Origin of the sequence: Bartonella sp. AA97HXZ (assembly GCF_042196985.1) — a bacterium.
Classification (GTDB): domain Bacteria; phylum Pseudomonadota; class Alphaproteobacteria; order Rhizobiales; family Rhizobiaceae; genus Bartonella.
Map to the genome: position 1 here is coordinate 1 of NZ_JBHIRC010000011.1, position 87,570 is coordinate 87,570.

The 87,570-nt window shown below is 37.6% G+C and carries 55 protein-coding genes, 1 rRNA gene and 3 pseudogenes; 19 read left to right on the forward strand and 40 right to left on the reverse strand.

The features are described 5' to 3' along the window. The first annotated feature begins 465 nt into the window (after window positions 1–465). The 3 genes from pyrF to ACFINE_RS07005 all read left to right on the forward strand — a co-directional run bounded on the left by pyrF (window position 466) and on the right by ACFINE_RS07005 (window position 4,267). Complete coding sequence (gene pyrF / locus ACFINE_RS06995) at window positions 466–1,311, forward strand: orotidine-5'-phosphate decarboxylase (RefSeq protein WP_375621514.1); 846 nt, start codon at window positions 466–468, stop codon at window positions 1,309–1,311. A gap of 348 nt (window positions 1,312–1,659) precedes the next feature. Next, on the forward strand, window positions 1,660–3,144 hold the full coding sequence (gene hisS, locus ACFINE_RS07000; RefSeq protein WP_375621515.1) for a histidine--tRNA ligase: 1,485 nt from the start codon (window positions 1,660–1,662) through the stop codon (window positions 3,142–3,144). A 589-nt stretch (window positions 3,145–3,733) separates the two neighbouring features. Further along, window positions 3,734–4,267, forward strand: a complete 534-nt coding sequence (locus ACFINE_RS07005; RefSeq protein WP_375621516.1) for a replication protein — start codon at window positions 3,734–3,736, stop codon at window positions 4,265–4,267. Window positions 4,268–5,144: 877 nt separating this feature from the next. On the opposite strand, the gene ACFINE_RS07010 is transcribed toward ACFINE_RS07005, so the two are convergent. Beyond that, entirely contained in the window at window positions 5,145–5,669 is a 525-nt protein-coding gene (locus tag ACFINE_RS07010) for a peroxiredoxin (protein ID WP_375621555.1), read from the reverse strand. 217 nt (window positions 5,670–5,886) lie between these two features. Between ACFINE_RS07010 and ACFINE_RS07015 the strand changes: the two genes are divergently transcribed. The 3 genes and pseudogenes from ACFINE_RS07015 to ACFINE_RS07025 all read left to right on the forward strand — a co-directional run. Next, a complete protein-coding gene (locus ACFINE_RS07015; protein WP_375621517.1) occupies window positions 5,887–7,515 on the forward strand; it encodes an alpha-D-glucose phosphate-specific phosphoglucomutase in 1,629 nt (542 codons plus the stop codon). A 1,076-nt stretch (window positions 7,516–8,591) separates the two neighbouring features. Further along, a complete protein-coding gene (locus tag ACFINE_RS07020; protein ID WP_375621518.1) occupies window positions 8,592–8,927 on the forward strand; it encodes a zinc ribbon domain-containing protein YjdM in 336 nt (111 codons plus the stop codon). An 876-nt stretch (window positions 8,928–9,803) separates the two neighbouring features. Continuing rightward, a pseudogene (locus tag ACFINE_RS07025) lies at window positions 9,804–9,884 on the forward strand (DUF4102 domain-containing protein); the annotation flags it as partial. 448 nt (window positions 9,885–10,332) lie between these two features. Here ACFINE_RS07025 and ACFINE_RS07030 read toward each other — a convergent pair. From ACFINE_RS07030 to ACFINE_RS07155, 26 genes and pseudogenes are all read right to left on the reverse strand, one after another. Beyond that, window positions 10,333–10,911 carry a NifU family protein gene (locus ACFINE_RS07030; protein ID WP_375612176.1) on the reverse strand — a complete coding sequence of 193 codons (579 nt, stop codon included), beginning with the start codon at window positions 10,909–10,911 and terminating at the stop codon, window positions 10,333–10,335. 59 nt (window positions 10,912–10,970) lie between these two features. After that, window positions 10,971–11,462 (reverse strand): universal stress protein, encoded by a 492-nt coding sequence (locus ACFINE_RS07035; RefSeq protein ID WP_375621519.1) that lies wholly within the window; start codon window positions 11,460–11,462, stop codon window positions 10,971–10,973. Window positions 11,463–11,524: 62 nt separating this feature from the next. Then, window positions 11,525–12,595, reverse strand: coding sequence for a tryptophan--tRNA ligase (gene trpS, locus ACFINE_RS07040; RefSeq protein ID WP_375621520.1), 1,071 nt, complete (start codon window positions 12,593–12,595; stop codon window positions 11,525–11,527). Window positions 12,596–12,655: 60 nt separating this feature from the next. Beyond that, window positions 12,656–14,227, reverse strand: a complete 1,572-nt coding sequence (gene murJ, locus ACFINE_RS07045) for a murein biosynthesis integral membrane protein MurJ (RefSeq protein WP_375621521.1) — start codon at window positions 14,225–14,227, stop codon at window positions 12,656–12,658. Between the two features lie 789 nt (window positions 14,228–15,016). After that, the gene (locus tag ACFINE_RS07050) at window positions 15,017–18,262 is read right to left on the reverse strand and encodes a BID domain-containing T4SS effector (RefSeq protein WP_375621522.1); all 3,246 of its coding nucleotides are present in this window, start codon (window positions 18,260–18,262) and stop codon (window positions 15,017–15,019) included. 316 nt (window positions 18,263–18,578) lie between these two features. Continuing rightward, a complete protein-coding gene (locus ACFINE_RS07055; RefSeq protein WP_375621523.1) occupies window positions 18,579–20,543 on the reverse strand; it encodes a BID domain-containing T4SS effector in 1,965 nt (654 codons plus the stop codon). A gap of 306 nt (window positions 20,544–20,849) precedes the next feature. After that, the gene (locus tag ACFINE_RS07060; RefSeq protein ID WP_375621524.1) at window positions 20,850–22,139 is read right to left on the reverse strand and encodes a BID domain-containing T4SS effector; all 1,290 of its coding nucleotides are present in this window, start codon (window positions 22,137–22,139) and stop codon (window positions 20,850–20,852) included. Window positions 22,140–22,493: 354 nt separating this feature from the next. After that, window positions 22,494–23,339 carry a BID domain-containing T4SS effector gene (locus ACFINE_RS07065; RefSeq protein ID WP_375621525.1) on the reverse strand — a complete coding sequence of 282 codons (846 nt, stop codon included), beginning with the start codon at window positions 23,337–23,339 and terminating at the stop codon, window positions 22,494–22,496. Between the two features lie 341 nt (window positions 23,340–23,680). Next, window positions 23,681–24,814, reverse strand: a complete 1,134-nt coding sequence (locus ACFINE_RS07070) for a BID domain-containing T4SS effector (RefSeq protein ID WP_375621526.1) — start codon at window positions 24,812–24,814, stop codon at window positions 23,681–23,683. Between the two features lie 309 nt (window positions 24,815–25,123). Continuing rightward, the gene (locus ACFINE_RS07075) at window positions 25,124–26,722 is read right to left on the reverse strand and encodes a BID domain-containing T4SS effector (RefSeq protein ID WP_375621527.1); all 1,599 of its coding nucleotides are present in this window, start codon (window positions 26,720–26,722) and stop codon (window positions 25,124–25,126) included. 316 nt (window positions 26,723–27,038) lie between these two features. Further along, window positions 27,039–27,215 carry a hypothetical protein gene (locus ACFINE_RS07080; RefSeq protein ID WP_375621528.1) on the reverse strand — a complete coding sequence of 59 codons (177 nt, stop codon included), beginning with the start codon at window positions 27,213–27,215 and terminating at the stop codon, window positions 27,039–27,041. A gap of 702 nt (window positions 27,216–27,917) precedes the next feature. Continuing rightward, window positions 27,918–28,100: pseudogene (locus ACFINE_RS07085) on the reverse strand (type IV secretory system conjugative DNA transfer family protein); the annotation flags it as partial. A 248-nt stretch (window positions 28,101–28,348) separates the two neighbouring features. Continuing rightward, complete coding sequence (locus ACFINE_RS07090; RefSeq protein WP_375621529.1) at window positions 28,349–29,977, reverse strand: BID domain-containing T4SS effector; 1,629 nt, start codon at window positions 29,975–29,977, stop codon at window positions 28,349–28,351. A gap of 516 nt (window positions 29,978–30,493) precedes the next feature. Then, the gene (traG, locus tag ACFINE_RS07095; protein WP_375621530.1) at window positions 30,494–32,413 is read right to left on the reverse strand and encodes a Ti-type conjugative transfer system protein TraG; all 1,920 of its coding nucleotides are present in this window, start codon (window positions 32,411–32,413) and stop codon (window positions 30,494–30,496) included. Between the two features lie 155 nt (window positions 32,414–32,568). Beyond that, entirely contained in the window at window positions 32,569–34,203 is a 1,635-nt protein-coding gene (locus tag ACFINE_RS07100; protein WP_375621531.1) for a BID domain-containing T4SS effector, read from the reverse strand. Between the two features lie 10 nt (window positions 34,204–34,213). After that, window positions 34,214–34,432 (reverse strand): antitoxin VbhA family protein, encoded by a 219-nt coding sequence (locus tag ACFINE_RS07105; protein ID WP_375621556.1) that lies wholly within the window; start codon window positions 34,430–34,432, stop codon window positions 34,214–34,216. Between the two features lie 61 nt (window positions 34,433–34,493). After that, window positions 34,494–35,564 (reverse strand): P-type DNA transfer ATPase VirB11, encoded by a 1,071-nt coding sequence (virB11, locus tag ACFINE_RS07110; RefSeq protein ID WP_375610602.1) that lies wholly within the window; start codon window positions 35,562–35,564, stop codon window positions 34,494–34,496. Further along, window positions 35,561–36,721 (reverse strand): type IV secretion system protein VirB10, encoded by a 1,161-nt coding sequence (gene virB10, locus ACFINE_RS07115; protein WP_375612191.1) that lies wholly within the window; start codon window positions 36,719–36,721, stop codon window positions 35,561–35,563. Before virB10 ends, virB11 begins: the two co-directional genes overlap by 4 nt. Next, window positions 36,714–37,580 (reverse strand): P-type conjugative transfer protein VirB9, encoded by an 867-nt coding sequence (virB9, locus tag ACFINE_RS07120; protein ID WP_375621532.1) that lies wholly within the window; start codon window positions 37,578–37,580, stop codon window positions 36,714–36,716. Before virB9 ends, virB10 begins: the two co-directional genes overlap by 8 nt. Beyond that, window positions 37,577–38,281: a virB8 family protein gene (locus ACFINE_RS07125; protein ID WP_375621533.1), complete on the reverse strand. Its 705-nt coding sequence runs from the start codon at window positions 38,279–38,281 to the stop codon at window positions 37,577–37,579. Before ACFINE_RS07125 ends, virB9 begins: the two co-directional genes overlap by 4 nt. Further along, window positions 38,235–38,537, reverse strand: a complete 303-nt coding sequence (locus ACFINE_RS07130) for a type IV secretion system protein VirB7 (protein ID WP_375610598.1) — start codon at window positions 38,535–38,537, stop codon at window positions 38,235–38,237. The genes ACFINE_RS07125 and ACFINE_RS07130 overlap by 47 nt, the downstream gene beginning before the upstream one ends. Before the next feature lie 210 nt (window positions 38,538–38,747). Continuing rightward, window positions 38,748–39,734, reverse strand: coding sequence for a type IV secretion system protein (locus ACFINE_RS07135; protein ID WP_375610597.1), 987 nt, complete (start codon window positions 39,732–39,734; stop codon window positions 38,748–38,750). Beyond that, entirely contained in the window at window positions 39,721–40,206 is a 486-nt protein-coding gene (locus tag ACFINE_RS07140) for a type IV secretion system protein VirB5 (RefSeq protein WP_375621534.1), read from the reverse strand. The genes ACFINE_RS07135 and ACFINE_RS07140 overlap by 14 nt, the downstream gene beginning before the upstream one ends. After that, a complete protein-coding gene (locus ACFINE_RS07145) occupies window positions 40,203–42,557 on the reverse strand; it encodes a VirB4 family type IV secretion/conjugal transfer ATPase (RefSeq protein ID WP_375612194.1) in 2,355 nt (784 codons plus the stop codon). The genes ACFINE_RS07140 and ACFINE_RS07145 overlap by 4 nt, the downstream gene beginning before the upstream one ends. A 22-nt stretch (window positions 42,558–42,579) precedes the next feature. After that, entirely contained in the window at window positions 42,580–42,888 is a 309-nt protein-coding gene (locus ACFINE_RS07150) for a type IV secretion system protein VirB3 (RefSeq protein ID WP_375621535.1), read from the reverse strand. Continuing rightward, window positions 42,889–43,209 carry a TrbC/VirB2 family protein gene (locus ACFINE_RS07155; protein WP_375621557.1) on the reverse strand — a complete coding sequence of 107 codons (321 nt, stop codon included), beginning with the start codon at window positions 43,207–43,209 and terminating at the stop codon, window positions 42,889–42,891. Between the two features lie 398 nt (window positions 43,210–43,607). On the opposite strand from ACFINE_RS07155, the gene ACFINE_RS07160 reads away from it, so the two are divergent. Then, a complete protein-coding gene (locus ACFINE_RS07160) occupies window positions 43,608–44,333 on the forward strand; it encodes a hypothetical protein (RefSeq protein WP_375621536.1) in 726 nt (241 codons plus the stop codon). Window positions 44,334–45,416: 1,083 nt separating this feature from the next. Continuing rightward, entirely contained in the window at window positions 45,417–45,569 is a 153-nt protein-coding gene (locus ACFINE_RS07165; RefSeq protein ID WP_375621537.1) for an EexN family lipoprotein, read from the forward strand. 1,057 nt (window positions 45,570–46,626) lie between these two features. On the opposite strand, the gene ACFINE_RS07170 is transcribed toward ACFINE_RS07165, so the two are convergent. Beyond that, window positions 46,627–46,986, reverse strand: a complete 360-nt coding sequence (locus ACFINE_RS07170; RefSeq protein ID WP_375621538.1) for a helix-turn-helix domain-containing protein — start codon at window positions 46,984–46,986, stop codon at window positions 46,627–46,629. Between the two features lie 1,193 nt (window positions 46,987–48,179). Here ACFINE_RS07170 and ACFINE_RS07175 point away from each other — a divergent pair. Further along, window positions 48,180–49,025 carry a TIGR01459 family HAD-type hydrolase gene (locus ACFINE_RS07175; RefSeq protein WP_375621539.1) on the forward strand — a complete coding sequence of 282 codons (846 nt, stop codon included), beginning with the start codon at window positions 48,180–48,182 and terminating at the stop codon, window positions 49,023–49,025. Beyond that, window positions 49,025–50,026: a bifunctional riboflavin kinase/FAD synthetase gene (locus ACFINE_RS07180; RefSeq protein ID WP_375621540.1), complete on the forward strand. Its 1,002-nt coding sequence runs from the start codon at window positions 49,025–49,027 to the stop codon at window positions 50,024–50,026. The genes ACFINE_RS07175 and ACFINE_RS07180 overlap by 1 nt, the downstream gene beginning before the upstream one ends. Window positions 50,027–52,144: 2,118 nt before the next feature. On the opposite strand, the gene ACFINE_RS07185 is transcribed toward ACFINE_RS07180, so the two are convergent. Further along, a complete protein-coding gene (locus ACFINE_RS07185) occupies window positions 52,145–52,474 on the reverse strand; it encodes a TIGR01244 family sulfur transferase (RefSeq protein WP_375610590.1) in 330 nt (109 codons plus the stop codon). Window positions 52,475–53,471: 997 nt separating this feature from the next. Here ACFINE_RS07185 and parA point away from each other — a divergent pair. The 7 genes from parA to ACFINE_RS07220 all read left to right on the forward strand — a co-directional run bounded on the left by parA (window position 53,472) and on the right by ACFINE_RS07220 (window position 56,911). Further along, window positions 53,472–54,101 (forward strand): ParA family partition ATPase, encoded by a 630-nt coding sequence (gene parA, locus ACFINE_RS07190; RefSeq protein ID WP_375613562.1) that lies wholly within the window; start codon window positions 53,472–53,474, stop codon window positions 54,099–54,101. Next, window positions 54,098–54,328: a plasmid partition protein ParG gene (locus tag ACFINE_RS07195; protein WP_375613561.1), complete on the forward strand. Its 231-nt coding sequence runs from the start codon at window positions 54,098–54,100 to the stop codon at window positions 54,326–54,328. The genes parA and ACFINE_RS07195 overlap by 4 nt, the downstream gene beginning before the upstream one ends. 1,086 nt (window positions 54,329–55,414) lie before the next feature. Continuing rightward, window positions 55,415–55,702: an EexN family lipoprotein gene (locus tag ACFINE_RS07200; protein WP_375621541.1), complete on the forward strand. Its 288-nt coding sequence runs from the start codon at window positions 55,415–55,417 to the stop codon at window positions 55,700–55,702. 188 nt (window positions 55,703–55,890) lie between these two features. Further along, window positions 55,891–56,157 carry an EexN family lipoprotein gene (locus ACFINE_RS07205; protein WP_375621542.1) on the forward strand — a complete coding sequence of 89 codons (267 nt, stop codon included), beginning with the start codon at window positions 55,891–55,893 and terminating at the stop codon, window positions 56,155–56,157. A gap of 3 nt (window positions 56,158–56,160) precedes the next feature. Next, a complete protein-coding gene (locus tag ACFINE_RS07210) occupies window positions 56,161–56,373 on the forward strand; it encodes an EexN family lipoprotein (protein WP_375621543.1) in 213 nt (70 codons plus the stop codon). Between the two features lie 46 nt (window positions 56,374–56,419). Beyond that, window positions 56,420–56,689: an EexN family lipoprotein gene (locus ACFINE_RS07215; RefSeq protein ID WP_375621544.1), complete on the forward strand. Its 270-nt coding sequence runs from the start codon at window positions 56,420–56,422 to the stop codon at window positions 56,687–56,689. Between the two features lie 3 nt (window positions 56,690–56,692). Continuing rightward, entirely contained in the window at window positions 56,693–56,911 is a 219-nt protein-coding gene (locus ACFINE_RS07220; RefSeq protein ID WP_375621545.1) for an EexN family lipoprotein, read from the forward strand. A gap of 3,395 nt (window positions 56,912–60,306) precedes the next feature. Here ACFINE_RS07220 and ACFINE_RS07225 read toward each other — a convergent pair. Then, the gene (locus tag ACFINE_RS07225) at window positions 60,307–60,723 is read right to left on the reverse strand and encodes a hypothetical protein (RefSeq protein WP_375621546.1); all 417 of its coding nucleotides are present in this window, start codon (window positions 60,721–60,723) and stop codon (window positions 60,307–60,309) included. A gap of 43 nt (window positions 60,724–60,766) precedes the next feature. Between ACFINE_RS07225 and ACFINE_RS07230 the strand changes: the two genes are divergently transcribed. Then, window positions 60,767–61,171 carry a flagellar protein FlgN gene (locus ACFINE_RS07230; RefSeq protein ID WP_273790974.1) on the forward strand — a complete coding sequence of 135 codons (405 nt, stop codon included), beginning with the start codon at window positions 60,767–60,769 and terminating at the stop codon, window positions 61,169–61,171. A 408-nt stretch (window positions 61,172–61,579) separates the two neighbouring features. Here the strand turns inward: ACFINE_RS07230 and rrf are convergent. The 9 genes and pseudogenes from rrf to ACFINE_RS07275 form a co-directional block, all read right to left on the reverse strand. Next, a 5S ribosomal RNA gene (rrf, locus tag ACFINE_RS07235) occupies window positions 61,580–61,694 on the reverse strand. Between the two features lie 1,354 nt (window positions 61,695–63,048). After that, window positions 63,049–66,204: an autotransporter outer membrane beta-barrel domain-containing protein gene (locus tag ACFINE_RS07240; RefSeq protein ID WP_375621547.1), complete on the reverse strand. Its 3,156-nt coding sequence runs from the start codon at window positions 66,202–66,204 to the stop codon at window positions 63,049–63,051. A gap of 135 nt (window positions 66,205–66,339) precedes the next feature. Further along, complete coding sequence (locus tag ACFINE_RS07245) at window positions 66,340–68,310, reverse strand: autotransporter outer membrane beta-barrel domain-containing protein (RefSeq protein ID WP_375621548.1); 1,971 nt, start codon at window positions 68,308–68,310, stop codon at window positions 66,340–66,342. 140 nt (window positions 68,311–68,450) lie between these two features. Then, complete coding sequence (locus ACFINE_RS07250) at window positions 68,451–70,799, reverse strand: autotransporter outer membrane beta-barrel domain-containing protein (RefSeq protein WP_375621549.1); 2,349 nt, start codon at window positions 70,797–70,799, stop codon at window positions 68,451–68,453. Window positions 70,800–71,430: 631 nt separating this feature from the next. After that, window positions 71,431–73,953: an autotransporter outer membrane beta-barrel domain-containing protein gene (locus ACFINE_RS07255; RefSeq protein ID WP_375621550.1), complete on the reverse strand. Its 2,523-nt coding sequence runs from the start codon at window positions 73,951–73,953 to the stop codon at window positions 71,431–71,433. Window positions 73,954–75,144: 1,191 nt separating this feature from the next. After that, window positions 75,145–77,541 (reverse strand): autotransporter outer membrane beta-barrel domain-containing protein, encoded by a 2,397-nt coding sequence (locus ACFINE_RS07260; protein ID WP_375621551.1) that lies wholly within the window; start codon window positions 77,539–77,541, stop codon window positions 75,145–75,147. Between the two features lie 44 nt (window positions 77,542–77,585). Then, window positions 77,586–78,311 (reverse strand): right-handed parallel beta-helix repeat-containing protein, encoded by a 726-nt coding sequence (locus ACFINE_RS07265; RefSeq protein WP_375621552.1) that lies wholly within the window; start codon window positions 78,309–78,311, stop codon window positions 77,586–77,588. An 847-nt stretch (window positions 78,312–79,158) separates the two neighbouring features. Beyond that, entirely contained in the window at window positions 79,159–83,880 is a 4,722-nt protein-coding gene (locus tag ACFINE_RS07270; protein ID WP_375621558.1) for an autotransporter outer membrane beta-barrel domain-containing protein, read from the reverse strand. A gap of 204 nt (window positions 83,881–84,084) precedes the next feature. Then, window positions 84,085–84,858, reverse strand: a pseudogene (locus ACFINE_RS07275) (autotransporter outer membrane beta-barrel domain-containing protein); the annotation flags it as partial. 770 nt (window positions 84,859–85,628) lie between these two features. Here ACFINE_RS07275 and ACFINE_RS07280 point away from each other — a divergent pair. Further along, complete coding sequence (locus ACFINE_RS07280; RefSeq protein ID WP_375621553.1) at window positions 85,629–86,759, forward strand: metallophosphoesterase; 1,131 nt, start codon at window positions 85,629–85,631, stop codon at window positions 86,757–86,759. A 617-nt stretch (window positions 86,760–87,376) separates the two neighbouring features. Here the strand turns inward: ACFINE_RS07280 and ACFINE_RS07285 are convergent. Further along, the coding region (locus ACFINE_RS07285; RefSeq protein ID WP_375621554.1) for a hypothetical protein at window positions 87,377–87,570 on the reverse strand (194 nt) is incomplete at its 5' end.

Here is an 87,570-nt window from a genome sequence, read left to right on the forward strand (position 1 = left end):
ATATGCTGGAGATACAATGCCTTTTTGCTAATTATGTTCCAAAAGGGATATAGAGCAGCTAAAAAGGAATAGGAAAAATCTAAAGTTAAGATCGAGATCATCATGGTGGGGCATTTTCTTTTGAAACTTTTGTTTAAAGCGCGTTCATAGAGAGTTTTTGTTGATCATAAAAAAGGGGGGTGAAAACGACAAGGCATGCCTATAGGGCTTTATGAGGTCATTATAATATAGATGCTGTTTTGTTTATATTCTTTCATAAATTTGAATTTTTATCTCATGACAACGTCTTGGTCGATAAACATATGATAAGCGTTACGAATGGGAATATATTTATGTTTCATAAATAAAAGCACATTTTGTATAGAGAGCTCTTTCTTTGTGTTTGCGCTATTGTATTCTTTTGACAAATGCTTTTCTTTTTGATTGTATCAAAAAGTTTAAAGAGAGACCTTGTTAGGATATAAAATGTTTCGTTCAACTTTTTTTAAAAATCGTGAAATCTATGGACCTCTTTGTATTGGATTTGATCCGAGCCATAAAGTTTTGCAATCGTGGAAACTAAGCTTTGATTATAAAGGTCTAAAAGATTTTTGTGATATTCTCTTAACAGCAGTTGTTGGTAAAGTAGGTATTATAAAGCCGCAAGTCGCATTTTTTGAATTATATGGTGTGGAAGGTCTTCAAGCTCTCAAAGAACTGATTGAAAATGCACACGAACAAGGCATATTGGTTCTGGCGGATGCAAAAAGGGGGGATATTGGCTCTACTGCTGAAGCCTATGGTAAGGCTTGGCTTGGTCCAAGTAGTGCGTTCAAGGTGGATGCCATGACAGTTAATCCTTTTTTGGGTTTTGATGCTCTTATTCCTCTGATAAAGGTTGCAGAAGAAACAGGAGCAGGGGTTTTTGTGGTTGTTCAGTCTTCTAATCCAGAGGGGAAACAAATACGAAATGCCCTTATTGGTGATCAGACACTCTCTCTTCATCTTGCACAGTGTATTTGTGATTATAATAGTCAGTCTTCGGTTATTCATCATAATATTGGCCCCATAGGTGCGGTTATAGGAGCGACATTAGGATCTGAATCAAAAGACACAATTGAGCAGTTAAACAATAGTCTGTTTCTCGTTCCGGGTATTGGCGCTCAAGGTGGAACAATGACACAACTAGCAAATCAATTTCCACAAAGACTTTTGCAGAATGTTATTCCCTCTGTATCACGCTCTATTACAGATGCTGGACGAAATATTGTTGATTTAAAAAATGTTATCAATCATTTTGCAGAACAAGCGCAAAGCACACTGATGTCTTGAGGATTTTTGCATCTGTAATAAATCTGAAGAATTCTGAGAGGGAGGGGTTTTGAGGGGGATGCTTCCGATTTATCAAGAATCAACTGTCGCTTTGAGGTTTCTTTCAACAAGCACAGATGTCTTTTCATTGAATGTTAAGCGGACATTTCATATTGAGCGGGGGCTATGTTCTTATTGAAAATGCAAATATTTTCAGTAGATTGCCTTAAGGGTAAAGGTTTGCATCTTTTAAAAGCAAAAGCTTATGCATATTGTTACCAGTTTCCAGTTGATAAAGTTATTGCAGCGTTTGTTTCTATAAGATAGATACACGTTATCGGTGAATATATATTGTTGTTAGAGAAAAACATGTCATCAAAACAAGAAAAAACCAAAGCCCGTTTACCCCGTGGGTTTGTTGATCGTACAAGTGCACAGTTGTATGCAACTGAAACAATGATTGCGCAAATTCGTGAAGTTTATGAACTTTACGGTTTTGAAGCGCTAGAAACTCCAATTTTTGAATATACAGATGTGCTGGGTAAGTTTTTACCGGATTCAGATCGTCCAAATGCGGGCGTTTTTTCGCTACAAGATGATGATGAGCAATGGATGTCTTTGCGCTATGATCTTACCGCGCCTCTTGCTCGTTATTTTGCCGAGAATTTTGAAGTTTTGCCAAAGCCTTATCGCAGTTATCGTCTTGGCTTTGTTTTTCGCAATGAAAAACCAGGTCCAGGGCGGTTTCGGCAATTTATGCAGTTTGATGCGGATATTGTTGGAACACCAACGGTAGCAGCTGATGCCGAAATTTGTATGATGGCAGCCGATAGTTTGGAAAAACTAGGGTTTCAGCATCATGAATATGCCATTCGTCTGAACAACAGAAAAATTCTCGATTGCGTTTTAGAGAAAATTGGTTTGGGGGGAAATGAGCAGGTTGAAAAGCGCTTAACTGTCTTAAGAGCAATTGATAAACTGGATAAATTTGGTTCTGAAGGGGTGCGTTTGCTTTTGGGAAAAGGGCGTTTGGATGAAAGTGGTGACTTTACAAAAGGGGCGGAGCTTAAGGATAAAGAGATTGAGTGTATTCTTACCTTAACTGCTGCTGGAGCTGAAACAGCAGAAGAAACGCTTGAGGCTCTTAAAGAAGTGGTTGGTGATCATGTTCAAGGGCGTGAGGGAATTCGTGAGCTTGAGGAAATGCAAGCAATTTTTGCCGCAAATGGCTTTCAGAATCGTATCAAGATTGATCCATCGGTGGTGCGTGGACTGGATTATTATACAGGTCCTGTTTTTGAGGCTACGTTGCTTTTTGATGTTTTCAATGATGATGGGCAGAAAGTTGTTTTTGGCTCCGTTGGTGGTGGTGGGCGCTATGATGGATTGGTGGCACGCTTTCGTGGTGAAAACATTCCAGCAACAGGTTTTTCAATCGGGGTCTCGCGTTTGATCGCTGCTTTGCAAAATCTTGAAAAGTTGCCTATGAAGGAGACAACAGGGCCGGTTGTGGTGCTGATGATGGATAAAGAGCCAGAGGCGGTTGCTGGTTATCAAAAAATGGTGATGCAGTTGCGTGGTGCGGGAATTCGTGCTGAGCTCTATTTGGGGGCATCGGGGATAAAAGCGCAGATGAAATATGCAGATCGACGCCAAGCGCCTTGTGTGGTTATCCAAGGCTCACAAGAACGTGAGAGCGGAAAAATACAGATTAAAGATTTGATTGAAGGGGCGCGTTTGTCTTATGAAATTAAGGATAATCAAACATGGCGTGAAAGTCGACCAGCACAAGTGACGGTTGATGAAGATCAATTGGTCAAAACAGTACAGGATATTTTAGCCACCCAAAAATGATAATGGTAAAAGTCTTTATCAAAGTGATTGTTCGAAATATTTTGGAAATTTGAAATTCAATTTTTAAAATTTGTGCTTTGCTCGTTTATACGTGTTGGTGCACGCGTTCAAAAGCGCGGTTTTGAAGTGTGTGCGGCATAAAAGAGAGATTTTTTAAGAGATAAATAAGCGCTATTTGCTATAAAACGTGCCCTTCTGAGGATGCGATGATAATGCGTTAAAATGAGCAAAAAAATTGTAACGAACAAAAACTCTGAGAAAATTAAAAGGTTTCACGCAACGCTTTCCCAAAAGTTTATAAAAATATTGACAAGTTCATATTGGCTTCATCTTTGAATTCTCATCTATGAGTATAAAATCCTTTGATGTTCTCTTCTTGGACATTACAAAATTTAGCCTTATTGCAAAAGGAGGGAGAACTAGAGCGTTTTATCCTAAAAGACTTTTTAAGCTTCAAATAACAATGGAATGACTTAAATCGAACAATTTTTTACAGGAGCATGTTTGGATGAATTGTAAGCTGCCATAATGGTAACATACTGATAATATGCATTTTTCATAAAGTCAATTCTTTAACGGAGAAATGAAAATGGTCCAATATGATTTTACTCTGCTCTATGAACGAAATCCCTTTATTCTTGAAAGACCTGAGAATATTGGAAAATCATTTAAACTTCCTCCTTCAAATTTCGGATTTGAAGATCTTCCGCAAATTACCTTTTCAGGCGCCTCGTCGTGTCGGCGTATGATTTTTGGGTTATCATTTAGTGGTATGAAAGCATTTTTTGTGATGTTGTGGCAGGTAGGGAAAATGTTAGATGAGGGGGATGATGTGGATTTATGGTTTGATCAGATAACATTGGATCATGATATTCTTGAAGAATTTTTGACTTGCGATCTTTTAATTCAAGAACCAGAATATCTTAATTTTGAAAGTTTTAAAGAAGGTATCAAAGAATTAGAAACAAATAAAATTGTAGCGAAGGGAACAAAAAAAGATTGTTATTTCATCAATCCAGATATTTTTGGTCTTCCTGAATGTGATGAAGATTTTGAGTTCGATGAAGAGGAAGAGATAGAAACACACTTTACGGTAGAATACCCGAATAAACAACTCCTTTAACCGTTTTTCTCTTAGAGAAAAATAAAAGCTTAGAATAAATGGCTATGAGAACAGCAATGAGTCTGTTTATGGTATGTGAATTGGAATGTTTTCGGGATTTGTTTTGATTTAATATTCTCCATGAATGGTTCTTTATGCAGAGCAGTTTTTATGCCATATTTTCTTCTTTTTATGAGACATAAGTCAATTTGAAGTGTGCACCTCTTCAAACAAATCTTTGATCTGTATTTTCTTTCTTGATACTTTTGTGAACTTTGCAGTCTTGATGTTCATACCTCTTGTATTTTAGAGCGTTTACGAGAGGTATTTTTACTCTTTTTAATCGTTTATTCATATGCCAATCCCACTTGCTAATGAGCAAGAAAATAGTTTTAAGGGATTCAATATAAGAAGGGATAAAATAAAACAATCTTATGATATTCGGCTCCTCTCATTCAATATGCAAAATTATAAATTATCTTTATAAATCAAATTATTATTCGACACAAAGTTTTTCTCAGTATGAGAAATTTAGCATTGATCTTGCATATTTCATCAATACGTTAGTCCTTGATGTTTCCGAGAGAGTTTTTGCATGAATTTGCGCATTTGGCAATTGCATCCCTATTTTTTGATAGCGTGCAACAGCTTTTAACTCTTTGATTTTTTAGCGCTACAACGGGATTTTTCATCGGCAATTTTCCAAGCTTTTGCAAAGCCGTTAAAACATGAAAGATTTATTGAAAAATTATTGTTGGAATATTTTCTCACAGAAGGCGCACAATCAACTTATCGTGTCTGTTTTCACGAATAGAGGTTGCAAAAAGTAAACGACACAAATTCCCTGAGGAGGGAGATTTGTGTCGTAAAATTTTGTTTAAATAGACGATTGGGGGAATTAGCTTTTCAAGGCTTTTAAAACATGTTGTGGTGAAGAAACTTCATAAGGATCTGTTGCACAATTATCTGAAAAACCTGCTTCTTCGAACCATTGTTCAACCACACCATCATTAATAACAGCTGCATAGCGCCATGATCGCATGCCAAAACCAACATTGTCTTTTGCAACCAGCATACCCATTTTGCGCGTGAATTCACCAGAGCCATCGGGAATTAATTTCACATTTTTGATATTTTGTGCTTTTCCCCAAGCATTCATGACAAAAGCATCATTGACGGAAAGACAATAAATTTCATCAATACCCGCTTGTTTAAATTCATCATAGAGTTTTTCAAAATCAGGCAGCTGAAAGGTTGAGCAAGTAGGGGTAAAAGCTCCAGGAAGAGAAAAAAGAATAACACGCTTTCCTTTAAAGTAAGCATCGCTGTTAACTTCTTGCCACCGATAAGGATTGTCTCCAGCCATTGATTCATCGCGTACGCGTGTGTGGAATGTTACATTGGGAACTGTTTTTTTCATCATCATGATGCTCCTGTCTTCTTTTACGAAAATTTTGTTTTAAAACAGCCTTCGTATTTAAAAACATATGGCAAAAAGCGTTTTAAACAAAAGGGCTTCTTTAAAAATTCTTACTTCTAACGAGTGTGCAAATATTTCACACTTCCGTCAAGTAGAATTAATGGTCGACTTTGGATACTCTTCACCTTAAAATTATAGGAAAGAATATAAAGGTATTGATATGACCATAAAGACAGTTTTAACCACGGCTTTTGAGGGGCAAAAACCGGGAACGTCTGGTTTGCGCAAAAAAGTGTCTGTTTTTCAACAACCCCATTATGTAGAAAACTTTATACAGTCTCTTTTTGATAACATTGGGCCTCTTGAAGGAAAACTGTTGATTCTTGGGGGGGATGGGCGCACTTTTAATCGTACTCTTCTTCAGATTGTGTTGAAGATGGCGGCGGCGCATGGTGTTTTTTGTGTTAAAATGGGAAGGGGCGGTATTCTTTCTACACCTGCTGTTTCGCATCTTATTCGTAAAACTCATGCTCATGGTGGACTTATTCTTTCTGCAAGCCATAATCCTGGTGGTCCAGGGGGAGATTGTGGTATTAAATATAATATTTCTAATGGGGGCCCCGCTCCTAATTCTTTATGTGATGCTATTTTTGCAACATCGCAACGTCTTTCCTGTTATAAAATTTTTGAAGCACCAGATGTTGATTTAGATAGGCAAGGTACAACCTTTATAGGAGCCATGCGGATTGATATTATTGATCCTGTCACTGATTATGTTGCTTTGATGCAGGAGCTTTTTGATTTTGACTGTATTGCCAAGGCTGTTGCTCGAGGTCTTACTTTACGGTTTGATGCCATGCATGCAGTAACAGGGCCTTATGCCCATGAAATTTTTGAAAAATGCTTAGGATTTTCTGAAGGGACGGTGGTTAATGGTATTCCTTTGCCAGATTTTGGAGGCGGTCATCCAGATCCCAATTTGGTTTACGCCAAGGCTCTTTATGATTTATTGATGTCAGAGCAAGGACCAGATCTTGGCGCAGCCTCTGATGGTGATGGAGACCGTAACCTCATTATTGGTCGTCAACAATTTGTCTCGCCTTCGGATTCTTTGGCTATTATGGCTGAACATGCACATCTCATTAAAGGATATCGGAAAGGTGTTGTGGGGATAGCGCGCTCTATGCCGACGGGGCGTGCTGCTGATCTGGTTGCGGAAAAAAAAGGACTAAACTTTTTTGAAACGCCAACGGGATGGAAGTTTTTTGGAACCCTTTTGGATGCAGGAAAAGTAACCTTTTGTGGTGAAGAAAGCTTTGGAACGGGCTCTCATCACATCCGCGAAAAAGATGGTTTATGGGCTGTCCTATTTTGGTTAAATCTTTTAGCGGTAACAAAAAAAACTGTCGCACAAATTGTTCAACAGCATTGGCACACCTATGGGCGTTTTTACACGTTACGGCATGATTATGAAGAAGTCGAAGCAGACAAAGCCTTGGCACTTATAGAGCATTTGCGTGGGCATTTACCACAAGAAGGAACCGAAATTGCTGGATTTTTCGTCAAAAAAGCAGATGATTTTACGTATCGTGATCCCGTTGATCAGAGCGTTAGTACGCAGCAAGGTATCCGTATTTTTTTCGAGAATGGCGCACGGTTGGTGGTTCGTTTGTCGGGAACAGGGACGCTAGGTGCTACTTTACGACTTTATTTTGAACAATATGAAAGTGATCCGCGCAAACACAATTTTAATCCGCAAGATGTTCTTAAACCTTTGCAACAGGTGGCATTAAAACTGTTAAACATACAACAAGCATTGGGGAGAGATCACCCTGATATTATCACCTAAGATCATTGGAATGTTTTTTTGTAAAGGTATGATGATTGATCACATGGGTGTGATTTTAGGGGTGTGATTTTATGTGCATAAGGGAGATCTTCCATTTTCAAGCTCTCTTTGTTTTTTCTTCCCTTACATATCAATCGGATTCCTCAAACTGCCGGATTCTTAAAACTAAATGCTGTAGGAAATTATAATCGAGCATAATCGGAGCATTTATGTCCAATGGGTTTGCTCAATGGCTTGATAGAAATTTTTGTTTAATAGGGGAATGTTTCTCATGCAAAACAACATACGATCATTGTTGCACATTTCATATGTTTGTTTTAAAGAAGCTTCTCTCTCAAGACGCTAAAAACGCATCTTATGCGTGTTGCTTTGAAAGGTATAACCGGCCATCCATTGAGCAGCATCATTTTTACGCTTATGAGAGAGTAAGACGGCACCATCATTCACTTTGCCCGCTTTCAATGTTGGCTCTTATATTTGAGAGTGTTTAGTATTTTGGATAATCGTGTTACACGGATTTTCCTACTTGTAACATGCAAACAAAAGGCTTTGGTTGTTTCAATGTAAAAGGGGTTGAGAGAATCTCAGCTTATTTATCGGCTCTCATTCAATATACAAAACCATTAACTATGATCATAAATCAGTCTGTTCTCTAACATTATGACTGTTATCTTTACTTAAATAAAAGGTTAAGTTGGGGACATCATTTTCTTGTTTCTCAATGCTGCAATAGTTTTTAGCTCTCTGAGAACGTTTTATTCAGAGATGTTCCTTTTCTAATTGTTTTGTTATCCATTCGTTAATTGCATTGGTGATGTATAAGAAAATGATTTTGATTAATTTATTAGAGAGAATGAAGTGCGTAAATTTTATGATATGCGGGGGGCTTATTTGAGTTGTATAATGATCAATCATTTTTATAAACTTGTGTATAGTATGTGATGATAGTATTCATGAACACAGTTGGCAGATGAGGATTGAAACAAAGGGAAACATTTTTCTAAAATAATGGACAATAAGCACTTCTTGCTTTATGACCAGTCATAATGAATGTTTTTTCTAAAAAAGGGGAATTTATGACCCAATATCCCAAATGTCCTCGTTGTGATTGTCTTTATACTTATGAAGATGGTGAAAATTTTGTGTGTCCTGAATGCGCACATGAATGGCCACAAAAAAACGATGATACGGTTCTTGCCAATACTGTTTATGATGCCAATGGTCAGATTTTAACAAACGGAGATACCATTATAGTGATAAAAGATCTGAAAGTAAAAGGCGCTTCATCTGTTTTAAAAGGGGGGACGAAGGTAAAGAATATTCGCTTGGTGGATGGAGATCATAATATTGATTGCAAAATTCCAGGGATTGGTCAGATGAGTTTAAAGTCGGAGTTTGTGAAAAAAGTTTAAGCATTTGTCCTCTTGCAATTGTTTTTGGATTTCGTTGGTTTTCTATTTTTACATTCTTCTCTAATTGGGCATATTTTTCTCCAGTGGCTTCTTTTCTTGTTTCATAGATTACACCAATCAGATAAAAGCAATATGTTTTCCTTTAGTGTAAGTCCATGTATAGCAGAGAAATAGCGACTCTGTCTTTTCTTTTAATATGCGGTTATGAGGGGACAGGATGTTGACTCATAAGCAACAATAAAAGTATGCGCTTTATGAGAAGAACAATACCGTAAAGTAGACAAACTTATTCCTGCTGAATTGAAAAAATATTCTCATTTTTTTTATCAGATAATTTCTCAAACAACCATAATAGATCTGGCTTCAATGTATTTATTTTTTATGGGTAGTTACACCTTTTGCGTCATATTTATGGAAATGAGATTGAAAATGATAGAGGAAATTCTTGATTTTAAGAATGGAAAAAGGACGCTATGATCTTGATAAGGTCTTATTGCCATGCATTTTCCAGCTCTTAGTACTGCAACAGTCTCTTATAAAAGTGTACATAAGAGCTATTAAAAATAGTTTTTGTTATTATCCAGTTTGTGCTGTGTAAGCGGACGATTTTGATTGATGCAATAAAAACATAATTGAAATAAGAAGAATGTCAGAATTCTCATTGCAAGTTGCAAAATGTGATCTTTGTCGAGTGGCTGAAACAACATATTGATTTATAATAATAAATTAGCGTTATTCATATTGAATTAGAACCCCGAATAACGTGGGATTCTCTCATTTCAAATCTGTTCCATGTTGAATCAATTAAAATCACTTGCTTGCACACCACACGCGGGGCTGGCGTGTGGGTAAAAATGAGGAAAGAAAGGATTAAAAATGACTCTTATGAATCGTCTTAATGAAAGAGCTGTCGCATCATTAGGGGCTGGCAGATATGATGATGGTGCCGGCTTGCTACAAGAAGTATTTTGCGTGATTTGTCGTTGGAAGCACTGAGAAAGATAGAGCAAATGAGCACTCTATCGTACAATGTTTTCTTTTTTGGGTTTTCTTTTTTTGTAACGAGGTCGTGTTTTCCTCGTTAAAATTGCATGACAAGATTATGAGATAAAATAAATTTAAAGTGCACACCCATACATTGTACTTCTGTGTACGATTGGTTTGTTGAAATAACTTATGCTTCTTAAAGGGGGCTTTGAAATCTTTTTAAGGCATATGTGGAGGTGAAAGGTGAGTGAAGGTATCATTATTGGACAGATTTTTGTAACAGTACTCTATTTTTATGACTGCATGGCTTACTTCGAAAATTTCAGGAATAAAATGACGTAAGATTTTTGCACTCCATGTTTGAGCGCTGTTGAAGAGGGGCAATCGGTGTGGTTATTTTACCTATTGAGGTCAATATTTATTGTGGCATGGCTTCAACGCCTAAAACTTCAGGGATAAAATGACGTAAAAGATTTTCAATACCATGTTTGAGTGTTGCTGTTGAAGAGGGACATCCAGCGCAGGAGCCGCGCATATTGAGATAAACAATACCATTTTCAAATCCGCGAAAAGTAATGTCTCCACCATCGTTGGCAACTGCGGGGCGGATACGTGTTTCAAGGAGCTCTTTAATGGTTAAGACAATATCAGCATCTTTTTCGTCATAAAATTCTTCGTTAAGGGCATGGGTTTGTGCTTGTGTTGTAGCGTTGGTGGTGATCACTGGCTCATTGGATAGAAAATGTTCCATGATTGTGCCTAAAATGACGGGCTTGAGATGTTGCCATTCTCCTTCTTTTTTGCTTACGGTGATAAAATCATAGCCTAAAAAAACACCATTGATATTGGGAATATTAAATAGTTTAGCCGCTAAAGGTGAGTTTTTAGCTGCTTCTTCACGGTCACGAAATTCTAATACTCCCTCAGAAAGAACCACGCGTCCTGGCAAGAATTTAAGTGTTGCAGGGTTTGGGGTGGTTTCAGTTTGAATAAACATAAATTCTCCTTTTATAATGAAGGATTGGGAAGATCTTACATTGTAGAATATTATATTTTTTAGGCAATAGATCTAATATCTTCATCGGCAAGATTGCTAGGAATAACAATGACAGGGATTGAAAAAGCTGTTCCTTTATTCCCGATTAATTGAACAAGGGGTCCTGGTCCTTCTGTATGTCCACTGGCTGCTAAAACAATCAGTGCAATCCTTTTATCTTCGTCGATCAGTTTAGAAATCTCATCAATTTTTTTTCCTTCACGCACTACTATTTCTGTTTCAAGCGCATGGGTGGTGCGGACTTCACTGGCAATGTCTCCTAATATTTTATGAGCACTTTGCTTTGATTCTGTACGCATAACGTTGTTTACACCCAGAAAATGTTGAAATTCTGCACTATCAACGACACAAAGTAATACCAATGTTCTACTGGTATTTTGGGCATGCTGTGCGGCAAACGCAACGGCACGCCGACACTCTGGTGTTTCATCGATAATAACTAAGTTTTTTTTCTTTGGTTTTTTTTTCGGATTTTGGGGTTTGGAAATCATGCACTTTCTCTATTTTGTACAAACGATTTTTTTGCTCTCTACAGTTTTTAGTTTTATTATTTTTATGTATCGTGCAAAAATCCAATAATTTCACGAATTTTTTTCATATTTTCTTCTGCGAGCATACTAGCACGTTTAGCGCCATCATGCAAAACAGAGTCGATATAATCATTTTCTTGATGAAGGCGACGTAACTCCTCTGTTATAGGGGCAAGCTTATGGACGGCAAGGTCGGCTAGAGCTGTTTTAAAATACGAAAATTGTTGACCAGAAAATTCTAAAAGAATCTTTTCTTTGCTAACTTTGGCAAAGGCGGCATAAATACCAAGCAGGTTATCTACTTCTGGTCGTTCTTTTAAAGCGGCAAGGGTATCGGGAAGTGGAGCCGAATCCGTTTTGGCTTTGCGTATTTTTTTTGCGATAAGATCAGCGTCATCGGTCAAATTAATGCGTGAAAAATCTGAAGGATCTGATTTTGACATTTTTTTCGTCCCATCGCGCAAAGACATAACGCGTGTGGCTGTTGTTCCAATAAGCGCCTCTGGGAGGGGAAAAAAGCCTTGTCTTTTTTCTTCATCCGTTTGCATAGAGACGCCAAAATTTAATTCGGCAATACGCTGTGCATAGTCGTTGTTAAATTTTTGTGCAATATCGCGTGTGAGTTCAACATGCTGTTTTTGATCTTCACCCACTGGAACATGCGTTGCACGATAGACTAAAATATCAGCAGCCATCAAAGTGGGATAGGCAAAAAGCCCGAGGGATGCTTTTTCACGATCTTTTCCCGCTTTATCTTTAAATTGTGTCATGCGTTGAAGCCAGCCAATGCGGGCAACACAATTTAAAATCCAGGCGAGTTCAGCATGTTGAAAAACACGTGATTGATTAAAAATAATATGTTTTTGAGGATCGATACCGGCGGCTAAAAAGGCTGCTGTCACTGTTCTGGTGGATTCGCGTAAAGTAAGGGGATCTGGGTTGACGGTGAGCGCATGCATATCCACAACACAATAGAGACAGTGATGAAAGTTTTGTAGTTCAACCCAATGCTGAATGGCTCCAAGATAATTGCCAAGATGTAAGTGACCACTCGGTTGTACGCCGGAAAAGACAAGTGGTGTGAAGGTATCCATAGGAGTGCTCTTTCTTCAATTAAGGTTATTCATTTTATTGTTTTTGACAAAGTATAGATATTATGAGCGTTTTTTCAAATTTTTAAGCGTGTGAAAAAAGGAACGGGTGTTGAATAAAAAATAGGCACTAAAATAGATCAAGAATATGCCGAGCATAATCCCTACTAAGGTGATCGCGCGCAAGAAAAAGGATGCTTGTGAGGATAAAGGAAAAGACAAAAAACCAAGCACATTCAATCCGTAATAGAGGGCTAGTGCACTCAAAAGAGTTGCCATCATGAGACATAATATTCGCTTTATCAGTTGGAAGTCGTATTTCCAATAACCGCGTTTGATAAGGACCCCCCAAAGCAACAGTGTGTTGACCCATCCAGAGGTAATTTCAGCAATAACAATGCCTCGTGCAGATAGAATAGGAAATAATGTTAAGGCGAGACCGATATTGATAAAAACGCAAATACCTGTAAAAATCATCGGTGTTTTGGTATCTTCATGGGCAAAAAAATTAGGAATAAAGACCTTAATAAGAACAAAAGCTGGAAGTCCTAGTCCATAAAGCTCTAGTAATTGTGCAACATGGTGTGTTGATTGACTGGTAAATTGTCCTCGCTCAAAGAGCAAACTGACTATGGGAGTGGAGAGCAGCAAAAAAGCGATGGATGCTGGAAGTGTTAAAAATAGCGTTAATTCAATAGAGCGGTTTTGTAAATGGTGGGTTTCTTCATGCTTTTTACTTCGCAAAGCGCGTGTTAATTCTGGTAAAAGAACGGTTGCAACGGCAATGGCGATTACGCCTAAAGGCAATTGATAAAGACGATCAGCATACATCAAAGAAGAGACAGCACCCGATTGACTAGAAGCAATATTGGTATTAATAAGCAAATTAATTTGCGTGATGCCACCCGTAATGGCTGCGGGGAATGCTAAAGTTAATAGCTTACGAACATTAGGACTTAAATGGGGCTGGCGGAAGGAAATTTTCATGCCACTTTGACGCAAAGCAAGGGCAATTAAGGTGAGTTGAATAAGACCTGCTGCCAATACACCCCAAGAGAGATTTAAACCGATATGCCAAGCGTCAAGTTTATAGATCCAAGCATAGGCAAGCACACCAATCAGAATAATGTTTAAAAAGAGTGGGGCAATGGCGGCAATAAAATAGCGTCGCAGTGCATTAAGCATGCCCCCCATCATGGCAGCAAGCGACATGCAGGTTAAATAGGGAAACATGATCGCCGTAAAATGAATTGTGGCGTTAAGCTTTGTTGCATCTTCGGTAAAACCTGGAGCAATAATGGTTCGTACCAAAAAAGGCATACTGAGTTCCATCGCAATCGTTAACAGTAAGAGCAGTGAAAAGAGAACGCCAAACACCTCTTCTGCAAACTTGCATGCCGTTTCGTGACCATCTTCAGTGATTTTTTTGGCAAAAAGAGGAATGAAAGCAGCATTAAAGGCACCTTCAGCAAAAAAACGGCGGAATGTGTTGGGAAAACGGAAAGCAGCATTAAACGCATCAGAAACAGGACCAGTTCCTAGTGCTGCTGCCATAAGCATTTCGCGTACGAAGCCAAAAATACGGCTCATGAGGGTTCCGGAAGCAACTGTTGCAATTTTTTTAATCAATGTCATAAAGATATATCAACTTTGTTGTAAAAGAGAAGCGATGACAGGAGAAATAAAGCGTTTTAAATCGTAAAAATCTGATCTCTATCCTAATCAAGGATACTTTTTGAAAGCGTTTTACGACGGTGTTTATCTTTCTGTCAACAATGGTGCTTGAAGACTTTTTTATGCTCCTTGTTTACTGTTGCATTAAAATTTTTATTGTTGCCATAAAATAATTAAAATTTCTTTTTCAAACTGAAATATGGGAGTGATATCATAACAGTTTGAAGAGACATGTAGGGATATATAATGATAATTTCTCTTTATGGTGTGATGTCGTGAATAGTGCAACCCAATGCCGTTCTGTTTTATGTGAGGGGTGTGCCCCTATTAAAAGAATGCAAATAAAATAAAAGCGTGGAGCAATACGTAATTTCCATTATTTATTCATTATTTAAAAAAAAACAGCGCTTTAGATGTTTTAAAAAGTCGTAAGGCTAAGCTAAAAGGTGATGGTAAAACTGGTGATTACTTTTCACTTTTACGGCTTTATGTTCTCCCCAAATGTGGCTGCCTTCCCATTTTAGAGATTACATAAACAAGAGGATAGGAAGACATGATCTTTCAACAGCATTTTTCTTGTTCAGGTTTCTTTTCACAGTTGATGAGGATAAAATCTGAGAAAATAAGATAAAGTTGCTCTCTCATGGTTTCCATTCTCGTTGAGGTGCGATTGATTTGCCGATGAAGGCAAGGGGATAAAGGCTATCATTTTTACCAGAGGGGGCGAAAAAGTTAAAGTTTATGAACCTTTTAGACATTCATTGCCGTTGCTTTTGTGTGCGCCGTTTTGTGAGGTTGAATATTTTCTTGTCTTTTGGGACTCTGATTGACGTTTTCTGTCATTTTTTGCACTTTAATTGCTTCTTTATCAAGGGTGTTGGAACATTTTTTTTCATTGTTTTTCTTTATAGATTGATGCTGGATAGATTGATACTGGTTTGGTGCGAAGCGCTCATCGAATTTATGGTTATAAAAATACATGGGTTGTATATGCGGTTCTATCTCTTTTATCTGCTTGATTATTTCCATAATCTCTTTTGCTTTAATGGTTGATGTGCCAAGACTCTTCGCAAGTCTTTCAGGATTATTTTCTTTTATAACTTCATGCTCGTTTGAAGATAAGCGCTCATTGATTTTTTTGATATAAGTCCTTATCTCCCCCCTTAATTCAGGAGAGTTTGATAACATTTCTTGCTGTTGTGCTTTTGACAAGGAAAGGAGATTTTTCATCCAAGCCTTAGGCATTTCTACCGACTGTTCACACCGCCTTTGTTTTACATGATGGGTATGGAGAATGTCTCTTTCTGTTTGTTTAGAAATATTGATATAACGATCAATGGCTCTACAGAGGGGCAAAATATTTTCTTCAGCATGGGCGCGCGCGTTGTTTTTTATGCCAAATACATTGCTACCAGAAAGCTTAGAAATCGATTGGGGAGAGGTGGTAATTTGATAGGTGAGTTGTTCTCCTTCAGTATGATTTTCATGGATCATCTCAATTCTTTCCCGCAAAATATGACGATTGCCATAAATGATTTGGCACAAAGTTTCTATTTCTTTTCTTCTTGCTTGAATGGAAACGTTGTTTTTTATCCTTGTGGCAATTTCATTGTTGGTAAGGGGGGCTATTGTTTGTGCGGGGATAAGCACTTCTTGCTGGTTTTGAATTTTTGGTGCTGTAAAGGAGAGGGCGTCACCGATTTTTAATGTCTGTATTTGCTCTGGGGTGAGATCTTTTTTATTTCCCAAGATGAAAGTTCCGTTAGCATCAAGCATAAAGCTATTGGGTCCACTGCCTCTGTAAAAGCCTTTATAGGTATGACCTTCTTTTGCTGTTATAATAAGATGATGATGAATACTCTCAAGCCCGATATGTTTCATACTGTCCATGAATTCTTTTAAAATAAGTATTTTTTCTGGATTTGAGATATCCTCAAGCAGATGTTTCATTTCTTCTTTATCTTTATGTTTTAGCGATGCAATGCTGGCAAGATTCATGCGTTTTTCTGTTACAAGAGAAAAGTCGAGTGTGTGGCCAGCAACTTGCCCAAGTTTTTCAAAAAACATTCGTTGTGTGCGTCCATTACCTTCTCTGAAAGGATGCGTATAGTTGAGTTGTATCAACATTTCAGTGACATGTTCAATAAATGTTTCGCGGGTTAAGCCTTTTAAACTATTCGTTTCAGCAAGTGTTTTATCTAAATTGTCTAGACCCTCCTGTATCTGTTTTGCTGAGGCAAAAGAAATACCAGCTTTTTTCATCATTGGCATATAAGCAACGGTACCATCTTCAAATGTAAATGGTTTTTCGCGTGTTTGTCCGGCCCATTCAAAAGTATTTTTAAATAGGGTGTGATGAATATATTGGAGATATGTGGAGGTTAGTTTTTGTGGTGGCGCTTCTTGGCGCAGATGAATGATTGCTTTTGTTGTATCATGGGCACATTGCACTTTTAATTTTCCATAGTCTTTTATTCCATATTTATTCTTTAAGGTGATACTATTGGGATAAAAGAAATTACGATGTATTGTCTTATTTTCTTCGGTTTCAGGCGGTGATGATAATTTCTCCTGTAAGGTGAGAGGGACGGTGTCCGTTTTTCTTGTACCAGTATCCCAGTATGCCATTGCTTTTTTTGGGGGCTGTTTTGTTCTTTCTTGATGATCAGAGCGTGTTTCCTTTGTCATTTTGACAGATATTGGATTATTTGTCGCTGTATTACTGCTCTGTAAAATGTTTTTTTGAAAATCTTTTTGCATTTGCCTCATAGCGGAAGCCGATTGAGCAATTGGTTGTGCCATTTGTTCTTTTTCTTGTTCTTGCAAACTTTGGGGCATAACTTTAACGCTGTCATGTAAAGCATGAGGGGCAATACACGGTGAAAAATGGGCTTGTTCTTTTTTCTTTGTTTGAATGGATGCGTTGTCTTTGCTCTTTTCAGTTATTTCATCGTTTTTAAGAGTGGCTCTTTTTTCTTCTTTTTCTTCTGGAAGCAATGTTTTTTGCTGGGTTTTTTCTGGGTTTTGAACTTTTTGTGCTGTAAAGGAGAGGGCATCACCGATTTTTAATGTCTGTATTTGCTCTGGGGTGAGATCTTTTTTATTTCCCAAGATGAAAATCCCGTTGGCATCAAGCATGAAGCCATTGGGTCCACTGCCTCTATAGGTACCATGATAGGTTTCTCCTTCTTTTGCAACGACAGCGAGATGATAATTTTTTTCATCCAATCCAAGCTCTCTCATAGAGTTGGTGAATTCTCGTAAGAGGAGCAATTTTTCTGGATTTGAGATATCTTCAAGCAGATGCTTCATAGGCTCTGGGTTGCCATGTTCCATGGCAGCGGCGCGGACAAAGTCTTTACGTTTTTTGCTCACAAGAGAAAAGTCTAGCTCATGTCCTGCTGCTTGAGAGAGTTTTTCAACAAACAGTCTCTTTGTGCGCCTATTGCCCTCTCTGAAAGGATGCAAGTGGTGCAAATCTATCATTATACTAGCTGCTTGTTCAACGAATTCTTCGCGCGTTAAGCCTTGTAAATTATTCTTTTCAGCAAGCGTTTTATCTAACTTTTCTAGTCCCTCCTGTATTTTTCTGCCAATCGCAAAAGTTTTTGTAAATTCTTTTCTTTTCAAAATGGGCATAGAAGCAACAGTGCCATCTTCAAATGTAAAAGGCTTTTCGCGTGTTTGTCCGGCCCATTCAAATGCATGGGAAAAGAGGCGTTGATGAAGGTATTTTAGATAAGAGGCATTAAACTGCTCTGGTAGAGGTTCTTGGTGCAGTTTTATCATTTCTTTTTTTACATCATTAGAACAGCATTCTTTTAATATTTCTTTATCTTTGATGCGGTATTTATTTTTAAGCACTTTGCTATTGGGGTAGAAAAAATTTTGCGCTTCTTCATTGATTTGCTTTGAAATGGCTGCATTAATTACAGAGTGTTGTTCTTGCAATTCTTCCTGTGTAGAGGAGGCACAATGTTCTGTGTTTTCTTTCATGCATATTTCCTTTCAAATGGTAACATTATTTTTGAAATCTTCTTTGTTTACATTTTTTGCCTTATATTATTTTCATAGCGTTTTCTTCAAAGAAGAATGCCTATTTGAATGATTGAAAAAATTGATCTTATTCGCATGTAACAAAGTTAAAGTTTATAATTTTGAAGTATTATCGTGAAATTTTATCAATGAATTCTGTAAAATAATGGGGTGTCTTATTCAAAAATTTCTGTATTTCATACACCGTCTTTGGTGCAATCTTGGCAAGATAATTGCACCAAAGTTTTGGATAAAAAGCCAACAATTAGGAGATTTATCACGACAAAGCCATTGCTTTTGATGTTTCGGCTCTGCGCGGTCGAACATGCGGCTGGTCTTCTTGTCTAGAAGTTGCTGCAACTTCTTGATGCCGCTTTGCTGTTGAGCGTTCAGGCAGCTTTGGGGGCTGCGATAAGCTTTGCTGCTTTTGTAATTTTTTATCGAGATCGGTAAGTGGTTGATGACGTTTTTGTTGTTCTTCCTGATGGTTTTGCACAATGGTTTCTCTTAACTGTTTTATCGTATCAGCATAATCCTTAATGGCGGTACAAAGGGTAGGAAGATTTTCTTCAGCAGCTTTGCGTGCTCCGTTTTTTACGCCAAGGTTTTTTCTACCAGCAAGTGGAGCAAAAGATGTAGAATCCTTTTCAATTTGAAATACAAGCTCTTCTCCCATCTCTGGAATTTTGTGCATATCTTCTAGTCTATATTGCAAAATAAATGGATCCTTATAAACAATTTGGCACCAATATTGGATCTCTCTTTGACCATATTGAACCGATGGATCTTTTTGAACTCTGCGGGCAATTTCCTCATTTGAGAGAGGCTTTATTTTCTTTTCTGAATTGAGTGGATTTTGTAAATGTTGATTTGTTAGCTCTTCCTCTTGTGCTTGTCGCTGATGTTGTTGTTCCGTGTGAGAACCTTGTAAAATATTTTCACTTTTTGTATATTTTGAAGTATACACATAACCGTTAATGGCAGCACATAGGGTGGGAAGGGCTTCTTCAGCTTGTTTGCGCGCATGATTTTTTATGCCAAGAACTTTTCTACCAGCAAGCTTAGAAATAGACTTAGGCTGTTCTGTAACATCCCATAAGAGTTGTTCTCCCATATCAGGGTTTTCTTTAATTTCTGCAATTTTTTCTTCTAAAATAAGTCGGTCGCCATAAACCTTTTTGCACAAAAATCGTATCTCTTCTTGATATGCTACGAGCAATAGCTCTCTTTCCATTGTATTAATAGATGGTTTTTGTTCGTGAGACGGTTTTGGTTGTTCAATTGCTGTGTGTGGAGAGGCAGGCTTTTGGACGACAGTATCGCTTTGTTTTCTGTTTTCCATACGGTGCGATTTTCTTGAAGGCGGGATGGCATATGTTCCACTGTCTTGTGATGATGAACTGCTTTGCTGCCTGACTTTCATATGTGATGGTGTTTTGGGTCTAACACTTGGTTCGTGTGTTTCAGGATTTTGGATTTTTGTGCCGTTTTGCACTCTGTCTCTCATGCGTGGGGGTGTTTGCGGAGCAGGCGTTGCATAGAGATGTTCTCCCTCTTGAGCTGTTGTTTTGTTTTGTTGCTTATCTTTTGCGCGTGGAGGTCTTTGTGGAGCTGCTTTTGTGTGCGGAGAGGAATGTTCTTGGATTTGTGAGCTGGTGATTTTTGTGCCGATTTGTGCTCTTTCTCTCATGCGTGGAGGAGGGGGCGGAGCCACTTTTGTTTGTAGGGAGGGGGACTCTTGAACTGTTGGTTTATGTTGTTGCCTCTCTTTTGCACGTGGGGGTCTTTGTGGAGCTGCTTTTGTGTGTGTGGAGGAGCTTTCTTGGTTTTTTGAGTGGGAGATTGTTGTGCCGGTTTGTGCTTTTTCTCTCATGCGTGGAGGAGGGGGTGGAGCCACTTTTGTCTGTAGGGAGGGGGACTCTTGAACTGTTTGTTTATGTTGTTGTCTCTCTTTTACGCGCGGAGGTTTTGGTGGAGCTGCTTTTTTTTGTGGGGGAGGCGTCTCTTGGTTTTTGGCGTTAGGAGGCATTGTGCTGGTTTGCATTGGGCTTTTCATACGAGGGGGTGGTGGTGGAGCAACTTTTGGGTGGTGTGATAAATTTTCTGGGCGTTTTTGTACAGTTGGTTTTGGCAAACTTTGAGAAACTTGGGAAGGAGGGGTTCTGGTGGGGGATTGTTCAGCCGGTTGTTGAAATTTTTCCATCATTTCGGTGATAAAAGGGGAGGGATTTCTTTTTTTCATGCATGTTCCTTTCAAACTCTTCCAATATTGTTTTTAAATACTATTTAAAAATGTACGTTGGTTTTTATTCTGTTTTTATGCTTTTTCATTTGCTTTTATGAGAGAGGATATGAAACTGAATGGTCTCGCACGATTTGACTCTTATGGTTCAGATCATAATCATTCTCTAAAGATTGTTTTCTCCAGTGTTTGGGTTAAGGGACGGAAAAATAAATTTTGTTTCAATTTTTCTCTCTTTCTTGGCGCAAACACCTCTTTCCTGTGTTGCGCCAAGACGTTAGATTCAACGTGAAAACTTATGTCTGTTTAGCTGGCAAAAGCCATCGCTTTTGGGGCGGCAGTTTTGCGAGGACGAATATCTGTTTCTCTTTGTTGAGTAGAGATTGTTGCTCCTTCATGCGTTACTATTGAAGGCTCAGGGCGTTGAGCAGTCTGTAAGACGCTTTGTTGTTGATGCAAATTTTGCGCTCTGTCAGAAGATGCTTCATTGTGTTCTTGTTTTGCCTGCTGAGTTTTTGAAAGGCTCTCTCTTACTTGTGCTACAGCTGTTGCATAATTGTCAGCGGCGTCAATGAGGTGAGAAAGACCCGCTTCAGCATGTCTGCGTGCTTTATTTTTAAAGCCACAAAAGTTACGACCAGTGTATTTGTGAAAAGATTGAGGATTTCCGGCAAGTTGTTGTGCGAGTGCTTCTATTGTTTCAGGGTTTTGGAAAAGCATTTCCACCTGTGATTGCAAAATGTTTGTGTTGCCAAAAACAACTCCGCACCAATATTGGATTTGGGCATGGTGTCTTTTAACTTTTGAATGTTGTTGAATTTGGGTAGAAATTTCTACTTCTGAAAGGCTTTCTTTTTCCCTTTGGGAACGATTTGGTTTTTTTAGAAGTTCAGCGACGGCTTCCTTCCCCATAAAGCGTTCATAGTTTTTGAGTTCTTGCTCTGGAGATTGTACGAGGCTCTCTCTTGCCTGTTTTACAGCTTCTGTATAACAATCAACAGTGACACTGAGAGCGGAATAACTCTCTTCCGCTTGTCTACGTGCTCGATTTTTAAAGCCCAACATGCTGGTACCGGAAAGTTTAGCGATACTTTCAGGATAGGCTGCCATGCGCCATGAGAGCTCTTCTCCTGCAGCGGGATCTCTTTGAATTTCCTGCATTTGTTCTTGCAAAATGTTTGGGTTACCATAGGCACTTGCGGATAAACGTTGGATTTCTTCTTGATAGGTTCGAACCAATGAATGGTGTGGAAGCAATAGAATGATCTCTTCCTCTGAGATAACTCTTGTTGCCCTCTGGGTAACTTGTGAAGTAACTGTTGAGTGTGTCGTTTCAGGTTTTTGCTGCCTTTTGGTAGAGCCGCCTCTTGTTAACGAAGCTGTTCGATTTGTTGATGCATATACAGTTTCTTCGCTTAAAAGAGATTGTCTTTCCTCATCTTCTTCCGGTATGGATGACAGTCTTTTGCTTTTTGAAGGCGTTTCTTTAGGAAGGGGGGCTGCTGCGCCTGAGACCTCTGCCGCCGCTTGTTCATAGAGCTTTATAAGTTCTTGTATTGAAGAGGATGGAAAAGGATGAGGGTGTTTTTTTTTCATGCATGTTTCCTTTCAAAAATTGTTTTAGAAAACCTCTTTGGTGCATTCTTGCCTTTTATGCTTGGATCGCTTTGAGACAAAAGAAATATCGAGCTGAATGAGCTTCCAAAGATCTACGCTATTTGCAATCAGCTTAATGGACATTTGTGTCTTTTATACAGTTTTTTTGTGAAATATTATCAATAAGTTATCAATAGTTATCGTGAATTACAGGCGCCATTTTTAGGACTATTTTTTGTAACCTTCTAAAACAATTCTTGGCGCAATCGCGATGAAACGATTTGCGCCAAGAAACTCACTGAAAAAAAGATTACATGAAAAACAAAAACTATCTGTTTTTATGTTTATGCCCCCTTACATGGCATAAGCCATTCCTTTTTCTCCGTGTCTTTGTCGTTGAGGGCTGTGCTCTGGACTATTGTGTTCTTGTCCTCTTGTGTGATGATGACGATGATGATGATGGTGTCTCTCAACTTGCTGAGAATTTTCTTGATGGCGTCTTTGTTCCGCTAGAGGGGTTTGCGATAGTCTTGTTGCTGCGTCTTGTACAGCCTTTGTATAACCATCAACGGCATCAACGAGCGATCTAAAACCATCTTCAGCTGCTTTGCGTGTTTGATTTTTTAAGCCAAGTGTGGAGCGGCCAGCAAGTTTATGTATAGATTCAGGATTTTCAGCAAGTTGATTTGAAAGGTCTTTTCCTTTAGTGGGATCTGTAAGTATTCCTTGCAAGTGCTGCTGGAAAATCGTATCATCGCCATAAACAATTTTACTCCAGTGTATGACTTCTTCTGCATGTGCTTGGACGTGTGGATTTTTTAAAAGCATGACACTTATTTGATCAGCTGTGAGGGAAGATGAAGGCTTTCCTCTTTGGTGCGGAGCAACCGTTGTATAGTCGGTTTCAGGATCTTCTGTCCTTTGATGTTTACCTCTTGAAGAAGGGGTAACGCTGCTAACTGATGCGTATAGAACATCAGTTTCGTGTCTTGGAGAAGCAACCGTTGTATAGTCGGTTTCAGGATCTTCACTCCTTTGAGCATGATGTCTGTCTCTTGAAAGAGGGGAAGAGGTGCTAACTGATGCGTATAGAACTTCCTCTTCTGGGGTTGGTCCGCGCTGGTTTCCTCTAGTTGGTTTATTAATTTTTGCATAGAGGGCTTCTGGATTTGCAGAAGGATGTGGATGATGTTTTTTCATACATATTTCCTTTCAATATTTTTAGAAAACCTCTTTGGTGCATTCCCCACTTTTAGTTTTGATAACTTTTATATAAAGGAAGATATCCAACCGAATGACCGCCAAAGATTTTGCGCTATTCAATATTGATATGTAATGAACATTTATGTCTTTTATACAGTTTTTTTATGAAATTTTATCAATAAGTTACAATAAATTACAGGATTCACTTTTAGAACTATTTTTTGTAACATTCTAAAACAACTCTTGGCGCAATCGCTATGAAATGATTTGCGCCAAGAAACTCACTGAAAAAAATTACATGAAAAACAAAAACTATCTGTTTTTACGTTTATGTCCACTTACATGGCAAAAGCCATTCCTTTTTCTCCATGGCTTTGTTGTTGTGGGCTGTGCTCTGGACTATTTTGTTCTTGTCCTCTTGCATGACGATGATGGTGGTGGTATCTGTGTTCTGCTTCTCTTTCTGGACTTTCTTGTCTTTGACCTCTTTCTCTTTCATGCTCCCGTGTAAACTGTTTATGGAGCTTTTGTGCCGTATGTATATGCCTCTCAAGAGCTGAGCAAAGGGGAGAAAAACCATCTTCAGCTTCTCTGCGGCTTGGAGACTTTACACCAAGTATTTTGCTCCCCGCAAGCTTGCCAGGACCTTCAGGATGTTCGGCAAGCTCCCATAAGATTTGCTCTGCACTTTGAGGGTTGTCAAGAATTTTAGCAAGGTGGTTATTCAAAGCATGTTCGTTACCATAAACAACTCTGCACCACTCTTGCGTTTCTCTTACACCATATTGAAAGTCTACGTTTTTTAAAAGCCTTGTTGTAACCACATCTTTTGGGGTTCTGGGAGGGGGGGGTGCTGCTCTGCCAACACCTTGGTAGATAGGATTTTCTAGTTGTTCAGACTCTTGCCCGCCTTCAGCCCCCATGCCAACCGTTGTATAGACAGATTCGAGTGGTCTTTGGGGAGAGGGCTCACCACGTTCATCAAAGTTAAGCTCTGCATAGAGATGTTCTGGTTCATGGGGATGTCGTCCACCCTGTGCACCTCCACCAATTTTGTCATAGGGTGTTTGCCAACCTTGCGCTTCCAAGTCCGTTACTCTATAGGGGTCTACGAGTTTGTCGGCACGCCGCTCATCACTTGTTCTTCCACCAAGTCTGTCATAGGGATTTCCTAGTGGCTTTTGGGGAGCAAAGATCGTTTCTGCTGGTTGTTGAAGTGTATAGTGTTGTGGGTTGCGTTGTTCTTTGGGTGGTTTGTTAACCTTTGCGTAGAGGTCTCCTACATTAGAAGCTCCTAGATTTTGTTGTTCAAGTGGCTTTTGGGGAGCATAGACCGTTTCTGGTGGTTGTTGAAGTGTATATTGTTGTGGGTTGCGCTGTTCTTTGGGTGGTTTATTAACTTTTGCGTAGAGGGGGTCTTGGCTCTGGGGTTGTGGGTTCTGGGGGGCTGGTTGTGGGTGATTTTTTTTCATGGCTGTTTCCTTTCAATATTTTTAGAAAACCTCTTTGGCGCATTTCCCACTTTTTGATATTTTTTAAGACAAAAGAAGAATATCAAACTGAATGGTCTCCAAAGACTTCACGCTATTCATATTGATATGTAATGGATATTTATGTCTTTTATACAGTTTTTTTATGAAATATTATCAATAAGTTATAGTAAATTATAGGATTCATTTTTAGGACTATCTTTTGTAACATTTTAAAACAATTGGTGGGCGCAATGGAGATAAAATGATTGGTATAAAGAGTTTTGTTGGAAGGCAAAAGTTCACGCGTTTTTAGCCGGTAAGAGCCAGCGATGAGGAACGACTAACTTTCAAGCTGCGAGCTTGGCATTGTGCTTCTTGGGTGTTCTTTACAGTATTCGCAATTTCTTTTGCTTTGCTTTCCGATGTCCCAAGGAGGCAAGCTAGTCTGGTATAATCTTTTTCTTGTATGGCTTTACGATCTTCTGAGGATAGACGATTGTGTAGTTGTCGTGAAAAGGTATGGAGTTCTTGTCGCAGTGAACGAGAATGGAATAAAGCTTCCCTTTGTTGTTCTTCTGGTAAGGCAAAAAGGTTTTGTAAATTTTTTCCAGGTTTTTCGACAGTGTGGTTCAGGCGATTTTGTTCTCTTTGGTGTTGCTCTAGAATTGCATCTTTTGTTTGTTGTGTTATTGCGCCATAATTTTTAAGGGCTTGGCTGAGTTGTGGAACAGCCTGTTCGGCTTGTCTGCGATTTGAACTTTTCATGCCAAGTATTTTACTCCCAGCAAATTTAGAAATTGATTGAGGGTTTTGTAAAGTTTCATCGGCAAACTGATTTCCTAAGTTTGGAGCTGCCGTTATGATATCTAATGTTGTCTTTAAGGCCTGGGTTTTACCATAAACAGTCTTTGATAAATTTTCGATTTCTTTTCGGCTCCCTTCAACATAAGCGTCATTTGAAATCCTTTCAAATAACTCTTCATGGGTAAGAGGGGCTAAAGTTTCTTTTGGGATCAGTGTTTCTTTTAAGCTTTGAACGTTGGTTTTTTGAAAGCAGAGGCGGGCACCGTTTTGTAATGTTTTGACGAGTTCTGGGGTGAGATCATCTTTGTGTCCGACGACGAAAGCCCCTTCTATTTCCATGACAAAACCTTCTGCTGAAAAACCTCTAAAGACGCCTTCATAGGTTACATCTTCCTTTGCTGCAACAACAACACGATCGTTAATTTCATCCAGTCCAGCGTTTCTCATTTGGGAGACGAATTCTTTTAAAACAAGGGATTTTTGCGGATGGGTGATATCTTCAAAAAGATCTTTCATCGGTTGGGGATTGCCATATTGCATGGCTTCAATACAGGCTGCTGTCATGCGTCCTTTTGTTATGAAAGAAAAGTCAATGGTATATCCTGCTGCTTGTCCAAGTTTTTCCATAAACATTCGATTGACGCGCCCATTGCCTTTTCTAAAAGGATGTGCGTGCTCGAGCGCCATAAAAACTTCAGCGGCACTTTCAGCAAATTCTTGGCGCGATAAACCTTTTAAATTGTTCTTTTTATTAAGTGTTTTTTCGAGTTGTGTGAGTTCTTTTTGAATCTGCGGTCCAATAGCAAAAGGAATTTCATAACCTTTGGGACGCATCGCCGGCATATGGGCAGAGGTGCCGTCTTCAAATGTAAAGGATGTATCACGGGTGTGGCCCGCCCATTCAAAAGTTTCGTGGAAGAGGCTCCAATGGATTAATTTTAAATAAGTGAAATCAAATTTTCGTGGGGGTGGTTCATGGCGAAAATTGACGGCTGCTTTAGTGACGTCATGGGTACTGCGTTGATACAGTTTTTTAGGGTCTTTGATGCCATATTTATTTTTGAGTGTTTTGGTTCCTTTATATAGATAATTTTGCTCTAACATGTAATCTCTCCTAAGTAGGTAGGGTGATGGTTGATGAGCGTCTTAAACGCTGCATGTGAAAAATTCCCCTTCGCGTATTCTTTTGAGATTTTGGTTGTTATGAGAGGGAGCACTTTTCCCTCCAGTGTATGGGATGTATCAATCGTTTTGTGATGCTTTTGAAAAGCTTTTCTGATGTTTCCTTTGTTTATTATCTTGTACTGTAAAATGCTGGTATTTAGGATGCTGATATGAAGCCCATGAGTGGTCAGAAAATGGATTTTCTATAAAATTGACTCTGGGTAAAATCTTCGTTTTTTGAGGTGTAAGGAAGAGGTTAAAAAGAAAAATGTTGCTTAAAATTGTTGTTTTTTCCTTTAACAAAGTTGTTTGCAAGAGCGCTTTGATGAGGGGCGTGGATATAGCGGGTGTAATCGCTCTTGGTTAGTGGATGGTGCTGGTACTTTTCATACACAGCTCTCAGATTGGTGAATCTATGGGCAAAAGCAGTCATCAAAAATTTTTCTCCATTATATTTTTTTTATTGCTCCATATGAATATCTTGCCATACGAACATCTTTTTTGTGTATTTTTGCAACAAAATGTTTTTTACTTTGTGTTGTTGCTCTTATTATATTGCGCTGCTTTAAGATCCATAAGAGAGGAAACCCTTTCTTTGGTTGGGGAGAAAAGCCTTTTTCAGCGCTTTATCATTAAAATAGAACACTTTATGATATCGTAAAGGGGGAAAAGCTTGTATAAGAATGATTTATTCATTTTGATGTATATCTTAAATATTTTTTGGGAAAAAATCGATGTTCTTGAGTGTAGGTGTTTTGAGAGTTGTTGTCTCAAAGATCAACCGTTTTTTTAAGTCTTGATATTGGTGATTAGCGTTGTGAAATGTTTTTGCTTGTTTGTAGGGGATAAATTATAAACAAAAAGCTTTGTAGGAATGTATTTGCAGGACGTTCTCAAGTGGAAATGTTGGTTTGGTTATAGGTGATTTGAGGGGGGTGGACTTTCTTGTAAAGACGATGGGTACTGGTAAAACGATACACAAAATACAAAAAGGAAAAAACACGGATTTTTTATCATGTTTTCCTTATGTGTGAAGAAGCGGTCAAAAACTTTTTGTTAACGGGTTTTTAAAAAATAGAAATGTATGTTGTTTTTGTGGTTGGACTTTTCATAGTCAAGATCTCATAATAGGAAGTTAGTTTTTCTTTTGTGGAGCAAAGCGGTTTTTTGCAGCTGCGGCTAACATTTCTTTCCTTCTGAAATAGATGGCGCAACCACATCGCGAAGGGGAGCCTTGCATCAGAATAATTTGTTCATCTTGACGCATTTCTCGGATAACTTCGTGGGGTAAAATGAGTGCTCTTTTTAAAATATTCATATAACCACGAAAATCGACTCCATCTAAGACAAATAAAATAGGCTTTTGTAACTTTCGTCGGTAGTAATCATGACGTTTAAAAGGAATTAACAATTATCCTGTCCAATTGCTTTGGATATGGTGTATATGCTATGTGCAAAATTGGTGGTAGGGCGCTTAAGTAGTCTGTTTTTTGCATGTATGATAAGAATATTAAAATATCTCTTCCACATAGGTGTTTAAATCAAAAAAACAAAGTTTCATATTTTTTAGTTGGCCATAGCAAGTGTATTTGAACGATTTTGTGTGCGTGTGTAGAATTGGCTATGAGTGTTCCTTGCTTTTTGAACAATGTCGGTAATTTCTCGTGCTTTCTGTTCTGATATACCAATACTTTGTGCAAGTGTTTCATAATCTTTGTTTGTGATCGCACTACATTCGTTTGATGAGAGACGATGTTCTAAACTGTTTATAAAAGTACGGAGCTCTTGGTGTAATTGAGGAGATTGAGACAAGATTTCTCTTTGTTTTTCCGGTGATAAAGCAAAAATATTTTGCAAGTTTTGACTGGGATTCTCTACCGCTTTTCCAAGGCGTTCTTGTTTAATTTTATGGTCTCGAGTGACTATATTATAGGTAGCTTCTACAGTATACACATAATTCTCAATTGCAAGAGAGAGCACATCAAGATAATTTCGAGCGTGTACACGTGCCGGATTTTGTAGACCACATATACTAAAACCTGCAAGAGGAGAAACAGAGTGCGGTGCCTGTTTAATCTGATTAGCAAACTGTCTGCCTAATTCTGGATTTTTAATAATCTCTTCTATCTGTTCGTTTAATACGTTTGCGTCACCATAAACAGTTTTTGCGTAAGCTCGGACTTGCTTTTGAGCTTTGAGAACGTAACTATCTAGCGCAACTGTTTTGGCACATTCACTTTTTGTGAGAGGCGCTAATGTTTCTTTTGGAATAAGCGTGTTTTCAAGCTCTTTGCTGTTGGGGGCGGTAAAGGTAATGATATCACCAGGTTTTAGTGTTTTTAATCGTTCTGGTGTGAGATCATCTTTGCTACCAATGATGTAAGTTCCTTGCACATCGAGTATAAAACCTTCTGAATAACAACCTTTATAAGTTCCTATATAGGTTTCTCCTGCCTTTGTTGCTATAACAAGGCGATCATCCACGTTGCGTCCCGTATTGTTTATGTGGTCCATAAATTCTTTTAAAAGACGTATTTTGGGGGGATTGGAGATATCCTCAAAAAGATCTTTCAACAGTTGTGTATTGCTATATTGCATTGCTTCGCTACAGGCAGCCATCATACGTTTTTGTGTGACAAGCGAAAAGTCAAGCTGATGTCCTGCAGCTTTGGCAAGATTTTCAAAAAAGACTTGTTCTGTGTGCTCATTGCCATCTATGAATGGGTGGATTTTGTGAAGAGAATAAAATAGACTCGTTGCTTCCTTGACAAATTCTTCGCGTGTTAAGCCTTGCAAATTGTCTTTTTCGGCAAGCGTTTGATCTAATTTTTGTAAGAGTTCAGGGATTTCTTCACCGGTTGCAAAATTATTGCCCCATTCCATTCTTTTCATTTCTGGCATGGCGGCAATGCTATCGTCTGTAAATGCGAAGGGGATATGGCGCAGATGTCCAGCCCATACAAAGGTATTTTTAAACAATTGTTGGTGGATATGGCATAGATAAGTTGAATTAAAATATTCTGGCAGGGGTTCTGCACGCAGATTGATCATGGCTTTTTGCCTATCATGTGAGCATTTTTCCAGAAAGCGTTTTAAATCTGTTTCTCCATATCTATTTTTGAGAATTTGGGTACCAAGATAGATATAATTATGGGGTGAGGGAATTCCTTTTGTTTTTTCTTTTGCTTTGGGCATTGTTACATTCCTTATAATGTTACATTGTCTATGAGAGTGTGTTAAACTTTTTGTTTGAAAATCCCCCACGCATATTGTTTTGAGATGTTGAGACTTGGGTGAGGAAAAAATCCCTCAAATTCGTAGGTGTTTTTGAGTGTATCAATCTTTATCTTGGCACTTTTTTCTTTTACTGAGAGAGAATGGTTCATTTGGGTTGTTTTCATGCATATTGTCTTTTAATTTTTTTGTAGAAAAATTTCCCTATAAAAGCGGTGCCTTCAAAAGTTTCCTGATAGGATTCTCAAGGCATAGATATGATTGGTATTTATTATTTGGAGATGAGGAGAGTGCTTTATAAAGAAAATTGGCATTGGTAAGCACAGGCATAATACCATCATTTAAAGACTTTTCCCCATATTTTTCTTGTTGTATCAAGCGGGAATTCCTTCTTTATAGGCTTTTATGAGATAGAATCTCTGCTTTTATCCTTTGATGTTTTTGTTTTGATGCATGGCCTCCATTAGAGGGTGTTTTTTAGTTTTTCTGTGCTTTTGGGGCAAAACGGTTTTTTGCAGCTGCGGCTAACATTTCTTTTCTTCTAAAATAGATCGCTCGACCACAACGTAAAGGGGGTTGTCCTTGCATCAGAATAATTTGTTCATCTTGACGCATTTCTTGAATAACTTCGTGGGGTAAAATGAGAGCTCTTTGTTGGTAATTGATGTTGTAAGAGCTCTTTCCTAAAGATAAGCCTCTTGATTTGTTCGTTCCGGTTACTTCAACGGTCATTTGACCACAGCGTTCTGAAATGTCTTTGGCAGTTTGGAGATCTTTAATGGCAGCATAGCTGACAAAGGAACAACTTTCAAACCATGAACGTGCTCCTGCTTCTCCAAAGTGGTTGACCAACTGGCCAGAGGATTGATAGAAGAGCATCAAGGATGTACCGTATTTACGTCCACGGTCGCGGGCTTCTTCTAAAATATTCATATAGCCTAAAAGATCAACTTCATCTAAGACAAATAAAACACGTTTTTTATAGTTACCGTCTGCTGTAACCATGGCATTGAGAAAGGCGCCAATAATCACACGTCCAATAGCTGGATAACTGTTTAAAATGCTTGCGGGGAGATTGAGAAAAACATCTGTATTGCCATTGGTAATATCTGAGGAAAAAAAATCATCTCCGCAGACAAGATCTGCATAATTGGATAAAGAAAGCCATTGGGTGTCTTTTGAGGCGGTGGTATAAACCCCTGAAAAGGTTTGCTCTGCCATTTCTGTAAAAATACCAACCATTTCACGAATAAAAGGAGAAGGTGTTGTTTCTTGAATCATGCGTAATTGATTAACAACAGCTGTTTCTGATTGAGAGAGAATACCACGCAATGTTTTTAAATTGCGCTCGCTGTCTTCATATTCATCAGAAAATACAACATGAGCAAGAAGAGCTGTTAATAGATTATGGGCTTGTGTTGAGAAATATTCCGCTGAAGAATTGTCTGATTTTTTATCTGTAAGAAGCAACTTTGAAAAGCTTACAATATTCGCTTCGCGTTGTGTGCGTGGTACGCTGTCGTCTAAAAGCCAATCGATGACATTAAAGTTTTTTGTTAACAATGAGTTAGGATCGAGAACAATGACATTTCTATTTCCCATTTTTTGACGCGCAAATTTGACCATTGGGGCAACTTCTGTTGAAGGATCAAGACAAATAATAGACCCTGGATAGGTTAAACACGTAGGAACTACTGTACTTGTTGTTTTATAGCCACCAGAACCAGCAAAAAAGATCATATGAGTTGAACCAAAATCAAGATTAAAGGTTAGCAAAGGGGCTGTTCCACCCTTTCCCCATGTTGTTTTATTGCCAGGTGCAAAGGGAATGTTGCACACATTATCTTGATCGACACGGTATCTTTCACCCACAACAATTTCCCCATTGGCAGGAAAGATTTTTGCTGCCTCTCTTAAATTCATCCAAGCGGCCTCACCAAAAATACCTTTTTTTGCGCGCTTGACCTTACTTTTAGGGGGAAGGGTTGTTACGAATTGCATGATGGAAAAAAAAACACCAATGATGATGCCAAAAACAACCATGGGGTCCATGAATTGAAGAGCATAGCCCCATGTTATTCCTTGTTGGCCAACATAGGGACTTAAGCGTTTTATTTCACCACCAATATAGTAAAGAGCGGTTGTTCCAAAAAAGACAACGGAGACAAAAGTGATCATTTTACGCAGGTGTAGTTTTTGCGAGAGACTATACAACAATGAAACAGCAGCCGTTAGTGCTAAGACTAATAAAGGCTCAGAACGAAGTGTCCAATAAATTTGATCGCTTTTTAGTCCATTTGTTATAAACAATAAAAAATGAGGGACAAGGAATATCGTTAAAGCACCTAAAGCGATCGGTGTTAAAATGAGTACCATTTGTGTTTTGGTATATTTCATTGTATTTTACTTTCAATTCTGTCAGAATATGTTGCGAAGTGCTCTTTTCCCGTTGTGTGATATGAACTCTCATCTCTTTTTGCAAAGGTGCAGATAACGCCAAACAGTTTTCGCTTATGAGCCTTTCTCATTAAGGAGGAAGGTTTTGTCTATTCTTAGCAGTCCATAGCGAATGCTTTGGAACGGTGCATTGTGCATACTTGTGCTTGCTGGTGTACTTCTTTGGTTTGCTTAATAATTTGTGTAATTTGTTTGGCTTTATTTTCTGATACACCAATGCTTTGAGCCAATGTTTCATAATCATTATTTTGAACTGCTTTATGTTCATTTGGTGAGAGACGGGTGTTGATCTTTTTTACAAAGTTGCTGAGCTCTTTTTGACATAAAGGATTTTTTGTTAAAGCTTCTTGTTGTAATTCTTTTGGCAAGGCGAAGAGGTCTTGCAAGCTTTGACTTGGCATTTCTACCGTTTTTGCACGACGACTTTGTTCTGTTGCATGTTCTTGCGTAATTTCCTTTTCAGCATGTTTTACAGCATACGCGAAATTTGCAACGGCAGTACAGAGCATCTCAAGATGATTTTTAGCGTTTGCACGTGTCTGGTTTTGTAGTCCACATAAACTGAAACCGGCAAGATGAGAAATAGAGTGCGGTGCTCTTTCAATCTGGTTAGCGAGCTGTTGGCCTAAGCTTGGATTTTTGATGATTTCTACCATCTGTTTGTTTAATGTTTTTTCGTTACCATAAACAATTTTTGACAATTGCTGAACCTGTTTTAGGCTTGCGTGGACACAAGAATCTTCTGCAACCATTTGGGCCGTTTTATTTTCTGTCAAAGGGGCTAATCTTTCTTCTGGAATGAGAATGCTTTCAAGCTTTTTTGTTTTGGGAACGGTAAAGGTAAATCTATCACCAGGTTTTAATGTTTTGAGTTGTTCTGGCGTGAGCTGTTCTTTATTGCCGATGATGTAAGCGCCTTTCACATTGAAAGCAAAGCTATCATAACCAGCACCCCTATAGGTACCTGTGTAGGTTTCACCTTCTTTTGCAACCATAACAGGACGATCATTAACATTGCGCCCAAGTTCTTTCATGTTGCTCATGAATTCCTTTAAAAGAAGTATTTTATTGGGATTAGAGATATCTTCAAACAGATGTTGCATTGGTTCTAGATCACCATTTTCTGCTACAGCAACACTGGCGAGCATCATGCGTTCTTTTGTAACAAGTGAAAAATCAAGCTGATGCCCTGCGGCTTTGGCAAGATTTTCAAAAAAGACCCGTTGTGTACGTCCATTGCCTTCTCTAAAAGGATGAAGTTGGTTAAGGGCGTTAAATAAGCTTATTGCTTCAGCGTTAAATTTCTCACGCGTTAAGCCTTGCAAATTATCTTTTTCGGCAAGCGTTTGATCTAATTTTTGTAAACCGTCTTGGATTTCATCGCCGAGTGCAAAAGGATTTTCCCATCCTGTTCTTTTCATTTCGGGCATAGCGGCTATGGTGCCATCTTCAAATGTAAAGGGGAGATGGCGCAGATATCCAGCCCATTCAAAGGTATTTTTAAATAAGTGGTGATGTATAGAGCATAGATAGGAGCTATCAAACTTTTCTGGTACGGGGGATTCACGCAGATTAACCATTGCTTCTGCTGTATCATGTGAGCATTTCTCCAGAAAGGATTTTAAGTCTTTTATTCCATATTTATTTTTGAGTGTTGTGGTGTTTGGGTAGACATAATGATGGGGAGAAACTGTCTGTATATTTTTTGTCTTTGCTTTTGCTTTTGGCATCGCAGCTTCCTTATAATTTTACGTTGTCCATAAGAGTGTTAAATTCCTCGAGTGAAATATTCCCCTTTGCGTATTCTTCTAAAATTTTGAGTGTTGTAGGATGAAGCGCTATTCCCTCTATCGTATGGGTGCTGATGGCTGCTTCAACGGCTTCACGGCGTTTTTTTAATTCTTCCTCTGTCATCGATAAAAGATTTTCTCTATTTCTGTTTCGTTGGTTTTCATGCATTTTTTCTCTTATTTGCAATTGTTGCTTTAAAAGAGCCTTTGGCAACCGGTGTGATCTTCTTTTAGTCACCTCCAAAGATGTTTCGTTGTTTGAAGGGATCGTAATAAATTTCTGTGACCTTAAATTTTCCTTCAATCCGTTTGCATTGGATGATGATATCAATCATTGAAATCAACAGTCCTCGAATATCATCACGCTCTAAATCACCACCGCCTTCACTTTCTTTGACCAAAAGGGTCATCTGCTCAAAGGCTGCAAGTGCTGTTGATGCGTGAACCGTCGTAATGGAACCTGGATGGCCTGAATTGACATTGCGGATATAATAAAAGGCTGTACCATCTCGAAGTTCTTGCAAAAGAATACGATCAGGACGCATCCGTAAAGATGATTCAAGTAACTCTTTGGGCCCAACGGAGGCTAAGCCTTGTCCATCTTTTGAATAGAACATTGAGACATGGTTAGGGTGTGGTATCACCAATTCTTGCGTGTCTTCAATGGTGATAATACGCTCTTCTTGAGGGATTTTGGCGATTAATGCTTTTGATAATGTTGTTTTACCCGAACCGGTTTTTCCCGCAATTAAAATATTTTTCTGGCATTCTACAGCTTGATTTAAAAAAGAGACAAAGTCTTTATTACAGTAGGCATTGGCTAATTTATGCTCGATGATTTTGAGTTCATTAAAACGAGAATGATAGTCATTCAAAGGTGTGAAAGAGACCTGTTCACAGAGCGAGAAGAGGCCTTTCTTGGCGAGTTCTTCGAGAGAAAAACTCTGCGATGATGGTTTACGAATTGTCATACTAATCGTGTCTTTTTCGACAGCCGGCGGAATGACAATTTGAATGCGCTCATTGCCTGGTAGCGTTGCAGATAATATTGGGTTTTTGTCCGATATGTTTTGCTTGGAATAGGAGGCGACAACTTTCGCAATCCCCATAAGCTCATTAAAAGAGAGCCCCGGTGCTTCTATTGTTTTCCATCCATCAAATCCTTCAGTCATGACTTGATAGGGACGATTGATAACAATTTCAAAGAGTCTATCATCTTTCAAAAAAGCACTGATGGGTTCAAGTTTTGTGAGAACAATCGCAACGGTTTCATCGCTCATGGTATGTAAGTTTGAGTTCATTCTAAAGTTACCGCCGAATTTTTGTAAAAGTTTCTTGAAACAGCTCGATTGATAATCTGTTTTTTGTTTTCGATGACTTTCAATTTATAAACGCTGGAAAAATCTAAATCGCGGGCAACAAAGATATTCACCATTTCCCCTTGGTTTTTGGATAATGTTGGAGGAATATTGGCGTAATTTTCTACGAGAATGTTTGCGATGTTTTGTCCTGAAGAGATTGTTTCAGTTTCTTCTTTTTCCTGTTTTTTTGATAAACGTTTATTGGCATAGTGTGTTGCATCTTTTATTAGTGAGACAAGAAGCGCAGACCCAATCCTCTCGAGCCAATGGTTATCAATATCTCCATCCATACCAGAACGCCCTAAAGCATCCGTTGCCGGTGAAGCTAAAGATATAATGATACCATTGGGGGTTTTTGCTCTATTCCATAGTACAAAGAGACGTGTTTGGCCTTTTTTCAATCCGGCGCGATATTCACCAACAATTTGGGTGCCTTTATCAAGAAGCACAACACGACCATTGTCTGATAAGATATCTCTGGAGATGATACAACTGGCAAAACCTTGTTGATCACTGTTGATGGCTGTTTCTAAAATACAAGGAATAGAAGTTCCCATCGCGATGATGTAGTTTCGATTGCCAAGGGTTGAAGCACGAATACCTTCAAGCACTGTGGGTTTGAGAAGATGATTAAAACGTTGTGTCGTTTCATCAGGTTTGCTTTCAAGTTGGTGAGGCAAAGCACCATTATTTGTTTGTGAATCTATTTTGCCTTGTTGTGTACTTGCATAAGCTAATACAGGAGCACGTTGTGCTGCCTCCAGCAGTGAGTCATCAGAATTTAATTGATTGATGTTTGGTGTTGGTAGCTCGACTTTTGGTAATAGAGCGTTATTTCGTTGAGGCTGTTCAAAGGGGGGAGGGGTAGGCTTTGCAGGATGAAAAAGCTCTGTTTGTTTTATAACTTTTCCTTCTTTTGAAGATTCAATTGGTTGCTTTTTGTCTGTAACAAGTGTTGAATAGGCTAAATAAAGACAGACACTGAAAAGAATAATAAGAGCAATAGCTTTCCCCACATTGTTTTGTTGACTTTTCCCTTGAGCATTTTTTATTGTATCGCGATCATTAATGCTTTTTTCATCCACGGTGTTATTCATGGCTGCTTCCTAGGTTCACTTTACGTTGTACAGATGGTGATGTCGTACCTGTTTCAGGATTAATTCCTTTTGGTACGAACCTTTTGTTAAAGATGCACAATACTTCATTCCCACGTCGTAGCGTGAATTGTGCAGCTGTTGCATGAACAATAACCTTGTTGCCTTTAATCGATTTGGGAATAAGCGCTTCTTGCCCATCAGGCGATACAATGTAAATGGCAGGGATTTCAATGTTGCCTAAAAAGGTAAAGGTTGTTGTTTTCCCATTATCATAGACAGAAGCAGGTTCAATAAGAGATGAGCCTTGAGCTTCATAAGCCCAATTGCGTGGTCCAAAATCTTCATGGATATTTAAAATATCATTGACAAAGTTTTCTTCACGTTGTTTTTCTTTTTCTGCTTCGGCTAATTTCTTACGTAAGGCTTCATCTTCTGGATAACGAAACTTTACCAAGAAATACGTCTCATTGCCGGCTGAAACATCGCCTTCACGGACTTGTAGCTCGAATTGATAAGAGCGTTGTGTTCCATCTTGGCGGCTTGTGACAATTTGTAAATTTGTCACAGGCTGAACTTCACGTGGTTTGAGAAAAACAAAGTGTCCAGCCGGTGCAACTTGCCAAGCAACCGAATTTCCAATTCCTACATAGGTTACTTCTTCATCAACGGCAAATTCTAGTTGAACCGAAGAGCGAATGGAGCCAATGATTTGTACGACGTTGTAGGGGTCATAATTGACAAATCTGATGCGGTTATCTTTACGTGCACTGACAGGCGCTGTTTCCGCAAGTGAGAGAACTGTGTGCAAGCTGACAGTGATCGTAAAAATTAAAGAGATTGTTTGTAAAAGTCTGATCATTTTATCACCTCTGGATCAGATCTATATTCCGATACTTGAAAACCAAGAGGGTTGATAAGACGATCAGACGTTGAAATGTGTGCGTTCACGTAGGAAAAATTTAAGATTGAAATCCAATGGGAAATATTTTCTTTTTCATTCAAGTCTCTGATCGTTTTATAGTAACGAACTTGGATAAGATCTTTACTTATAAAAGAGATTGATTTGATTGTGATCGTAGCAATCATGTTATGATAAATGTTTTGCGGACTTTCTGGATTATTGCCTGCGTACCATTTTGCAAAACGGTTTTGTTCTTTTGGAGAAGATAAAAGAGAGACTAAGCGAAAATTGTTTTCTGCTTCTGATGCTTGAAAACCTTCACGAGCGCGAACGTATTGGCTGGCAAAATAACGCGTTATCGCTTCATCATAGTCGTTAGGGGATTCTTTTAGGGCGCTTATAGTATCAATAATGCCTGTTGAGTTATCAACGCGGATAACAAAAGGCTCTACTGTTTTCAAAGGCGTCAAAGCTGCGACAGCTAAAGCCAGCGCAATTGTCATCAATCCAAAAAGCACTGTTAAAGCCATGGAGATTTTCATCCGCACACGCATGCTATGCATGCGATCAATGTCAAATGAGCGCGCTTCTTTTATATATTCTTCAAGGGCATCACTTTTCACGCATAACCTCCACAGTTTTATCAGATCGTGCTTCATGAATAACCGGCTTTAATAAAGCTGAATTGGCTGTTACTTTTTCACTTTCCAAAGTATTGAGAATGATGGGAGTGGTAACAGGCTTTACGCTCTTTTCTGGGTAGACAATGTTTTTATTGTCCCAATTCCACTTATCTTTATTTAAAGCGCGTGTATGTTTGCCATTACAGCGTGGTGGTTTTTTAGGGCCACTCAAAGAGGCACAACCAGTAAGAGCGATTGTTAGGACCATAACAAAAGTTATTTTTCGTTTCATTTTTTGAACTCACAAATATCTTGGAATACAATGCATGAGAGCCTTTGTTCTGAACATTTTTACAAGTTTATGTGATGCAAGATTTTGATTGGTTTTGTTGTTAGACCCAAGATGTTAGATCTTATCTGAAACAGGATCATGGCGTGTGCGCCAAAGGGCGCACACAAGGCAAAAACAAAAATGCTTATTCTTTTAAAAAGGTGCTTTATCTTAAAATCGACCACGACCGCCTCCGGATTTACCTGCTTTTGCTGCCGCCCCTGCCGCACTTCTAACAGCGTTACCGGCAGCTCCTGAGATTTGTGAAGTGGCACTTTTTACTGCATTGCCACTCGCTCTTGCACCATTGGAAAGCATTGTAAAAATCTGTCCTCCTGAAGAGACACCAGCGTTAAAGTATGGTCCGCCAGAGGCCAGCGCTGTTGCAATACCAGGAAGCGCACGGAAGATAATAACTCCTATGATCGAAATGACGATGACAGGGGGAAAAAGAACATAAATTGATTCATATGAAACTTTGAGAACCTGTAGGATAACTTGACATATAATGGTTCCAAGCATGATTACGAGAACTTGTAAAATGGTAAAATTGATCAAAGTTGTAATCCATGCATCGGAGTATTTTCGCGTTGCATTGAACAAATACAAACTAATGAATAGAGGCCCAAGACCTATAATCATGACGAGTGCAACTTGTGCAAACATTTGCACAATAAAACCACCTATACAAAAAAGAATAACCGCGAGAAGCATGATAGAACCAAGAAGACCCACAATGATCTTTTCAAAAAACCAAGCATTGTATAAGACTTCTTGATAACGCGAACTTGCCTTTAACAAAATATAATCAAAAACATTGGAGCTTGCAGGATTACTGTTAAGCGCATTCCCAATAGCATTGGATAAATCATTGAAGAAAATATCCTTGACATAAGTATTAAATGTATCCGCATTTGTTGCCATTGTTGTAACAACAACGATTTTAACAACATTATTGAGAAGACTATGCATGGAAAGCGCAACGCGACCTGTCATAACATTATAGCCATAAAGAAAGATAAAAATGATTGCGGCGAGATTTAAGGGTGCTGAAATAGCAGAAGACAGCCCACTCACCGTCGTGTCCATCACATTATCAAGGGGTTTTAAAATATACCCAGAAACGCTTTCAAAGGGAGAAAAACTAAAGTCTGACATTTGTACTTGTACTTTCAAGTTTTTCTTTTAATTTCTTTTCTTTTTCTTTTAATTGTGCCTCAAGATATTTATGCTTTTTTTGTTCCTTTTCTTCACGTAGCTCATCTTTTGTTTTCGTATCTCTTGCTTGAATCATATCAAGAGACTGAAGTTTTAAAGAACTTACTTGAAGACCGGCTTGAAGAAGAGAAAGCTTTACTTGAAGATCTTGCCGAAGAGCTTGCAATTCTTCTGGTTTTGTTTCTGGTTTTGATTTAATATTTTCAAGTTGTTGACTTATGTCTTTGATTTTTTTTGCAGTTTCAGTTGCGCTTTTATAAATGTTTTCAGCTGTTTCTGATTTTGCAGCATCTAATTTTTGTGTGTTCTCGAGTGCTTGTTTATAATATTCATCCACATCAGGTGTTGTTTGCGCTATTGCATGAGAAATAAAAGAAAAAGATAACAGTGTAACTAAGCCATATTTTTTCATTGATTTTTTCTCCTTTGATAAAATATGGGCAGCCATTTGTCAGGGGCAGCTCCATATTCGTTGATAATTTCATTCATGAGTTCAATGTTTTTTGTTGTGCCGCTTAAAACGGCGATCTCATCATTCATTCCACGTAAGTTAAGTTCTGCAACGACGGAACTTTGTCCTTGTTTGATGAGAAAACGACGGGATTCTCTGCTTAACTCTGACTGTATCAGTTCAAATTCACGCTCAGTAAGTTTGAAAGCTTCGACATAATCATTGTAATTTGCTTTTTGATTTGGAAAAAATATTTGGGTGGGGCATTGCTCAATGATTGTGTGCGCGATTGTTGAGTTCAAAGCATCTTTAGGACTTTGTGTTGCAAAGAGCATCATGCCATTTTGTTTACGAATTGTTTTTAGCCGATCTTGCGCAAAAGCTTTAAATGAATCATCTTCTAAAGCTTTCCAGAATTCATCAACGACGATAATGATGCGCCGCCCATCAATCAGATCAAGAATGCGGTGAAAGAGATACATCATTAAGGGGCGCCGAATTTCTTCATTATCTAAGAAATCGGTCATGTCATAGCCAATGAACTGCGCATTTAAATTGAGATCATCTTGGTCATTATCAAAAACCCATCCTAAATCATTGCCTCTAATCCAGCGTTGCAGCCGTATGGCAATTCCTTCTTTGGATGTGTTGTCAAAAAACAGTTGAAGGGCACCAAGAGAGCGCTGGGTTGGGGGTAAGTTTTCTAAGGAATCGATGGCTTTGGCGATATCTTGTCGCTCTTCTTCTGTTACGATTTGCCCTTCAGCGGTCACTAGCTTTAAGATCCAATTACGAAGAAAGATTTTATTTTTTTCGGTGTATTCCATGCCCTTTAAGGGAGCAATACCCGTGGGCTGCCCATTTTTTAAAGGTTTGTATTTCCCTCCTCCAGCCCGTACAAAAATCTCTGCTCCTTGATCTTTATCAAAAAAAACCATAGTTGGATTGTGTTTTTGTAATTGTGCAAGAAGAAAATTAACAATCACTGTTTTACCAGATCCTGATGGACCACAAACAAATGTGTTTCCAAGATCGCCATAATGAAAATTAAAATAGTAAGGTGAACCAGCCTGTGTTTTTAGCAATGCGACAGCAGCTCCCCAAACATTATCGTTCAGTTTGCCAACAGGGAAAGAATGGAAGGGCGATAAAGCGGCAAAATTTCTGCTGGTAATGGCGCCTGAACGCGCACGATAGCTAAAGTTTCCAGGAAGCTGTGCCCACCATGCTGCTTCCAATCCTAAATCTTCTCTGGCAATCACGGCTCCCCCATTGGTTAAATGGGAACGTGCTTTTGATAAGTTTTCAGACAATATTTTGGGATGATCAGCAAAAACAGCTAAAGAAATGTGGTGTTCTCCCAAAACAAAACGATTTGATTCTAAATCATCTAGCGCTTCATCCAGTGCATCGATTTGTGAGCTAGCACGGTCAGCTGCATTGATCATTTGATTTTGTTTGCGGCTCATAATCGCACTGGCGGCTGCCTTACTTTTAAAGACAAAGGATTGTGTTAAGATGAATTCAAATGGCACCGTAAGCAGACCATCAGTCATACCTGGGCGTGTTTTAGAAGGATACTCTTTCCATCCAAACATGCCCACAAAGCGTTCATTGCTTTCATGGCGAATTTCGATAATTTCTTTCCCAAAAATAACACGATCCGAGTAAATTGTTGAAGCAATAGTTCCAAATGTGAGAGGAATACGCTCACGTCTTCCCCCCACTAGCTGGTGGAGAAATTCACTTTGTTCGGCAAATAAAAGTCCTTCATGTTCATAGATGGATAGCAGACGGACTTCATATTCTTCCAAACCTTGCATAAGATCTTGACTTAACTCTTCGAGTTTACGAATAGCTTCCTCATCGGGCTCAGATTGTGTTTTCTTGGCTTTGCTCAAGCGCTGAAAAAATGAAACCAGCTTTTCTGTTTTATCCGCGGCCGGATTCCAAAGCAGTGAAATAAATAGATCATTTCTATACAGTTCTTGCGAAACCATTTTCTTTTTATATTTTTCATCTAATGTTGTTGCAAAAGATGAAAGAAAATGACCTTCTGGGTATATCGTTTCACGGCGGCGGATGATGTGAGAATATAAAGCAAGCCGTTCGTCTGCGATATTTTTTAAAAGGGTGTTTAATTGGTTGTGTAAAGAATTTAATTGATCAATATCCGCAGTGTCAAAATTTATACCCTCAACAGCCATCACAACCATTAAACATCGTGAATTTAAAGCAACGACATGTTGGTTGATGTAGCGTATATAGGGAATATATTCTTCAGGCAAAGTTTCCCGTTTCATTATTGACATCTGTTTCACCAATTTCGTTCCTTCAGCTTAGTTCCTTATAGGTGCGGATAAGGCGTAAAGGGGAGGTAGAACCTCCTCCCCATCGGTTGAGGTTTTTTTGTTTTCCTCGGGTATTGAGCCATGCAAACAATACGCGAAATTGATTGTGATCGTACTTTGTCACTTCTCGCAAAATAAAGTGCATCCCAATCCCAAGACCAAAAATGGTAAAATCACTGGTCAAAATGAAAAGAATGGATGTCGCCATGACATTGAGCGCCATCGCTTCCATTGTAACACCAGCAAACATGGCTGGGCGCGTACAGGCAAGGAAAAGAGTATCTTCGTTCATTTATGTTGTGCCCGCTAATTTACCGACAAGAGCAGGGGCACCAAAAACAATAGCAATCCCCAGAACACAGTAAGCTGCTTTGCGTAAATCAATAAAGCCGTACATCCAGCCAATCCCCACAGCAGCAACACATATAATTGCAATAAGCTTTGCCGTTGGACCCGTCATCATTGTGACAATGTTGCCTAAAACACCATCAAGATTTCCCAGACCACCTCCACCAGTAGTAGAAGAAGCATAAGAAAGATCAGATACAAAAACTGCCGTAAAAAGCAGCATGGTCACGATAAAAATGATGTTTTGGAATCTATTATCTGTCATTTTACCTCTCTTTAACAAATAATATTTGTTCATATGTCGACATTCCATTGCCTCTAACAAACTGGAGAGTGCTGTCATTTGATGACAGTTTAATTCTTCTCGTTTGTTTGTTTTTAAAGCCTTGATCGTGGATCTGTTCACTCTCAAGCTCTTCTTCGTAAAGAGACAGAAGTCTTTTCAAATTGAGATTGTGTTACATGAAAATGGCAATTTTAAGTTGTGTATATTGGTAAAAATAACAATATTAAAATAATGAAAGAAAGAATATCATTCTTTACAAAATGTAGTTAATCTGCAACACTTATATTTGGATTTTTTCTTTAAAAACAAGGGGATTGCTGATCAATAATCTGACATGATAGGAAAAAAACGAATTTTTTGAGCGAGCGTGTTAAGAGATGCTATTTAAATTGATTGTTATTATTTACATTATGGGGGCTACGGTGTGGGGATTAAGCCAATATAAAGATAAAATGGATTTCAGCATTCTTAAAACATTTGAGATGCAAGATATCCAAGATATTGTCGATCTCTATCGAGAAGAAAAAAAGTTGGGTAAATCTATCACCAAACAGCAATTAGAAAAAAATGAACCAGCTCTCGATTTGCAGAAGAGTGTTTCATTAAATGATGTTGCAAATAATGCTGTTGTTTTTCATGGTAAGGCTTCTGTTACAAGTGGGGTTACATTTAAATTACTGACGCCTGCTGCACAATCTTGGCGCTCACATATCTCCCGTGATATTCATCTTTATGGTGTGGACACATGTGCACCCCGTCAAAAAGCAAGATTAAATGATCAAGAATGGCCCTGTGGTGCGGTTACAACGGCTTGGCTTGTCACCAAAACACTTGGGCAGGATTTATCCTGTAAACAGGCTTTGATGCACAATGGTGTTTATTATGCGCAATGTTTTGTTCAAGGGGTTGATTTAGCTGAGGAAGGTCTTAAAGAAGGTATGTTGGTACTCTCAAAAGAGGGGAAAAATCCTATTCCAGCCCAGTATCATCATGCGGAAGAAAAAGCACGTGGCAACAAGATTGGTCTTTGGTCGAGTGATTTCACTGAACCTTTAAAATGGCGGCGAGATAATGGATCCTATAACCCCTTTGCTAGTCCATGATTGGTTTTAACGAACATATTTACTTAAATTTTTATAGAGAAAACTTTATCAATAAAATTGTACCAAATCGTAGAGCAAATTTGAATAAACGGTGAGATTATTTTCGTTTAGGAAGTAAATGGATGGTAATTCCCTTTTCAAGGCAGGGTTGCTTTCAAAATCGCTTCTCTATTTTTACTTATGTGTTTTATAAAAGCAGGAAAATGTCATTGTTGGTGGCAAAGCATTTTTGAGTATTTGTGTTTGAAGGAGAAAGTGAGGCGATAAAAAACGCTCAAGAAACGGATTTCTAGAGCGGTGTTGATAAAAGTAAAAAATAAACAGACCCAAAAATGGTGTAACGTTTGATATAATGGATAAAATCTTTCACAATGCCTTAAAAGAATTCATAGCAAAAGTTTTTTCATCAGAATTTTGTCTTCAGGATTAAATCACGTTTTTTACTTCTTTAAAAGTGATCAATCTGTTGCATTCCTTGAAAAGCTTTCATAATTATCTGCTTTTAAATTCAGACTTCCAAATGATGGATGGATTTCAAATAGACTCTACATGAAGAAATCTTCGTAAAATGATTTGCATTGCTGATTGTTTTCTATATATCACAAAACGTTTCTATTTAGGCCTCGATGGAGGAACAATAATCAACATACAAATAGGTAAAAAGAGCTCATACTTTTTTGTTATGGCTGCATAGTCCATTGATCGTGAGATTTAAGTATTATAATGCTCATAGGCTTTCTATAGGGCTAGGGGCGATGCCTATTGCAATGTAACTATTTGAAATCAGTTGGACAAAAGCATTAATGCGTCTTCTGATTTCGTCATTTGTGTTCAGTTTTTGCCCTTTCCCTTCTTATTGCGTTTTAATGTCAAACTCATACGATAGCTATTGTGAGCTCTTCTTTGCGTTATTTTACTCAGAGTATTCACTTTGAAAGTAAGCAAGTGATAGTGAGGCTGTATTCTCATACAGAAATTCAACCCTCATTTGGGGAGATGATATTAACAGATAAGGTATTTAAAGAGGGATAAAATGAAAAAAAATTATTTTATTATGCATGACTCTATTATTCGTTTTGGGGTGTGAAAAAAAACTATAGCGTAGAAGATTTAAAAAAAGATGCAAAATTAAGAGAAGAATGGGGAACGAAGTGTTTTCTTTCAGGACAATTTGTTAAGGAATCTAAAAACTGTCAAAATGTCTTACAAGCAGATACTGAAATGGTTTTCTCGTAAAGCTTGATGTTACAGACCGTGGTCATGCATCTCAACAGTAAAGTGTGATATAAAAATTCTAAAATAAAGAAGTTATGGCTCAACGAATGCTCGCTTCTTCAATTGTTATAGCGGAATTTTTTATCATTTTTCATCTTTCAGATGAGCTCCCCAAATCATATTCGCAATCTTATTGTTTGTTTCAACTTTATCAGATTGAGGATTATAATCATGAGAGAATTGGATAGCATTGTCTTATAGAAATATCTCTCAAGGTATCCAAGCCTATTTTGCGACGCTGTTCGTAAAGGGTATAAGGGTAAATCCATTGAGCACCTCCATCTTTACACTTCATAACGGAGTAAGCCTTGCACCATCACACAGTTTGTCAGCTTGTGGGTGTTGCTTACAGCTCTTGGTAATTGAGACGGTTCGTTTGAGGCATTTTTAATTCTTACTTAATAGTTTTTATCCATACGCCTCTTCCCACTTGTAACCTGCAAGAGATATAGTTTTGGTTGATTCAACATGGAACAAGTCTGAAATGAAAGAATCTTACGATATTCTGGATTCTCATTCAACATGTAAAACAATAAATTGTCTTTATAAATCAATGTTTTGCCTTATGATAGAGTTGGTGTAGCATTGAGATTTTAGAGGGAAAATATGCCTTTAAGACTTTATAACAGATACTAAGTCTTTAATAGCAGGTATATTAAATGTACATCATTTAAAATAAATAGAGCGTCCATAGCGAAAAGGGGGCCACTCTTTAAATACAGATAAATACTTATTCTGTTGTGCTGTAAAACGCTATTGTTTGCGGGTGTGGTGATATAAGACATAAAACTTTATACATGGGGTGTTTTGATAAGAGAGTGTGATGAATATTCAAGGGAGGGCTTGTTTATATAATTTTGTGAAAGGAACCATATGAAATGGGAAGCTGAGAAGGAGCTATTTTTGAAAAGGCGGATCGTTTATCAACCGGTTTGAGGAGGGGGGCATCCTTTTGGGGTGTGGGGAGAAAGACAAGAATAGGGTGTGTAGCACTTTATAGCTATGCTTTTAAAGCGTTTTAATTTTGATCACAAATTAAGTTTAAAATCGCTTTCTGCTTGACAGATGTGAGGACTCTAAAACTTTTTAAAAGCAAATATTCCTCTTTGCTCGAGGCGATTTCATCATAATGGTACGGGGTGTTGTCTTTTTTGATGATATCAGTGTAAAAAAAGGCAAGTGGAACATTCAAAATATCGGAAATTTCCTTTAAACGTCCTGCGCTCACGCGATTTAAGCCTTTTTCATATTTCTGGATTTGTTGGAAAGTGACACCTAAATGATGCCCTAATGTTTTTTGAGACATTTTTAGCACTTTTCGCCTAAAGCGAACTTTTTTGCCTACAAAAAGATCAATATTAAGATTTTGAGCTTGCATTTTCCCCCTCCAGGCGCGAGCGCCCTCGCATTGGTATTCCGGGAGCTTGAAAACACTGAACCCTAGTCAGCATTTTGCTTTTAGTGCTTGGAGCACCTGGACATAGCAAAATCTCCCGGAATTCCGGGATACCCACATAGTGGGTTTATTTTTACGCTAGGGTTTCGGGTTTTCAAGACCCCTTTTGATCGTTGCGTATGCGATCAAAACATTTTTCGATTCATAAAGTAATTTTAGGAGATTGGCAATAAAAATAGTTTTTCTTGAGACGGATAGATTTTTTAAAATAGGAGGTTGTTTGCCTTTCAAAGTTTTAAGGTTTGCTTACTCAACTCATGACATCAGATATGCATTTTACGAAGGTAAAGCTTGGTTTTTAAGCTCAAGTCACCGCTTACGGTGCTGTCCTTAACCAATAATCAAAATGACTTGTTTTGATGCGTCTGAGATATCATGATGATAGGGGAAAGCTTTTATGAGTAAAGAGCCCTCATGCAAAATAAACTCAAAACATTATAGATCTGATTGTTGTATATTCACATGTTTGTTTTAGAAGATATTTCTCAATGTTAGCGCCTATTTTACAATGGCGCTTCGTAAAGTATATAGCGTAAAAGCCTCTATGAATGGGATAAAAGCTATATTGCTATCTTTACTGAAAAAAAGATGCTCGGACGGCATATACTCTCTGCCAGTTCAAAATATTACGACAGTTTTTGCCTTTGAAAGGGAGCCTAAGAGCTATTTTTTCTTTCTTCACGTGTTTTTATCTGTACGCTCTCTGCTTATAATATGTAAGTCAATAGTTTTGATTGATTCAATATAAACAAATTTGAAATGAGAAAATATATTGGGCTTTCTCATGATGCATGTTTTTAAGAGGGGGATACGTTTATTTTCTCAGTGAAGAATTTGAGTATTTTAGATAAAAAACTCTATCAACGTCGTTGTTGTTAGAATTAAAATTTTTATGAGAAAAATAGCATTGGGGAATGATAAGCTTTTGCTATCAAGCATTTTAGAATTTTGCACAACTTAATGATAACTTAGTTATTTTATCATTTCTTATGATCTCTATAGACGATAAAAAGTTGGGATATGGTTTGAGAAAGCAGATGACACAAGTATTATCTTTCGGTAAGTAGTTTTGAAGTAAAAGACAGCTTTAAATGACAAATAGAGATAGGTGCACCATGAATGAACTTACCCATATTGAGACTATTATAGCGCATTATGATGCTGTTTTTTGTGATGTGTGGGGTGTTGTGCATAACGGTGTACATGCATTTGAACCAGCGTTGAAGGCGTTGTATAAAATCCGACAAATGGGAAAAACTGTCATTTTATTAACCAATTCTCCTCGGCTACGGGAAGATGTTGCTGCTCAATTACAAAGCATGAATGTTCATAGCGACTATTATGATGCCATTATCACTTCAGGGGATGTAACGCGCGATCTCATTCAGACTGCTCCACGTAAAGTTTTTTTCATTGGTTCACAACGTGATTTGGTGCTGTTTGAAGGGTTAGAGTGTGAATTTGTTGAAGAATGGGAGGCTTCTGTTGTCGTCTGTAGCGGTTTTCTTGAAGATTTTGACGAAGAACCCTCTGCTTATGAGGAGATGTTTCGTCGTATACGGTCGCGGAATTTACCTTTTATTTGTGCGAACCCAGATGTGATTGTCCATTATGGAAATAAAGAATTTTGGTGCGCTGGTGCATTGGCTCGTCTTTATCAACAATTAGGGGGGGAAGTGCGCATTGCTGGAAAACCTCACGCGCCTATTTATGAATGTGCCTTTGAAAAACTTCAAAAAATACGGGGAACGGTAGAAAAAAGTCAAGTTTTAGCTATTGGTGATGGTCTTTTAACGGATATTAAGGGGGCGGCTCACTTTGGTCTTGATGCCCTTTATATTATGGGGGGGATTCATCATTATGATTATACGCAAAAGGGTGTGGTTGATAAGCAAGCTTTGCATTCTTTTCTTGAACATCATGGTTATAAACCACAAGCAATCATGTGGGCACTTCAGTAATGACTAATTTTTTGCGTCTTCAGGGAATTCATATGTTTCCCTCGGCTTGGCGGGGAGCAGTGTTGGCACTTGGAAATTTTGATGGTGTTCATTGTGGGCATCAGGTGGTGTTGCAAAAAGCACTTGATTTCGCGCGTATAAAAAAGAAATCATCTGTTGTTTTAACTTTTGAACCCCATCCAAGAAGTTTTTTTCAACATTCAGCTCCTGTCTATCGTTTGACAGAGGCAGCTGAAAAAGCTGAAATTTTTAAAACCCTTGGTTTTGACGGCGTGATTGAACAGCCCTTTGATGCACAGTTTGCCGCTCTTTCAGCGGACGAATTTATTAAGTCGTTTTTAAAGGAAGTTTTTGATGTTTCAGTTGTGGTGACAGGCGAAAATTTTCAATTTGGTCATCAGAAAAGCGGAAATGTACATCTTCTTTGCCAAAGGGGAGAGAAATATGGATTTGAGGTTGTGCAAGTTTCTTGCGTTTCTCGTCCTCAAGAGTCACAATCTTTGATCATTTCCTCGAGTTTTATTCGGCAACTTCTCTCACAAGGGGAAGTGGACAAAGCAGCCCATTTGTTAGGGTATCACTATCGGATACGCTCCAATATTATTCAAGGTGAAAAACTTGGACGTCTTTTGGGATTTCCTACCGCTAATCAAATGTTGCCTCCCCAAGTTCGTTTGGCTCATGGTGTTTATGCGGTACGTTTGCGTCGTGCGAACGGTGTTTTGTATGATGGTGTTGCAAGCTTTGGTTGTCGTCCAACGGTTGTTAAGGATGGGGCGCCCCTTTTGGAAACCTATTTGTTTGACTTTAACGACGACCTTTATGGGGAAAGCTGTACCGTTTCTTTTTTCCAGTTTTTGCGAGGACAAGAAAAATTTGATGGACTTGAACCTTTGATTGCGCAAATGCATCGTGATGAAAAGAAAGCAAAAGAAATTTTAAAGACAGTACAACCATTATCAACGTTGGATAGGCTGCTTACTTTTAAAAATATGTCCTAAACTGATCTGAAAAAGAGAGAAGAGCCGTAAAAATAGCACTTAAAGTGATTATAATCACAAAGATATATTCCAAAACATCGTGGAATATATGTTTTTTCCGTTGTTGAGAGGGAGAATCGAATATCTGAAGATCTGATTTTGGCATCATTTTTTTCAAAGTTAACTTTATGGTTTTTGTTGTCATTCAAAACTTTACTGCTTGTTTCTTTCTGATACGTTAAAACTCATCATAAAAGATGCAGTAAAGAATAAGCAACCAGCCTATTTAGCAATAATAGACGTGAAGAGGGAGAAAGGCTGTTTTTAAAATTTCTTGCGATTTTAAGCTTATAGTTTGATAAAATTTAATTGATGACTTTTTTTATTTTAAAAGTTTATTGTTTCTTCTTTCTAATTTTTTTTATTATGTCATTTATGCCGTATCATCGTTTATGATGAGAGTTGGTTCGTGTAACCTTACGCATGTGATATTTTGTATTATGTAATGAATATTTTTAAAAAAGGTTTATTTGTCAAGTCTCGTGAAGAAGATCAGTGGTTAGCAGCAGTTTTTGTGCTAACCAATCACGTAAAAGAGAATGAAGCTGCTGGAAGATGCTTTAAGTCTCCTTTCTCTTGTATATTGTGATGGGGAATGCATATTAAGGAGACTGTGCGATTGATTGCAGATAAAAAGAAATCATTGCAAGAAAGCAGGTGTATTGTTTCAAAATTTCTAATGCTTTTGATGGATAAAGGCACAATTTTGTTGTCGTAACACGTCAATCTTTCAGATTTTCAAGTTAAAAACTATCCATATATTTCCTTTGTCTTTCACAAATGTAACGCCTATAATGAAAAGGAAAGACAGTCTTGTAAGGATATGAAAACACAAAGCCAATAATGTTTTGTTGTTTTTTGATAGAAATATTGGATAAAAGTTGGGACATCTTTCCAATCTATGTTCGCTCTATTCGTGACTGTATCGTATTGTTTTTCTCATAAAACTTTTGCTTTAGTGTTCCTCAACGCGAGCAGTATGTTTGAGACGAAGATTAAAGCGCTTTAATGCTCTCTCTGCTGTTACAGCTTTTGTATACTAGATGAGGAGAGCCCTATTGCATTATCCATTTGCGTAATCTCTGAAACCGGTTTACAGCCTTATTGGGGAAAAATATGAAGTTATAAAGGAGAAAATCAGTCCAGATGACAGTCTTTTTTACATTCGGGTTTGCCACTTTCAAAAGGGTCCAGAGCAATATCTCTTAAATCATGAAAATAACAGTTTCAGGTTGTTCTTGTTCTTTGAATAGGATATCACGCCCTACAGGTAAAATAAAATGCTGGAATATCCTTGTGTTGCTAATTTATGCACTTCTTTTAAAGAAATATCTTTCAACGCTTCCCATATTCATTTTCATGATGACATTCATGAATGGTATCTTGAAAGCTTCGTTGAGGGCTATCATCTTTATGCCTAATAAAAGAGCAATCCGACACCATCCGTTATATTGACAAGCCTTTAGTGTTGTACAGTCTAGGCTATTTGAGAGCGCTTATGAGAGTTTTTTCTTAACTCGTTTTATTTCACACGAACACTTCCTGCTTGTGACATGCAAGAAACACGCTTTTGATTGCTTCACTATAAATAGGCTTGAGAGAATCTTACGGTATTAGGATTTATCATTCAACGTGCAAAATAATTAATTGTTATAAATCAATATGTTGTAGTTAACCATAGATTATGGCTTACGACTTTTTTTATAAAATACTCTGCACGCCTTTTATTCGGAATATAGGGTTTTCTTAGTGGTTTTACTGTCATTTTAGGTGTCTGTGGCGTACGAATGAGTTCGTATTGGTAAAGGAAGAGAAAAAGAAGGTGGAGCAGTGATAAAAAGTGAGGTGAAAATAATTTTCTTTGATCATCATATGAATTTTCATGCATTTTTATGGCTTCGGGTGTGCATGCTTGTTGTATATTGAGGAGCAAAGCTTGCTCATAGAGTTTTATGAAATGTGAAGCCTGAGTGGAAAGGTGCAAGACAAAGATTATTGACTGATTATTTTTTTACAGATCGATGTATATTTAAGAATCTTCGTCTTTTAAGGCGAGGCGGAAGTGTGCAACCCCTCTGTTTAAAGACGCGCTAAACGATAAAGATGCAGCGAGCGTGATCCGTGATGACAATAGGCAAGAAGAGGCAGAGAGGCTGTTTTTAAAATTGTTTGCATGGCTTCAACAGCTGACTTTTCTATAGTTGGAGGAGAAATGGGAATGTGATAGGCTTTTATGCCATATTCATTTGCGACCGTTTTAATGCTAGAAAAGTCAGGTTGATGGAGCTCTTCGTGATCGGGGCGGTTACAGATAATTGTTTTAAAACCAGCTTGTGCCAATGTTTTGATATTTTCTATGCTAAGTTGGGCGCTGATAAAAATATCAGGTTCAATTTGTTGTAAATTCATTTTTATTTATTCTCAATTGCACGATCTTCACGATACCCTCTGGTCTAATATATAGAAAGAACATAATGAAGGTAAGTTTTTCACTGGCATCTTAACAAAAATATTCTTTTTGTCGAGAAGATCTATTTGGGAAAAATGAGCTGTAAGATGCAAAATATCTCATTCCGCAACATGTTCGTTATGCGATCTTATAAAAGACGGATGTTTGGTCTTTATGGATAATCTATAGTGTTTACTCAGCATAGACATTTCATTGTGTTGTTTGTTTACGCGCTTGCTAGAGGTACCCTTATTTCTCTTAAGCCCATTTTACTCTGTCGAGCGTCAAAGAGTATAAAATTCATGGATCACCACCCTTTTTACGCTTATGAAGAAGGAAGTCGGTACCATTGTTATATTTGCCAACCTCCAATATTGTAATAGTTCTTGGTACTTGGAGATTCTGCATAAGAAGCATTTTAAATCCTTTCTTGTACAGTTTTTACCCACACGCCAGCCCTGATTGTACGTACAAGAGATATGATTTTGATTAATTTAATATAAGAGGCATGAAATGAGAGAATCTTCCTGATTTCGGCTCTCTCATTCAACGTGCAAAACAATGAATTCTCCTTATAGTTTGTTGTATATTCAGAGTGGAGCTTGTTTGTAGAGTTGCATTAAGTGGATTGCATGAAGGGAGAATCCCAAAAGGCCGGTGCAAAATAAGAAGCTGGATCATTTACAGCGCATTGTTTACAGATCGACATGGATTTAAGAAACTTCGTTTTAGGGTGGGGGGGAAGAAGAGCATGCCTCTTTTAAATTTATTTTGTTATTTTCAAGAATATCATCTTCATAATGTTTTGCTCATGTTAAAGAATATTATAAAAAATTGCGGGCTATTGTTATTTATCCTGAAAATGGGAGAAATGGTTATTTTGCACGTATTGGATGCTTGTTTCTTTTATTACTTTCAGTATAATCGTAAAAACGATAATACTGAAAGGCGTAATGGATGATCATTGGACTTTTGAATCAAAAGGGAGGTGTCGGAAAAACGACGTTGAGTGTTAATCTTGCTGCCAGTTTTGCACGTACTGGTACACGGGTATTGCTTATTGATGTTGACCCACAGGGAAGCGCATTGGATTGGGCTGCTGTACGTGAAGATGCTCCTTTGTTTTCAGTTATTGGTTTACCGCGTGCAACGGTTCACAAAGAGATTACACAGATTGGTCATGGTTATGATCATATTATTATCGATGGTCCTCCGCGTGTGACGGATCTTGCTCGTAGTGCTCTTATGGCTTCGGATTTGGTGCTTATCCCTGTTTTGCCTAGTCCCTATGATATTTGGGCAGCGGATGGAATTGTAAAGCTGATTGATGAAGCACGCGTTTATAAAGAGAATCTCAAATCTGCTTTTGTTATTAATCGTAAAATCGTCAATACAGCGATAGGGCGCGATGTGAACGAAGCTCTTGGCATATACCCTGTGCATGTTCTTTCTTCTAGTGTTGCGCAGCGCGTGATTTTTGCAGAAGCAGCAGCACAGGGGAAGGCCGTTTATGAAGTTGATAAGCAAGGACCCGCAGCGGCAGAGATTGAAGCGGTTGCAGCGGAAATCAAGGAGTTAGCACGATGAGTAAAAAAATTAAAATTGGCACAAAACCAACCAATAAATCAATTCCTTTAACAGCGGATGCATGGATAGGAAGCCACAAAGGGAGCATGAGTGGAGGTATGAAGCGCCTCACGATTGATATACCAGAAAGTTTGCATCGGTTGATTAAGGTCAGTTGTGCAAGTCGTGGAACTAAAATAGCTGATGAGGTCCGCGAATTGCTTTCACAAAAATACGGAAAAGTGTAAAAAATGATACGATAATTTCATTGGTTTGAGTTCTTTTTCTAGAGATGATATCGATTGTTTTTATACGAAGTTAATAATAAAAGTGCTCTTCTTTTTTCACGATGGTTGCTTCATTCAAGTTGTTTTTCATAAGGTTCTGTATCATCGCATGAAAGAGCTATGAGTTTGCGAAAAATTCTCCGTTTCAAACTTTTCCCTATAAATGTGATAATCATCATACTACTTGTGATCTTATCCGCTAGATGAGTAGATAAGTTTATTCTTCCATAAAAATTATCTTGATAATGATTTTAAACATCAGGTTATTTTTGTTTATTGTACTTAATACATGCGTCAATAATGTAATTAAGAGTAGCGTTGATTATTTTTTTCTGTTATGCAGTAATCCGTTTTATTAAATTATATTCATGTTTATAAGGGGGGGATAAAAATAAGTAAAATTTACTGATATTGACGCGCTATAATTATTTCCTAATAAACAAAAGAATTCATTGAGCATATTATAGACAATATTTCTTACATTTATATGATTTTATAGTCTTAAATAGTTAATGCCAGCTGTAATGGTACGCAAGGCAATAGGCTTTTTTCTTCAATTGGAATGTATAAGATTGCTTTTTTAGCATTTCTATTGGCTTTTAAAAAGTGCAGGGGACTTAAAGCTTTCTTTCTTTTCCGGTGGTTTAGAAATGATAAGAGCGCAATTAGTTGACTAAAAGCTGTATTCTTTCGTTTGCAGGGAATTTGCAATGGGTATAGGCATGACGAATTTGGGGTAAGAAATCGTGCTGCTTCTCGTTACCAAGAGGTTCTTGAAGGAAAAGAAATGATTAAAATGCTTTTTGAGAATGTCAAGATATCAGAATTTTTGCTGAAGTTTTAACACTTCAAATACAAAGAGCTGCCGTGCAGATAATGTTACAAATGCAAGTCTGATAAATGAAAGCGGCTCTCATGATTTAACATGTTTGCGTTGAAAATGTGCGTATTTGCAAAGGAAAATTAGACGCAAGGTCACAATATAGGAGGGGATGTGAACCCAAAGATATTGTTAATAAAATATAAAACAAAGAGAGGGGTTAAATCATGAACAAGATCATTATAACAGCGCTGCTGCTTTGCGTGGGACTTGTCGTTTCTGGTTGTGAAAAAACTTATAGCGTAGCAGAGTTTAAGAAAGATAAAAAATTGATGCAAGAATGGGGAAAGAAATGCGATAAAATGGGCCCCTCTGCTTTTGAAACCAAGAATTGTCAAAATGTCATGCAAGCCGATATGGAACTTTTTCAAGAGCATTATAGAAATCTTGCAAAGGAACTTCGTGAAAGTAGCAAAAAGGGGAATGAAACTGAAAAAAAGCAGGATAACAATTAAATCATAAAAAATATATTGATAGCGGTATTTTTCTTTGTACGCGATTTATCATCATAGGTTGGGAAAAATCGCGTACAGAAGTAGATTTTTAAATTTTTGAAAATGCACAATGAACCGAATGTACAATTTTAATCGGGTGCTAAATTGTGTCCTAAACTTTGTAAATTTGAAAAAAGGGAATTTTATTGATGAATAAAGCCATTATAACAGCGCTGCTGCTTTGCGTGGGACTTGTCGTTTCTGGTTGTGAAAAAACTTATAGCGTAGCGGAATTTAAGAAAGATCCCAAATTACTCAATCAGTGGTTAGAGAAATGTTTTATTGCAGGAAGTTTTGATTCAAAAAATTGTAAAAACGCAGAACAAGCTGAATTAGAGACTCGTAAAAAATGGGGAATTTTGGGCTCTGGAAAGGACGACCAAGAAAAAACTGAAGATAAAAAGGAAGGGAATTAAATTATGAATAAAGTCATTATTACAGCATTGCTGCTTTGTACTGGACTTGCTGTTACTGGTTGTGAAAAAACTTATAGTGTAAAAGAATTTAAAACAAATGAAAAATTATACGAGGAATGGGCAAAGAAATGTGAGAACGATGATTCACCGCTCAAATCCTCTCAAAATTGTAAAAACCTTCGACAAGCATATGTAGAACTTTTTTTAAGGCCCTAAATTGTGTCCTAAACTTTGTAAATTTGAAAAAAGGGGAATTTTATTGATGAATAAAGCCATTATTACAGCATTGCTGGTTTGTACTGGACTTGTCGTTGCTGGTTGTGAAAAAACTTATAGCGTAGCGGAATTTAAGAAGGATCCCAAATTACTCGAGCAATGGGCAATGAAATGCATGATATCAGAGGATTTAGATTCTCAAAATTGTAAAAATGCAGATAAAGCGTATCGTGAAGTTCATGCCCGAGATTGGCCTGGTTCAAGCTTTGTACATGATGACGAGAAAAAAACTGAAGAGAAAAAGGAAGGGAATTAAATCATGAATAAAGTTATTATTACAGCATTGCTGCTTTGTACTGGACTTGTCGTTGCTGGTTGCGAAAAAAACTACAGCGTAGCGGAATTTAAGAAAGATAAAATATTACTTGAAGAGTGGGCAAAAAAATGTGAAAAGCTGGATCAATCTTCTATGGAGAAATCTAAAAATTGCCAACATGCCAGACAAGCATATATGGAACTTATGTTTGGCATTAATTAAAAACATACAGTTCAATAAATAAGGAATTGTTTAGTTCTTGATTCTATTGCGTTTTTAGGCTCTCTCTAACTTTTAGAGAGTCTTTTTATGGCTTCAAGAATTAGTTGTTTACGATCAGTACTCTTTGTGTAAACGTATGCTATACTGTCATTTGTTCAGCCCAAAAGTGCTTTTAATTGTAGATAGTATTGCCTCCCAATGAGTTGTTACGTGTTACTGCTAATTTTTTAATGTTTTGGTTACATGTATTTAAAATATGAGATTAAATCTATCTTTGGGGTGTTTTTTTGCCTTTATCACAAATAAATGTTTCATCACACTAAGATCGTCTTTAAGTGTTGCGGCTAATTTCGGAAAAATTGGGAGGAAACATTTGTTTGGAAATTACTTTTCTCTGTTTTAATAAAGAGAAAAACATTCTGAATGTAATTATTATCGTTTCATACTCAAATGTTTTTCTCAAACTATTTTAAAAAATTGCTTTTGATTTGAGAATATTATAACATTAGTTAAGATGTGAGGCAGTTTTGCTAGGACGGTTTTGCCGGATTTGTGAGGAATTGAGCGCCTTCCACACCTTTTTATTTTTCCCCTCTCTTTTCTGAGTTTACAAGGGTTTTCCTTGTTATTTTTTTATCTTAATTGTGTTGTGATATTATCATGTTGAGCGGTGGAGCGCATATAAAACTTTACGTATGAGGTGTTTTTTGTTCTCGAGTGTGTGATGAATGTTTTTCTGAATAACATTTTGATTTATAAAAATAATTTAATTATTTTATGTTGAATAAGGATCTCGAATAACGTAAGCTTCTCTTATTCCAAATCTGTTCTCGGTTGAATTAATTAAAACCATCTTCTTGCATGGTACAAGCGGGGAGAGCCGTGTGGATAAAAACTGTTGAAGAAAGACGTAAAAATGCCTCTTATGAATTATCTCAAGTGCTAAAGGTTTGTTGGCAACATTTGGGGCTGAAAAAGTGTGTGATGCTGCTGGTTTATTCTTTCATAAGGGTAAAGATGGTGTTCAATAGATTTATCATAAGCTTCATGAAATATTATTCTTTAGAGTTGTGATATGCCCTGAAGGGGGGAACTTACTCAATAAGGAGACAAATTATTTACAGATCGGATCTGATAGAAAATTTCGTTTTTTAAGCTGGGAGTGAAGTTGAGATTCAAGATAGCGTGAAAAGACGGACACTGATGGTTAAAAATGCATATAAAAAGCAGAGTTTATACTCAAATAGTTGCAAGCCATGTTTGAAATTAGGTGTGTGGTTTATCTGTAGAATTAAAATTCTGCTTTGCTCTTATGTGAAATTAAGATGCTCATTTGCACAGATTATAAAAAGCCAAGAGAGTATGCTTAGTATATTTCTATTACGAGAACTAAAATAACAACAAAAGTATTGATGGTGATAATCAAGGTTGAATAAAGCATAGCGGCTTTTACGAGATCAGCCATAAAAACCTCTTTCTGTTCTTTTTGAGGTGATTTTATGAATAACAATATGTTACAATCTGTAATATATGCTGATACAACATATTCGGCAAGCTTAAAATCGTTCCTTTTTTTATAAAAGCTTAAGGAGTTGGAGTATTGTGAATCCTAAAAAAGAAAGCTTTAAAAAGACTATTGATTGATTTTGTAAGTTTTGTGTTGCTGGAAACTTTTTTATCCTGTTATGCTATAAAGCACTGTCATTTATAACGGTAATATAAGACATATAAGTTTTCTTGGAACGTTTAAGTATTTTTTAGTGTACGATGAATATTCGTAGGTTTATTTGTTGAGCTTTTCGTTTAAGTGAATCAGATGAGGGGAAAGTTAGGAGAAGATCGTTTGACAAAAATTCGGACTGCGTACAGAGCCGATTGAGTTAAGATCTTAGTCCTTTAAGGTGAGCGGCGGAAGATAAAAATGTTTTCTGATCGTTTATCTCATAGCAAGATTGGTTAATGCTGCTCTAATGGGGCATGTTTTGCACAAAAGTAAAGAACGCTCCAAACGAAATATACTTATGTTGTATATTAGTATATTTGTATTGCATATTTATGTACTTGTTTTAAAGAAATATCTCTTAACGCACACGAAAGACATTTTACGATGACATTCGTAAATGTTATAACGGTAAATGTGAATAGTATAACAGTAAAGCTCTCGTGAAATAATATAAACTTTGAATAATATAAAAATCTATAAAATGCTATCATCTTTATACTTATGAAAGAGCAAGTCACAATCATCGTAGGCTTGCTTCCAATGTTTATTATAGTTCTTGGCATTTGCTAAGGTTCATGAGAAGTCTTTTTCTTTCAGCGTATTTTATCAACATATCAGAGCGTTGTTTGTGATGTGCAAGCAAGTGATTTTAATTTATTCAACATGGAATATATTTGAAATGTGATGATTATGAAAGAGAAGAGCTGCATTTAAAAGGTTGAAAACGAGAGAAAGATCGTAAACAAAAATTGTACCTTGATTATAAAATGATTGTTTCTCTGTTTTTATACCAGTAGCGCATGTAAAGTCGCGATATTAAGAGCAAACTGTGTTATGGAATGAAATAATCTGTAAGAAGATGCTGTGAAAATTCTGAAAATATCAATGGGGGGAGCGTTAAGCATTATGCATTGGATAATATTTTGATTTATAGATGATAATCTATCGTTATTCAACTTGAATTAGATCCCTTAATACTGGAAAATTTTTCATTCCAAATCTGTTTCGTGGTGAATTAACCAAAACAATGTCTTTTGCAGTTACAAGCAGGGAGCTCCCATGCGCAGAGAAATTGTATAAGAAAGGCCATGCTTTATGAACCGTCTCAAGTGCCAAGGGTATCAGAACATAGGGGGTTAGAAAAATATGTGATGGTGCTGGCTTGCTTCTTTTATTAAGCGTAAAGATGGAAAGTGCTCAATGGATTTTATACATGTCATGGAAGATTTATCATTATACCATTGATGGGCCGCGGTGCGAAATAGGCTTGGGTGTACTTAAGAGATATTTCTTTAAAACAAGCGCGTGAATATGCGATTGAAGACGTATCGAACTGATTGGCTAAGAAACTCTTGAAAAGGTTCAAAAAATCTTATATAGTCATTCATTGCAAAGAAAAGCGAATGATAATTTCAAAAAGGAAGATTGATGGCTGTTTAGCTATTTGAAGGTGTCTTTTTTTATATTGCTGTATGGCTGATCTGTTCAAAAGAACATTCTTTTTGTGTTTTATGCGAAATACTGCATGTGTGCAGAAAGAGCATGGGAGAGGGGGTGTCCTTTTGATTGGGTGCAAACTGATCTTGTCGGGCGCCATCTTATGGGGTGCTGGAAGGTATACAAGTTTAAGTGCAGAGAGAGCCATAAGGTTATGGAGGGTAAAGTGCTTCTATCAGTAAAATGCTGAAATTTTTAATGGGCTTACGTCTTTATATGCTGCAAGATAGGCTGCGGTTTTTTGTCGGCAGATATTTTTTGTGGCTGAAGTTGTCGTGAAAGCATTGTTATTTTCTGTTGAAGATGAGCTCGTGATAAAATCGGCAAAGATAAAATCGGCAAGGCGAAATAGACAGAGCAAATATGGAAATTTCGATATTGCTGTAAGGTTTAAGTCTATAGCGTTTTTATGGATTAGTATAGCCGCAATGATGGTTTTGGAGCAAAGCAAGAAAAATATTTGAGAGAACGCGTTGAAAGTTGAAGTGGTATACGCTTTGAAGGATTGTCGTGCTGTTGTTTGAGCAATGTTTGCACCACGAGCTTGGTTGAGTGTATCAGCATTGAAGAGAACCTGTTTAGTCTCCCTCATTTGTAAAGTAAGATTGAACAATAGTGTTGAAGGGGAAGTAAAAATGTCTGTAGTGCAATATGGTGATGATAGTTTTGCGGCAAAAGCAAAAGTTCTTGATAACAACCTTATTGATCGTGATTGGGCGATGACAAAATTTGTTGCTGCTGTTAAAGGATTAGCTCAAGTTGTTGATTATGAAAGCAATATGCTAGAGAGCAGTGGTGTTCCAGATTACGAAGAAATAAATTTGCGTAAAATACGTGGTTTGCGTGATCTTAATAAATCCATGAGTGATGTGAAGCGCTATATGAATCAAGATATTGAGCATGAGGTTGAAAGTTTGTTGTCTGATTTACAAGAAAAATTACAGCGTAATAGTGAATTACTTCAAACACATTTAAATGCAGTTAATGATCTTTCTAGAGCTATACAGCTATCTGGACGTGCAAAAGAAATAGAGGAATAAATTCAAATCTGATTAATACGGGCTGTTCTAAGTCATGACAATGATTAGGTAGGGCAGTTGATTTGGATAAATAGTGCGTTTAGTGAGTAGACTTGTTTTAAGTGCATTTGGATATTTAAATTATTATCCTGATGTACTGTAAAACGCTGTTCTTAAAACAGTGTCTTTTAAGGTGTCGTGATGTGAACCGCATGCGGTGAGAAGCTGGCTAGAAGAGAATTCAGAGAAGGCGGATTATTTACAGAGAATTGTTTGCAGACTAAGTCAGTAGGGAGCTTCATTTTTTAGTTTAGGGAGAGGCGCGATCAAGAGAATATTTAGACCAGCCTGTGATGCCTTAAAAACAGCTTCCTTGGGGCTGTGGTAATGTAAGGTTTATACATTGAGTCTTTTGCTTGCATTTAGCAGATCTGGCGGCGACTTACTCTTCCTTGCTTTAAGGCAAAGTACTATCAGCGCTGGAGTGTTTCACGGCCGAGTTCGGGATGGGATCTGGTGCGTTCACTCCGCCATAACCACTAAGTCAGCAAAAAGCATGAATGATGAAGAGTATGTGATGAATATTGCCTATAAGCTTCATGGAAATATTGTCCTTTAAAGTGTGGTGATATGACGCGGTTCGTTGTTTAAATCTATATGCTTGAGATAAAAATTAAAGCGGTTTATTATTCCTTCTGCTGTTTTTAGTTTTTGTATGTCAGATTGGAGAGAGCATCCAGATCTGAGTGGATATAGTGCGTATATCTTTGTTGGCGTAATATTTGAAATGGGGAGGCAATCTCATTGGGAAAGAATAAAGAGGTAGAAATCAGCTTCCCTCTGTTCCGCCGTTCTTTAATTTAGCTTTATGTCTTTCAAAAGTATCTAAAGCACTATCTGTTAAATAATGAAGATTCCGCATTGTTTCACGCTTTTTTTATTGTGTTTTTTACTGCGGGCATGTCCTTCATGCACGACAAAATACTCAAAATAGAATGGATTTGTTATTCCTAATTCACGGCCTTGTTTTAAAGAGATATCTAAGCTCTCAAGTCTATTTCGTGATGGTGTTTGTGGGGCGGCGCAACGACATCTTTGATGCAACGGTGCTTGTGAATGGTATAATAAGAAAGTTCCCATGGAAATAATATAAAATCTATAGGGCGCGACCATCTTTATGCTTAATAAAAGAGCAAGTTGATATTGTTATATTTTTCAACACTGTCATATTCTTTGTTTGATCCCAATGTTGCTACAGCCCTTGGCACTTGAGATAGTTCATTAGAGGCATTTTTAATCCTTTCTTAATAGTTTTTTATCCCTATGGCTCTTCTCCCTTGTCACTTGTAAGAGATATGGTTTTTGTTGATTCAACATGGAACAGGTCTAAAATGAAAGAATCTGACGATATTCTGGATTCTCATTTAACATGGAAAACAATTAATTGTCTTTATAAATCAATATCTTGTCTTATAATGGAGCTGCTGTAGCATTGAGATTTTAGAGGAAAAACATGCCTTTAAGAATTTATACCAGATACTAAGTCTTTATAGCAGGTATATAAAATGCACATCATCTAAAATAAATAAGAGTGTCCACAGCGAAGAAGGGGCTGACTTTTTTAAATCGGCATGAATGCTTATTCTGTTGTGCTGTAAAAACATCATCGCTTGAGGTGTGGTGATAATATAAGACATAAAATTTTATGCATGGGGTATTTTGATGAGAGAATGTTATGGTGTTTAGTTTTTTATTCAATATGCAAAAGAAATATTATAAGTCAAAATCTTCTTTGATGTGATAATGATTTTTGAGAATTTAAAAAAATATATAAATTTAAATAAAAAAGGCAGCACTTTGTGCTGCCTTTTTTATTTAAGTTAAAATTAACTTCTGCTTTAGAAACGATAACGTATCCCGCCAGACAAATTGGTGCCAGATACACCGGCTTTTTGCAGTTTTTGCCGATAGCTGATATCGGCGTTTAGTACGATATTTTGAGAAAGATATGCATTCACCCCCATGCCTCCCTCAACTGAAGAGCCGGTAGGATCAACATGAAAGGTATCAGCAATTTTTATTGTTTTACCATCGCCAAAAGTTCTGATAACATTCATTTTACCATAGAAGGAAACAGCCTTGTTTTCTTCAACAGCCATTATCGTTTTTGTTAAACGTCCACCAAAACGGATCAACCATTGATGTGGATTGCCCATGTCTACTTTTAAGCCATTGGTATCTGAGAAAATATCAAACATGAGATTTTGATAAATGAATTGAGCTTGTGGTTCAAAGACAAGCCCTTTTGTATCGGTTGCTAATTTCTGACCAATGGTTGCAGATATATTAAGCATCTCGGTACCATCCAATTTTGCGGCATTCCCAACAAGAGCTGTGGTAATATTTCCTTTTAAGGTTCCGTAAGAAAGAAGAGCGTTGACATATATACCATTGCTATGCTGGATGCCGCTATAAGCGGTAAGTGACCATTTATCAAGCGTTGTCTTTTCAGAATCTTGCATCTCTTTTGGCGTAAAGGCAAGCTTTCCGTACGTTCCTAAAAGACCAAAATATGCGCTTATGTCTTTGCTTTCTAAGGCGGCTAATATGCCCCCTAATTGTAAGGCAGTATAGTTTACATCAGCACCATAACCATAGTGCAGTGGATCGCGGTTGGAAGATAGGGTGACCTTCTCGCCGTAGGAAGAGAAAAAGATACCATTCTTTATATTGTCTTTTGCCCCAAATACTGTTGTTCGCATATTGTCTAACAACGTGTTTTGATTGTTTACATCAGTAAATCCAGCAGAAAATAAAGTATTAGATATGGTTAAATAGTTTGCTACCTGTGGTAAAAGGGCTCGAACTTTTTTGTCTTTATCAATGTAGGCATTCTGTAAGCGGAAATCCCAGAAATCACTATTCTTCTTGCCAAAAAGATTTTGGCTCTCATGAGATGTTTCAGGCTTATAGCCTGTGAGTACATATTTATAAGGTTGTTTCCCTATTGTCATATAGTTTCCTGCTAACGTGAAGGAATTTTCGTTTGCTTGTCCGGAAACTTGAATGATTGAAATCCCATGTGTCCCTAAAGGAAGTGAAGCCATCGTCTCTTCCCAAACAGCAGAGCTATCGGTTATTTTTTTATCTGTTTCTTGGAGATTGATGTGAACAACAGTACTTCCTGAGACATCACCATTAATCACAATGCGATCAGTTTGTTGTTCCGTGATAGGAGAATGTTTATCCCATTGAGTGTTTACATAAATCTCTGCAAGACCCGCTGTACTATAAACCGCTGCTGTGTGAGTTGTTTCGTCTTCTTGCGAAAGATTAGGTCCTATAAACAGAGTTTGATAATGTCCCTCAATGGGCTTGTCAAACATAATGGCACTGTTTGTAAGGTGCAATTCAGAAAGATTAGAGTATGATTTTTCATCAACACCAAACTGTCTATAGTCATTTAAAATATTATCATTATTTGTGGCATTTTTATTCGCCTTTAAAAGCCATTTCGTCCCCTCTTTTAGATCAAAAACTGTTCTATTATCTTTAGAAGTTCTTACCCGACCTTCTAAAGAAGAGTGGTCTGAAACTAATGTAATAGTGTTTGTGGAGGCACTTTCGTTCTTGATATTTTTTAATAAAATATCGGCATGGACTTCTGAATTTTTAAGGTTGACTTCTCCGTCTACGCCTGTTCCATAAAGGTTGATACCGCTACCATGTTCAACAAAAAGCTTTGTATTCTCTAGGATTACTTTATCTTTATTAGGAATAGCTTGTTCTTGAACGACATTGTTATTCCTTTCAGCATTGCGTGTATATCGTTTTCTAGGGGTATAGTATTGATTATTGCGGAAAATAATACCGTCTGCTTCATAATTTCCCGTGACGTGTACGCTTGAATCCTTAAGTTTGATTGTGCCCCTCATGTTTAGCAAACCAGCTGTTTCTGCTGTTGCAGTAATACCTGTAGCATCAATTTCTCCACCATCTGATACGCTTAGTGCAACAAAACGCGCATCAACTGTTCCCCCTATCATGTTGACTTTTGAATTATTTCCCTCTGCATGTACAGCAAAACCATTGTCTTGAATTTTTTTGTTATGTAGCGTTATGATCTTACCGTTTTTAGCTTCAACTCCAGCGCTTATATCCTCAATTTGTGTAGACTTTTCAGGTTGTTTTATTGGTGATATTGGTTTTTCAATCTCTGATTTTTCAGATATTTTTTGTGCAGATGAAGATTGCACTGGCGCTGGTTTTGCAGACTTTGGTGGTACCAGTAATGTTGGTTTTTCAGTTTCTACTCTTAAAGATATTGGCTGTGCGAGTTCTGGTTCATTAGATGTTGGTATTTGCTCTGTTGTTGGTTTTGTAGGTTCCGTTCTTGTAGGTTCAGACTTTGTAAGTGCTGGTTGTAAATTCGGTGAAGGTTGTGTAGGTTCTGGCTGTGAAGACACAGCAGAATTCGATAGTGTTTTTTCGCTGGAAGAGTCTGCAGAAGAGGAGGGCGCCCCTGAACGTCTTCTAGATTTTGCTTCCATTCCTGTTGTTGAAGATTGTATAATAGGAGTGTTTTGTGTTGTAGGGTTAGATTGTACACCTTCTGTAACTTTAGTCTTTGGTGTTTGTGTACTTCCTTGACTAAGATCAGAGTTTTGTTTTGAAGAAGAAATTATATTTCCAGCTGAATTTCCTTCAAGTTGTGTTTTGGGAGGTAGAGTGCTTGTAGAAGTAGGCGTTGTAAGTTTACTTTCTGTAGAAATAGGGCTTGCGCTCTTTCTTGTGGAGCTAGGTGCTGTAGGGGGAAGGAGGCCATTAGGGGTTGAAGATGGATATGGTGGCATAACTTGCCCGATTCCATCATATAGATCTTTATACGGATCAAAAACTCCGGATAGATTTATTTGTGACTTGACACGAGCAGGTTGTAGAGAAGAAGAATCTATCGTTGTTGATGGATTTGTACTATGAATAGCATAAGACATACTGGTGGAAGAACAAAACAGAACTCCAGAAACTGTGTATAGTAAGAAGCTTTTTTTCATATGGATGTATTCCTAAAATATTTCTCCCCTCTCTCATAAAAAATAAAACTTTGGCCTCATTATGTCTCTTTTGTAAGAGACAAAACGAAACATAATGAGAGCGCGTTATATTTCAAGATAGGAATACAAGTATTTTTAAAAGTGATAGCGCATTCCAGCGGCAATATTTATTGCAGAGATGCCAGCTTTTTTGAATTTATGTTGATAGCTGATATCACTATGAAGCTCTATATTTTGCGATAAGTGCGCCTGAATACCAAAACCACCTTCAATTAAAGATTCCATAGCAGCAAGCGAAAAGTTTTCACTAAAAGTTTTGATCATGTTCAGTTTTCCGTAGAAGGAAAGGGCATGGCCTTTGTTTTGTGTCAAACGTCCACCAATACGGAGCAACCATTGATGAGGTTTGCTTATGTCTATTTTAGAGTTATCGTCATCTGAGAAAGAGCTCCTATCTGATAAAGAACCAAGCATGAGACGTTGATAAACAAGTTGTGCTTGCGGTTCTAGGATTACACCTTCCAAACTGGTTGACAGTTTTTGACCAACAGTTGCAGCGGCTCCTAATGTTTTACTATTCTTCACTTTTGAGGTATGTTTGATGAGAGCTGTAGCGTGATTTTCTTTGAAAATTCCATAAGAGAGAAATGCACTTGCATAGATGCCACTGTCATGCTGAATATTTCCATATGCGGTGAGTGACCATTTATCAAACATATTTTTTTGAAAGCTCTCCTTGTTTTTAGGAGTAAAAGATAATTTCCCATATGTTCCGAAAAGACCAAAGTTGCTGCTGATATTTTGATCTTTTAGCGCTATTAGTGTTGCTCCTGCTTGCAATGCAGCATAGCGAATATCTGCTTGGATACCATCTTGTTTTGCTTGAACCTTAGAAGAAAAGGTGCTTTTATTGCCATAAGAGGATAAGAAAACGCCTCTCTCTGGATGATCTTTGGGTTCAAACATTGTTATTTGCATATTGTCTAACAAGATATTTTGATTGTTGACATCACTAAACCCGACAGCAAACATCGCGATAGGCATGACTAAAGAGCTTTCTTCTTGTGGTGTAAGAATTGTGCTTTTTGCTGTCCCATTAAGAGAAGTAGAAGTTGCAGTTGCTTTATCATCATCTGTAAGTTTAGAGGTGCTCTCTGTAGCCGCGGTAGCAGTATTTCCAACCTTTGGGAGCAAATTCATATGCGCTTTTTCGGATGGAAGAGTCGTTTTCGATGCTGAGGAAGTGGTGTTTGTTTGGGGATCAATATCAGATTGCGAATTTTCATTTATTTTAGGCTGTCTCATTCCATGATCTGTTCTTGTGAATGAAGTGTCCGTTGGAGGAGGGGATGTTTTTTCTTTTCTCTCCACGTTGGTTATTCCATTATTGTTCAAAGTCTCTAATACTGCTTTGCGTAAAGTATTGGAAAGTTCCTTGTTTTGTCCTTGTAAAGCACTATCCACTTGTGCTGCTTTATGTAATATTTCTGCTTTATTTTGCAGTTCAGACCAATTATGATTGTCTTGGCTCACCCATTCTTGGCGTGCAGCATTAACACGCCGTTGGTTATCGGCATCAAGAATTTTTGCTGCCTTTGCGGCATCGGAAACTGCTTTGTTGTAGCCACGTAATAAATTTTCTCTTGTTTTTAATCGATTCTGACGTAATTGTTCAAGTTTTGCTCTGGCTTGCATCATGCGGTCCGCATCACGATTAAATTGCTCTGACATAGCACGAGCGTATATAGAATCTCTTCCTTTCCGCATTTCCTCTCTATGATCAGGAGTTGCATAACGACCGATCCCTGAGAAATATCTGTTAATTTGAGTTCCTGAATCATCTAATGCTTCTTGAAGTGCTTGATTGAAGTGCGAATTATCCTCCATCATGGCGCCAGAGGCTATCTTTTCAAGATTTTTTTCTGCTTGTGTTGGTGTGTTTATTAAATCAATAGCATGGCGATATTGTTCAGGTAATTTCATAATCCCTTCAATGGCATGGCGTTCCTGGGGGCTTAGAGCAGAGGCGGTGCTGGTAGATGTGAAATTAAAAGAAGAAAAAAATAAAGCACAAGCGGCTGTACATAACAAAAGATTCTTATGCATAGAGATGTTCCTTAAGATATTTTCTTTATTTTGCTAAAAATGAACCACTTTTTGACACATTACGGTTTTTTGTAATGTAGTTAAGCAGCACTGTTTTCATCTCAGCGCTGCTTATGCGTCAAAATAGAGAGCTAAGATTTCTAAAAGCGATAACGCATTCCTCCGGAAAAATTAATTCCAGAGAACCCGGCTTTTTGAAGTTTATGTTGGTAATTAACGTCAGCATGAAGTGCGATATTTTTAGAAAGCTGCGCGTTAATGCCAAGCCCACCTTCAAGGGAAGAGCCCATAGAATCGAGATGGAAAGATTCCATAACATCGATAGCGCGCTTCTCACCAAAAGCTTTGATGACATTCAATTTACCATAAAAAGAAAGAACACGATCTTTTTCAATAGGAAGCATTGTTTTTGTTAAACGCCCTCCAATACGGACCAACCATTGATAAGGGGGCTTTATATTAACTTGGAAGCCATCAATATCTGAAAGAGTGCCAAAGGCAATATGTTGATAAATAAGTTGTGCTTGTGGTTCAAAAGACAGCCCTTCAACACCAGTTGCTAGTTTTTGTCCAACGGTAGCTGATATATTTAATGTATCCGTATTGTTTAATTCTGTGGTGTTGCCGATAAGGGCTGTTGTAATATGTCCGTTTAAAATGCCGTAGGAGAAAAGTGCATTAATATAGAGACCATTGTCATGGTGGAGATTCCCATATACCGTAAAGGACCATTTATCCAGTATGCTTTTGTCAGAACCTTCCATGTCCTTTGGCGTAAAAGCGAGCTTTCCATATGTGCCTAAAAGACCAAGATTCGCGGTTATATTTTGATTTTCTAACGTTGTTAATGTCATGCCTGCTTGTATAGCAGCATAGTGAACATTAGCACCATAACCATATTCCAATGGACTACGGCTGGAAGATAACGTCATCTTGTTGCCATAAGTCGATAAAAATATCCCTTTTTGTTTATGACCTTCTAATCCAAAAACTGTTGAGTGCATATTATCTAACAGTGTATTTTGATTGTTTATATCAGCCAAGCCAGAGGAGAATATTGCATTATGCATAACCAAATAGCTTGCCATTTGAGGAACAAGAGCTTTGATTTTTCCTTCATCATCAAGAGTCGCATTTTGTAGACGGAAATCCCAAAACTCTTCACTTTCTTGCAAGAGACTTTGCTGTTTGTCAGCTCTCCCACGGCTGGATGTTGGTCCATAGCCATTTAATACATATTTATAGGGCAATCCACCCATTGTAGTGTAGCCATTTGCCAGCGTGAAGGCGGCTTCCTCTGCTTTTCCAGACACCTGAACAAGTGAGAGACCACGCGCATTCAAAGGAATTGAAACTTCATCATTATCGAATGGTTCTGCACGCTTTGAAAGATTGTTGAAATAGATCGTTGTGGTGCCTGAGACATTACCATGAACGAGAACACGGTCAGTTTTTTGTTGTTCTTTTATAAGACCATTACTCCATTCGGTATTAAAGTAAATCCTTGCGTTGCCCAATGCATTGTAAACCGTTGTTGCATCGAAGCTTCTGTTTTGCTCTGCTTTTGCAGCTTCAGCTGTTGGCTGTTTTCCCACATGCAAGGTTTGATATTGATTGTCTGCTAGTTTATGCGGCGCATTAAATATAATAGAGCTATTATTAAGGTTCAATACTGAGACAATAGACTGTGCACGTTGTTTAATATCAGTGAGCAAGTATCCTTTAGAGCTGTCAAATTCTTTGTCTACTTCAAATTGACTAATCTTTAGAGACCACTTGCTGTTATTGTTGAGAGTAAAAATCGTTGTATTTTGAGGTAAAGTCTTTACTCGTCCTTCTATAATCGAATTGTCAGCGCTTAATATAAAAGTGCGAGGATCGATATCTTTTGAGTTTTCTGGGATTTTATTTTTTAATAATATATCAGAACGAATTTCTGAACTTTTAAGTTCTACCTCAGCAACAGATTTTGCATAATCTGGTCCTAGAATACCAATACCATTTTCAACAAGAAGTTTTGTGTTGGTAAGAATTGCTTTATTGATAACTTTTTCGCCCTCTTTTACTTGGGAACTTGGGATGTAATCAAAAAGGATACCACGACTTTTGTGATGTCCGGAAACATTTATGATTGAATCTTCAATATGGATGATGCCGTTTGAAATTTCTAAACCACGGGAATTTGATTTTCCTACAGTTTTTTTAGCATGAATACGTCCACCTGTTGTTGCGGTAAATAAATTTGAGTCTGAACGCATTGTTGAATTTGTAATGGTGATAAAGGCTTTGTCATCAGCAACCACTGTTGTATATGCGCTGCGGATAAAAACGTTATTAAAGGTTTTTTCTTCTCCTGCTTTATCCGCACGAGCCATAACCATTGTAGGAGCTGATGTATTTGCATAAGTTGAACCGAAATGAGAAAAAATCAAAGTTCCAGCAATTGTACATAACAAAAAATTTTTCTTATAAATATATTTCTTACACATAGATATGCCTTTAGTATTTGGTATGCTTTGATGCTTACTTCATTCCCCTGATGGCGCAAGTACCCAGACAGTTTCTATATCATTATGTTTTTATTGTAAACAACAAAACGAAACATTGCGTCGTGTTCTTTATCGTTTAAAAAATGGTTTTAGAAGAGCTTTTAAAATAGAGATTGCAGTTAGAAACTATGAATTGCAGAAAAGCTAGATTGATCAGTATTCCGTTTAAAAGTGTTAAGAAACAAAATATTTTGCAAGGATGTTTGTTGCTTAAGGCTGTTGTTATGGAAACTCTACAAAGTTTTTGGAGAAGCTGTTGTTGTGTGCTTACAAAAAGCTTTTAATTGATTTTCTTACACAGAGAATTATTTATTACGTGTTTTAAAATACAAAAAATTTTATTAAAAGCATTTGATTTTTATAAATCAAAAAGGCAGCTCTCTTGAGAATTCAGTATTCATTTAGAGATAACAGATTTTATTACATTTGGTTTGAGTGAGATTAATTGGCTCAAGAAAGGTGGTAGAAAGAATAGTTGTTAACGGTTCTTTCCGATAGATTATAAAAAGGCAGCACATTTGCACTGCCTTTTATTAAAATGAATAGAATATAAATTGTTTTTTGCGTTTTCTTAAAACTGATAGCGTATTCCGCCTGAAAAGCTTGCTCCAGATATACCAGTTTTTTGAAGCTTATATTGATAGTTAACATCAGCATGAAGGGCGATATTTTGTGATAATTGTGCATTTACACCAAATCCACCTTCAAGGGCAGCTCCTATAGAATCAAGGTGGAATGGTTCACCAATCTGTATCGTACCATTGTTAGAAAAAGCTTTAACAACGTTTAGTTTACCATAGAAAGAAAGAATACCGCCGTTTTCAATAGAAAGCTTCGTTTGCGTTAAGCGTCCACCCACACGCACTAAGTATTGATAAGGATTTCCCATATCCACATCAAAGCCATCGACATCTGAGAGTGTGCCAAGCATGAGGCGTTGATAAACAAGTTGTGCTTGTGGTTCAAAGACCAATCCTTTCCTACTGGTTTCGAACTTTTGTCCAATGGTTGCTGATGCACTGAATGTATCAGCATTTTTCAATTCTGCAGTCTTTCCTATGAGAGCTGTGGTGATATCTCCCTTGAGCATTCCATAGGAGAAGAGCGCATGGATGTATATCCCATTATTATGGCGCAGCCCACTATATGCAGTAATTGACCATTTATTGAGTGTACTCTTGTCAGCACCTTCCATGTCTTTAGGGGTGAAAGCTAATTTCCCATATGTCCCCAAAAGACCGAAATTGGCGGTCATATTTTGATCTTCTAGAGCTGCTAATGTAATGCCTGCCTGTAAAGCTGCATAGTGAATATCGGCACCATAGCCATATTGTAATGGCGTACGGTGAGAGGATAATGTCATCTTATTTCCATAAGTCGAGAAGAAGACTCCTTTGTTTTTATGATCTTTTGTCTCAAAGGTGTTTTCCTGCATCGAGTTGAGTAAAGTGTTTTGATTGTTTATATCAGCCAGTCCAGCTGAGAATAGTGCGTTAGGCATGGACAAATAGCTTGCCACTTGAGGAACGAGAGCTCTGATCTTTCCTTCATTATCGAGAGTCGCATTTTGCAAGCGAAAATCCCAGAAATTCTGATTTTTTTCCAAGATGTTTTGTGCGTTGTTTGCTTGTCCAAGGGATGATGAACCGGTATTTTGCGCTTCTTTCTCTTTTGGTGAAACACCTTCAATCATTGTTCCTGATGCTGATATCGTGTAGATTGTGTAGTCTTTGAGGGTATTTTCTTTTGATTCTTGTGATATTCCGCTAAAATGACTTTGTGTGCTATCGGCTGTCCCATGGCTGGATGTTGGACCATAGGCTTTGAGTATATATTTATAGGGCAATCCCCCCATTGTGGTGTAGCCGTGTGCAAGTTTGAAGGAATCTTCATTTGCATTTCCAGAAACTTGAATGAGTGAAAGACCACGCATATTCGAAGACACAGAATCTTCAGCTTTTAATATCTCACCTTTCGCAAGGTTCTTGATATGGACTGTTGTGCTGCCTGATACATCACCATGTATAAGGAGGCGGTCAGCTTTTTGCTGTTCTTTTACTAGACCATCACTCCATTCAATATTAAAATAAATTTTTGCATCGCCTGTGGCATTGTAAACTGTATTATAAGTGCTTTCTATATCGGGGATTGTACTTCCCTCAGGTCTACGAACCTCAGCTGTTCGCCCTACATACAAGGTATGATAATGATCTTTTTCCCGCCCTTGTGGTGTCTTAAATATGATAGAACTATTATTAAGATTCAGTACTGAAACGGTAGAAAGGGCTCGTTGTTTAATATCACTGAGCTCATAGTTAAACACATTAAAGTCAGTATCGACTTCCTCTTGAGAGGTCTTTAAGTACCATTTGCTTTTGTTATTCAGAGTCAAAACCGTTGTATTGACTTTTAAAGTTCTTGCTCGTCCCTCTATTGTTGAATTATCAGCGGTTAATGCTAAAGTTACAGGAAGAGTATCGTTGTCATAATATTTACGTTTCGTTTTATTTCTCAATAATACGTCAGATCGAATTTCTGAGTCTTTAAGTTGAACTTCAGCAACGGCTCTTGAGCAGTAGGGACCAAGAATACCGGTACCGTTTTTCACAAGAAGTTTTGTATTGCTAAGAACAACCTTATTGACAACTTTTTCTCCACTTTTCAGTGAAGAATCTTTTGTTTCATAAAAAACGATACCACCGGCACCTCCTCGTTGGACGGTTATGGTTGAATCTTCAACGTTGATTATACCATTCTTTGTTTCTAAACCTTTGTACACTGTATTTGCTTTAATTTCTTTAGCATGAATGCGTCCACCTGCTGATACAGAAAGTGCAGACATTTCCGTGTGTATTGTTGATTTTACAATTGTGATAGCTGCTTTATCATGCGCTAATATTCCAGGTCCTTTATCGCGGACAAGAACATTATTTAAAGTCTTTTCTTCTCCCTTATTTAATTCAATCTTCCCCAAAATTTCAGGAGTTTCAGGAGCCGATGTATTTGCATAAGTTGAACCGAAATGAGAAAAAATCAAAGTTCCAGCAATTGTACATAACAAAAAATTTTTCTTATAAATATATTTCTTACACATAGATATGCCTTTAGTATTTGGTATGCTTTGATGCTTACTTCATTCCCCTGATGGCGCAAGTACCCAGGCAGTTTCTATATCATTATGTTTTTATTGTAAATAACAAAACGAATTATATCGATGATGTTCTCTATGATTTGAAGTTTTGCTTCAGAAAAACTTTTTTTCATGATCATAAAAAGTTGAGAAAAGTGGATTTCATAAAACCTAGCTTGGTTAAGCTTATGCTAAAAGCACTATGAAGTATGATATTTAAAAATTGTCTATTAAAGATAATCGCTATAAAAGCTCTATAGCGTTGAGATGTATTATTTGATGCATTCACCAAAACGATCAGCAAATTTTTTCTGCTATAAGAAGAAGAGATGAGGGGGCTATTCACAGGTTTTCTTTAAAGATAAGGGTACCAAAGTCCATTTTTCTAAGGAAGCACAGCCCATTTCGCGACGGTGTTCATGAATGCTATAACGCTAAAGCCATAGAATCCCATCATATTTACGCTTACGAAGGAGCAAGCCGATACCTTTACGCTTAATAAAAGAGCAAGCCCGTCACACATTTTGCTAGCTCCCAATATTTGTGATAAGCCCTTGGCACTTGAGACAGTTCATGAGAGGAATTCTCAGGCTTTTCTTATATAACTTTTCTCCACACGCCAGCCCTGCTTGTAACGTGCAAGAAAATTTTTAATTGTTTCAACATAAAACAAGTTTGAAATGAGAGAATCCTACGATATTAGGGACTCTCATTCAACATGGAAAACAAAGAATTATCTTTATAAATCAATATACTGTATGGAATTAGAGGGATAAGCATTGTCAAAATGGTTTGCCTAAAAACGGTACATGGACATATAAATGAATCCTTACAGGGTGGTGTTAAGCTAATGGATTGAAGAAACAGGAGGATAAACATAGAAAAGGTATGAAGAGAGAGTTTCTTTTATCATTATCTTTTCCAATGTAGTCTTCTTTTTATTATCTAAAAATACACTTTGCTTAGCTTTATAGACAAATTCGATAATGAATATGCCGCGTGACTCGTGTAAATAGGAGGGAAGGAGATCATTGAGGAGAAAAGAAAAAAGTTTCAGGGGATAAGAATAGTAGTTTACATAGATTAAAAAGGCAGTATGTATACTGCCTTTTTTGTTAAATTGAATAGAATGAATAGGCTATTTACAGACTTTCCTTAAAACTGATAGCGTATCCCTCCTGAAAAGTTTGTTCCGGATATACCAGTTTTTTGCAGCTTTTTTCGATAGTTTATATCACCATGGAGGGCTAAACTGCGAGACAATTTTGCATTGATGCCAAGCCCACCTTCAATAGAAGATCCTGTAGGATCAAGGGGAAAGGTGTCGCCAATCTGTACTTTACCATCATCACCAAAAGTTTTGAGAAAGTTCACTTTTCCATACAGAGAAATGACACGGTTCTTTTCTGTGGAGGTAGTAGTTTTTGTCAAACGTCCACCAATGCGTACTAACCATTGATAAGGTTCACCGATATCAACTTTAAGATTATCAGCATCAGAAAAGGCATTAAAGATTAGACGCTGGTAAACAAGTTGTGCCTGGGGTTCAAACGTGAGGGCTTTAATACCCGTTGTGAATTTTTGACCTATTGTTGTTGAGGCAATTAACATTTTTATATCATCGACTTTAGTGGTACTGTTAGCGATGGCTGTAGAGATATTTCCTTTCCAGATCCCATAAGAGAAGAGTGTATCCATATAGAAACCGCTATTATGCTCTATACCGCTGTAGGCTGTGACTGCCCATTTGTTAAGCGTACTCTTGTCTGCATCTTCTATATTTTGGGGGGTGAGGGATAATTGAGCATAGGTTCCGGTAAGACCCCAATATAGGATTGTATTTTGGCTCTTTTGTGCAGAAGCTGTAAAACCTGCTTGTGTAGCAGCATAGCGAATGTTTGTGTTATAGCCATATTGTTGTGACGATAGGGTTGCGATACTTCCATAGGAAGAGAGAAAGAATCCATTTTTTTTGACGTTATCTTCGATCCCTATAGCTGTTGTTCTCAGATCAGCTAACAGAGTACTTTGTTGAGCCATATCGATAAAACCAGCGTAGAAGAGAGCATTAGGTACGGCCAAATAGCTCGCTACTTGTGGTAAAATAAATTTCTGCAAACGGAAATCCCAGAAATTATCATTTTCTCCCAACAGGTTTAGTGTTTCATTTGCAGCACCATAGCTGGATGTTGGTCCATAAGCGGTAAGTCTATATTTATAAGGTGAACCAGTTGCTTGGATATAACCATTGGCTAATTTGAAGGAATTTTCATCTGCTTTCCCGGAAACTTGAATGAGCGAAACTCCACTGGTATTAGAAGAAGGGTGAAAAGCTTCTGTTATATTATTGCTATCTTTGAAATCACTCATAACATAAACTGTTGTTGTACCTAAGACATCCCCTTGGATCAGAAGTCGACCATTTTTTTGATCGATTATATCAGAGCTCTCAACAGATCCAACATTAAAAGAAATCTTTGCGTCACCAGAAGCATTGTAGACTGCTTGCGTGTCTGGTTTCCCAGAACCTATATGCAATGTATGATAATGGTTTTCTGTCGGCTGTTGAAAAACAATGGAACTATTGTCGAGATTAAGTATAGAAACATCAGAATGAGATCTTTGGGCAATATCAAGTAACTTGCCCGCATCATCTTTTTCTTTTGTGCTAGTGTTTACGAACCATGTTGTATCGTTTTTGAGATCGAAAGTTGTTCTGCTGTTTCCGTCATTTCTTACTCCCCCCTGTAAGAGAGAGTTTTCTGCGGTGAGTGTAAAGATTTGATCAGGTTTTGGCGTATCATGAGTTATACCCACGAATAACCTGTCGGCACTGATTTTTGAATCTTTGAGGTTGAGTTTACCATTTGATGAATTGTTGGCAACAATACCCGTTCCATCTTCGACAAAAAGGTTTGTATTGGTCAGGTTGATTCTTGAAGTCTGATCGTTTTTGGAGTCATCAATGCTTATCCCATTGCACTGTGCTTTCGCAGAAATATCTGTGACATCAATATATCCGCCATCTTTTAAGACAAATGCAGCTTCTTTTGCTTTTACAGTTCCTCCAGTCATTGTGATTTTAGATTGTTCACCATCTGCATGAAGCCCATTATTTTCAGATGTTACTATAACATTATCATTTAAAGTAATTGTGCTGCCTTGCTTGGCTTGTACCTCACCGCCAAAGGAACCGCCGTCCGTTACCGTTATTTGGGAATTATCATTAGCCAAGAGAGCCTTTTGTGCGTTCTTAACGGTGATATTTTTTAAAGTAACCGTGCTTTCCTTATCAGCACTTACACCTGTGGTTATCGGTTTATCATTGCTGCTGCTTGTTATCACGACATTTTCTAACTTGTTGTTGTCACTCTTGCTGTTTTCAAAAGAAGCCCCTGTCTCGGAAACAGTGATAGATCCTCCTATCATTTGAATGACACCACTGTTTGCTTCAAGTCCGATGATAGCCTCTTTAATGGTTGCATTATCATGCAATTCAATTGTACTGTTGGGGCCGTTAGACCATGCACCTTTTCCATTGCCATCTGCCATTAGAGTGGTATCTATGCCATCAATATATCCACTATTTGCTGCAACTAATGCATTTTTTTCCCAGTTACAGTTCCCCCAATCATCGTGATTTTGGATTGTGCACCATTTGCATTGAGGCCATATTCATCAGAGGACACTGTAACATTGTTCTTTAAAGTAATTGTAGAGCCTGTACCAGCGTATATTCCATGCTCTTTTGCATTAAAGTATCCTCCTGATACCGTTGTTTGAGAATTATCCAACGCTTCTATACCCACTTTTGCTTGAGTAACTGTTACGTTTTCCAAGATGACTTTACTTTCCTTATAAAGAGCTATTCCTTTTTCCATTAAGTCATCTTTACTGCTCGTTATTGTCACATTTTTCAGCTTGTTTTTATCACTTTTGCTATCTTCGAGAAATAAGCCTACTGTAGGAGCAATAATACCTACTGCATTCATTTTTATTATACCACCGTCTGTTGCCATCACACCGATTTCTTTAGCCTTAATCGTTGATTCTGATAAGTCAAGAAAGCTATTAGGTTCGATAATGCGTACAGTGCTCAACCAGTCGTCCTCCATGTTTTTGCTGTCGTGAATTATTGCTAAATTTTTTCCAATTATTCCACTACCTTTTATCACTATTATACCGCCAACAGTGAAGTTGGATGCTTCCTCAGTTATTCCACGAAAATTCATTAAGATTTTTTCGGCTTTTACATTAGTATGAGCATTAAACAGCGCGATTGTCGCAACAGCTGTACAGGATAGTAAAAATTTTTTAGACATGAAGATTTTCCTTAACTTATAAGCCTCCGCATATTCTCTCCCCGCTTATAAAAAGGATAAAGAACACACAATTTTCATCGGGAGGTTATATTATTTTAACTTTTATATAAAGTATTTATATTATTTAATAATAAAATATAATATAATTTTATACTTTATTTATTTTTACATTTATATAGTAAATTTATTTTATTTACTTGTATTCTATAATTAATTTTTATTAAAGGGTTTTTTATTTTGTAAATAACTATGTAATTTATAAAACAAATTATTAAATATAAACTATTATAATTTCAATCACATAATGAATTTAATATTTGTTTTCTGTATATCTAAAATATATTTATGTATATACTTAAATAATACTTATGATGATTGATAAAGCTTTAGCTCTTCTTTATGATTTCCTGAGCATTTTAGATAAATTGAGTACAAAGCATTGTGTTATGTTTGTTATGCCTGATTGGATTTTCTGCGCAAAAAGGTATTTTGCAGCAGATCTTCTGCCGTAAAGAGGTGAAGGGAATTCCTTTAAAGAAAAGCTAGTACATCTACTGCATGAAGAAGAAAGAGGTTTCTTTAAGGAATAAAAAGGACTTTAGCAGAAAAGAAAAGCAGGGTTTATTTACAAGAGGTAATATCAACAAAAGGGCTACATAATATTATAGAAAATTAAAAAAGCTGCACAATACAGAGTTGTGCAGCCTTTCTGTGCAAACGAACGGGAAAGCAACGCTCGCTTTTACACTTTTTTCAGTCTCATACGCTTGTACATGTGCTTTCCTTCTCATGTAGGGCACAGGCTGCTCTGTTTAAAATAAGAGGTTCCGAGAAGAATTTCCTTTCCTTAAAACTGATAGCGTATACCACCTGAAAAGCTTGCACCACTTATACCAGTTTTCTGAAGCTTTTGTTGATAACTTACATCACCATGAAGGGAGAAATTGTGAGACAGTTGTGCATTGATGCCAACGCCGCCTTCAATTGCAGGTCCCATAGGATCAAGGTCAAAATCTCTGCCAATCTGGATGGTACCATTATCACCAAAGGTTTTGATCAAGTTTACTTTTCCATAGAAAGACATTGGACGGTTGTTTTCAGTGGAAATAGTTTTTGTCAAACGTCCACCAACACGGATCAACCATTGAGAAGGATTTTTCATATCAACGGTAAAATTATCAGCATCTTCAATGGTATTAAACATCAAATGTTGATAGGCAATTTGTGCTTGTGGCTCAAATGTTAAACCTTCCATTCCAGCTGCAAACTCTTTGCCAACAGTGGTGGAGATACTCAACATTTTGGCGTTTTTCAATTTTGCGGTTTTGCCAATGATAGCATTGCCGATATCTCCCTTTATTATCCCATAGGATAACAGTGTATCCATATAGAAACCATTGTCATGCTGCACGCTGCCATAAGCTGTTAGTGACCATTTATCCAATGTGCTCTTACTTACATCATCCATATCTTTTGGAGTGAAAGACAGCCGCCCATAGGTGCCTACAAGACCGAAATGTGTTGTGGTATTTTGTCCTTCTAATGCTGCGAATGTGACTGCGGCTTGGAGAGCAGCATAGCGGATATCAGCACCATAACCATATTTGAGAGGTCCGCGTTCAGAAGATAAGGTTCCTGTGTTTCCGTAAGTATAGAGGAAGAAACCGGTTTGTTTTTCTTCTTCTTTTCCTAAGACAGATGTTCTGATATTGCCTAAGAGTGCGTTTTGTTTAGCCATATCCGTTAATCCACTATAGAAGAGAGCATTTGGCATGACTAAGTAACTGGCCGTTTGTGCTACAGGGACGATCACACTTGGACCAGAACCAGAATCCGTTTCAAGAATTTCTTTATGTAAGCGGAAATCCCAGAAATTTTCATTCTTTTCATCAAAGAGGCTTTGTGCAACATCGGCTGTACCGTGGCTTGACTCTGGTCCATAGGCCGTTAGCGTATATTTATAAGGCAAACGATTTCTTGTGGTATAGCCATTTACGAGTTTGAAAGAGTCTTCTTGTGCTTTTCCAGATACTTGAATGAGCGAGAGGCCACCTATATTGGAAGGATCAGCAGCATTGACTACACTACTTTCATCTCCTGAATCGCTTTTGATATAAACTGTTGTGGAGCCTGAGACATCACCGTGGATCAGAAGTCTATCGGTTTTTTGATCGGCACTTGCTACGCCATCACTCCAAGCAATGTTGAAGTAAATCTTTGCGTCTCCCGTTGCGTTGTAGACTGTTTGCGTATCTGGTTTACCAGATCCTATATGCAATGTGTGATAATGATCTTCTACCAGTCCATCAAAAACAATAGAGCTGTTATCGAGATTAAGCGTAGAAATATCGGAACGAGATCTTTGAGCAATATCAAGCAGATTGCCATCAGCATCTTTTTCTTTTGTACTGGTCTTTAGTGTCCATGTTGTCTTGTTTTTTAGATCAAAACGTACAGTTCTATTTTTAGCAATATTCGCTCTGCCCTCTAGAGTAGACTGATCAGCGCTTAAGGTGAAGGTGCCATTGGAGATCGCTTTAATATCTTCCTCTTCCCAAAAGCTTTTTTCTTTCGTAAAGAGACCGTCCCCTAATAACACGTCGGCATGGATTCCCGAATTTGTGAGATTAACTGTACCAATTGACAGATCGGCACTATTTTCAATGTTATTTTTAGTGAAAGCTCCAACAAAAATTCCAGTACCATTTTCAGCATGAAGCTCTGCATTGGTTAAATTGATTTCACTGCTTTTACGTTTTTGTGGATCATCTGGATAATCTAGATCAGGATTAGAGAGAGCTATAAATTGCAAACCAGCAACTCCTGCTATCATAGAAGTATTCACGACATCAATATGTCCGTTAAATGCCGCCCATAGTGCAACTTTTTTTGCTTCTATTTTATTTTTTATTGTATTCTCTGCTGCTCCAATATAACCATTCGTCATCTTAATTGTGCTATTATTTGCTGCGGTGAGACCAAAATCAAAGTTTTGAATGATTGTTTTACCATTTAATTCGATTGCACTACCAAGTTCCGCAACATTTACAGCAACGGTTTGTTGTTTACTTTCACCACCAGTTATTGTTAAATCTCCGCTAATGATTTTACTTCCACCGTCTGCATAAAAACCTTCATCGACATTTTGAATGGTTGTTTTGCCCATTAACCTAACTTCACTACCAGAGTCCGATGTCCATATACCAGTGCGTTCGTTGTCGGAGCCTTCAAGTGCTTCACCACCGATTATCGATAAGTTTTCGCTAATGATTTTACCACCGTTAACTGCTCCAAGGCCGTCCAAAGTATTGTTAATTATTGTATCACCATGCAATTGAATTGTGCTGTCATTGCCACTTACAAATGCACCGCTTCCTTTTCCCTCTGTTGTTAGAGCAACATCTGTGGCATCAATATGCCCTCCGTTGAGTGCGAATAACGCTGTTTTGTTCGCGGCTACGGATCCTCCCGTCATTATGATCTTAGATCCTGAACCGTCTGCAAGGAGTCCTTCGCCATTAGATGATATAATGTTAGCATTGTTTTTTAAGATAATCGTACTGCTGGTTTCGGCGCTTCCTCCTACAGCACGTCCACTAAATGATCCTCCTGAGACCGTTATTGTTGAGTGGTTATTTGCAACTATACTGGCGGCTGCTTGAGTCACTGTTACATCTTTTAAAGTGACGGTACTTTTATCTGCTTTTATTCCAAAGTTCAGTAATGCATCGTCTTTATTATTCGATATCTTCACACCTTCCAGCTTGTTTTCACCGCTGTTACTGTTTAAAAAGCCGGCACCAACTAGAGAAGTTTTAATGGCTCCTCCAGTCATCTTGATTGCACCATCGTTTAGTGCTTGAAGCCCGAGTGCACTATTACTAATAGTTGTATTTCCAAGTAATTCAATTACACTGCCTTCACCAACAGAAAATACACCAGACGATATATAGTCGTCACTTGGAGCCACATCTGTGACAGTTAGAGCCACATCTGCAACAGTAATATGTCCACCATTTTCAGCAACCAATGCATTACCTTTCCCCGTGACAGTTCCTCCCGTCATTGTGATGGTGGATTTTGAACCTTCTGCATAGAGTCCAACATTATCAGATGATGTAATGTTTGCATCATTGGTTAAAGTGATAGTGCTGCCGCTTTTAGCAGATATTGTTGTATTTTGTGCATGAAATGATCCTCCCGAGATTGTTATTGTCGAATCATTCTCTGCAAATATACCGGCGGCTGCTTGAGTCACTGTTACATCTTTTAAAGTAACGGTACTTTTATCTGCTTTTATCCCAAAGTTCAGTGGCGTATCGTCTTTATCACTCGATATTGTCACATTTTCTAGTTTGTTTTCATGACTGTTACTGTTTAAGAATCCAGCACCAGCTGCAGAAGCTGTAATGGTTCCTCCAATCATCTTGATTGCGCCATCATTTTGGAATGCAAGCCCGATTGCACTACCACTAATTGTGGTCTTTCCAAGCAATTCAATTACACTATTTGCGCCATTAGAAAATACACCAAATGACTTATCGCTATCATTTGTTTTTAGGGTAACATCTGTAACAGTAATATGACCACCATCTTCAGCAACCAAAGCACTCGCTTTTCCCGTGACGTTTCCTTCTATCATTGTGATGGAGGAGTTTGAATCTTTAGCATATAATCCAACATCATCAGATGATGTAATTTTTGCACCGTTTGTTAAAGTGATGGCGCTGCCGTTTTGAGCAGATATTGTTGCATTTTGTGCATGAAATGATCCTCCCGAGATTGTTATTGTCGAATCATGATCTGCAAATATACCAGCGGCTGCTTGAGTCACTGTTACATCTTTTAAAGTGACGGTACCTTTATCTGCTTTTATTCCAAAGTTCAGTGGCGCATCGTCTTTACCACTCGATATTGTCACATTTTCTAGTTTGTTTTCACGGCTGTTACTGTTTAAGAAGCCAGCACCAGCTGCAGAAGCTGTAATGGTTCCCCCAGTCATCTTGATTACACCACCGTTTTGTGCTTGAAGCCCGATTGCACTATCACTAATCGTTGTCTTTCCAAGTAATTCAATCATGCTACCAAGGTCATCAGAAGCTACACCAAGTCCATCACCATTTGTTTTTAGGGTGACATCTGTAACAGTAATATGGCCACCGTATGTTGTCGTTACTGCTTCCTCTTTCGCTGTAATGCTCCCTCCTGTCATTTCGATGATGGACTTTGAACCTTCCGCATAGAGTCCAGCATCGTTATATGATGTAATTTTTGCACCGCCAGTTAAAGTGATGTTGCCGCCGTTTTGAGCAAATATTGCTGCTTTTTCTGCATCAAATGATCCTCCTAAGACTTTTACTGTGGAATCATATGCATCTATGGCAGTTTGTGCTTGCGTCACTGTTACATTATTTAAAGTGACATTACTGTTAGTTGCCTTGATTCCATTGATTAGTGGCGCATCATCTTTCCCACTTGATGTCACTACATCTTTCAGTTCGTTTTCTTTGCTCTTGCTATCTAAAAAGAATGCACCAACTTTGGACGCTGTAATGCTTCCCCCAGTCATTGCGATTGCGCCACTTTCTTGTGTTTTTAACCCGATTGTCGCATCATTGATCTTTGTATCAGATAATTCAATCACACTGTTTTCACCTTGAGACAATGCGCCGAATCCACTCTCAATTTTAGTACCCTTATTATATGCAGGGTTATCCCCTTCTGTAGTAGGTGCACTTGTGGTATCTTCCTTAGCTGTTAGAGTACCACCCGTGACTTTAATATGACCACCATCGTTTGTATACAATGCTGCGTCTTTTCCAGTTACGCTTCCCCCAGTCATTTTTATGGTGGTATTTTCATCATCGGCATGGAGTCCGTTACCATTAGATGAGGTAATGTTAGTACCGCCATCTACAGTAATGGTGGTGCCGCCCATAGCATATACGCCATCCATTTTACCTTCGAATGATCCTCCGGATACTATAACTTGAGAAACGACATCCGCAAGTATACCAGTTTCTGCTTGCTTAACTGTTACATTTTCTAAAGTGATAAAGCTTTCGTTGTTTATTTCTATTCCAAGGAGTGATGATGCTTCATTTTTATTATCTGATATCACTACATTTTGTAGTATATTTCTACTATTCTTACTATCATCAATATAAACACCAGTTTGAGAAGCTGTAATGTTCCCCCCAGTCAGGTTGATGTTAGCGCCGTCTTTTACAGAAATACCAAAACGAACATCAGAATCAGTGCCTTGAATATTTAAGCCATTTAATTCAAGCGCACTGTTAGCACCTTCAACTGTTACAACATATTTATCGCTACCTGTGTCTGTATTTGTGTTTTTATTTCCAGTTACAGTTACAGTACTGCCGGTGATTTTTCCTTTGTCTTTTACATAAATAGTCTCGTACGTTTTTCCGGATATATCTTTTTCTTCGTTGGCAACGTCAAGAGTTTCAGCATGTGCAGTGAACTGGATGTTGAATAGGATGATAGCAGCCGCAGCCGTGCATGATAAAAGGGATGTTTTATACACCAGTATTCTCCTTATGAGAGCCCCCAAATATTCATTTCCCCGCAAACTTCATAAGAAGAAGTGAAAATGGATAGTTGTTATTAATTTCGATAATTGTCTTTATTTGGTAAGATATTTTTGGTTTTTTGTCAAAATTAAAAAACAAATGATATTAAATTTGTATTAATTTATATTTAACACACAATGTGTTTGTAATTATTTGTATTATATAATTAAATTTATTGTAAATCTATATTATAGAAATTATAAATATTATTATAATACTTACATAAGTTATATTATTTTTTTATAAAGTAATAATAGTATTTTCTGTAATACTTCTGCATTTTTATAACTTGTCAAAGTAAGTGATGACGGTAATAATCAAACACTATTGCTAGCACTTTTGATTAGTTATACCTTATTTATCATAATATTCTAATATATTTGATCTTGATATCCAAAGGAGTTGGGTGCTCTAATATAAGAATACATTCTTTCTCCTGTTGGGGATATTTTAATACTATACGACTAAGTTTTTATAAGCTGTTGATGTATCGATGACATTTGAAAGAGCCAGAGCCCAAGCTTATAAATCTTAATCAATGAAGATGCTTCAAGTTGAAGGCTTGAAATCAACAGTGCTTTTATATCATCAAAGTGCACCTTCATTGAAGGATTATTGCTTTCGTTATTTCGAATTTTTGACATATTTTTGACAATAAAATCTAAAAAATTGCTTCTGAGGAATTTTTTAATATAATATGTAACGTTTTTATGGCGATAGGTTTATGAGATATAAAGTTGAATTGGTAATCACCGTGATTGCTTTTACTCTCTCTGGTTGTTTTAATCTTGATGCTGAAAAAATAAAAAGAGACAAGAGGCTTTATCATGATGCATTTATGGATTGGTCGATGAAAGAAAAGTCTCTTACAAAAAATTATACTGCTATCATTATGGCTGATCCGCAACCGTGGCGTTTAAACTCTGGTGATGCCAATGGAATATCAAACAGAGAGCCATGGTTAAAGATAAATGAGCAGGTTGCTGGTGTGATAAAAGCGCACAAGGCTGCATTCCATATTATCAATGGTGATCTGACGGAGTTTGGACAACAAAAAAACTATGATGATTATGAAAATGTTTATAAAACTCTTGGAGCACCTGTCTATGAGGGGCTAGGGAATCACGATTATGCCAATAATGTTGGTAATTGTACAAATCCTCAAGAATTCAGTTTTTACAAAGATGCTTGTGCTATAAGTGCAGTTTCAAGAATGGTATCGGAAATCAAAAAATACCGTAGTCAATTATCGCATTTCAATGCAGATGTTACTGAAAGCTTGGTTCCCATTTCGGGTGGAAATATTCGCTTGATAAGGGGGAGTTTGAGTTATTCTTGGGATTATGGAGATGTTCACTATGTGCAGCTTCACAATTATCCAAGCTATACGGTTGGTTTGAAGGGGCAGTCTACAGAAGTGCAAATCAATAAATCTTTAGATTGGCTTAGGAACGATTTAGCTGCTGCTGATGCAAGAGGTAAAGTGACAATCATTAATTTTCATGATGCGCGTGCTGCTTCCATTGATGGTGAATCCTTTTTTATTCGTAAAAAGAATGCTAAAGATTTGTCGGTCTTTAAGTCAATTATTACCTCTCATAATGTTAAAGCAATCTTCGTGGGGCACACGCATTATCAGTCTTATTGCCGTGCGAAAAATGATAAGGTTTTTGGAAATATCCCTATATATACAGCTGGTGCGCTTTTTAATGGAGATTATTACCTCATAGATGTGAAAGGCAAGACCATTCACGTTAAAGCCTATAATGGAGAAATAGGAAAACCGCTTTTAATTAAAGATCTTGGCGTTATAGGGAAAGACACCCAATTTTCGGCAAGTTGCAGTAAGTTATAATAGGATTTGTTTCTTTGTCTTAAAGCATGAGGGAAAAAGCGTATTATATGTGCGGACTTGAAGAGCAGTAGGAGTGTCTAAATGTTGCTTAGAAATAGAGTGAAAAATCAGACATCTTTTTTATATCTTTTTCAAAGCTGTTAAGATTTCAGGTTATACGCTATAAGTGCAATGGTTTAATGTGAACTGAGCTTTAATACAAAGCAGAATAATGGTTTGTTATTCTATTTTTTCTTTTTAGGCATTCATCTTTGAAGAAAGGGGAGTTTGTCAAGGGTGTGTTCATAATTTGCTAGCACATGTTGTCCTGAATTATCAAGAAGGCTGTTTCTATTAGTTTGTTGCAGTATAATTATCAAGTTATGCCCTTTGTTAGAGTTTATAATATCTACTCATGGGCAAATCTTTTCTTTTTCATAAGAAAAGCTTTTTATTTTGATCAATTTTTTACTTATAATCTTCAAACAATTGATGTTTTGTGATGCTGTATAATTTCTCTTGATTAACCGTATGAACTTTTAGTTGTATTACAATTTTATCTTCTTCTTTTATACGTAAGTAAATCGTTACAATAAGTATGATATAAATATTGGAGTCTGTTTATAGCTGTTATGGTCTCATGCAATTATCCTTAGATGACTCTCACGTGTTTTGGCAGTTTTATCTTTTCTTTGAGAGAGGTGTAAAAAGGGGATTTTAAGAAGTTCTAGTTTAGAAAGAGCTTTTTTGCCCGCGAAAAGCTCTCGGAGAGTGCCAAGGCTGGTATGGAACAAGCCGGCGAAGATCTGGCTAATTCGATTGTCGATGGCTT

Bases quoted from the DNA above. Each gene is read 5' to 3' on its own strand.
- pyrF (WP_375621514.1), top strand. From the start codon at position 466: ATGTTTCGTTCAACTTTTTTTAAAAATCGTGAAATCTATGGACCTCTT.
- hisS (WP_375621515.1), top strand. From the start codon at position 1,660: ATGTCATCAAAACAAGAAAAAACCAAAGCCCGTTTACCCCGTGGGTTT.
- ACFINE_RS07005 (WP_375621516.1), top strand. From the start codon at position 3,734: ATGGTCCAATATGATTTTACTCTGCTCTATGAACGAAATCCCTTTATT.
- ACFINE_RS07010 (WP_375621555.1), bottom strand. From the start codon at position 5,669: ATGATGAAAAAAACAGTTCCCAATGTAACATTCCACACACGCGTACGC.
- ACFINE_RS07015 (WP_375621517.1), top strand. From the start codon at position 5,887: ATGACCATAAAGACAGTTTTAACCACGGCTTTTGAGGGGCAAAAACCG.
- ACFINE_RS07020 (WP_375621518.1), top strand. From the start codon at position 8,592: ATGACCCAATATCCCAAATGTCCTCGTTGTGATTGTCTTTATACTTAT.
- ACFINE_RS07030 (WP_375612176.1), bottom strand. From the start codon at position 10,911: ATGTTTATTCAAACTGAAACCACCCCAAACCCTGCAACACTTAAATTC.
- ACFINE_RS07035 (WP_375621519.1), bottom strand. From the start codon at position 11,462: ATGATTTCCAAACCCCAAAATCCGAAAAAAAAACCAAAGAAAAAAAAC.
- trpS (WP_375621520.1), bottom strand. From the start codon at position 12,595: ATGGATACCTTCACACCACTTGTCTTTTCCGGCGTACAACCGAGTGGT.
- murJ (WP_375621521.1), bottom strand. From the start codon at position 14,227: ATGACATTGATTAAAAAAATTGCAACAGTTGCTTCCGGAACCCTCATG.
- ACFINE_RS07050 (WP_375621522.1), bottom strand. From the start codon at position 18,262: ATGAAAGAAAACACAGAACATTGTGCCTCCTCTACACAGGAAGAATTG.
- ACFINE_RS07055 (WP_375621523.1), bottom strand. From the start codon at position 20,543: ATGAAAAAAAGAAATCCCTCCCCTTTTATCACCGAAATGATGGAAAAA.
- ACFINE_RS07060 (WP_375621524.1), bottom strand. From the start codon at position 22,139: ATGAAAAAAAAACACCCTCATCCTTTTCCATCCTCTTCAATACAAGAA.
- ACFINE_RS07065 (WP_375621525.1), bottom strand. From the start codon at position 23,339: ATGAAAAAACATCATCCACATCCTTCTGCAAATCCAGAAGCCCTCTAT.
- ACFINE_RS07070 (WP_375621526.1), bottom strand. From the start codon at position 24,814: ATGAAAAAAAATCACCCACAACCAGCCCCCCAGAACCCACAACCCCAG.
- ACFINE_RS07075 (WP_375621527.1), bottom strand. From the start codon at position 26,722: ATGTTAGAGCAAAATTATCTATATAAAGGAACCAAAACACTCAAAAAT.
- ACFINE_RS07080 (WP_375621528.1), bottom strand. From the start codon at position 27,215: ATGACTGCTTTTGCCCATAGATTCACCAATCTGAGAGCTGTGTATGAA.
- ACFINE_RS07090 (WP_375621529.1), bottom strand. From the start codon at position 29,977: ATGCCCAAAGCAAAAGAAAAAACAAAAGGAATTCCCTCACCCCATAAT.
- traG (WP_375621530.1), bottom strand. From the start codon at position 32,413: ATGAAATATACCAAAACACAAATGGTACTCATTTTAACACCGATCGCT.
- ACFINE_RS07100 (WP_375621531.1), bottom strand. From the start codon at position 34,203: ATGCCAAAAGCAAAAGCAAAGACAAAAAATATACAGACAGTTTCTCCC.
- ACFINE_RS07105 (WP_375621556.1), bottom strand. From the start codon at position 34,432: ATGCATGAAAACCAACGAAACAGAAATAGAGAAAATCTTTTATCGATG.
- virB11 (WP_375610602.1), bottom strand. From the start codon at position 35,564: ATGAACTCAAACTTACATACCATGAGCGATGAAACCGTTGCGATTGTT.
- virB10 (WP_375612191.1), bottom strand. From the start codon at position 36,721: ATGAATAACACCGTGGATGAAAAAAGCATTAATGATCGCGATACAATA.
- virB9 (WP_375621532.1), bottom strand. From the start codon at position 37,580: ATGATCAGACTTTTACAAACAATCTCTTTAATTTTTACGATCACTGTC.
- ACFINE_RS07125 (WP_375621533.1), bottom strand. From the start codon at position 38,281: ATGAAGCACGATCTGATAAAACTGTGGAGGTTATGCGTGAAAAGTGAT.
- ACFINE_RS07130 (WP_375610598.1), bottom strand. From the start codon at position 38,537: ATGAAACGAAAAATAACTTTTGTTATGGTCCTAACAATCGCTCTTACT.
- ACFINE_RS07135 (WP_375610597.1), bottom strand. From the start codon at position 39,734: ATGTCAGACTTTAGTTTTTCTCCCTTTGAAAGCGTTTCTGGGTATATT.
- ACFINE_RS07140 (WP_375621534.1), bottom strand. From the start codon at position 40,206: ATGAAAAAATATGGCTTAGTTACACTGTTATCTTTTTCTTTTATTTCT.
- ACFINE_RS07145 (WP_375612194.1), bottom strand. From the start codon at position 42,557: ATGTCAATAATGAAACGGGAAACTTTGCCTGAAGAATATATTCCCTAT.
- ACFINE_RS07150 (WP_375621535.1), bottom strand. From the start codon at position 42,888: ATGAACGAAGATACTCTTTTCCTTGCCTGTACGCGCCCAGCCATGTTT.
- ACFINE_RS07155 (WP_375621557.1), bottom strand. From the start codon at position 43,209: ATGACAGATAATAGATTCCAAAACATCATTTTTATCGTGACCATGCTG.
- ACFINE_RS07160 (WP_375621536.1), top strand. From the start codon at position 43,608: ATGCTATTTAAATTGATTGTTATTATTTACATTATGGGGGCTACGGTG.
- ACFINE_RS07170 (WP_375621538.1), bottom strand. From the start codon at position 46,986: ATGCAAGCTCAAAATCTTAATATTGATCTTTTTGTAGGCAAAAAAGTT.
- ACFINE_RS07175 (WP_375621539.1), top strand. From the start codon at position 48,180: ATGAATGAACTTACCCATATTGAGACTATTATAGCGCATTATGATGCT.
- ACFINE_RS07180 (WP_375621540.1), top strand. From the start codon at position 49,025: ATGACTAATTTTTTGCGTCTTCAGGGAATTCATATGTTTCCCTCGGCT.
- ACFINE_RS07185 (WP_375610590.1), bottom strand. From the start codon at position 52,474: ATGAATTTACAACAAATTGAACCTGATATTTTTATCAGCGCCCAACTT.
- parA (WP_375613562.1), top strand. From the start codon at position 53,472: ATGATCATTGGACTTTTGAATCAAAAGGGAGGTGTCGGAAAAACGACG.
- ACFINE_RS07195 (WP_375613561.1), top strand. From the start codon at position 54,098: ATGAGTAAAAAAATTAAAATTGGCACAAAACCAACCAATAAATCAATT.
- ACFINE_RS07200 (WP_375621541.1), top strand. From the start codon at position 55,415: ATGAACAAGATCATTATAACAGCGCTGCTGCTTTGCGTGGGACTTGTC.
- ACFINE_RS07205 (WP_375621542.1), top strand. From the start codon at position 55,891: ATGAATAAAGCCATTATAACAGCGCTGCTGCTTTGCGTGGGACTTGTC.
- ACFINE_RS07210 (WP_375621543.1), top strand. From the start codon at position 56,161: ATGAATAAAGTCATTATTACAGCATTGCTGCTTTGTACTGGACTTGCT.
- ACFINE_RS07215 (WP_375621544.1), top strand. From the start codon at position 56,420: ATGAATAAAGCCATTATTACAGCATTGCTGGTTTGTACTGGACTTGTC.
- ACFINE_RS07220 (WP_375621545.1), top strand. From the start codon at position 56,693: ATGAATAAAGTTATTATTACAGCATTGCTGCTTTGTACTGGACTTGTC.
- ACFINE_RS07225 (WP_375621546.1), bottom strand. From the start codon at position 60,723: ATGAGGGAGACTAAACAGGTTCTCTTCAATGCTGATACACTCAACCAA.
- ACFINE_RS07230 (WP_273790974.1), top strand. From the start codon at position 60,767: ATGTCTGTAGTGCAATATGGTGATGATAGTTTTGCGGCAAAAGCAAAA.
- ACFINE_RS07240 (WP_375621547.1), bottom strand. From the start codon at position 66,204: ATGAAAAAAAGCTTCTTACTATACACAGTTTCTGGAGTTCTGTTTTGT.
- ACFINE_RS07245 (WP_375621548.1), bottom strand. From the start codon at position 68,310: ATGCATAAGAATCTTTTGTTATGTACAGCCGCTTGTGCTTTATTTTTT.
- ACFINE_RS07250 (WP_375621549.1), bottom strand. From the start codon at position 70,799: ATGTGTAAGAAATATATTTATAAGAAAAATTTTTTGTTATGTACAATT.
- ACFINE_RS07255 (WP_375621550.1), bottom strand. From the start codon at position 73,953: ATGTGTAAGAAATATATTTATAAGAAAAATTTTTTGTTATGTACAATT.
- ACFINE_RS07260 (WP_375621551.1), bottom strand. From the start codon at position 77,541: ATGGCAGATGGCAATGGAAAAGGTGCATGGTCTAACGGCCCCAACAGT.
- ACFINE_RS07265 (WP_375621552.1), bottom strand. From the start codon at position 78,311: ATGTCTAAAAAATTTTTACTATCCTGTACAGCTGTTGCGACAATCGCG.
- ACFINE_RS07270 (WP_375621558.1), bottom strand. From the start codon at position 83,880: ATGACTGGGGGAAGCATTACAGCGTCCAAAGTTGGTGCATTCTTTTTA.
- ACFINE_RS07280 (WP_375621553.1), top strand. From the start codon at position 85,629: ATGAGATATAAAGTTGAATTGGTAATCACCGTGATTGCTTTTACTCTC.